The following is a 111,069-nucleotide window of genomic DNA, read 5'->3' on the forward strand; positions in this document are numbered from 1 at the left end:
ACCCTACTTCCGCAACCAAAATCACTACACAATATCAATATATTACACACCGTGCCGGAGCGGGCTTTTGCGTTGCGTCATCACAACTGGAAGCACCGTGGAAGCAAGCAGTACGAGAAAAACACTGTGACAGACCCGTAATAGATAATGCCAACCCGTAGGAAACGGGCAGCAATGTTGGTTACGCACCCTCGCTGCCTGGCCCGCTCAACGTGAGACCCTTGGCGTTGAAGAAGGCGAAGGGATACCATGATCCTGTGTTAGGTCGGCTAGGTGCCAAGGGACTGCAAGGCCCGAAACACCGGGTGGAAGAGCTGAAATTGATTTAGACATTCTTCCCTAAGACCTGCCTGGGTTACGGTGGGTTGGGCGGTAAGATCCGTCCAAACGGTAAGCCCCTTGCGGCGTAGAAGGTCCAGATGGGGGTGATCACTCGCATAGCCTGACGGTCCGCGCTTCAACTCGGGCTCGCTGATCCTGACATTCCTGGCCGTAAGATCATTGATGATTGCCATGAGATCATTTCCCGCTGGTCCTGCTACGCCGGTCCGATACCTCTCTAGGGCTGCTTTTACATATTGGAAGACGCCGCACCCAAGGGACAGGCAATCCGGGGACAGCCCGAAATGCCAAAGCGGGGGCTGATCTCCGCAATCCCCGGGTATGAAAGACATGCGCAGATGAGGATTATAGGGTGACTTGTCGTTTGAGAACCGCACGTCTCGATGAATACGGTAGATCTTGGCCGAATGGGGCATGTGCGTCATTTCAGCCAGCGCCTGTGACATCTGGGCCGCAAATTGTTCTGCGGGCTGTTTGATCGCGGCCTCATAGATCTGTTTGTTGGCGTGAAACCACTCGCGTCGGTTATTGGCTCGCAGATCAGAAAGAAACTGAAGGGCCTCGGGCGAAAAGCAGCGGAACTGATCCATCATCTTCTCCTGATATTCAACTTTTCGGCGGCAGGCTGGCGGCGTGCGCCAGGCACAGGCTCAGCCAGTCACCCAGCGCAGCCGGATCGCAGTTGACCTCGTCTACAACGACAAACCCACCGAGTTTTCGCTTTCCGTGGACAATCGGGTTTGCAAACGGATTAGAAAGCGCCTCGGTCTCTTTGGCCTTGCCGACACGGAACATGAACCGTCCAAACCCGTCTTTGTCGCGGCGCGCGCCGCACAACATATTGCCGTTCAGAAAAAAGCAGGTGCCACCCATCATCCGCATTTCGGAAATTCCAATATGCGCCTCGAGGGCGAGGCGCATACGTTGGTTCAGGTGTTCATCATTTGGCATCAGACTGATCCCGCCAACTGCCAAAGAATTGACAGGGACAAGACGAGCATCACCAATGTTGTCAGTGCGGCACCGATCACCCGACCTTTGCCGTCGGGTGTGGAACGCAGGCTGACATAATGCACGGCGCGGGCCACCAACAGCACAAGACCGCATCCCCCGACCAGCCAGTCTGAGGCACCGGCAATCTCCGCCCCCGCCAAAGCCAGCAGGGCCAGTGGAACATATTCAGTAAAGTTCCCATGTGCCCGAATCCGCCGCAGCAGCTCGTCGTCATCCCCGTGCAGCAGTAAAACTCCGGTCTGGGATCGTCTGATGCCTACAAGAATTCCCATCGGAATACTCATAAGCACAAAGATTGCTGTCACAAGCAGAGCGATTTGCGGTGTGTGTTCCATGGGAATTCTCCTGTCTGCCCAAGATTAAGACGCCATGCTTTCATAAGTAATTAACGCAAACCGTGCGCCTTGTGGGTCGTTCAGAGTGGCCATCCGGCCGACCCCGGGCATATCTATGGCGGGTTGCAAGACTGAGGCTCCCTGTGCAACTGCGGCTGCTAGGCTGTTATCGACATCAGCAACTGTAAAATAGATCGTCCAGTTTCCATCCGTCTCGGGCATGGGCGAGAACCCTCCGATTGGCGTTTCACCAACCACCGCGGCGGCATAGCTTGACCCGTCCTGCATCGGCATCTCGTTAATGTTCCAGCCCAGCACATTTTTGTAGAATTGCTTGGCCTTGGTCTGGTCTGGCCCGGAATGCCCGATCCAGCCCGAGTTTCCAACGGTGGTCATGTCCAGAATGCTCATCTTTATCTCCCTTTGATTGCCCGCTGCATGCGGGACTGAACAAAGGACGCGTGAGGATCGGCCTTTCCTACAACTGGTTCAAATCTTTTTCACAGGCGGCGATTTCTTTCAGTACCGCCACACGTTCCGGTCCCGTCGGGCCAAGGTTCAATACGCGGTTAAGGGACTGGATCGCGGCGGGAAGATCGCCGATCTCTCGCAACATTGCCGCGCGCAAGGCATGGAACCAGCGATAAGACGCCAGATCATTCGCCACAGTATCCAACGCAACAAGCGTGCGGCGTGGGCCATGAACCCTGGACCCGGCGGCGATCTGGTTCAGGCGGATAACCGGCGAGGGCTGGAGGCGATAGAGCGCGGCATAATGCGCCTCGATCAGAGACCAGTCCGTATCTTCTGTCGATTGGGCATGCGCATGAACGGCGGCAATTGCGGCCTGAATACCGTAAACACCCACTTGGTTCAGCCGTTCGGCCTTTTGCATCAGGGCTGTCGCTTCGGCGATGTTGGCCTCGTCCCAAAGGGCCCTGTCCTGATCTTCCAGGGCTACAAGATCACCTTGATCGTCTAGCCGTGCTTCACGACGGGCATGTTGCAGAAGCAACAGGGCCAGCAGTGAAATCTGCTCGGCCATCGTCGGGAACAGGGCAACCAGCAGCCGGGCCAGACGTATCGCCTCATCGCATAGTTTGAGCCGGATTTGCACCGGGCCACCCGAGGTTGACCAGCCTTCGTTGAACATCAGGTAGATCATCAAAGACACTTCGCCCAAACGCGCAGCCCGCTCCTGTGGCGTGGGTGTTTCAAAAGCGACAGAACTTCCTGCGATCCTTTTCTTGGCGCGGGTAATTCGCTGTTCCATTGCCTTTGGACTGACAAGGAAACCACGGGCGATTTCTTCTACACGTAACCCGGTAACAATTTTTAGGGCCAGCGCAATCTGGTCTTGCGGGCTTAGGTCCGGGTGACAACAGATGAACAGCAGGCGCAGAACATCGTCGCGCAGCTCGTCCGGATCTGGTGGGTCATCAGTCATGGAATGAAATTCTTCCCTGTGGCGGGTCAGGATTGCGCTGCGGCGTTGGGATTTGCGCAAACCATCCAGCCCGGCATTACGGGCGGTGGTCAAAAGCCAAGCCAGCGGATCGCGCGGCGCGCCTTGTTTGCGCCATACGGTCAGGGCCTTTAGACAGGCTTCGGCAAATGCATCTTCGGCAAGGTCGATGTCCCGGAAATACCGCGTCAGGGCCGCGATGGCCTGCGGGCGTTGCTGCAAGAACGTGGCCTCTAGCCAATCCGACACGCGGTCAATCCAAGGTCATCGACCCGCCTGCCCAGGCGGCGGGGCGGACCTCAAGCCGGGCAACAGGTGACGAGATCATTCGCGCATGTTCAAGCGCCTCATCCAGATCGTTGAACTCGGCCAGATATAAGCCCAGAAAACTTTCTTTCGTCTCAGCGAACGGGCCGTCGACGATCATAGGTTGCAGAGTCTCGGCAGCCGCGGGTTCGACTGTGACAGCCGTAGTCGGGGGCATCAGTTTGACGGACAGGAAATCCCCGCGCTGCCTGAGGGCATTCTGTAGCACCGTATGTCCTGCCATGACATCGTCCTGACGGTCCTGTGGCAACGCTTCGAACACACCCGCCTGACCATAGATCGAGATTGCATAGATCATTTTTACCTCCGCGATGTTGGTTTCATCCTGCTAGGACGTGCGAGGCTTTGCAAATCCGACACTCATTTCACCGATCTGCACAGTTTCTGCAGATCTTCTGCACCCGAGCTTCCCGACCTTTGGGTCAAACCAGTCCCTTAAAACACAAGAGGGAAGAAATGGCGCAGCAACTTATAATTTCTGGAGTTCCGAATTCTCTGGCGCTGGACGCTTGGTGGCTGTCGGAAGAGACGGTGATTTCAGGCACCAAGGGCCCGCCGGGTTCAACCCCGGCGTTTGCCACCGATGGTCGCGCATGGCGCGTGATCGGGTTTATCTTGCTGGTCGCGCTGGCGGATTACCTGTTCTGGGGACATCAGGCGGGTGTGTCTCTGGCGGTCTTTACTGTGGCGGTCTTTTTGTGCGGCCTGCCCGCGGATCGGTCTGGCAAAGGGGTGCTTATGCCCGCAACGGTTTTGGTGCTGAGTGTTTTGCCGGTCGTGGATTTCGTTCAACCATTATCGGTCGCATTTCTTTTGTCCGGGCTCGTCGTTGCCATTGTCTGGGTCAGGCACCCGAAAGGCCAGGTTCTGGAACTGCTTTTGCTGGCGCTGGGGTTTCTGACTGATCTTCCAAAGAACTGGCTTGGCCCGGTCCGCGCGATACCCGGCCTGAAAACCACGATTGACAGCGATGCCGGAGGCGGCTGGACGCGGGTTCGGCAGTTCCTGCGCAACTGGGGTCTGCCGATTGGCGGGACAATGGTTTTTGTTACCCTGCTGGCCGAGGCGAACCCGGTATTCCAATCCCTTGTCACCCCGGATATCGCTTTCGGTCAACTGCTGCAGCGCGCCATGTTCTGGGGAGGGATTGCGCTGATCATCTGGCCGTTTGTTGACAATCACCCGCTTCGCGGACTGAACCCGCGACCATTCGCAGGCCCTCAGACGATCCCCGGCCTCAACGGTGGTTCGGTCCTACGGGCGCTCTGGGTGTTCAATGCACTGATTGGTGTTCAGACTGTGCTGGACCTTTCGATTCTGCTGGGCGGGGCCTCATTGCCCGAGGGGATGAGCTATGCATCCTATGCCCATCGCGGCGCATATCCGTTGCTGGTAACGGCGCTGCTGGCCGGTGCATTCGCCCTGGCAGCGCGGCCGTTTCTGGATGAAAATCGGGTGCTGAAACCGCTGATGGTGTTGTGGCTGGCACAAAATGTGGCTCTGTGCGGTGCGGCATTGATGCGTCTGGATTTATATGTCGGCACCTATGGCCTGACCTACCTGCGTATCTATGCGCAGATCTGGATGGGTCTTGTAGCCGCGGGTCTGGCGCTGGTTGGGTGGCAAGTAGCGTTCAGGAAATCCAATAGTTGGTTGATCGCGCGAACCGGCATTCTGAGCGTTCTGGTCCTCTATTGCACCAGTTTTGTGAATTTTGCCCATGTGATCGCGACCCGAAACCTGAAACTGTCCGAACCGGACTATGCCTATCTGTGTTCGTTGGGGCCCATGACCGGGATGCATATCAGCTACGGGTATCCGAATTCGCTGTGCTATATTGAAGCCGACCCGATCAACAGCTGGCAGGAATGGGGCTTTCGAAAGTGGCGCCTGTCCCGCTATGGTGCCGATCTGAGCAGTATCGGTCCGGGTATATGAATATCTTAGTTGTCGATGATGATCCGCGGTTGCGTGAAGTTGTGCGTCTGGGGCTGGAACGCGCTGGCTACAGCGTTTCGACCGCCGCCAACGGTCAGGAAGCCGTAATCAGCACGTTTCGCGACGAACCGGACCTGATCGTTCTGGATGTTGGCCTGCCCGAACTGGATGGCTTTGCCGTATGTCAGAAAATTCGAACCCGTTCGGACGTCCCGATCCTGTTCCTGACCGCCCGCGATGATGAGGTCGACCGGATTCTGGGGCTGGAGCTTGGGGCCGATGACTACGTGACCAAGCCTTTTAGCCCGCGCGAACTGGTGACGCGGGTCAAGGTGATCCTGAGGCGCACCAATCGCATTGTGGCGGCGCCGGGAATTCTGCGGCACGGCCCCTTGACCTTGGACCGGACCGCAAGACTCTGTGCTTGCCACGACACGGAAATTGCCCTGACCGGTACTGAGTTTCAGATCATGGTGATGTTGATGGAAACACCGGGTCGTCTTGTTCCCCGCACGGCCCTGATTGCCGAGATTTGGGGCGCGCGCAGCCAGGTCTCGGACAGGACCTTGGACAGCCACCTGCGGAACCTGCGGAACAAATTTGCGCAGGTTGGTTTGTCGGACTCGGTGGAAACCGTACATGGTCAGGGTATCCGGATGAGGAGGCTGGGGTGACCCGGCGCTGGCGGCCTTCATTGGCATTTGTGCTGGGCGGTGCGCTGGTCGGGACATTGGGTCTGTCATTCGCGGGGCTGGTGGCCCTGCGTTATTTGGGTCCTGAATTCGGCTTTCGGAACTCTGCCCTGGTTCTGGGCGGAGTGATCTTTCTTGCAACATCGGGGCTGGGCTGGTTGCTGGTACGGTTGCTGCTGCGTCCAATCAAAGCTTTGCAGGCCTATGCCGGGGCGCAAGAGGTCGGGGCCCGCGCCGTGCCAATCCGGCATTTCGGCACCAAAGAGCTTCACCAGACCGCAACTCAGGTCGTCACCATGGCCGAGGCGCTGCGTGACCGTGAGGCGACCATCCGGTCTTATACCGATCATGTCACGCATGAGTTGAAATCACCGGTAACCGCAATCCGCGCGGCGGTTGAGATGCTACAGGACACCCCGGATGGCAGCGATGACTCCAAAGCCCTAATCGCGCAGATCGACGGGGCGCGGGAGCAGATCGAGACCCAGCTTGCCGCGCTTCGGGATGCCGCCCGTGCGCGTGAGGCCCGATATGTCGGCACGACAACCCTGCGCGATGCGCTGCCGGCGGCGCAGCTAGAACTAAACCTGTCCGGGGCGGATGAGGTCGCATTCCCGATCTCGGCCGAGGGGTTGCGGATCGTTCTGGGCCATATTCTGCAAAATGCCAAAGATCATGGGGCCAGCGCGGTTGATCTGCGCGCCTCAGAGGCTGGAAACACGGTTATCCTGATCGTGTCCGACAATGGTGCGGGGATATCGCCCGGTAACGCCGACCGCGTGTTCGATCCGTTCTTTACAACCCGCCGGGAAAGCGGCGGGACCGGTATGGGTCTGGCTATAGTCCGTAACATCCTGTCTGCGCATCGCGGTGAAATCGAAAACCTGCCCGCCCCATGTGGCGCGTGCTTTGAATTGCGGTTCTTCAGGTTCTAATCGGGGCCAGAGGTCATTCGTGTATTGGCCCCGAATGTTTGACAGAATTGATCACTGTCGGGCAGGCAGTGGAAGGCAACCGGGCAGGCCCGCAGGCAGGACCAGCCGTGCCCCTTGCCGGTAAAGCGATTGGGCGAACCCGCTGCTATCCGATGTGACCGTGACACTGACTTGCGAAGAGTCGATGACCGCCACATCATCCGCTAGATTTCGCATCAACCCCTCTGAGGGAAAGACCACGACATAGGCAGGGGCCTCGTCCGTTATCAATGCGACGACCACCAGAACCGACAGCCATCCAAGCACCATAAGGGGGATAGCTGTCAGGAGTGATCTAATAGTCATGGATATGCTCAAGCGTCAGGCCGTCCCCCTGGATCTGGCGCAGACGCTGAGAGAGGTCCGGAACCTTGACCAGTATCAGATGACGATAGTCCCCGAACCCTTGTCGTTGGGCGCTGAAGATTGCATCCGGCGCAGTTGGTTGACCCGACAGGGCGGTGAACAGAATGTCGTCATTGCCGGCGATCTCGACAATCTCGACCCCAGCGCCGGCCATATCGGCCAAAAGGTTGGTCAAGGTCCGGTAGCGCGGTGTTTCGACCTCAGTCCCGTTCGGACCTTCCGCGATAACATTCACACCGGGATAGGCCGACAGGCTGTCCGCGCTGACTCCGGTGACGATCATCCGCAGCGTCAGTTCATCCGCGCCGACCTGCGCGACCGCCTGTTCGATCACGCCAGCATAGGCCTGTTTGGCACCGTATTCCAGACCCAGCGCAATCGCTCTTTCCTTGTCGCGCAGGCTGCCGCTGTTTTGTTCGACCAGGCTCTGGGCGTCGTCGGCGAAGGGCCATTTATACCACGGAACCTGTTGCAGAAACGCGGCATATGCGGCGGCCTGTTGTGCCGACAAATCATCCAGAGGTGCCCGCTGTGGGCCCCGCAAGGCAGAGGCCAGCCGACCGAGGGTTTCCTCATAGGCGGCCTTCAGCGCCAGTTCGGCGGAAAAGCTGGCACCGATCACATAAACCATCTGTTTGGTCGCCCTATCCACCTCTCCCAAGGCCGAGGCGTTCCGGTTCAGGTCGCAAAGTGACCCCCAAAATCCGGTGATACTGCTCCAGAACCCGTAATCATGGGGATCCTGAGTGCGCAGAACCTCGGCGTAATCCTCGTAGGCGTGGACAATGTGCCACTCAGGATAAGTCATCAGCGTCCGGGTTTCGGCCCGGTGATGTGCCGGGTCGATCAGGGCGGTATAAGCCGGGGGCTGACCCGTACCACGGCAGCTTGTTTCCACATAGAGGATCGGAGCAGCCAGCGCGATCCCGGCAAGGATCAACACCAGAATCAGCCGTTTGGTCCACCGCAGCAGGAACCTCATGCGGTGTGTCTCCGGTCCCGCAGCCCGGCCCAGGCGGCAACGCCGCCAAGCGCCAGATGCGGCAGGTTGGCAAACAGGCGGGGCAGGGACAATTCCGGCCCGGCCGATGGGTTTGTAAAGATACCCAGATCAAGATAGCCATAACCGGTGAAAAACCCGAACACGCCGTCCCCCAGATAAGCCAGCCCGAACAGGATCAGAAAGCTACGAGCCGCGCGGTGTGACAACAGCCCGGCGATCAGCGCCCAAAGGGCCGAGGCCACGTGCAGCGCATCGTCATAGATATCCAGTGCGAAAATGCCAAAGGCCAGACCATCCTGATCCGTCAGGCCGGGAATATAGTTCAGCGATGCGGCAATCATCAGCGCGACAAAGTAAATCAGACAGAGTTTTTGAAGGTTGCTCATAGACGCCCCAGATAGCTGTCCCAAAGGTTGTTCCGCAGAACCAGTTGCGGATCAAGCTCTCGTTTTGCCTGCGCAAACCCTTCCGCATTGGAGTAGGCTGCAGTCAGTTGATCCAGTGTCGCGTGTGGCCTGTACGGCAGGTAATAGGTTCCGCCAATCGCCACGATCCCGTCGATCAGCGCCCGGGTCATCCGCGCCATATCGGCTTCGCCGCGTTCGGTCAGCTCCTGGCTGAACGACATGACAGCGGCGATCCGCGGTTCGCTTGCATAGGACAGAACAGCCTGATCGTCCTGTGCGACATAGCGCAGCGTTACGTTCAGAAACTCTTGATACGAGGCCGGAATTACCGCGCGACACACTGATAAGAAATCGTCGAACGCATCGAACCCCACGAAATACTCGTGCAGGACGTCGGTCCGATCCGGGTTGCGGTCGTCCAGAGTCACAACCGGTTCGTTGATCAAAGTGTTCCGCGTCGCCTCACCCGAACCCAGCGCTGGGCCCAGCCGTGTTTCATTCCACCAACGGAAGGATTTGAAGGGCTCGCTGCCCAGTTGAGCCCGGTACAGACGGCTGGCCGCATGCGACATCCACCCCGACCCGGACGCTGGTGGCAGGTCCGACTGGTCCGAGCCTTCGCGATATGTCACCAATAGCGCTTTCTCGAAAAACGCATCGCGTTCAACATTCAGGCGGCCATAGGCCATTGTGACCGCCGGGTCGTCAATCGCCGCACGAAAGGCCGAGGCAAACGCTCCTGCTTCCAGAATGTCGAAACCCGGCGTCAGGCGTGAATTTGGAACCATCTCGACCTCAAGGTCCACGATCACGCCGATCAACCCGTACCCGCCCATCGCCAGATTGAACAGCTCGGCGTTCTCGGTGGGCGAACAGGTCACCAACTCACCCGAGGGCAAGATCATGCGCAACGACCGGACCGTCGCCCCCATCGGCCCAAAGGGAACCGGCCAGCCATGTGCATTGACCGAATAAGTGGCGGCGACACCGAAATCATTATTTGACTGCATGACTTTGGGGGACCAGCCTGCGGGATCAAGCGCTGAGATGACCTGTGACCAGCGGGCTCCGGCATGGGTCAGATAGGTCCCGGCAGAACCGTCGATCTGAACCGATCCATTGTCAAAGGTAATCGCTGTGCCGTTGCGGGGAATGGCTTGCCCACCCATGGAATGCCGCGCGGCCCCAATGTTGACCGGGCGTCCTTCTGATCTGGCCTCCGAAAGCTCTTGTCGGATGGCGGCGACCAGCGTGTCTCCGGGGTCATCGCTGAACACCAGATGTTTGTGGATCGGTGTCGGTGACAGTCCGCTGGCGTCATTCATCACTTTGTCGCCGGTTTCCGCAAATGTCCTTTTTGTGCCTTCATAGACAGGTAGGTCCGGTCCCAGCCACCGTGACGCGGCCCATCCTGCAAACCCTCCGCCGGCAAACAAGGCCGCCCTTCTGGTAAATGTTTTCATCTTTCGATTTCTCCCGAAGTTAACTGGGACATCTGATCAAGAATGTTTTTAAGCGCAGTTTGAAATTCCTGCGGGCCTCAATCCGGGGTATGGCCTGACCCCTGCCAAGGTGTCCATTTGGGCATCGGGTCAAAGAATGTGCAAGTCCATGGCCTGCTGTACCGGCGCAAAGGTGTCCTGGTTGCCCCAGATCAGGCCGACGGGTACCTGCAGCATGGCGATCCGCCGTGGTCAGCAGATTCGGGCAAGGTCCAAGGACCAGTTTTTTGACCGCAAGTGGCTCGAAACTTGGCTTCATTCCCGGAATGTTCAACCGGAAGGCATGTTTTGCAAACTGCGGAAATCCGTACTTGTAAGACGGTCAGCGGTCACAGCTTGGCGTAAGCTTTCCGCTACGTAAGTTCATGCGCGCACGGCAGATTTGCGTCGGGGCATCCGCCAAACTGCCGTTTTTATGCTCAATCAGGTGTTGCAACTGTAACGATGATCTGGATGATCAGGACCACCAAGGCCGTAAAAATGGTCTGTCGTCCAAAGGGCGATGTTAACAAAAAGGGGAGTTACAAATGATTCTAAGAAACCTGATGATCGCTGCAAGTGCGACGGCGCTGATGGCGGCGGGCGCTTCGGCGGAAACGCTGCGCTGGGCGCGGGCCGGTGATGCGCTGACGCTGGATCCGCATTCGCAGAATGAAGGTCCGACGCACACCGTGCGACACCAGATTTACGAGCCTCTGATCATCCGCGACGTGACCGGTGCATTCGAGCCCGCGCTGGCGACCGAGTGGGGCCCCAAGGCCGATGACCCGAATGTTTGGGTCTTCAAGCTGCGCGAAGGCGTGAAATTCCATGACGGTGCGGACTTCAACGCCGAAGATGTGGTGTTCAGCTTTACCCGTGCCAAGCAACCTAATTCCGACATGAAAGAGCTGATCGGCTCCATCGTCGAAGTGCGTGCAGTTGACGATTTCACCGTCGAGATTGTCACAGATGGTCCGAACCCGATCCTGCCGTCGAACCTGACAAACCTGTTCATTCTGGACAAGGGCTGGGCCGAGTCGAATGACACCGTTAATGTTCAGGATTTCGAAGGCGGCGAAATCACTTATGCCACCACCAATGCCAACGGTACGGGCCCCTATGTTCTTCAAAGCCGCGAGCCTGACATCAAGACGGTAATGGTGCGCAACGACAACTATTGGGGCATCGACCAGTTCCCCATGGAAGTGACCGAGATCATCTATACCCCGATCCAGAACGCTGCGACCCGCGTTGCGGCGATGCTGTCGGGTGAGGTGAACTTCCTCCAGGATATGCCAGTGCAGGACATTGAACGCGTCAATGGTGTCGACGGTCTGATGGTCAAGCAAGCCCCGCAGAACCGGGTGATCTTCTTTGGTATGAACCAGGGTGCCGACGACATCGAGGCGGATAACGTGGACGGCAAGAACCCTCTGGCCGATGTGCGGGTGCGTCAAGCGATGTCGATGGCGATTAACCGTGATGCGATCAAGCAGGTCGTGATGCGCGGCCAGTCGCAGCCTGCAGGCATGATCGCACCTCCCTTCGTGAATGGCTGGACCTCTGACATGGACGGCGAATCCTCCACCGATCTGGCCAAGGCCAAGGAACTGATGGCAGAGGCAGGTTATGGCGATGGCTTCTCGCTTCGGCTGGACTGCCCGAATGATCGGTACATCAACGATGAAGCTATCTGTCAGGCGGCTGTTGGGATGCTGGGCCAGATCGGCGTGACCGTGAATCTGGACGCCAAGCCAAAGGCACAGCATTTCCCGCTGATCACCGATGGCAAGACAGATTTCTACATGCTGGGTTGGGGTGTGCCGACATATGACTCGGAATACATCTTCAACTTCCTTGTTCATGGACGCGAAGATGACATCGGCACGTGGAACGGCACCGGTTATCAGGACGATGCGCTGGACGGGAAGATCAAGTCGCTTGCCTCGAATACCGATCTTGACGCTCGGAATGCCGACATCGCCGACATCTGGCGGGTTGTGCAGGACGAAGCGCTTTACATCCCCATTCATCACCAGGTTCTGAACTGGGGCATGGCCGACGGTGTGGGCATCGAAGTGGATGCCGAAGATCAACCCAAGGTCAAATACTTCACTCTGAACTAAGCCATTCAGATCAGTGATTTGGCAGGGCGCGGTATCGCGCCCTGCCTTTTGCGCTATTGTTAAGCGCAACACCGCATTGCGGGGCAACAAAGGGAGATTTCGCCATGACCCTCAGGAACAGCGCCATTGCATTGGCCTTGCTGGCCACCACCAGCGTTCAGGCCGCCGAATTCAAATGGGCCTCGACCACTGACCCGCAGACGATGGACCCGCACGCGGTCAACTCGGCCCCGGTTCTGGGGTTTCTGAACAATGTCTATGAGGGCCTCGTGCGTCGCGACAAGGACATGAGCGTTCAACCCGCGCTGGCCGTCAGCTGGGAGACGATTGGCGACGGTGAAGGTTGGCGCTTTAACCTGCGTGAGGGTGTGACCTTCCATGACGGCAGCAGCTTTGATGCGCAGGACGTTCTATTCAGCTATCAGCGCGCCTCGGGCGAGGCGTCAGACACCCGCAGCTGGTTCGCGCCCATCAGCGAGGTGATCGTGGTCGACGACTATACGGTCGATTTCATGACGACTGCGCCGAACCCGTTATTCCCATCCTCAATCGCCAACTGGATGATCATGGATCAGGGCTGGGCCGAGGCCAATGACGCAGCGGTGCCCGACAAAGAGGTCGGGAATTACGCCACCCTGAACGCCAACGGCACAGGCGCCTTCAAACTTGCGGCACGAGAGCCCGGCCTGCGCACGGTTCTTGAGCCCTTTGACGGCTGGTGGGATCAGGCCGACCACAACATCACAAGTGCTGAGTTCACTCCGATCCAAAACCCGGCGACAGCGGTTGCAGCCTTGTTGTCAGGCGATGTGGACATGATCAACCCGGTGCCGATTCAGGACGTGGCGCGCCTGAAGGAAAACGGGGATGTCGACGTCATTCAGGGGATCGAGGCACGGGTCATCATGTTGGGGTTCGATCATCAGGCCGAGGTGCTCAAATACACCGACGATGCGGGCAAACCGAACCCGTTCCGTGACCCGCGCGTCCGCAAGGCAGTGGCACAGGCGGTCAATGTGGATGCCATTCTTGCGACTATCATGCGGGGGAATGCCGAAGCGGCCTCGCAACTGGTCAGCCCGGCGATGAGTGGTTATTCCGAGGCGAATGCAGACCGTCCCGCCTTTGATGTCGATGCCGCCAGGGCCCTGCTGACCGAGGCCGGATATGCAGATGGGTTTTCGTTCGGGCTGAAATGCCCCAATGACCGCTATCTGAATGATGAGGCCGTTTGCCAGGCGGTTGTCAGCATGCTGGCCCAGATCGGGATCACTGCGGAACTGGATGCCATGCCGGTCCGTAACTACTGGCCGGAACTCCGGGAAGGCAAATACGATATGTACCTGCTGGGATGGAGCCCCGGTACATTTGATGCCGAACACCCCGTGCGCTTCCTTGTGGCCACTCCAAACGAAGAGAAAAAGCTGGGCAGCTGGAATTTCGGCGGATTTTCGAACGCGCGGGTGGATGAGCTGCTGCCGATGATCCAGTCCGAGTTGGATGCGGGCAAACGGCAGGCGATGCTGGATGAGGTCACGCAGATCATTCAGGACGAACAGGTCTATGTGCCGATGTATGTGCAGCCCCTGGTCTGGGGCACACGCAGCAATGTCGAACTGACACAGCGCCCGGACAACTTCTTTCTGCTGCGCTGGGTAACGGTGAACTGAAACCGGGGCGGGGCCAGAAAACGCTAGCTTGCGTTAGCGGTATCTTGACCACCCCGCCCGGGCCTGCATAGACAGCCCGATCAACGAGGAAAACGAATGTTCGCTTATATTGTCCAAAGGATGTTCCAATCCGTGATCGTGCTGCTGATCGTGGGTCTGGTTGCCTTTTCGATGTTCCGCTTTGTCGGTGATCCGATCGACAACATGCTGGGGCAGGAACGTACGCAGGCCGATATCGACCGGCTGCGGTCCGATCTTGGTCTGGATCAGCCGTTTCCGGTGCAATATTTCAAGTTCCTGCAAGGCGCGGTGCAGGGCAATTTTGGCGTGTCCTACCGGCAAGGCCGACCGGTTTCGACCATCATAGCCGAGCGCGCCCCCGCGACATTGGAGCTGGCCTTTGTGTCGGGCTTTCTGGCCATCACCCTTGGCATCGCGCTGGGCGTTTTCACAGCGATCCGACGACAGGGGGTGGCGGCGAATATCATCATGACCGTGTCGCTGATTGGGGTTTCCTTGCCGACCTTCCTGATCGGGATATTGCTGATCTATATCTTCTCGGTTGAATTGGATCTTTTACCCAGCTTTGGGAGGGGCGAGACCGTTATGATTGGCGGCTGGTCCACGGGGTTCCTGACGACCTCGGGGCTCAAGGCGCTGATCCTGCCGGCGATCACGCTGGGCCTGTATCAGATGACGCTGATCATGCGGCTGGTGCGGTCGGAAATGCTTGAGGTCCTGCGTGCCGACTATGTCCGTTTTGCACGTGCGCGTGGGCTGTCGGACCGGGTGATCAATTTTCGCCACGCGCTGAAAAATACGCTGGTGCCGGTGATCACCATCACCGGGTTGCAGCTGGGCTCGATCATCGCCTTTGCCATCATCACCGAGACGGTGTTTCAGTGGCCCGGTGTGGGCCTGCTGTTCATAAATGCGATCCAGTTTGTCGATATCCCTGTTATGGCCGCCTATCTGATGCTGATCTCGGTCATGTTCGTGTCGATCAATCTGATCGTCGATCTTTTGTACTATGCCATTGACCCGCGCCTGCGTGTCGACGCGAGGGCCACATGACCGATACTTCTGAAACCTCGAGACAAGTGCCCAAATCACGGCTGGCCCAATTCTGGGACAGCGATTTCGCATGGTCCTTCCGGCATTCACCCGTGGCGATGGTTGCCTCATTTGTTGTGGTCCTGCTGGTGCTGGCGGCAATACTGGCCCCGCTGATTGCGCCGCATAACCCGTTTGATCCGGCAACGCTGAACCTGATGAACGGATTTACACCGCCGGGCACGCCGAATGCCTTTACGCAGGACACTTTTCTGCTGGGCACCGACGATCAGGGGCGGGATGTGTTCTCGACCATCCTCTATGGGATGCGCATATCCCTGTTTGTCGGCGCTGCGGCGGTGCTGCTGGCGCTGATCATCGGAGTTGTTCTGGGGCTGGTCGCGGCCTATTTCGGCGGCTGGGTCGAGACGCTGATCATGCGGGTCGCAGATGTGCAGCTGACCTTTCCGGCCATTCTGGTCGCTATGCTGATCTTTGGCATCGCCAAAGGCGTGACCCCACCCGAATATCGTGACGAGATGGCGATCTATGTACTGATCATCGCCATTGCCCTGTCCGACTGGGTGCAGTTTGCCCGGGTCGTCCGCGGTGCTGCGTTGGTGGAAAAGAACAAGGAATACGTGCAGGCCGCCCGCCTGATCGGGCGCGGTTCTTTCCCGATTATGTTCCGCCACATCCTGCCCAATGTACTCAGCCCGGTTCTGGTCATCGCCACGATCTCACTGGCGCTGGCGATCATTGCCGAAGCCACGCTGAGCTTCCTCGGCGTAGGGGCACCACCAACCCAGCCGTCATTGGGCACGCTGATCCGCATCGGGCAGGGCTTCCTGTTCTCGGGTGAGTGGTGGATCTTGTTCTTCCCGGCCTGCACCCTGTTGGCGCTGGCCCTGTCTGTGAACCTGCTGGGCGACTGGCTGCGCGATGCGCTGAACCCCAAGCTGCGGTGATTTCATGAGCCTTCTGACGATCAATGACCTGACGGTCGAATTCCCCACCCGCCGCAAATTGTTCACAGCCGTGGACCATGTGGACCTGTCGGTTGAACCCGGAGAAATCCACGGCTTGGTTGGCGAATCCGGGGCCGGTAAATCCACCATTGGCGCGGCCATCATGGGATTGTTGGATCGCCCCGGCCGTATTGCCAGCGGCACGATCCAGCTGAGCGGTGACCAGATCAGTGGTCTGGATACCGAGGCGATGCGGGGGCTGCGCGGCAAAAAGATCTCGATGATCTTTCAGGACCCGCTGACCTCGCTGAACCCGTTATTCACCGTGCGCGAACAACTGACCGAGACCATTCAGGCCCATCTGGGCGGCACCGATGCCGAGGCGAACCAGCGGGCGCGCGACCTGATTGACCGGGTTGGCATCCCCGATCCGGACACGCGGTTGGACCAGTATCCGCACCAGTTCTCGGGCGGGATGCGGCAGCGTGTGGTCATCGCGCTTGCCTTGTGTACCGAACCGGATGTGATCATCGCGGATGAGCCGACGACGGCGCTGGACGTCTCGGTTCAGGCGCAGATTCTGGACCTGATCAAAGAACTGGCGCGGGAACGTCAGGTGGGCGTCATCCTGATCACCCACGACATGGGTGTGATCGCGGACACGACGGACAAGGTGACCGTGATGTATGCGGGCAAGGTTGTCGAAACCGGCCCGACCGCGCAGGTGATGGGGCAGCCCACCCATGAATACACCAAATCGCTGATCGCTGCCGTGCCGCGCCCGACCCTGAAACTGCATCGCTTTCCCCAGATCAGCTATGGTGGACGCGAGACACGCTTTGCCATCGAAGACATGGCCCGCCACTGGCCCAAGGTGGATAATGACACCAGCAAACCGGTGTTCGAGATCCGCAACCTGACCAAGAAGTTCCTGCAGCGCAAAGGCCTGTTGCCCTGGGACCGCACCTATTTCACCGCCGTTGACGAAGTAAGTTTCGACATCCGCGCAGGCGAGGTGTTTGGCGTTGTGGGTGAATCCGGCTCGGGCAAGTCGACTGTCGCACGGATGATTGCAGGGTTGTACCCTGTGGATGGCGGCACGATTACATTCGACGGGCAGGTGGTCAGCGATCTGACCAATCGGACCGCGCTGGATGCCTATCGCAAGAACATCCAGATGATCTTTCAGGACCCGTATTCCTCGCTCAATCCCCGTATGCGGGTGGATGAGATCGTGGCCGAGCCGATCCGCCATCACAGGTTGATGGAAGGTGCAGATATCAAACGCCGCGTCGATGAGTTGTTGGATCAGGTGGGACTCGGCCATGAGGCCGGGCAGAAATACCCGCATGAATTCTCGGGCGGACAGCGGCAACGTATCTCGATTGCACGTGCGCTGGCCACGCAACCGCGATTCCTGATTTGTGACGAGCCAACCAGCGCGCTGGACGTGTCCATTCAGGCGCAGATTCTGAACATCTTGAAGGACCTGCAGGAACATCTGGGCCTGACCCTGCTGTTCATCAGTCATGACCTGCCGGTGGTACGTCAGATGTGCGACCGAGTGGCAGTGATGAAACAGGGCCAAATTGTCGAGTTGCAGGAAACCAATAACTTGTTCGCCAACCCCCAGACGGATTATGCCCGCGAATTGTTGCGCCTGATGCCCAGGCTTGATGACCTGTCGACCGAGGGGTTGGACGCCGAATCCTGAGGCAGTGACGATTCCAGTATTGGCGGTATGACGGAAGGTCCGTCAATATGGCGATAGTTTTGACGTTTTCGTCAAGATTGCCTCTGCAGATTGAACAACTGTGCCTTCATACTTTCTGAAACGAAAGAGGAGGCGCGTTTTGAGCTGGAATATCTGTGTCATCGGAGCAGGCAAGATCGGTCAGATGATCGCGACTTTGCTGCAATCTTCATCCAACTATTCTGTCACGGTTGCCGACCGCGATCTGGCGGCGTTGTCCGTGCTGAATCGGCAGGGAGTTTCGACCCGCCAGATTGATGTCAGCGATGAAACGCAGCTGGCTGAGGGTCTGAACGGTTTCGATGCGGTTATCTCGGCGGCTCCGTTTTTCCTGACCCCACGGATTGCCAAAGCCGCCAAATCGGCCGGCGCGCATTATTTTGACCTGACCGAAGATGTTGCCGCCACCAACGCAGTGCGCGAGTTGGCCGCCGACAGCGAGACGGCGTTTATGCCGCAATGCGGGTTGGCACCGGGTTTTGTCGGCATCGCCGGCGCGGCCTTGGCTGCCGAGTTCGATACGCTGGACAGCCTGCATATGCGGGTCGGGGCGTTGCCGCTCTATCCGACCAACGCGCTGAAATACAATCTGACATGGTCCACCGACGGGCTGATCAACGAATATTGCAACCCGTGCGATGCCATCGTGAATGGCGAACGGGTCAAGACCGCACCGCTGGAGGATTACGAGCGTTTGGGTCATGACGGGGTGGAATATGAATGCTTCAATACCTCGGGCGGGTTGGGCACGTTGCCAGAAACCCTGGACGGAAAGGCGCGGGACGTGTCGTACCGATCGATCCGCTACCCGGGACACCGTGATATTCTGCGTTTGCTGCTGAATGATCTTGGATTGGAACGTCGTCGCGACCTGATGAAGGAAATCTTCGAGACCGCGCTGCCGCGGACCGATCAGGATGTGGTTCTGGTTTTTTGCACCGCAAAAGGCAAGATCGATGGGGCTCTGCGCGAGAAATCCCTGATCAACAAATCTTATGCCCGAACCCTCAATGGTCAGGTCTGGAGTGCCATTCAGGTCACCACTGCTGCCGGTGTTCTGGGTGTGGTTGATCTGATGCGAACGGGTGCTTTGCCCGGCGAAGGGTTCGTGCGGCAAGAGCAGGTGAACCTGTCTGATTTCCTGAACACCGAATTCGGTCAGCTTTATCGCACCGGGGACATAACCAAACAGAACAAGGCGGCCTGAGATATGAAAGACATCGCTATGACAGCCCAAACAACCCTTGCAAATCTGGACCTGACAGCCGCTGAGCTGATGGGCGGCACGCTGGCTGTACGCTCGCCCGTTGATGGCGGCATTCTGGCCGAGGTACATGAAACGCCTGCGTCAGGGATGGGCACGGTGTTTGCCAATGCCAAGACGGCATTCAAGGCGTGGCGCACGGTTCCAGCCCCACGCCGGGGCGAACTGATTCGCCTGCTGGGCGAGGAATTGCGCGCCGCCAAGGACGATCTGGGTGCGCTGGTCAGCTGGGAAGCCGGTAAGATCACCTCGGAAGGTCTGGGTGAAGTGCAGGAGATGATCGACATCTGCGATTTCGCCGTCGGCCTGTCGCGCCAGCTTTATGGTTTGACCATCGCATCTGAGCGCCCGGGCCACCGGATGATGGAAACGTGGCACCCGGCAGGACCGGTGGGCGTGATCTCGGCCTTCAACTTCCCGGTGGCGGTCTGGTCGTGGAATGCCGCGCTGGCGCTGGTCTGCGGTGATCCGGTGATCTGGAAGCCGTCTGAAAAGACGCCTTTGACCGCGATGGCCTGCCAGAAGATCTTTGAACGTGCACTGGCCCGATTTGGCGATGCGCCCGACCACCTGCTGCAGACCCTGATCGGAGGTGCCGCGCTGGGCGAGGCGCTGGTGGCCAGCGAGGACGTGCCGGTCATTTCGGCGACCGGGTCCACACGGATGGGCCGTGCCGTAGCCCCCATCGTGGCGCAGCGGTTCGGGAAATGCATTCTCGAGCTTGGCGGCAATAACGCGATGATCGTGGGCCCTTCGGCCGATCTGGAAATGGCCGTGCGTGCGATTGTCTTTTCTGCTGTCGGCACAGCCGGTCAACGCTGCACCACGCTGCGCCGTCTGATCGTTCACAACTCGATCCGCGAAGAACTGGTAAGCCGGTTGAAAAAAGCCTATGCCGGTCTGCCCATCGGCAATCCGCTGATCGAAGGCACTTTGATCGGTCCGCTGGTGGACGAAGCCTCGGGCGCGGCCATGACCGCTGCGCTGGACGCTGCAAAGGCCGAAGGCGGCGCAGTCTTTGGTGGCGGCCGCGTGACCGAAAACGTCCCCGCCGGTGTCTATATGCAGCCCGCGATTGTCGAGATGCCTGGCCAGACAGCAACCGTAAAGACCGAAACCTTTGCGCCGATCCTCTATGTCATGGGGTACGACGCGTTCGACGAAGCCATCGAATTGCAAAATGACGTACCGCAAGGTCTGTCGTCTTGCGTATTCACTCTGAACATGCGCGAGGCCGAGCAATTCCTGACCGCAGCGGGATCGGACTGTGGCATTGCCAATGTCAATATCGGGCCATCGGGGGCCGAGATCGGTGGCGCATTTGGTGGCGAGAAGGAAACCGGTGGCGGGCGTGAAAGCGGCTCGGATGCGTGGAAGGCCTATATGCGCCGTCAGACCAACACCGTGAACTACTCAGCCGAGCTGCCGCTGGCGCAAGGCGTCAAGTTCGACATCTGATCGTGCTGTCGGCGGTACCTGATGGTGCCGCCGGCTCATCAATCTGCAAACAAATAATCCAATCGCATGATGGCCTGCGCCTGTTCCTGTGAAACATTCAGAAACCGGACAATGGCGTCTTCGTTTTCTGTCCGGTCGCTGGTTTCCCGCAGGCGTGCATGTCGATCCTGCGCGGTGCCCCGGATCAACTCGGATTCGTATTCCATCGCGTTGTGCAAAGTTGGGACAAGCCGTGCCACGGTTTCGGTCGGGCTGTCCTGACCGGCCAACCCCACACGGCGGGCGTGGCCGATCAGGTAATCGTCGGAATATTCACACTCGACTTCAAGCACATGGGTTTTGACCTGATCTGCACAGAAGTCCTGAATGATTTCGATATCTGAGGGATCGATGCATAGAACCAGCCGGTCGGTTTCGAAACTGTCAAACAGCATCCGCACAAGAGCACGCCGGTGGCGGGACCGTTTGAGCAAGGTCGTTTCGATGCCACCCAGATCGGGCAGAGCCGTATCCTGTTCGTTGAACAGATACTCGACACAAGGGATATCGGTTTCGGATTTAATCTGATCGACCAGACGCTTGGCCACATGCCATTTCTTGCATACGATCAGGAAAACATCGCGGTCCGGTCCCAGCGTATTTCCGGCCTCCCAGAACCTTTGCTTGTGGCGGCGTCCGACGCGCCCTCTTGCGGTTAAGAAACTATGGAGATTGCGGCCTTCATCCGAGATGTGAAAATCCACCCCATCCGCAGAATAGAGCTGGCCCAACCGGTCCTTCAGCTCATGTGCCTCGGGGCTGATTTTGCGGGCGAACAGAAAATCCTGCCCTAACAGCATGTCGTAATGGTCGTTATAGAATGTCACGGGCATTCCGTAGTCCGAGAACATCAGGAATGTGAGCGTTCGATTGTCGATCTCTTCACGGGGAACAAGGTGGCGGACAAGCGTTTGAAAGAAAGTCTCATCCGGTATCCAGGTGGTCGAGAAAAAGCGGATTACGTCCGGGCGCTGGGCCAGGAATTCAAAGATCATTTCAACAGTATGACGGCGCAGACACCACCACTGACTGCCGATCATGACCTGGATGTCAGCCGGAACCTCGCGGGTCAGACCAAGTTTTTTCTGTACGTCATAGGATGAATAGAATCGTCTGCTCTGGGTGCGTTCATTGAAGAAATGGCGATAGATCAGCCGGTCTTCTTTCATGCCGGTCTTGATCCAGTTACTGGCAAAAAAGTCGTGGCTTTCGACAAAATCCCTGTCGTTGTCGTTCAGGAACTGATGCGCGTATTCCGCTGTTTTGATCGCCATACAATCCCCTGACAGCATGTAGAAATGCGTCGCGCGGGGAAAGGCCTCGAGGGCGGCTTGCACTGCGTTCAATGTGGCCTGTACCAAAGACCACTCGCCCCAACCGCATTTGATGCGTTTGGTTGCAAAAGTGACATTCGAATTGGCCTGAAGAGCGCCCTGAATGCGTGCATAGGCCTCGCGACTTGCGCGGGCGTCAAAATGTATGGCCATGCAATCGCCAGCGGCGGTTAGCTGCTCGGCCTGCGCAATGATTGCGTCAGGGTCCTTGTGGCACAACAAAATGTAGGCAATTTTTGCCATTTCAGTTCTTTGTTATCCGTTTCTGCCCGGTTCCCTCTGTGATACTGATGATGAGCGATTGAATAAACAGATTATTTTTGGTTCTGTAGATACAAAAGCAGGCGCGAATAGTGAGTTACGACCTGTTGAGGAGGCGCAGAAAATGGGTTTTCCCGGTACATGGATGACCGAGAGCGAGAGCATGGTTTACCGTGTTGTCCCGAAATGTGCATGCTCAACCATCGGGCAAATCATGTATTTTTCGGATCATGGCCGGTTTTTTGACGGCGATATCCACGATGCCAAGGACGGGATGCATAAATGGGCGTTCGGTCCCAGCCAGGAGCCGATTTCGACAAATGTCCGAAATCATAACTCCTTTTCTTTCACCTGCGTGCGGAACCCGTACACGCGAATTCTCAGTTCGTTTTTTGATAAGATCTGTGGAATTCAGCGCAACGGCAAACGGTATCGCGGCAATCTGGTGCCGACGCTGATCTACAATTACGGCATCGAGGTTGGCGGAGAGGACGGTCAGGGTGATTTCGACCAGGTCGCCAGTTTCCGCAGATTCCTGTTATTTGCTCGTGACACGATCAGGTGGCGCCGGCCCATGGATCCGGATATCCACTGGTCCGCCATGTCTGGCCATGTGTCGACCTTTATTGCAAATGGCGGACGATATGATCGCATCTTCTGGACCGAGAAGTTCAACGATGGGATGCAAGGTGTTCTGAGCAACCTGGACACGCCACACAAGGTGGCCCTGTCCGAAATCCCGCGGTTCAACGAATCCGAAGGCCACGGACCCAAACGAAAGCATCCTGTCGAGGACTATTTCGACGACCTGTCGATGCATCTTGTCTACGAGATCTACAAACAAGATTTCGATCTGTTCAAATACGATTTTGAAGATCCGGCCAACAAGATGCCGATCGCCGAGATTGATCTGGATGAAGTCCACGCCAAGCTTGGGGATTGAGCTGGAAATCACCTTCTCCCGCCCATCGGCAATGTATCTTGCGAAACATCTCCTCTGGTTGGGCCTGGCGCCGCGCTATGCGCCGCGCCAGGCCCAAGACCGAAGCCGATAGCGCCAGAAGGCGCGGGAGCGCTTTGGGAATTGATTGGGCCGGATCACTTGATTTGGTGTCCGGCCCTTATGTCTTAGACCTCCCGCACGGCCCCTTTTGCCGCGCTGGTTGTCAGTTTGGCATAGGCTTTGAGCGCGGTTGAGACTTTGCGCTTGCGGGGCGCTGCCGGTATCCAGCCTTTTGCATCCTGCTCCTGGCGTCGTTCGGCAAGCACTTCATCTGAGACTGCCAGATGGATCGAGCGGTTGGGGATGTCGATCTCAATACGGTCACCCTGGCGCACCAGTCCGATCTCGCCACCTTCGGCCGCCTCGGGTGAGACATGGCCGATCGACAGGCCGGAGGTTCCACCCGAGAACCGTCCATCCGTCAGCAAAGCACAGGCTTTTCCCAGACCTTTGGATTTCAGGTAAGACGTCGGGTACAGCATTTCCTGCATCCCCGGACCGCCGCGCGGGCCTTCATAGCGGATGACCACCACGTCGCCCTCTTTGACCTTGCTGGTCAGAATGTCGTTCACAGCCTGATCCTGGCTTTCGCAGACATAGGCCGACCCGGTGAAGGTCAGGCTGGCCGGATCGACACCGGCTGTTTTCACGATACAGCCGTCGCGGGCAATATTGCCGAACAGAACCGCCAGACCGCCATCCTGGCTGAACGCATGTTCTTTCGACCGGATCACGCCGCCTTCGCGGTCGGTGTCCAGCTCTTTGTACCGGTTTGACTGGCTGAAGGCCTGCGTGGTGCGCACACCGCCCGGCGCGGCCTTGAACAAGTCTTGCGCCTTGGGGTTGTTGGCCACCTTGATGTCCCAATTGGCAATCGCCTCACCCATCGTGCCGGAATGGACCGTGCTGCAATCCTCGTGCAGCAGCCCGGCGCGGCTGAGTTCCCCGAGAATTGAGAAGATGCCACCGGCGCGGTGGACGTCTTCCATATGCACATTTTCGGTATTGGGTGCGACTTTGCACAGGCAGGGCACCTGACGGCTGAGACGGTCCATGTCGGTCATGGTGAAATCCACCTCGCCCTCATGCGCGATGGCCAGCAGATGCAGCACCGTGTTGGTCGATCCGCCCATGGCGATATCCAGGCTCATTGCGTTTTCGAACGCATCGAACGTGGCGATTTCGCGCGGGAGGAAGCCTTTCTCGTCCAGATCATAGTGCCGTTTGGTGATCTCGACGATCCGGCGACCGGCTTCAAGGAACAGCTCTTTGCGGTCCGCATGTGTGGCCAGAGTCGAGCCGTTGCCCGGCAGCGCCAGACCCAGCGCCTCGGCCAGACAGTTCATCGAGTTGGCGGTGAACATGCCCGAGCACGACCCGCAAGTCGGGCAGGCGTTTTCCTCGATATGCTGAACCTGCTCATCGGTGAACTTGTCGTCAGCGGCGGCCACCATAGCGTCCACGAGGTCGATCTTTTTGGCGTCCAGATCGGCGATGTCGATCTTGCCCGCCTCCATTGGCCCACCCGAGACGAAAATGGCGGGGATGTTCAGGCGCATCGCGGCCATCAGCATGCCGGGCGTGATCTTGTCACAGTTCGAGATGCAGACCATCGCATCAGCACAGTGCGCGTTGACCATATATTCAACAGAATCCGCGATTACCTCACGCGAGGGCAGCGAATACAACATCCCGTCATGGCCCATGGCGATACCGTCATCCACCGCGATGGTGTTGAATTCCTTGGCAACACCACCCGCGGCCTCGACCTCGCGCGCGACCATCTGGCCCAGATCCTTCAGGTGGACATGGCCCGGCACGAACTGGGTGAACGAGTTGACGATGGCGATGATCGGCTTGCCGAAGTCATCATCCCCCATGCCGGTCGCGCGCCACAGGCCACGGGCACCGGCCATGTTGCGGCCATGGGTTGAGGTTCTGGATCGGTACAAAGGCATGATGCTGTTTCCCTATTGCCTCGGGTTGCATGTCTTGGGGTTTGTGCGTTATAGCGCACGTACCACATGTGCGCTATAACGCACAAGAGGATTCGAAAGACATCATCATGGCACCGGACGAGATCACGCTGAAATTACGGGACATGCGGGCCGCATCTGGGCTGAGCCTGTCCAAAGTCGCCGAGATGACCGGCGTCAGCAAAGCCATGCTGGGTCAGATCGAGCGTGGCGAATCCAGCCCGACCATTGCAACGCTGTGGAAGATCGCCAAAGGGTTTCAACTGCCGCTGAGCGCGCTGATTGAAACGGCGAATGGCGATCCATCGGTGTTTCAGACCGTGACCTTTCCGGGCAGTATCGAAGTCAAGATCGTCTTTCCCTTTGATCCCGCGCTGGGGGCCGAGACCTTTCACGTCAGCCTGACCCCGAACCAAAGCCACGAGTCGCCTGCCCATGCGGCGGGCGTCACCGAAGAGGTCTTTGTCCTTTCCGGAACGCTTGAAATCCTGCGTGGAGAGGCCTGGGTGCCGCTGAACGCCGGGCAGGGGCTGCGCTTTGCCGCCGACTTGCCGCATGGCTATCGCGCGGGCGCGCAGGGGACTGCGTTTTTGAACATGCACCATTATGGGCAGCATCTAGAAATTCCTCAAAACGGCGAGGCCTGATCATGACTGCGTTTCTTGACACTTTGACCATCGCCGACAGCGTCGGATCGATCGGGGCGCTGATCGTGGTTGCCGCCTATTTCGCTACCCAGATGCGGATGATGAATTCCGACGATCTGGCCTTTCCGGTGGTGAACCTGTTGGGGTCGGTTCTGATCGTCTATTCACTGCTTGAGAACTTCAATCTGGCCTCGATGCTGATCGAATCCTTCTGGATTTTGATCAGTCTGATCGGGATCGCCCAGTTTTTCCGCCTCAGGCGGGCACGTTAGCGATACAGGCCCCCATCCAGACTTGAACAGACATGCGCGCGCGTATAGGGACAAACCAAGCGCGCATAGGGGAGGCATTGATGCAGGACGATCCCAAAACCCTCGTTTCAACCGAATGGCTTGCGGCCCATCTCAAGGATCCGGACCTGCGGGTTCTGGACGGATCATGGTATCTGCCGCAACACGGACGCGACGCCAAAGCGGAATATGACGCGACCCATATCCCCGGCGCGAGATTCTTTGACATTGATGATATTGCCGATCATCGGTCGGACCTGCCGCATATGGTGCCTCCGGTCGAGAAATTCATGTCGCGCCTGCGGGCGATGGGCGTGGGGGATGGCCATCAGGTGGTGGTCTATGACGGCTCGGGGCTGTCCTCGGCCGCGCGGGTCTGGTGGATGTTCCGCCTGATGGGGCAGGACAACATTGCCGTGCTGGACGGTGGCTTGCCGAAATGGCTTGCCGAGGGGCGAGAGGTTGAAGACCTGCCGCCTGTTATCCGCGACCGCCACATGACCGTGCGGGTTCAGAACCATCTGGTGCGTGATGTCACGCAAGTATCTGCCGCCGCCAAGCTGGGGGATCACGAGATCATTGACGCACGCGCAGCTGGCCGCTTCGCGGGTACCGATCCCGAGCCGCGCGAAGGGCTGCGGTCTGGTCGTATTCCCGGATCACGAAACGTCCCCTTCGGCACCTTGCTGAACAAGAATTACACGATGAAATCGCCCGAGGAATGCCGCGCCATTTTCGAGGCCGCTGGCGTCGACCTGTCGAAACCGGCGATTACCTCATGCGGGTCGGGTGTGACTGCCGCGATTCTCAGCCTTGCGCTCGAGCGCATGGGCAAGAAAGACCACTCGCTTTATGACGGCTCCTGGGCTGAATGGGGTGCCTTCCCGACCCTGCCCGTCGCAACCGGAGAGACCTGATGTTTGAACATCTCAAACCGCAACCTGCCGACAAGATTCTAGCGCTGATGCAGATGTACCGCGAAGACCCGCGCGATCAGAAGATCGACCTGGGTGTTGGCGTCTACAAGAATGCCGAAGGCATCACGCCAGTGATGCGCGCGGTCAAGGCCGCCGAAAAGCGCATTCTGGAAGAGCAGGAAAGCAAGGCCTATACCGGTCTGGCTGGTGATCCGGCCTATGCGGATGCGATGATTGACCTGATCCTGCGCACATCGGTGCCGCGTGGCAACATTGCCGCTGTGGCTACGCCCGGCGGCACTGGCGCATGCCGTCAAGCGTTTGAGATGATCCGCATGGCCAACCCTTCGGCCCGCGTGTTCGTCTCGAACCCGACCTGGCCGAACCATCTGTCGATCCTGAATTATCTGGGGATGGAAGCGGTTCCATACCGCTATTTCGATGGCGAGACTCGTGGCGTCGATTTCGACGGCATGATTGCCGATCTGAAAACCGCCAAGTCGGGCGACGTGGTGTTGTTGCACGGCTGTTGCCACAACCCGACCGGGGCCAACCTGAACCTGGTGCAGTGGCAGGAAGTGGTGAACATCATCAACGAGCTTGGCCTCGTGGCGATGATCGACATTGCCTATCAGGGTTTTGGCGACGGTCTGGAAGAGGATGCGCAGGCGACCCGCCTTGTTGCTTCTTCGGTCAAGGAATGCCTGATCGCGGCGTCGTGTTCCAAGAATTTCGGCGTCTACCGTGAACGCACGGGCCTATTGATGGCAATCAGCGCAGATGCGGGACAGACCGCGTTGAACCAGAGCACGCTGGCCTTTCTGAACCGCCAGAACTATTCATTCCCGCCCGACCACGGCGCGCGCGTGGTCACCACGATCCTGACCGACCCCGTCCTGCGGGCCGACTGGGAGGCCGAGCTGGAAGAGATCCGCTTGTCCATGCTGGGGCTGCGCCAGCAACTGGCCGATGAGCTGCAACGCCACAGCGGCTCCGACCGGTTCGGCTTTGTCGCCCAGCATCGCGGCATGTTCTCGCGCTTGGGCGCGGCACCGGAACTGGTGGAACAACTGCGCGCTGATCACGGCATCTACATGGTCGGCGACAGCCGTCTGAACATTGCCGGGCTGAATGCCAACACGGTTCCGATTCTGGCCAAAGCGATTATCGACGTCGGAGTTTAAATCTGCGGAAAAAAAAGAAACCCGGGCGACACCGCCCGGGTTTTTTGTTGGATTGGGTTGGATATTAGCCCTTAGAGAACTCCGGGTACGCTTCCATGCCCAGTTCCGCCATGTCCAGGCCGTTGATCTCATCCTCTTCGCTGACTCGAATGCCGACGGTGGCCTTCAGGATCGACCACAGGATCAAAGCGCCGACAAAGGTAAACAGACCGTAGGCGAGGATACCCAACAGCTGCGTACCCAGGCTGGCTTCGCCGTAAAAGATCACGGCGATGGTGCCCCAGATCCCGGCGAACAGGTGAACCGGGATGGCACCGACAACGTCATCGATCTTGAACTTGTCCAGCATCGGAACCGCAAAGACCACGATGATACCGCCTACGGCACCGATCCACAGCGCGCCGAACAGCGTCGGGGCCAGCGGTTCCGCAGTGATCGACACCAGGCCGGCCAGCGCGCCGTTCAGCACCATGGTCAGATCAGGCTTTTTGTACAGCAGCTGTGTCAGGATCAGGGCTGCCACTGCGCCTGCCGCTGCGGCCATGTTGGTGTTAGCAAAGATCCGCGACACGTCGGATACGTCACCCACGGTTCCCATCGCCAGCTGCGAGCCGCCGTTGAAGCCGAACCACCCCAGCCACAGGATGAATGTCCCCAAAGTGGCCAGCGCCAGGTTCGAACCGGGCATCGGATGAACCTTGCCGTCTTTGTACTTGCCAATCCGCGGACCCAGGATCAGGGCACCCGCCAGAGCCGCCCAGCCGCCAACCGAATGCACGATGGTCGAGCCGGCAAAATCCGAGAAACCAGCCTCGGACAACCAGCCACCGCCCCACTGCCACGAGCCAGAGATCGGGTACATGACGCCGGTCAGAACAATCACGAAAACCAGGAAGGGCCACAGCTTGATACGTTCAGCTACAGCACCCGATACGATCGACGCGGTTGCGGCCACAAACACCAGCTGGAAGAAGAAGTCCGAACCAACCGAAGCATAATCCAATGCCGCGGCGTCTGCACCCACGCCCACCGGATCCAGGACCGTGGTTTTGAAGAACGGTCCAACCCACCCCGCGATGGTCCAGCCGTCGCCGGGGTACATCAGGTTGAAGCCGATCAGCCAGTACATGATCGCGGCAAACGAAAACAGCGCCACGTTCTTGATCATCTGCATGGCCACGTTTTTCGACCGCACCAGCCCGCCTTCGAGCATGGCAAAGCCGGCGGCCATGAAGAACACCAGGAACCCTGCCATCAGAAACAGCAGCGTGGTGAAGATGTATTGTGTGTGCAGCGCGGCTTCGCCGGTGGCGGCCTCCTGCGCAAGGCCAATCTGCGGCAGCGCGACGATCGCGGCGGCAGGGATGAGAGATTTCATCAGGTTCATTGTCAGTCCTCGAATAGTGTTGAGTGGGCGCGCTTACAGCGCCTCTTCGTTCGTTTCCCCGGTCCGCACGCGCAGGGCCTGCTCAACGTCGAGGACGAAAATCTTGCCGTCGCCGATCTTGCCGGTCTTGGCGGATTTGGTGATGGTTTCTACGATCTGGTCGGCCATCGTGGCGGGCACCACGATCTCAAGCTTGATCTTGGGTACAAAGTTCACCGCGTATTCGGCGCCGCGATAGATTTCCGTGTGCCCCGATTGCGAGCCGAAGCCCTTGATCTCGGTTACCATCATGCCGCGTATGCCCGCGTCGGTCAGTGCCTCGCGCACCTCCTCGAGCTTGAACGGTTTGATTGTTGCAATAATCAGTTTCACGCTGTTCCCCTCTGCTTCCCCGGTCTGTCCGGCGTGTTTGCACCTGCAGAAAAAGAGCGTGCCGAAGCTGTGTAAGGAACGGTTCAGTGGTCAAATTCGGGAGGAATTGGTGAATGAGTGCACAATTTTTGCACAGATTCTGCATATCGACTAAATTATAGGCTCGTTTGAGAGCGTGTATTCCGGAAATTCAGACCTCTACTTCATCGGTATAGCAGGGTATGGTGCCTCAAAACGATAACCGGGCAGAGTTTGAGCATGACTGAGTCCAGGCGCCGCAAGGCACCGCTTGTGGCGGACAAAAGATACGCGTCGAAGGGGCGAAAACCCACGGCGACCAAACGCACTGCGAAACCCGCAGGCAAAAAGGCTGCGGCGCGCAAAACGACAACCCGCAAAAGCACACGGAGAAAGACACGCCGGAAATCCGGCGGTGGTGGTGGCTTTTTTCGCCGGTTGTTTCGCTGGGTCTGGCGCCTGATCTGGGGGGTAAGCTGGCGCGTGGGCGCTGTGGCCGCTCTGTTGCTGGCGCTGGCTGTCGGGGTTGTCTATACCTCTTTGCCTGATGTCGATGCTTTGCTAGACGGGCGCGCGCGCGGGTCGGTCACGTTGTTGGATCGGGATGGCAAAGTCTTTGCCTGGCGTGGGGATCAGTTCGGCGGGGTAATCACCGCGGACACGGTTTCTCCGTATCTGAAAAATGCAGTGGTCGCCACCGAGGACAAGCGATTCTACCGCCATTTCGGCGTCAGTCCTCGGGGTGTCGCTAGCGCTGTGCGTATCAACCTGCGCGAAGGGCGCGGGCCTTTGTCTGGCCATGGCGGGTCAACGATCACCCAGCAGACGGCCAAGCTGTTGTGTCTGGGTGTGCCTTACGTGCCCAGCGAATGGGAATCCGAGGCCGCCTATGAATCCGATTGTCGTCAGGGATCCCTGTGGCGCAAGGGCAAAGAGGCTGTCTATGCGATGGCGATGGAGGTCAAATACTCCAAGGATGAAATCCTGACCATCTATCTGAACCGCGCCTTCCTGGGATCTGGCGCACGCGGATTTGAGGCCGCAAGCCAGCGCTATTTCGGAATCTCTGCAGCCGAGGTCAGCCCCTCGCAGGCGGCGATGCTGGCCGGTCTGCTGGTGGCGCCGACGCGCTATGCGCCGACAAATAACCTGCAACGCTCGCAGGATAGGGCGCAGTTGGTGATTGGGCTGATGGAGGCGCAGGGCTATCTGACCACTGCTCAGGCCAGCGGTGCCCGCAGCAGCCCGGCGCAACTGTCCGAGGCTGCGGCTGCACGCGCCGGTGGGTATTTTGCCGATTGGGTCATCACGGAACTGCCCAGCTTTTTTGGGTCCGACACCACCGATGATGTGGTGATCCGAACCACGCTGGACCAGCGCCTGCAGAAATCCGCAGAAGAGGCATTGCAATATATCTTCAAGGAAAAGGTGCGCGAAGGATCCAAGGCGCAAGCTGCCATCGTGGTGATGTCGGCAGATGGTGCCGTGCGGGCGATGGTCGGCGGGCGTAAGACCCGCGTATCGGGCGCCTTCAACCGGGCCACACAGGCGCTGAGGCAAACAGGGTCATCCTTCAAACCCTTCGTCTATGCCACCGCGTTGGAACTGGGCTATTCGCCTCTGGATACTGTGATGGACGAGCCCTATTGCATAAATATCGCCGGTTCGGGGCAATGGTGCCCCAAGAACTACACCAACAAGCATTATGGGCGCGTCACGCTTGCTGATGCTCTCAAGAACTCATTGAACATCCCGGCGGTGAAAGTGGCCGAGGTTGCCGGTCTGGAAAATGTCCGTACCGTCGCAAGTGAGTTCGGCATAGAAAGCAATCTGGCCGAGGGTCCTGCGCTGGCGCTGGGCGCATCGGAAAGCACGCTGATTGAGATGACCGGGGCCTATGCCGGTATCCTGAATGGTGGCTCAGCGGTTGAGCCCTATGGGTTGACCGAGCTGAAGCTGCTGGGCGACGACGCCCCTCTGATGGCGACGAGCACCGGCATCGGTGAGCGGGTGATCAACGATAAGGCAGCCAAGCAACTGACCTGGATGATGGAACGTGTCGTGTCCGAAGGCACGGGCGGGCGCGCGAAACTACCCGGCTGGCAGGTGGCAGGCAAGACCGGCACCACGCAGGCGGCGCGGGATGCCTGGTTCATCGGGTTCACGGCTGATTATGTGACCGGCGTCTGGATGGGTTATGACGACAACACCCCCCTGTCCGGCGTGACCGGCGGCGGGTTACCTGCGGAGATTTGGAAAGAGACGATGGTGCGCGTGACCGAGGGGATGACACCCTCTCCGCTGCCAATGCTGGCCCCCGATCCGCCCGTCCGGCAAGAGCAGCCCAGGCGTCAGCGCCGCAATCAGGGCAATGGGTTCGAAAATGCGATCAACAACCTGCTGAACAACCTCTTTGGCAACTGATGTAGGCAAGGAAAAGTCGGCGCGCAGGGTCAGCCAATGACAGCATATGGTGCAGAATGCCCGATTCGCATCCGTATCAATGTGAATTCCATCTCTGAACTGCTCTGCCGCTGCCAACATTGCAACTTCCGATATGCGGACAAAGCCGACCTTGGAGAAAAGCGAGGTAATGCTTGAAAAATCTTGCTTCCGCTGGGATGGTTTCTCCGACAGAATTTTCTGAGGAATTTCGAGTGCATTTTCCCAAACTTGCCGCGGTTTCGTCGATTGCTCTTGCAATAACCAGTTCGCAAGCGCTCTCCCAGGATGGGGGACCGATACTGTTCACAAACGTCAACGTGTTTGATGGTGTGAATGAGGAATTGATTACAAATGCCAATGTCGTTGTAACCGACAATCTGATCACAGATGTGTCCTCAGAACCCCTCACCGTCGCCAATGGTATCGTCATCGACGGCGGCGGGCGCACGTTGATGCCTGGCCTGATCGACGTACACTGGCACACGCTTTATTGCTGCAATCCGCAGAGCGTGGTTGTGACCGGCGATATTCTTGAGGTCGCGGTGCGGGGTGCCATCGGGTCCGAAGGCACGTTAATGCGCGGCTTTACAACGGTGCGCGACGTTGGCGGCAATTCATTTGCCATAAAACGGATGATTGACGCAGGCGAGATCGAAGGCCCTCGTATCCTGCCGTCCGGCCCGCCCGTGACACAAACCGGCGGCCACTTTGACTATCGCCCCTACCAAGCGGTTCCGACGAACGGCGCGGATTCGCAATGGTACTGGTACAGCGTTGGTTTGATGGCGCAGGCTGATGGTGTTCCGGAAGTGGTCAAACGCGCGCGTGAAATCATGCGCATGGGCGCAAGCCAGCTTAAGATCTCCACCGGTGGCGGGGTGTCATCCACTTATGACCCTCTGGATGTACGCCAATACACCAAGGCCGAAATCGAGGCTTTCGTAGAAGTGGCCGACACCTACAACACCTATGTCGCTTCGCATGTCTTCACCGACGAAGCAGTGGAGATAGCCGTTGCCGCTGGTGTTAAGTCCATCGAGCATGGCTTTTTGATGAGCCGCGAAACGATGGAACTGATGCGCGACAACGACGTGTGGTTGTCAGTTCAGCCTCTTCTGGATGACGAGGATGGTTTTTCTTTCGATGACCCTGTTAGCCAGCAGAAATGGATCGACGTCACCAACGGTACAGATTTCACCTACAAAACGGCGAAAGAAGTTGGCGTGAAAGTCGCTTTCGGCACCGACATCCTGTTCGATCCCAAACTGGCCGAACGTCAAGGCGCGTTCCTTGCCAAGTTGCAGCGCTGGTACACGCCATACGAGGTGCTGAAAATGGCGACTTCAACCAATGCTGAACTGCTCAAACTCTCAGGCCCGCGCCACCCCTATCAACAAGGTGATTTGGGTGTAATCGCAAAGGGCGCTTATGCCGACTTAATCCTTGTGGACGGCAATCCGCTGCAAGATATCGACCTGATCGCAGACCCGCATGAGAATTTCGATCTGATCATGAAAGACGGCAAAGTCTACAAGAACACGCTGGACTGAGTTCCAGATGAAGTCCTTTGCTCAAAGCCAACTTTGTAACAACTGCTTTGGGCTCAATGCAGACTAACGTCGTCCGTGGCAAGAGCCCGAGCAGACTACGTGCCAGTGATCCACGCCATCGGCTATAGTTGGGCGGCGCATCTGGCGCCGCCTCTATTTTCGGGTGTGACCTCTGATCAGAGGCTGTCGTCCAGCGCCGCCAGAATCGCGTCGCCCATTTCCGTGGTGGAAACCGGCGTGACGCCTTCATCCGCCAGCAGGTCGCCGGTGCGGACGCCATCAGCCAGGACTTTTTCGATCGCAGCTTCCAGACGGTCAGCCTCGGCCCCCTGATCGAAGCTGTAGCGCAGGGCCATGGCAAAGCTCAGGATACAGGCGATCGGGTTGGCTTTGCCCTGACCGGCGATATCGGGGGCGGAACCGTGGACCGGCTCGTACATCGCCTTGGGGCGGCCATTGGCCATTGGTGAGCCCAAGGAGGCGGACGGCAGCATGCCCAGTGAACCGGTCAGCATCGCGGCACAGTCCGACAGGATGTCACCAAACAGGTTGTCAGTGACGATCACATCAAACTGCTTGGGCGCACGCACCAGCTGCATCGCGCCATTGTCGGCATACATGTGGCTCAGCTCGACCTCGGGATAGTCCTGAGCGACCCGGTTTACGACTTCGCGCCATAGAATGCCGGATTCCATGACATTGGCCTTTTCCATCGAGCACAGTTTCTTGTTCCGGCGCATCGCCAGCTCAAAAGCCGATCGTGCGGCGCGTTCGATCTCGGATTCGGTATAGCGCTGGGTGTTGATGCCGACGCGTTCATTGCCTTCTTCGAAGATGCCGCGGGGCTCACCGAAATAGACGCCCGAGGTCAGCTCGCGCACGATCATGATATCCAGACCGGCAACGATGTCTTTCTTCAGCGACGAGAAATCCGCCAGCGCGTCAAAGCATTGTGCCGGGCGCAGGTTCGAATACAGGTCCATTTCTTTGCGCAGCCGCAGCAAGCCGCGCTCGGGCTTGAGGCTGAAATCCAAATCGTCGTATTTGGGTCCACCAACAGCACCCAGCAGAACTGCGTCCGCCTCCTGCGCCTTGGCCATGGTTTCGTCCGACAGCGGTTTGCCATGGGCGTCATAGGCGGCACCGCCGACCAGATCCTCGCTCACGTCGAATTCCAGGCCGCGCTTGGCACCGAACCAGTCGATGATACGGCGCACTTCGGCCATGACTTCGGGGCCAATTCCGTCTCCGGGCAGGATGAGGAGCGAGGGGTTGGACATGAAGGATCTCCTTGCGTTTGACAGCAAAGGCCCTAGCGCCTGCGCCGCATCGGGTCAATGAGACGAACCGGCCTAAACGCAGGTTCTGGACGGGAAATCGGGTTTCCGTGCCCTTGCTACGCCACGGATAGTGTGAATCAGTCAGAGATCGGCCTTTATCCCTTCGGCCAACATATCCCAGACTCGTCGGATTCGTGTCGTTTGCCGCATCGCCTGCGGTGCGGCAAGCCAAACCGGCAGCGCAGGGATTTCGACGTTTATGTCCAAAACCTCTACCTCTGGGTCGGCCTCGGCAACTCTCACGGCGCTAAAACCGATACCGCAGCCCGCGCGGACCAGTTCCCAATAGGCAGTCTGAAAGTCGCAGCGTGTGGCAAAGCTGTCCCGGTTCACGGGCCAGCCCATTTCGCGCATGCCGATAATGATCTGCTCGTTCGCATCAAACCCGACAAGGTCATGACTCAACAGATCGTCGGGAGAATTGGGGCGGCCGGCACGATCCAGATAGGACCGGCTTGCGCAAAAGCACAGTCTGATTTCCCCCAGATGTTTCGTGATGATGTCCATCTGTTCCGGCCGAAACATCCGCACTGCGATATCGGCCTCGCGGTAGAGCAGGTTCTCGGTGGCATCGGTGGCGACCAGTTCCAGTTGTATCGCGGGTTCTGCTGCCCGTATTTGGGCCAGAATCGGCGGCAGCAGGTGATGAGAGGCAAAGACCGACGCGGTGATGCGCACCGACCCCTCCAATTCCTGAGACTGGCCTGCGGCCGTCAGGCTGAACGCGTTCATGGCTACGTGCATCTGTTGCGCCATCGGGAAAAGCTGCGCCCCGACTTCGCTTAGCTTCAAGCCCCGCGCATGCCTGTCAAACAGCGAGACGCCAAGCTCATCCTCAAGTGCGTGGATCTGGCGACCCAGGGTGGGCTGGCTGCGGTTCAACTGCCGGGCAGCGGCAGACAAAGATCCGGTTTCCGCTACGGCCAGAAAGCTTTGGATCAGAGACCAGTCAGAGTGGGTGATAGATTTGTCCATTCAAAAATGAATACACGTTCTGCGTTTGGCGGCAATTCCTGAATTGAACTGAATGGCTCATATTAGATGGACAAGAGGAGGCTTATATGACGGGAACAGTCCTTATTCTGGGTGCGACGGGTCGGTTTGGACGCAATGCCGCAATAGCTTTTCGCGAGGCGGGCTGGACCGTACACTGCTTTGATCGCAAGACGCAGGACCTGAAGCGATCTGTCGAAGGGGTGGATGTTGTCGTCAATGCCTGGAATCCGGCCTATCCGGACTGGGCGCGACAAGTCCCCGAACTGCATCGTGACGTGATCAATGCGGCAGCGGATCACGGTGCAACTGTGATCCTTCCCGGCAATGTCTATGTTTTTGGCGCGCAAACGCCGGGGCCATGGTCGGGTGCAACACCGCATGCGGCGCATAATCCCCTGGGCAGGATCCGGGTTGAGATGGAAGAAGCCTATCGAAAATCCTCGGTAAGAACGATTCTTCTCAGGGCAGGTGATTTCATTGACACTTGCGCCTCGGGGAACTGGTTCGATCAGGTCATGATCAAGCCTTTGGCACGCGGCAAGATGGTTTATCCCGGTCGCCCGGATATCCCACACGCCTGGGCCTATCTGCCCGACCTGACCCGAGCGGCCGTTGCGTTGGCTGATATCCGCCAGGACCTTCCCCGTTTCTGCGAGGTTCCTTATGCCGGGTTTACCCTGACCGGCCGGGATATTGCGCAATCCTTGTCGCGGGTGACCGGTGCCGAAATAGCTGTCAGCCCCATGAAATGGTGGCCGATTCAGGCACTGCGGCCTTTCTGGAAGTTGGCGCCACATCTGGTTGAGATGCGCTATCTATGGGATCTGCCGCATAGTTTGGACGGCTCATTCTTTGACGACCTTATCCCTGGATTTCAGACGACCGACTTGGACGCGGCGATGGCTTCTGCGATCCCGAAAACAGCCAAGCAAAACGCGACCTTGGTCAGAACTGCCCGGGCCTGACCAGCGTTAGCGATGTCCCAGGTCCACCCAGACAAGCCGGTGCCGGCTGGCCTGTTCGGCGATTGCGCGCAAGTCTGCGCCCGTGTCGGGCCAAAAGATGCCTGCATCCACAACGCGTAGATCTGCCGAGGGCAGAACGTAATCAACCCGCATCTCTCCGACGGCTTTCCACTCAACCGTGGCCAATGCCCCCGAGGGGGTGGCAGGCCTTGCATCCTGCAACCGCGGGTCTGCCAGCAAGCCCTGGATAGCCTCTTTCCGGCCTTCCCCGCGCGTGGGGTCCAGATTTGCATCCCCAGCAATCACGAAAGGCCCGAGTGGGGCAGGGCCCAGAGCACCGTCCAGCACAGCGTTCCACAAGCGAATTTCGTCACGATTGCGCAACCCGTTCCGGTCCTCGGGTCCGTCGAAAACGGGCGGGGTCGCGTGAAATGTCATCAGGTTCAGGTGGCCGATCGGGGACTCGATTGGTACGATCCAATGTGCCACCGAGGACAGTCGCTGAATGCGCTGGGCGGCTTCAGAGGGAAATGGTGTGCCATCGACCGTCGGCAGATCAGCCCCCGGCAGGTCGCGCCACAGTACTCCCGAGAAATCCTGCATGTCGTCATGGCTTATGGGAAACCGGGACAGAATGGCCAGCCCGCCCTGACCGGTGAACTCGCCATAGCCTTGGGAATCTCTTGGTCCATTGGCCTGCCCGTCCCCGTCCAGATCCAGACTGGTTTCTATTCCTGAATTAGGCTTGGCGGTAAAGCGATAGGGATAGTCCAGCCCCTCGTCGCGCAGCGCCTCACCGAATGCGGTCAGCGTTTCGCCATTGAGATCCCAGTCGATGCCCTGCAAGGCAACGATATCGGGTTGGGTTTCCAACAACACCCGCATCACAGCACGAACCTGCGCATCCCCGCGCCGGATATCGCGCAGCAGAATGCCCGGTCCTTTACGGCTGAGTTCGGTGTTGAAGGTGGCTATGCGTATCGTCTCTGCCTGTGCTGCGAATGGCAGCAAAAGCAGCAGAAAAACACGAATCATGCGGTCTGTGTTGTTTCAGTCGTAGAATAGGCGCGGCGTTTTTCGACAATCAGGTTTGCAATGCGCAGTGTCGCCATTCCTCGCATGATCATGCTAGCAGGCAGAAAGGCCCAAGCGCTCAACGTCCAGATCAGCGTCTGGGGGCTGTTCAGCGAGATCGGGCTCACATAATCGGTCAGGATCTTGATCAGAGCCGGGATTACAAACGGCAGCAGGACGCCGATCGAGATGTTCAACCGTCCATCACGCTGCAGACGGGTCACGACATCGCCACCCTTGGTCGGATCGAACAGCGGCAGATTGGTCCAGACGTTGAAGGCTCCGTTTCCGGTGGGCCAACCACGTATTTTCACCGCGTAGTAGAAACTGGCGATTGTGACCATAGCTGCGACATAGGCCACACTGGCAGCGATACGAACAAGTTCGATCAGCGGCGCGCTTGCGTTGACAGGCAGCATCAACACGATCAGACGCACGGGTGAATAGGGGAAATCGACCACATTGGCGACGCCCAACCCGATCACATAAAAACCTGAGGTCAATTCTGTCGGCGAATAGGCGTTTTTGCAGATCAGCGTCAGGAAAGCGACCATCGAAACCAGTCCAACAAAGCGCAAGCGGTTCACCGGTGGTGCGTCGCGAAATTCAATAAAGCTTGGGAAGGCCGAATTATATTCGGCGAAGGTCAGGAAAAACGCGAGAATGGCGAGAAAGACGACAATCTCGGTCCCATTCGTTGATGATACGGGCAAGTACAACGCGGGTGTCAGCACCAAAAGTGCAACCAATATTCCCCGAATTGCCGCCCCTGTTGTGCGCGCAATCACTATCCGAACCCTTTCAAACTGGATTAGCCGATTCTTTGCCGACTTCATTCCAACTTGTGCCTGCCACGTTACCGTTGCAGCAGATGTCATCTCTCACCAATGTTTTGCCTTGGTGGGTGCCTGTACCCGCCGACATTGGCGATAAGCGACATTTCGCTCAAGCCAGGTGGCAGAAAACACTCAATTTTGGGCAAAATGATGGCGCAACTGGTGCGGGATTGCATCATTTTTGACGCAAATCCGACGTGTGTTTCAAGTCGAGACCTATATGTAGTGGTTTCGCCGTTCAGAACCCCAAGAAGGCGAATGGGGACGCCGTGGCGTCCCCATAAAGTTGAGTATCAACAGATTCGTTCCCAGAATCACACCCAGGGGCGTGCCTGGCCCGCATGATCCTCGAATTTCTCGATGTGATGGTCTTTTTCCATCGTCAGGCCAATATCGTCCAGACCGTTCAGCAGGCAGTGCTTACGATGAGAATCCACCTCGAATTCGATCACGACACCATCGGACGTGGTGATCTGCTGATCTTCCAGATGCACGGTCATGCGGGCGTTTTCGCCTCTATGCGCGTCTTCCATCAGAACCGCATGATGTTCTTCCTCGACCACGATGGGCAGGATGCCGTTCTTGAAGCAGTTGTTGAAGAAGATGTCGGCAAAGCTGGTCGAGATCACAACCTTGATGCCGAAATCCTTGATCGCCCAGGGCGCGTGTTCGCGCGATGAGCCGCAGCCGAAATTGTCGCCGGCCACCAGAATCTCGGTTTGCCGATAAGCGGGTTTGTTCAGAATGAACTCTTCATTCTCACCGCCGTGATCATGATAGCGCATCTCGTCAAACAGTACGACGCCAAGGCCGGATCGTTTGATCGTTTTCAGGTGCACTTTCGGAATGATCATATCGGTGTCGATATTGATCAATGGCATCGGGGCGGCCACCCCGTGGACTTTGTCAAACTTTTCCATGTCTACACTCCTGCGGGGGAGGGCCGCGCCCATGCCCCGCGTTTAAGCTTGTTTCGCTTCAGTTGTTTCGTCTTTGGGTGCGTCTTTGATGAACAGCGCCATGAAGACCAGACCCAGACCGTTGAACACCATCTCGATCCCCAGCAGGATGCCGAGCAGTTGCAACAGCACGACGGGATCGGTTGCTGCGAACCGCCAGATGAGCATCGCCAGAACAATCGACATCACGCCCGAGATCAGTGTCGCCCAGAAATACTGCGTACCTTTCATCTGGAACGACAAAATGACCCGCGCGATACCGCCTGCCATAAACAGGATCAGGCAGACCGTCGCCAGCGTCACGGTGCCCTGCAGCGGGTGATCCAGGAAGGACCAGCCCAGAAACAGCATCACCGCACCCATAATAAGCGACAGGATCTTGTTGCCGGTGCCCTCGACGGTGAACCCGCCGACCACCTGCAATGCCCCTGAAATCAGCAGCAGTACGCCGGTCACCACCGTTACGGCAATCGACGCCACTGCAGGCGCGCCCAGCACAAAAAGGCCGAACACTATGGACAGAAGCCCCATCAGGAGCCATTTGATCCAGTCACTCATGTCTTAAATCCCTCAAATATCCAGTTATGAGGGCAGCTTACATCAACTCGCGGACGTCTGTCAGCCGTCCTGTGATTGCCGCTGCGGCAGCCATTGCGGGGCTTAGCAGGTGGGTGCGTCCGCCGCGGCCCTGACGGCCTTCGAAGTTGCGGTTCGAGGTCGCGGCGCAGCGCTCGCCCGGTTGCAACTGGTCGGGGTTCATCGCAAGGCACATGGAACATCCCGCCAGACGCCATTCGAACCCGGCCTCTTTGAAGATCTCGGCCAGACCTTCTTCCTCGGCCTGCGCACGGACCAGACCGGAACCGGGCACGACCATGGCGCGCATCCCGTCCTTGATCTTTTTGCCCTTCAGAATCTCGGCAGCGGCGCGCAGGTCCTCGATGCGGCCGTTGGTGCAGGACCCGATAAAGACGGTGTCGATTTCGACGTCGCTGAGCTTCTGACCGGCTTCCAGACCCATATATTCGATCGACCGGCGGGCCGCATCGACTTTGCCGCCTTCGAAATCCTCGGGGTGAGGCACGGATGCAGTGATCGGCAGCACGTCCTCGGGGCTGGTGCCCCAGGTGACGACCGGCGCGATGTCTTCGCCGCGCAGGGTGATGACCTTGTCGAAATGCGCGTCTTCGTCGGTGAACAGTGTTTTCCACCAGTCCATCGCCGCTTCCCACTGGGCCCCTTTCGGTGCGTGTGGGCGGCCTTTGACATATTCGAACGTGGTCTCATCCGGGGCGATCAGGCCGGCGCGGGCACCGCCTTCGATGGCCATGTTGCAGACGGTCATGCGGCCTTCCATCGACAGATTGCGGATCGCTTCGCCGCAATATTCGATGACATAGCCGGTGCCGCCGGCGGTACCGGTCTCGCCAATCACGGCCAGAGTGATATCCTTGGCGGTCACGCCCGGCTGCAGTGTGCCGGTGATTTCCACCTTCATGTTCTTGGATTTCTTCTGGATCAGGGTCTGCGTGGCCAGAACATGCTCGACCTCAGAGGTGCCGATGCCATGGGCCAGAGCACCAAACGCGCCATGGGTAGCGGTGTGGCTGTCGCCGCAAACAACGGTCATGCCGGGCAGGGTCCAGCCCTGTTCCGGGCCAACGATATGTACGATGCCCTGGCGAACGTCATTCACCGGGTAATAGTGAATGCCGAAATCCTTGGCGTTCTTGTCCAGTGCCTCGACCTGAATGCGCGATTCGGGGTTTTCGATGCCGTTCACGCGATCCGGCGTGGTGGGCACGTTGTGATCCGGTACCGCGATGGTCTTTTCCGGTGCGCGTACCGGGCGACCCGCCATACGCAGGCCTTCGAAGGCCTGCGGGCTGGTCACTTCGTGGACCAGATGGCGGTCGATATACAGCAGGCAGGTGCCATCATCGGCTTCGTGCGCGACATGGGCATCCCAGATCTTGTCATAGAGTGTTTTGGGGGACATCGGTCCTCTCCCGTATGTATTGAGATTTAGCTGGCGAGTGGCTGGACGCCGCTTATAGGCGGGCCAGAACCGTGCGGGCGGCCCCAAAGAACCGTTCACGCAGTCGCGTGCGGTCTTGCAACGTAGGTGCTGGGGTCAGATTGAGTCTCATGCGCATCAGATATATCGCGTCAGTCCGTCAATCAAGGCGCAATCCGGCGACGGGCTTGCATCATGCGTCAACGCTGTCCAAGCTGGCAAGCAGGAGACGTGCATGAACCCAGACCTGATACCCAGTTCGCTGTCTGATCTGTATCAGACCATGATCGAGGCCTTTTCCCTGCAATTCGATAGACTGGTCGATCTGGTCATTACACCGGGCTGGCGTCAACATCAGCTGGTCATCATCCTGGGTCTCTGGGCGCTGGCCTATGTGTTGAAGCTGGTTACGCAGGGCCGATGGGAGGCCTGGGCCCGTGCCCGCTCTGGTTGGCCCAAATGGCGGTTGCGCACGCTGATCCAGCTGATGCAGCGTCTGACACTTGTCTATTTCGTCACGCTGTCCTGGATGCTGTATCTGGTGATGCAGCAGATCACCTGGCCATCGCGCAGCTATATCATCGGGGTGGTGGCAACATTGGCGACCGCCTGGCTGGCGATTGCGTTAGTGGCCCGTCTGGTCCGAAACCGGACGCTGCGGCGAATTTTCAAATGGGCAATGTGGGCTTATGCGACGCTGATTGCGCTGAACTTGACCGATGACGTCGCTGGGTTTCTGGATGGGGTGGCGATCTCGATCGGGGATCTGCACCTCTCGGCGTTGGGTATCCTCAAGGCGCTTTTGCTGATTGGCGTGTTGTTGACGCTGGCCCGTCTTGGCACCGGTGCTGCTGAACGTGGCCTCAAACGCAATGACGATATCTCGCCGTCAATGCAGGTCTTGTTGGCTAAGGGATTACAGGTCGTCATCTATGGCGCCGTCTTCATGGCCGCCATTCGGACGCTGGGCTTTGATTTGACTGGTATTGCGCTGTTGTCGGGGGCCATTGGTGTCGGCATCGGCTTTGGTTTGCAGAAAGTGGTGTCGAATCTGATCTCGGGCATCATCATCCTGATGGATCGGTCGATTAAACCGGGCGATGTGATTTCGCTGGGCGACACGTTCGGCTGGATCAACGCGCTGGGCGCGCGCTATGTCTCGGTGGTCACGCGGGATGGGCGCGAATACCTGATCCCGAACGAGGATTTGATCACCAATCAGGTGGTGAACTGGTCGCATTCGGACCGGTTCGTGCGGCTGGATCTGACATTTGGCACAAGTTACACGGATGACCCCCATAATGTGCGGGCAACGGCCATCCATGCGGTTAAATCTGTCGAGCGTGTGCTCAGTGGCAGCGGACATGACGCGGTCTGCCACATTACGGGGTTCGGCGACAGCAGCGTGGATTACGTGCTGCGATTCTGGATCAGCGATCCGACCAAAGGGCTGACCAATATACGGGGCAATGTCTATCTGGCGCTGTGGGACGCATTCAAGTCTGAAGGCATCTCGATCCCGTTTCCGCAGCGAGAGGTGCGCGTGCTGAATGACGACACCGATGCGCAACAGCTTGTCACCGACTAAGCAATCGTTGCGACCCTTTGGTCTGTGTTCATTGAAATGTTGCAATCTCCTTGCTACCTTATTAGTACCCCGGCGCCGGGATATCATGGCGCGCAGCAAAGGAGGACTATGTCCTGTCTCTACACACTCAGGCGGGTTTGCCCGCCGAAGATGGGGCCAATATGATGGCCCACTCTCAGTCAATCAGCGACAAGCTGCTTGAACGTATCCTTTCCTCACTTTCCGATGACAAGGCCGAAGACGTCGTGCAGATCAACCTGCAGGGCAAGTCGTCCGTCGCGGATCACATGGTTATTGCCTCGGGTCGATCGACCCGTCAGGTCTCGGCCATGGCGGAAAAGCTGACGGATCGCATCAAGCAGGAATTCGGATTCACCTCGAAGGTCGAAGGCAAGGATGCCGGCGACTGGGTGCTGATCGATACGGGCGACGTGGTCGTTCATATCTTCCGCCCCGAAGTGCGTGAATTCTATCAGCTGGAAAAGATGTGGCAGCCTGCGGGCAGCAGCGCCTCGGCGAACTGAGGCGCTATCCCGGCCTGCATTAACGGGCCGGAGGCGAGAGAGATATGCGGATCAGCATAGTTGCGGTCGGGCGATTGCGTGCCGGACCCGAGAAATCCCTGCTTGATGATTACCTTACCCGATTTGATCGGACCGGCCGCGCGCTGGGCCTTGGGCCTGCGCGGGTGATCGAGGTCGAAGACAAGAAAAACGCAGGGATGGGGGCCGAGGCCACATTGCTGCGCAAGGCGCTGCCCAAAGGCACCGTAATCTGCACGCTGGATGAACGGGGGCGGGTGATGTCCTCGCCCGATTTTGCCCAAAAGCTGGGCAGTTGGCGCGATGCGGGGCGGCAGGATCTGGCGCTGATCATTGGCGGTGCCGACGGAATAGATCCTGATCTGCGCGCCGAGGCGGATTTCTCCATCTCTTTCGGGTCCATGGTCTGGCCCCACATGCTGGTCCGTGTGATGCTGGCCGAGCAACTTTATCGGGCCGCAACCATCCTGTCGGGCGGTCCCTATCACCGGGTCTGACATGGCGCAGCTATTGATCGTTTACCATTCACGCACCGGCGGCAGCCACCAAATGGCCGACGCTGCAGCCGAAGGCGCGCGCGATGAGGCCGACACCGTTTTGAAGCCCGCAGAGCGGGCCGGACCCCAAGATCTGCTGACCGCAGATGGTTATATCTTCTGCGCACCCGAAAACCTGGCGGCGATTTCGGGCGTGATGAAAGAGTTTTACGACCGCTGTTATTATCCGGTTCTTGGTCGCATCGAAGGTCGCCCCTATGCCCAGATGATCTGTGCCGGGTCAGACGGGCAGAATGCGGCACGACAGACGGCCCGAATTGCAACCGGATGGCGGCTGAAAGAAGTTCAGTTGCCGTTGATCATATGCACCCATGCACAAACGCCCGAGGCGATCCTGGCCGAAAAACGCATCCCCGAAGAGGCGCTGCAGACATGCCGCGACTTGGGGCAGGCGATGGCCGCAGGGCTGACGTTGGGCGTGTTCTGAGGTCAGTTCAGCGGCACAACAATGGTTTCGTCCGCCCAGCCATCCACGCTGCAACGGGCCTGTATCTGAACCTGCGATGTACCATCCGGAATTGCCACCCCGCCCAGCGAGCGGGTAAAGGGCTGTTCCGTCTCATGTGGGTGATGCAACACACGCATCCCCAGCTCATTCCCATCCATATCCAGCACACGCCAGCCATCGGCATAGTGTTCCCATCCGGTGTCCGGATGCCGGATCGTCACGTCGAAACGCCAACTGCCACCGCTGGACGAGGCGTTGACCTGCTCGATCGTTGGCGGATCGGCAAGGGCGGGGCTGGCCAGAAAGGTGCAGAGAATCACATATCGCATGTTTCGATCCTAAACTCTTGGCGGGCCCCACAAAGGTTTTCTTTTTGGCTGCATAGCGTTTCGCGCGGGTAGATCCGACTCCAAACGGAGGGCTGGGGAATTGTCCACGGCAGCAAACCGACATCCTAGTGCTGCCAGACCGTCAACAGCACGTGGGCAACTTCTATGCAACCAGTTGCAATCACTATGGTATCAGAGCATCACATGAAACGTATTTTGCTCGCACAACCAATACCTTCAGTATGGTTCGTTATCGAGCAAGGTCGATCTGCATGTCGGGATCAATTCCTCTATTTGCTCCACAAGTATGTCAAGATCACTCAGTTGCGTTCGGTGATTGGAAATGGCGCAGCGCAGCGCATAGGTCGACCCAACTCTCGTGTCAGAGAGCGCCGCAACCCCATCTTCCTGCAGTCGCAGCATGACTTCTCGGTTGAGAGCTTCGAGATTGGATTCCGTCATGTTGGGCAGGCAAATGCGAAAGCACACGATGTCCAACATAGGATCGGCCAATAGTTCGATATCCTGTGCCACTCGGATGCGATCCGCCAGATACTCTGCTTGGTTGATGTTCTGGTCGATCAGCCGACCAAATTTTTCGACACCATGCTCCTTCAGGCTCATCCAAACCTTAAGCGCCCGGAACCCGCGCGATGTCTGAATGCCAAAATCATGTAGCCAATCGGCTGCGGCGACGCCACGTGGTTCCTTCTCCAGGTATGACTGGCTAAGTGCGAAAGTATCAACATGTTGCGATTTGTCTTTGACCACGCAACAGCCAACTTCAAACGGTGCATGCAGCCATTTATGTGGGTCCAGCGCAACAGAGTCAGCTTTGTCCAGACCGTTTAGCTTATCTCCGTTTTTAGGAGCAATAGCGGCTAGTGCTCCGATGCAACCGTCCACGTGAAGCCAGAGACCTTCGCGCCGGGACACATCTGCGAGTGCGGACAAATCGTCAATTGCGCCGGTGTTGATAGTTCCAGCTGTTGCGATAATGGCGACTGGCTGGATGCCATGCGCGCGGTCTTCGGCAATCTGTGCACGCAAGGCTGTAACGTCCATCGTAAAGTCTGATCGGGATGGCAGGCACCGCAGGGAATTTGATCCAAGGCCCAGCACTTCCATTGCAGTCAGATGGCAGCCATGAACCTGATCGGACGCATAAAACGCCAGCTTGGCACCGCCGACCCCATGTTCCCTGATGGTTTTCTGGCCGAGCGCTGTGTTGCGCGCAACCGTGAGGCCTATCAGGTTGGCTACGGAGCCACCACTGGTCAAAGTTCCACTTGCACCAGCCGGGAACCCGACCATGGTCTTGAGCCAGTCCACTACTTGCTGGTCCATAAGAGCTGCGGCGTGATTTCCACCGCCGAGGTTTGACCCCAGAATGGCAGCTAAAAAGTCGCCGAGAGCGCCGGTAAAATTGCTGGCACCCATATACCACATCCAAAACCTGGGATGGATGTTACCCATTGGATAGGGCAGCAAGTTGGTTTTCATCTCTTCAAAGACTGTATCAAGTGGCATTCCCGATCTCGGTAGCGCTTCTTTGTATGTCGCGCGCACGCTGTCTGGCATGTTTTGCCAAACAGGAGATTCGCGCACATTGGAAAGCCGAGACACAGCTTCATCCACCATGCGGTACGCCGTGGCACGCATGGCCTCCCAGTCTTCCGGGTCGAGTGTTTCTTCCTGATGCAGCATTCTGTCCATTACTCGCCCGCCATTTGCGCACTTGGTGTGGACAGGGAAATCGCGCGTTCCTCGTCGGTCATCTCGGCCTCGATGTCGTCAAACAAAGGCGTCGAAAGATAGCGTTCAGCCGTATCTGGCAACATCGCCAAGATAACGGATCCTTCAGGGGCGGTCTTAGCAACTTGCAGTGCTGCCAGAACCGTGCCGCCACCTGACACCCCCGTCAGAATGCCCTCTTTCTGGGCAAGCTGCTGTGCCATTTTGATCGCGCCAGGACCGGCGACAGGCATCAGTTCGTCAAATGATCCATTGTCCAAAGCTTCTTGCAACACAGCCGGGATAAAGTCAGGTGACCAACCTTGAAACGGGTGTGGTTGCCAAGCCGAATGACCGGCGACAGGGCTGCCATCAGAATTGCGATCCTGCGCAATCCCACTTCCTACGAGTCCGGCATTCTCGGGTTCGGTCAGAATAATCCGGGTATCGGGTGACTCGCGACGCAGCACGCGCGCGACTCCGGTCAATGTCCCTCCTGTGCCAAATCCCGTTACAAAATGCGTCAGCCGCTTATCCTTGAAATCTGCGATAATTTCAGGACCTGTTGTCATTTCATGAACTTTTGCATTCGCGTCCGTTTCAAATTGACGGGCCAGAAACCAACCGTTGGCCTCGGCCAGCTCTACCGCCTTGTTGTACATTCCCATCGCCTTTTCGGCCCGCGGTGTCAGCACCACTTTCGCCCCCAACACCCGCATGAGGCGCCGCCGTTCGACGGAAAAACTGTCCGCCATTACGATCACCAATGGATAGCCCTTTGCAGCACACACCATCGCCAGACCAATCCCGGTGTTGCCGCTGGTTGCCTCAACAACCGTTTGGCCTGGTTTTAGCGCCCCGCTTTTCTCGGCTTCTTCGATAATGCTAAGCGCTAACCTGTCTTTGACAGATGCTGCGGGGTTGAAAAACTCGGCTTTGACAAAAAGCTCTACGTGATCGGGTGCCAGATTGTTGATCCGGACTACCGGCGTTTGTCCGATTGTTTCGTTGATATTTGCGTAAATCACTTTCCTAGCCCCTCTTTGAATGGATGATGTTCTGCATTAATGTACTGACTTTGCCCCATGGTTCGCGCACAAGCTTGCAGACAGCTTGTAGAAATGGTGTAGAATTTCGCGACTTCTGATAGATTTCTTTCATGAAATTCTGTTTTGGCAATTTCGAGCTGGACCACGCTGCCGCTGAATTGCGGTATTCGGACGGTCAAGGCGTTCACCTTGAACGGCAAGTTTTCCTGTTGCTGAGCTTATTGGTCCAAAACGGCTCGCGCGTGACGACATTGGACGAAATTGTCACCAAAATCTGGAATGGCGCACCAATTTCAGACGCCGCTATTGCAAGCCGTATCCGATCTGCCCGTGCCGCTTTGGGGGATGACGGGAAAACGCAAAGCATCATCCGCACGATCCGGGGACAGGGCTTTCGGTTCGAATTGCCGGTGACCAAAAAGGTCGACGCAAACCTCGCAGAGACGCTGATCATCAATGAAGGGGTCGCTCCATCCATTGCCGTGTTGCCGTTTCAGGCCTTTGGAGAAACAGATCAGGCTAGGGTGATCGCTCCGGCCCTTGCACATGAATTGATTGTGTCGTTGTCGCTGACAAAGTGGGTGACGGTCATTGCGCGCGCCTCAAGTTTCCAACTCGGTAGCGTTGCAAACACGCAAAGTGTGCGCGAGCAGTTAGATGTAAGATATGTGCTGTCGGGTAGCGTCGAGATTAACGGACCAAATCTGACCGTGTCTCCGGTGCTTGCTGCTGCGGATTCCGGACAAGTGATCTGGGCTGATCGCTACACTGGCCTGATTGATGACATTTTTTCTATCAAGGCCGATGTCACCAATTCTGTAGTAGCAGCGGTCGAACTCCATGTTCCGCGCCACCAGGCCGCCGAGGCCCGACGGCAGGATATTGAATCCCTCGACGCCTGGAGCTTTTTCCACCTTGGACTAAACCACATTTATCGGTTCACCCAAGAAGACAACGCTTTGTCTGCCAGATATTTCAAAGAAGCTCTTGCCCGTGCGCCCAATTTTGCACGTGCCCATGCCGGGCTTTCTTTCGTTTCTTTCCAGAGGGCGTTTACCGGTTTCGGCGCCGATCGCGGTGTTGCCGCTCAGGATGCCTTATCTGCTGCTGAACGGGCAATGGAACAGGCCCCCGATGACCCGTTTTCCAATTTTGTGCTTGGGCGTAGCTATTGGATTCAGCAAGATTTGGATACCGCGGTGCATTACTTGCAACAGGCTGTTTCGCTAAATCCAAATTATGCGCAGGGTCACTACTCGCTCGGTCTAGTGCAAGCGTTGAACGGCGTCAGTGATAACATTGACCAACGTGCAGATCTGGCGACGCGTCTCAGCCCGCTAGACCCGTTGCTCTATGGAATGCACGGCATGAAAGCATGGGCACGGATCAACAGTTGCCAATGGGAAGAGGCCGCGCATTGGGGGGATCTGTCTGCACGCACACCCGGCGCGCATTTCCTCATCGATATGTTAGCGGCTATGGCCCATCAGGCGAATGGAAACATAGAAGACGGCCGTAGATTTGCTGATTGCGCCCGCAAGCGTCGCCCGGACGCGTCACTAGATCATTTTTTCGCGGCCTTCCCCCTTCCTAAGGGTGAGGCAAGAAACACAACACGTGCAGCGCTCACAGCGTTAGGATTCTAGGATTACGTCAGAAATCAGCGCCGTGATTGGTTTTGGTGGGCGACCAAAAAGTAATGAGCGCCGTTACCAACGATAAGTAATCATTGGATTGAGGCGCAGCAATCGGCATTTTGGGCTCAAATCGGCAATTCATTGTGCGTTGATCAAAAAGTTCGTTTCGACCCACACGAAAACCAGCTCGTAACAAGGAAGAACTAAAGGCGGCGCAGTAACGCCACAGCCATGGCATTAGATCACGACGGCGTATTGTCTGCCTGTGCCAGTAGGATCGCGCGGGATTGCGAGGCGAATTCGCGTCGGTAAAGCAGGCCTGCAGTGATAACTGTGCCGACGATCAACGCGAGTGGCCCCAGAAACCATGCAAGCAAGGCCAGTGCGAAATAGGTAGAGCGCAGCCCGCGGTTAAAGCTGCGGGCTGCGGTGACGCAGATTTCGGCCGATTGCGTGGCGCGGGGATAGGCGATGGGATCTTCGGGCTCATTCGGGACCGCGGCCATCAGTACCGCGCAATAGCCGAACAGACGATGCGCCCAGACATATTTCAGAAAGGCATTGGCCAGCAGCAGGACGACGGCGAGTATCTTGATCTCCCACACCAGGGCTGGAAAGCTGCCGATGGCCAGATCACTGGCGACACCGGCCAGACGCTCGGTATTGCCCAGCAGGGCCAGGCCACCACCGATGGCAATCATCGTGGTCGAGGCAAAGAAGGTACTGCCTTGCCGCATCGTGGCCACGACCTGCGCGTCAAACATCCTTGGCTGGCGTGTGACCATCTCGCGCATCCAGTCGCGGCGATACTCATCCATCATCAAGGCCACTGACCGCTTCTTTGGCGACGGGTTTTCGATCATCCACCCAAGGCACAGCCAGGCCCCCACCATCAGCGTTATGGCGGCAAAATCCAAAGGGGCAAACAGAGCGGCGCGGTCAATCCAGGTCATGGCCGTGACAGTACTTCCGGAAGTCGGAACTTGCCATACTGACAAATTGGTAATATTATTTTACCAAACCAAGGAGCCTGCCATGGAAATGCCAAAGCCAAGCCCTGATGTCCTGCGTCGCAAAGATGCGGTGGTGGCGCGCCTGTCGGGGGTTCTGCCGGACGACGCGATCATTCATGACCCGGCCGAGACACGCGCCTATGAATGTGATGCTTTGACCGCCTATAGATGCCCGCCGATGCTGGCGGTTTTGCCTTCGAACACGCAGCAGGTCTCGGATATCTTGCGCATTTGCCATGACGAAGGCGTGCCGGTGGTACCGCGTGGTGCGGGTACGTCGCTGGCCGGGGGCGCGCTGCCAACAGCTGATTGCGTCATACTGGGCGTGGCCCGGATGAACGACGTGCTAGAGGTTGATTATGACAACCGATTCATCAAGGTCCAGACTGGGCGCACCAACCTGAGTGTCACCGGCGCGGTCGAGGAAGAGGATTTCTTTTATGCCCCCGATCCGTCGTCGCAACTGGCTTGCGCGATTGCGGGCAATATCGCGATGAATTCCGGCGGGGCGCATTGCCTGAAATACGGGGTGACCACGAACAACCTGCTGGGTGTGACCCTGGTGATGATGGATGGCTGCGTAGTCGAAATCGGTGGCGCTCATCTGGACGCGCCGGGTCTTGACCTGCTGGGGGTGATCTGCGGGTCCGAAGGGCAACTGGGCGTCGTCACCGAAGCGACCCTGCGCATCCTGCGCAAGCCAGAAGGCGCACGGCCCGTCCTGATGGGGTTTGATGACAATGAAATCGCAGGCCAATGCGTTTCGGACATCATCAAGTCCGGTATCTTGCCTGTTGCGATTGAGTTCATGGATCGCCTGTGCATTCAGGCCTGCGAAAACTTTGCACATGCCGGGTATCCGGAATGCGAAGCATTGTTGATTGTCGAGGTCGAAGGCTCGGAGGCCGAGATCGACAGCCAGCTGGCCAAGATTGTCGAGATTGCAAAACGCCACGATCCGGTCGAGCTGCGCGAGAGCCAGTCGGCGGATGAAAGCGCCCGGATCTGGTTGGGCCGCAAATCGGCCTTTGGCGCCATGGGGCAGATGAACGACTATATGTGCCTGGATGGGACAATCCCGGTATCGGCGCTGCCCGCCGTATTGCGCCGGATTGGTGAGCTGAGCGATGAGTTCGGCCTGCCGGTTGGAAATGTATTCCATGCCGGCGACGGGAACATGCACCCTTTGATCCTGTTTGATGCCAACAAACCCGGCGACCTCGAAAAATGTGAGGCGTTCGGGGCGGAAATCCTGAAACTTTGTGTGGATGAGGGCGGTTGCCTGACCGGTGAGCATGGGGTGGGAATTGAAAAGCGCGATCTGATGCATCATCAATATGCCCCTGCCGATCTTGAGGCGCAGATGGCGGTTAAGGATGTGTTCGATCCAGGATGGTTGCTGAACCCCGCCAAAGTGTTCCCGCTGGATGCCTCCGAATCCCGTCGCGACCCGCAAATGGCTGCAAATAGGCTCTAACAAAGAGAAATATGATGAAACCCACGTCAGAAACTGAACTGGCCCAGATGGTGGCCGGGTTGACAGGCGCCGTGCGTATCGCCGGCGGCGGCACCCGTGGTATCGCGGGGCCTGACGAAGTGATTGAGACCAGCAGGCTGACAGGCATCACACTGTATGAACCCGGTGCCCTGACGCTGGTTGCGCAGGCCGGGACACCGTTGGCCGAGGTTGAGGCCGCATTGGACGCCGAGGGCCAGCAACTGGCCTTTGAGCCGATGGACCATCGCAGCCTGTTGGGCACCCAAGGCGAGCCGACCATCGGCGGTGTGGTTGCCGCCAACATCTCGGGGCCGCGCCGCATTCAGGCAGGCGCATGTCGCGATTTCTTGCTGGGGGTGCGATATGTCGATGGCACCGGGCAGGTGATCAAAAATGGCGGGCGGGTGATGAAGAATGTCACTGGCTATGATCTGGTCAAGCTGATCTGTGGGTCCTGGGGAACCTTGGGCGTGCTGACCGAAGTATCGCTGAAAGTCCTGCCCAAACCGGATCACACAGCAACCCTGTCAGTGACCGTATCTGATGCAGATGTAGCGATAAAAACGCTGTCCGCCGCGCTTAGATCTCCGTTCGAGGTCACTGGCGCAGCTTATGACCCAGAAAGCGAAAAAGCCTTGATTAGAGTCGAAGGTTTTGCCGATTCCGTCGCTTACAGAACCGAGAGGCTGACATCCGAACTGTCTGAGTTCGGCCAGATCGCAAATGCCGATGAACCGGCAACGCTGTGGACGGCGATCCGCGATGTTCACGCGTTCCGGGGCAAGACTGGCGACGTGTGGCGTCTGTCTGTCACACCCGGTGACGCCCCGATGATCGCGGCGCGGGCCGAGGCTGAACAGGTGCTCTACGACTGGGGCGGGGGTCTGATCTGGCTGCGTCTTCCTGCGGGAACCGATTTGCGGGCGCGTCTTGGCACTTTTTCTGGTCATGCAACCCTTGTGCGCGGCGATGCGGAAATGGTCGAGCGGCTGGGCCGGTTCCAGCCTGAGAGTGTAGCTACACAGGCTCTAATAAAAGGCATTCGGGCGAAATTCGACCCCCGAGGGCTGTTTAACCCGGGGCTCATGGGGTAGGGTAATGCAGACAGATTTCACCGAAAAACAGTTGCAGGATCCGGCGATCCAGCGATCGAACCAGATCCTGCGCAGCTGTGTTCATTGCGGCTTTTGTACTGCCACCTGCCCGACTTATCAGGTGCTGGGGGATGAGCTCGACAGCCCGCGCGGACGGATCTACCTGATCAAGGACATGCTTGAGAATGAGCGTGTCCCGGATGAGAAAACCGTCAAACATATCGACCGCTGCCTGTCCTGTCTGGCCTGCATGACCACCTGTCCGTCAGGCGTTCACTATATGCATCTGGTCGATCACGCGCGCGAGTATATCGAGCAGAACTACAAACGCCCGCTGACCGATCGCCTTCTGCGTTGGGTTCTGGCGCAAATTCTGCCCTATCCGATGCGTTTTCGCTGGGCCCTGATCGGGGCCAAGCTGGGCCGTCCCTTCCGGTTTCTGATGCCGGATGCGCGGCTGCGGGCGATGCTGGAGATGGCACCAAAACATATCCCTCCGGTCAGCCGCAACGATGACCCGCAACGCTTTGCCCCTAAAGGAGCGCCGAAAAAGCGCGTCGCGCTGATGACAGGCTGCGCCCAAAAGGCGCTGAACACGGATATCAACGACGCCACGATTCGCTTGCTGACCCGGCTGGGCTGCGAAGTCGTTGTGGCCAAAGGCGCGGGATGCTGTGGTGCGCTAACCCATCACATGGGCAAGGTGGCTGACAGCCACAAAGCGGCAGCGGCCAATATACAGGCCTGGACCAGAGAGATCGATGGCCAGGGGCTGGATGCCATCGTCATCAACACCTCGGGTTGTGGTACGACCGTCAAGGATTACGGGCACATGTTCCGAAACGAGGCTTTGGCGGCAGATGCTGCGCGGGTTTCGGAGATTGCCATGGATATCAGCGAATTGCTGGTGCAGCTGGACCTGCCCGGAGGCCAGCACAAGGGCATGACCGTCGCCTATCATGCCGCTTGTTCTTTGCAGCATGGGCAAAAGATCAAAAACCATCCCAAAGACCTGTTGAAGAATGCGGGTTTCACCGTGTTAGAGCCTTCAGACAGCCATCTGTGCTGTGGCAGCGCCGGGACCTATAACCTGATGCAGCCTGAAATCTCGGGTCAGTTAAAGCAACGCAAGGTTCGGACGCTTGAGGCTAAGAACCCCGATGTTATCGCTGCAGGCAATATTGGTTGCATGATGCAGATCGGTTCGGCCACGCAGATACCCATTCTGCACACGGTCGAGCTGTTGGATTGGGCTACCGGTGGGCCTTTGCCGCGCGCGATGCAGCACGGTCAAAAGGCGGGAACAGCGGTGCCGATCCTGCGGTAGCTGCCTGATGCAGGGTTGCATCAGCTAGGCGCGAAACGTACCGGCCCTATTTTCGCCGTACCCCTCAGCTAGGAGTATGTGCCGAAAGAAACGCCGGAGAACCGCTTGAGAAACTGGATCAAGGCTTTTGCGCTGGCACTGATGCCGATGGCCGCAATGGCGCAGGATAGCGGGCTGAAAAGTCTGGACACCACCGATGCCGGGCGGGCCTGGATGGCTGTCGGGCGCTTGAATATTGACGGCGAAGCATTCTGCACCGCGACGCTGATTGCGCAGAACCAGGTGCTGACGGCAGCGCATTGTCTTTATGATAAGGCCACAGGCCAACGTATTGACCTGTCTAAGGTCGAATTTCTTGCCGCCTGGCGTCTGGGTCGGGCATCAGCCTATCGTGCGGCGCGCAGGGCGGTGATTCACCCCGATTACTTTTACGACGACGAAACCCCGACCAACCGGATCGGTAGCGATATTGCGCTGATCGAGCTATGGCAGCCAATCCGCAGTACCTCGGTCATTCCATTTGATACCGGCGATCGGCCCGTTCGCGGACAGGAAGTTGGGGTTGTGTCCTATGCGAAGGACCGCGCCGAGGCGCCATCATTGCAGGAGGTCTGCTCGGTCGTGACCGGCGTTTCCGAGGTTCTTGTCCTGTCCTGTGATGTCGAGTTTGGATCCTCCGGCGCCCCGGTATTTGCGTTCGAGGGCGAAAGACCACGGATCGTCTCGGTCGTGGCGGCCAAGGCGGAATTCAATGGCGAGCCTGTGGCCATAGGTACCGCGGTCGAGGTTTCGTTGCCTTTGCTGCGGAGTGAACTGTCCGCCGGGCGCGGATTCAGCGGCTCGGAAACCGGCGATTCGGCAAGCCGTCATATTGGCGCCAGGTTCGTCCGGCCATGATGCGATTTTGGGCAAGCCTGTTTTTATGCCTGGCTATCATGACAACGATGTCCCAGGCGCAAAGTGCAAAACGCAAACTCACCGACCGCGATGACCTATATGGCTGGGAGGCCGTCGGCCGCCTGGATATCGGCACCGAGGGGTTTTGTACGGGTACGTTGATCGCACAGGATCTGGTGCTGACCGCGGCCCATTGCGCCTTGGACAAAAGAACCGGTCAACCCTATGGGCCGGGGCAGGTAACCTTTCGGGCAGGGCTAAGCGACGGAACTGCGTTGGCAGATCGCAAGGTGGTGCAGATCGCGGCACATCCGGATTACACACGTTTCGCTCAACTGTCGCCCGAAGCCGTGCGCGTTGATGTCGCGTTGATGCGGCTGGATCAACCGATCCCCTATTCCGTGGCCGATCCCTTTGCGTTGCATAACGGGCGCGTGGCGGGAGATGAGGTCAGTCTTGCATCGTATGGTCGGGGCCGATCGAATGCGATTACGCGGGAACGGTCCTGCAAAATCCTGCAGCGCTATCAGGGCCTGATCACATTCAACTGCGACATTACCTTTGGGTCCTCGGGTTCGGCCCTGTTGGCGCGAAACGGTCCGCGCTGGCAAATACTTTCAGTAGTCTCTGCAGTTGGTACGGATGGTCGGCAGAAAGTGGGATTCGGCATGGAATTGCAGGAAATTGTGGCCGATCTGAAGGCGACTCTGCGCCGGGATGCCCCTAAACCAAAGGCGACAATAAAGCGATTGCAGGTGGGATCAGGCAAGTCGGACACCGGTGCGAAATTCATCAGCTCCGGAGGGGGTTGAACTCGACCAGAACGTTTCCCATGTCAAATGTATCGGGCCGCCGCAAACGGGGCCTGAGACAATCGAACGCCCGTCCGATCGGAGGGCATTACGTTCATCGCTCAAACATGAGGATACGACATATGCGTACATTTGACTTTGCACCGCTGCACCGCGCCACCGTAGGTTTTGACCAGATCGCTGACATGATGGATCGCGTTCTGACCAATGATGTGGCGCAACCCAGCTATCCGCCCTACAACATCGAAAAAACCGATGTCGACACCTATCGTATCTCGGTTGCTGTTGCCGGTTTTTCCGAGGCCGATCTTTCGGTCGAAGTGAAAGAGAATTCGTTGGTCGTCGCCGGTAAGAAAACTGCGGAAGACAAAGATCGCAGCTATCTGCACCGCGGCATCGCCACCCGCGCGTTCGAGCGCCGTTTTGCCCTTGCCGACCACGTTCGTGTCACCGGTGCCAGCCATGAGAACGGCATGCTGAATATCGATCTCAAGCGCGAAGTGCCCGAAGCCCTGAAAGCCCGCCGGATCGAGATTTCGTCCAGCAAGGCCATCGAAAAGGATGTGGTTGACGCCAAAGCCGTAAACTGAGGCAGTCAGTCACCACGCCGCGGTAATCGTTCCTCTCTGGATTGCCGCACCATGCGCCCCGCGTTCCTCCAGACGCGGGGCGTTGCCTTTACGGCCAGCTGTTCAGCGAAGGTTTGGGCGGATCAGACCGACAGGCAGATGTATTTCATCTCCAGATAGTCTTCCATGCCGTGATGGCTGCCTTCGCGGCCCAAGCCGGATTGTTTGACGCCGCCGAACGGGCCCAACTCGGTTGAGATGATGCCTGTGTTCACACCAACGATCCCGTATTCCAACGCCTCGGCCACTTTGTAAACGCGGCTGAGATCTTTGGCATAGAAATACGATGCCAGACCAAAGATCGTGTCATTGGCCATGGCGATCACGTCGTCTTCATCCTCGAACTTGAACAGCGGTGCCAGCGGGCCAAAGGTTTCGTCCTGCGCCACTAGCATGTCCTGCGTCACACCGGTGACAATGGTCGGCTCAAAGAAGGTGCCGCCCAGATCGTGCGGCAGGCCACCGGTCAGGATTTGGCCGCCTTTGTCGGTTACATCCTTGATGTGTTCTTGCACCTTGGCAACGGCGTCATCATTGATCAGCGGTCCGGTGGTGATGCCTGCGTTCAGGCCGTCGCCGACGTTCAGAGCCTCGACCGCGGCCTTCAACTTGGCAGCAAACGCGTCATAGACACCGGCCTGCACATAGATGCGGTTGGCGCACACACAGGTCTGGCCGTTATTGCGGAACTTGCACATCATCGCGCCTTCGACGGCGGCATCCAGATCGGCATCGTCAAACACGATGAACGGCGCATTGCCGCCCAGTTCCATTGAGCATTTCATCACCTGTTCCGCCGCCTGCCGCAGCAGGATGCGCCCCACCTCGGTCGAGCCGGTAAAGGTCAGCTTGCGCACGCCGGGGTTCTCGCAGAACTCCTTGCCGATCTCGCTGGCGCGGGATGAGGGCACGACGTTGAATACACCAGCCGGAATGCCCGCCTGTTCGGCCAATGCGCCCAGAACCAGCGCGGACAAGGGAGTCTCGGCGGCAGGGCGGGCGACAAAGGCACACCCGGCGGCCAGCGCTGGCCCGGCCTTACGGGTGATCATCGCGTTGGGAAAGTTCCACGGCGTGATTGAGGCCGCAACGCCGATGGGCTGTTTCAGCACCATGATGCGTTTGTCGCGCTGATGACCTGGAATAGTCTCGCCATAGATGCGCTTGGCCTCTTCGCCGAAAAACTCGATGAACGAGGCACCATAGCCGATCTCACCCACGGCTTCGGCCAGCGGCTTGCCCTGTTCGGCGGTCAGGATCTTGCCCAGATCCTCGGCGTTTTCCATCATCAGATCGTACCAGCGGCGCAGGATCACGGCGCGTTCCTTGCCGGTCAGCTTGGCCCATTCCTTTTGCGCGGCCTCGGCATGTGCGATGGCACCTGCAACCTGCGCGCGGCTCAGGTCGGCGACCTCGGCGATCACATCGCCCCGTGCAGGGTTGGTGACGGAAAACGTCCCATTGTCACCATCGACCCACTGGCCGCCGATATAGGCCTTGGTCACCAGCAGATCGGGGTTTTTCAGAATGGATTTCAGGTCGGTCGTAGTATCCAGCATGGGTCGGACTCCGGCAGAAAAGGGTTTGCGCGCACCCAAACAGGTGGCGTCGCATTTGTCTATGTCCACTCGGCGGGCAGGATCAATCCAGATTTGATCAAATTCATCGTTGCAGAGTGCAGATATCTCGCCTGCGTGGCCTATCTTTTTCGATACGAAATTGTAAAAGTCTCGGTGATTTGAGGGCTCAAGGGGATGTAAATGAACATAACATTCCCTATCTTATTGGGTAAATAAAGAAAACAGGGGACAGCAGAGATGTCGAACCAGCAATTCGAAGCGTTGATTGAAGAAACACAGACGAAAGTGCGCGAAAGCCAGTCGCAGATCCAAGGGCTGACCTCGCGGATTGAGGCTGCGCGGGCCAAGATTGGCACGGCCGAGGCGGATATCGATATCGAGAACGCCACTTTGGAAGATGTGCACGCCCATACCGAAGTCATGAACGCCAATATCGCCGAGCTGATCATGGGTCTGGATGACGTCACCAGCGCATTCTCTAAGGATTTTGACGAGATGCGTTCAAAATCCGGGTGGGAGACGTTTGTTGGTATCTTCTCGAAGGGTAAATCTGAATCGATGCGGCAGGAGCGGATGCGCACAGCCAGTATCGATGACAAGCTGCAGGACCTGATCGCCAAATCCGACGTGATCGTGAAACTGCTGGAAGGGCAGCTGTCGGTGCTGGAAGAGCAGCGCGTGAAGGTTGAAAACAACCTGACCGGCACGCTGGACGACCGTGAGGCCACCGTGGCCGAGCTGGAGGCATTGCGCGCCGAAATTCAGGGCATGGACCCGACGATCATCACGCTGGAGAACAAGATCAGCGTCGAACAGGACGCCGCCGCGCGCACCCAGCTGGAAACTGAGCTGGCCGAGCTGAACAAGCAATACAACGCCAAGGTTCAGGAAGAGCAGGTCAAGCTGGCCAAAAGCCAAACGCTTGAGCGCTATATCGAAAAGGGCAAGACCTGGGTCGATTCCCTGCAGAACCAGGCGGCGACGCAGATGGTGCTGATCAACAAGCTGCAGACAGACACGCAACAGCGCGTGGTGCTGTATGACGCCCTGACCAAATCGCTGAAAACCGCGCAGCAGCAGGATGTGGCCCACCGCATCAACGAGATCGGCGTGCAGACCGACCAAGAGGCGCAAACCGCCATGGCCTCGATCGGCACCGCGACCAACCAGAAGATGGCCGACATGCTCGAGGCGCATGAGGACCACATGGTCTTTGCCCGCGATGTGCTGGAGAAAAAGGCCAAGGCAGATGAACGCTTTGCCCGCCGGTTTGCCTCGATTGTCGAGAAGCATGACAAGAATTTGTATGGTGGGTGAGCCCATTGCTCAAGATGACACGAGACATTTGTATATCAGCTTGGCTGGCGGCCTGGTTTGTCGCCATGGGATTCAGTCTAGTTTTCGAAGCTTACATGTTCGGGCTAGTTGCATTTTGGTCTTTGATGCCAGGGTTCTTTTTGATCCACCAATTTGCGCGGCTGACATCCGCTTCGAAAAAAGAAATGAGCCAAGAAATCAGCTTTGGCGAATCCATTCGATCCAAAAATTTATGGCTAAAATATGCGAAGGTATGGGCGCTGCCTTTCGCATGCATGCTTTACTTGTTCCCAAAGTTCTTGGAAGTGGGGGTGCCTCTGATCGTGGTTGTAGGGCTCGGTGCAATAAATTTTGTGGCTCAAGTAGATAGTTGCAGAAGAGAACTCTATCAGACGCGCGCCCAATGACTAACCTCACCCAAGACCATGTCGGCCTGACCGACACCCTCGCCTCGCGCCGCTATTTCCGCAAATTCGAGGTGATCACCGTCCACCTTCTGCGCGTGGCCGCAACGATGGAGGCTGAGGGCGCGATCAGCAAGCAAGAGGTGCGGACCGTGTCGCGCTATCTCTCGGGGCTGCTCTTCACCTTCCGCGCGCTATCCATGAAATACCTGCTGGTCGGGCGCGATACGGGGCGGTTCTTTGGTAGCCTCGCCATGGACAAGCGCGACAGTGGGTTTCCGGTGGCGGCCGAGCTGCTGACTATGGCCAACGATGCGCAGCAGGCGCAGGTGCATCTGGCGAATATGCCGTCCGAGGATGAGCTGAAAACCGACATGGTGCGCACCATTATCAGCGACCGGGAAATCCCGACCAAGCTGCAATTCGCGCTGTCCCAAAGGCTCTATTACGAGGAATTGCTGAAGGGTGAGCTTTTCTGGGCCCGTAACGATCCCGAATGTCACTGGATTGGCAATGAGGGCGAGCGGCGCAGGTTCCTGATCCACTGGGCCGTGTACGACAGCCAGATCAACCTGCCGGTCATCTACTTGATGGAGTTGGAGGATTCGGGGCGCACGGCCCTGCCCAAAGATCAACGCCGCTGGCCCGAAGTGCAGGCGCATCTGATGGCGCAATCCTTGGGTGGGCTGAAACTGGTGACCATCGCCAAAGGCTTTGATCAGGATTTCGACGACCTGCATCCCAAACACCTGCGCCGCATTCATGTGGGGCCGATGTACTCCTCGGCCTTTACCGAGCAATCAGGCCCGCTGCGGCAGGTGCTGGAGGATGCGAAATCCCCTGCGGGTCAGGATTGGGCATTGGTCTGGACCACTGAAGCGCTGCGAAGCGAGGATGTGATTCAAGAACGCTCAGGCTGGTTCGGGACTGTCGACCGCGAGGTGTTTGCGCTGGACCCATTCGGCGGGCAGGGGGCCGAGACGGGGGCGACACAAACCGAGCGCTCGATCATTCTGCCACAACGCCCGTTCCAGGTACTGGCCGAGCGCAACCCGCCGGGTTTTGGTGACGTGCGCAAGTTCGTCGTCAGCAAGACCGGGCAGGTGTTGAGATATTGAAGACAGTAAAGGCGATTTTGAGATGAGTTTGACGTCAGACCAGATGGAATTGCGCGAAGACGATATTCGCAAGCACTACACTGCGGCCACTGCCTTGCTGAACGGGTTCGAGCACGCGCCGCGGATTGCCAAAGCGGTTGAGGCCGCGGTTGAGAGGTCGCCGGGCGTCTCCACAGGTCGGCGGTTTCGGTCCACCACACCTGGTTTGGTGACACGGCGGACTGTGCGGGCTGACGGGGTGCATCTGGTGGAACGAATCGAGGCGTCAGATGACGGCGATACGCTGGTTTCACCCCCGCAGGCCACCACACAACAGGCCATTCGCCGCGCGATCGCCATCGCTCTGGCGGTGTCTGAAGCCTATGCCGAACAGACCCCTCTCGCCGATCTGAAACGCGCAAACCTTGCGGGCGATCTGCCCGCCGCGCGCAAGACCGAATTCTCGGAACTGCTGACGGCCGAGGCGCTGATCACCTCGCACAGTTTCGGCAATGCACTGGCCTATTTGATGTCCTCACATCTGGGCGAGACCACAGTTGATGTCGGGGAAATCGAAGAAGTTCTGACCGACAATGGCCAGCTCGCCCTGCACGGCGCGCTGTGGGAGCTGGACCAAACCCTCGCCAAACACGCGCCCGATGATGCGCATTTGATCGCGGCCACCAGCGCCTATGCCGAGCAACTGATGGACAAGGCCGCCCTGCGCGCCCAGTCCGCAGGCCATCTGGCCCCGTTCCAGAACGCCGCTTGGCATATCGAAGCCGATGACCTGACCATTCGCGGCTTTGAACCCGCCTCCAAAGCGAAATCCACCACCCTCACCATGACGTTCAAGAAACCGAACGAAGTGGTCGGCAACCATATCGCCAAATATCAGGCGATGAAGCTGGCCAAGATGGTGATGGCCTATGATTTCGACCGCCGCCTGAACCCATTTGCCGAGCTTGGCGGGTTCATCTTTACCTTTATGGGCGACGGCAAACCGGGCACCGGAAAAACCACCCTGATCCAGATGATGGCCGGGCTGATCAACGATTACTGCCAGAACGCGGGCTACCCGTTCCGCTATCAGAACCTGAGCACCGACAATATCGACAGCTATCAGGGCAAATCCGGCCAGAACGCCAAGGCGTTCATCAACACGATCATCGACCCCTCGGTCATCGGCTTTGGCACCATCGACGATATCGACCAACTGGCGGGCAAACGCGGCGACCGTCAGTCGTCAGCCGGGCAACTGGAAATCACCGCTGTGCTGATGGAAAGCTTTGCGGGCGCCAACACCGTCGTGCGCGGCAACTGCACCTTTGGCATGTTCTCGAACTACCCCGAGAATGTGGACGACGCCCTGCGCCAGAGGGCGGGCGCACGGTTCCTGGTCGACGGGCCGCAGACGCGCGAGGATTACATCGACATCCTGCACCTGCTGATGGGCCGCAACCATGACATCCCGCTGGGCGAGCACGAAGCCTATGCCGCGCAAGAGATCAAGAAGGCCGTCGCTGCCAGTTTCGAAAGCCACTCCCGGCCGCATGAAGAGGCTCTCTTGCAGGTCTATGACCGGGTTTCAGGGCAGATCGGGCAGTTGGACACGATTGCCAAGATGGGCACCTACCTGAAGGCGATCCAACAGGCGGATGAGCGGTTCACCGGCCGCGCGATCAAGAACATCACCGATGCGGTCAAGGTCCGCGCGATGGATTTCGAACTGCCCGATGAGTGGATGGAAAATCCCGACCTGTTCCTGTTCCGCGACTACGACACCAAGAAGGCCATGATCGAGGACCTGCGCCAACCGATCACGGTCGAGATGGTGATCCAGGAAATCAACCGCTACGCCGACAGCGAGTTCCGCTATGCCGACAAGAGCGACGAGGTCGCCATCGACAACGCGGTGCGTGAGATGGGCCGGATGGAAGAGGCCAAGCGGCGGTATCTGGAGGGGAAATGATGGCTTGGTATGGGCTAGAGTTTTCGCGAGAATTAATCTTCCAACTTCTGATGTTTGTTAGTGTATGGCTGCTATTTCAGAACTCTTTGCAACCGATCCATTTCAAGAAGCGAGCGCGAATTTTATGTAAGAAGTTTCGTCGCTTAGATAGTTATATGAAAGCGGGGATCTGGGGCACTATAGCTGTTACATTGTTTGTGCTTGTGATTTCTGGTTTCGATCACTGTGACCTATATGGACATTGCGAAAACAAGATCACTTTATTGCTAGAGTCTTCACCAAATGAATTTGGCGACTCACTTGCAGGCTTTGCTGGGACGCTGGCTTTCTTGTGGTTGATCACTACGGTTCTCATTCAGAGCAGACAATTGGCCGCCCAAAAGAACGAGTTAGAATGGACGCGTTTAGAATTTGAGAAAATGGCAGCCGCGCAAGAAAAACAAGTTGATATCATGGATGTTCAAAAGGACATCTTTTTAAGGGAGCAGAAGCAACGCGAAGAAATAGAAGCAAAAGAAGAGCTAGAAAGCCTTAAGCAGAGGCTGTTTGGGCAATTGGAAGTTTTTAGAGAAACGCCCCTAAGGTGGAACTGGAGAGGAGGCGAAGGGAGTTGCGAGCTCGGCATCGAATGCCGGGAAAACGATAGAGAAGAACGGATTGACATGTTTTGTCTGAGATTACATCAGGCACAAGGATATTTCTTGCCCACTGAAACATCTTTTCAGCTCGATTTTCTGAGAAAACCATTTGTTCCCCGGAGTTCCAGTTTCATTGCAAATACCTTGCAGCAAATCAAAAAGGTACTGCCCAATCTATCTCAGGCTCAACAAATTCGAGCTCAAGACCTTGGTTTGGATTTTGCGGCCGACGATTGGTCTGCACTATTGAAACAAAGCGAAATATGGGATGAGGCGCAATGATCCGCCTCATCAAAAAAGGCCTGATGTTCGGCAACCTCGTCCACATCTCAAGCCCGGCTCTGGTCGAGCGGTATAACCGCGCGCTGCAGCATCTGGCGGGTAAGACCACGGAGCTGACGGATTTTCACGTGGATATCTCGGGCTATTCGCCGGAGGTGGGGATCGAGCTGGAAGATGAGCTCTACCTCAACCCCAACGGGGTCAACCGGCAGTTCATCCTGCTGACGACCGAGCAGAAACGCGCGCCTCTGCTGAACGTCAAATTTTCGACCTCGCGCGATATCCTGCGGGAATTTATCGAGATGAACGAGGCGCAACTGTTCGCCCTGACCGCTACTGATGCGGTGGCTGGAGAACTGGTGAACTCGGTCATCAAGCTCAGCACCCCGCGCGATCTTTTCAACATCCAGAAGATCGAGATTGAGGCCGATACTGCTGGCGGCACCCTGCGCAAGGCTCAGCAACTGGCAGGCATGGTTGAGCAGTTCAAAACCGAAGAGGACGCCTGGTTCGACGATGTGTTGATCGCAAAGATGATCGAAACGGCCAAGGAAACCGGCGATGTCACCCGCAACCCGGTCCACCTGCGCCACACTGCCTTTGAACAGCGTAATTTCTGGACCGCGCATTTCGGCGGGCTGTATCTGTTTCCAGACATGGATCACCCGGCGGCGATCTGCATGGGCGAAAAGCCCGACGATCTGAACATCAAATACACGTTTGACCCGTCGCAGCGAAACCAGATTGCCAAGTTTCTGGACTATAACGATCTGGTCGAACCCATCGTCAAAGCGCGCGGCGTGGATGCTGCTGCGATCCTGCAGCAAAAGATGGACTTCCTGACCGTCGACGCGGCCGCTGATGCCGGGGTCGATCTGACTGGCCTGAACCGCAGTGATATGCGTCGGCTGGCGCGCACCCACGCGGATCGGTTGCCAGAGGCCTATCATGGGCTGGCGCAGCTATTGCGTTGGGCGACGGATGGCGGGCGGTGGCCCCGGATCACCTCGGATCATTCGGCGTATTTCTATACGCTGCGGGCCGCCGATACGCCGAACCGTGATCTGGTGAACATGCTGCTGGCCGAATTGGCCCCACTGGACCCGCGCCAAATGTTCATCTGCCACAAAGAGCTGTTCTATAGCACCTACAAATCCTGGCCCGAGGCCAAGAAGGCCTATGTTGCTGATTTCCTCGCGCGTGAGTATCAGGTGGACAAGGCGGGTGCCCGCGCTGCCCTGTTCGGGCATGAGCCGGATATGAGCGGTCGAGACAGGATCAGTGAGACCGTTATCGCCCGCGTTGGTCCCTGGGGCGCGTTAGGAAAGGATTGAAATGTTCGGAGCGATGCGCCTGTTTCTGATCCTGCTGGTCATCCAGACCGTGGCCTATTTTGCCCTGTCGCTGTATTCACGCAGTGTGCGTCGCCGCAGGCTAGAGCATTGGTGGGACGAAAAGGGCAAAACCGGAGACAAGGCAGCCTTTGTCGCACGGGGGCTGCACGTCTATGACAATTCGTTCCGGCGCAAATTGATCCTGGGTGTCTATGTTGTGCCTTGGGTAGCGATCGGGTCGCTGATCTACATTGTGAACTACATGTGAGAGGTGAAGCATGGCCTATTTGAAATGGGCATTCATTCTGATTTTCTGGGGAACGGTCGCCGTAATCCTTCAGTATTCTCTGCCGCAACGGGATGTGGTTCGGATCGTCAACACCTATGAAGAACGGCAGGACCTGAACGACTGGACCCGGATCTTCTGGTCCGAGCCGGATGATCAGTCGGCCAGTCTGTCGAACCGGGATGTACAGTTCATTCAGGCCGTACGTGCCAATGGCAAACCGATTGTGTATCGCAACGAAGATACCAGCTGGGGTTGGCCGCCCTATTTCAAATTCGACACTGCCAATTTGTATACCGAAGCCAATGACGCGATCTCGGACAAAAACGACCCAGACTGGGTTGCCGTGACGCACTATGGCTGGCGGAATGAGTTCATGTCGATCTTTCCCAACGCTGTCTTTATCAAACATGTCGACGGTCCGGATGCGCGTCTGATCCCTTGGTTCAACATCGTTTTCCTGACGGTCTTCTTTGCGATTGTCTGGGCAATCTGGGTGCGCTGGCGCAGGTTCCGCCAGGCGCGGATCGATCCGATGATCGAGAGTGTCGAGGATGGGTTTTATGCAACCGGCGACGCCATCGGCGAGCATCGCAACCGATTCCGCAAATGGTTGGACAGTTGGAAATCAAAGTGACGTGAATTCCCGGCGGGTCTTGGGGCTGTGCGCCTACCGCCGGGAAAGCCCTTCATCGAACGATGAACTCGGCGTGTAATGCTCCGGCCGCTTTGATCGTTTTCAGGATGTCGATCATGTCGCGGGGTGAAACACCCAAAGCGTTTAGCCCTGCGACGACTTCGGACAAGGTCGTGGCCTCGGGAATTTCCGCCAAACCGGTACCTTCCTCTTCTTCGATACCGGCTACGGTACGCGGAACCACGACGGTTTCGCCTCGTGCGAACGGGTTTGGCTGAACCGCGATAGGGGCCTCTTCGACCGTCAGTGTCAGGTTGCCCTGCGAGACTGCCACGCGTGAGATCCGCACTTCCTGACCCATGACAATCGTACCCGAACGCTGATCGACTACTACTCGCGCCTTTGTTTCTGGCTCTACTAGGATATTTTCAATGCGCCCAAGCGCATGCGCGGTCGAGATCGCCTGTGTCGCTGCAATATTCAGTTCAACCGTCCCGGAATCGCGCATGATCGCTACGGCCCGCTTGAATTCGGTATTGATTGCCTGCTCGATCCGACCGGCGGTTGTGAAATCCGGTTCACGCAGGGCCAGGCGCATTTGGGTCAGATCGGAAAGCTCAAAGTCGATTTCACGTTCGACCCGTGCCCCGGAGGGGATCACGCCGGATGTCGGAACCCCTTGGGTGACCGAAGCCGCATCGCCTTCGGCAACGGCGCCACCTGCAAGAACTGACCCCTGTGCCACCGCATAGATCTGACCATCTGCCGCATTCAGCGGTGTCATAATAAGCGTCCCGCCCAGCAAGCTTTTGGAATCGCCGATGGCCGAAACGGTGACATCAATCTGGCCACCGACCCGCGAAAAGGGGGGTAGGCTGGCTGTCACAAGCACGGCGGCCACGTTTTTGGGGCGAAAATCCTCACCATTCACGTTCACACCAAGCCGTTCCAGAATATTGGACATGATCTCTTCGGTGAACGGAGAGTTCCTGAGCCCATCGCCGGTTCCATTCAATCCGACCACGAGACCATAACCAACCAGATCATTGCCGCGCACCCCGTCGAAATCGACAAGGTCCTTCAGCCGGATTGCCCCGGCAAAAGACAGGCTCGGAAGCAGGATCAGGAGAATAGCAAGTAATCTCATCTCAGGAAATTCACCAACGATAGGTTCGCGTTGCGAACGGTGACAGAATACAGGCTTTCCAATTGAAATTGGACAGTCTGCAGTTGCACTGCGGTTTGATACGGGTCCGCGGCGATCAGAGAGTTTCGGCTGTATTCCAGGCTTGTACGCGCCGCCGCGTTGCGCGTGGCGGCTTGTTCAATCCGGGCCTCCGCCGATCCAACATCCGCCCGCAGGTTCACTGTGCCGTCCTGCGTATTGGCAAGCTCGACACCCAACTGGGTAAACAAGGACGTCCGCAGATCATTGGGAAGTCCCAGATTATCGTCCGAAACCAGAGCGGCGACGGCGATGTCCCGCAACGCGGCTTTGAGCGTCGGATCGGTCGCAGTAATCGGAATAGAGACACTTTCATTCTCCGAAATGCTCATCGGTGCCAGCGCCGTATCTGAGCCCTGATAGATAACCGCATCGAAACCCGCAGGGTCATTGAACCAGTCTTCCGCCGCTTGTGTGATATCTGTGAGTGTTGTCAGCCCCGTCAACTCAGCCTCTAACGCGGTCAATAAGACATCCGCAGACGCCAAAGGCGATACATCCGTATCCACACCGGAAAACAGGCTTCGGCCACCGGCACGGGTATTCAGGGCTGACATGACCGTATCCAGCTCATTTCTGGCCTGAACAGAGGCATGTTCATGCGTGACCGCCTGATTGGAAGTCCCATATGCCAGCAAGGACGACCTCAGGCGCCCCACCGCGTCGTTGACCGTCGTCAGGCTAAGCTGCATGGCGTCGGTGAACAGACCGGCTTCGGCTGTGGTCACCTGAAAGGCATCCAGGCGCGACAGGTTGCGATCCATATCCAGAAGATAGGAATAATCCCCGTCCAGATGGCCGGAGACATCCTGCACTTTGCCTGAAGACATCTCATAAGACAGGGTTTCGATCTGATTTTTGATATCAGTCGCCCGCGATTTCAGGGTCAATCCGCGCGCTAGGTCGCCCATAGAGGTTACATTCATCATCACAGCCTCAACAATGTGTCCATAAGTTCATCGACGACCGAAACCAGTCTGGCATTTGCCGCATAGGCTTGTTCAATTTGCATTAGCCGCTGCAATTCCTGATCGGTATCGACGCCCTGTTCGGCCTCAATGGCCGTCATTTCCAGATTGGCGCTGTTTGCAAACACCCGCCGCCCATCGGCCACATGGGCGTCCGAGCCAACCCGTGACAGCAGCGCCTCAGAGATGTCGGCGGCGCGCATGTTTCCGGCCCCGAAAACCGAGCCTGCAACAGGGCGTTCGTCGTTCAGAATTGAACTGAAGGCGCGCAGCTGGCTGGCATCTCCGGCGCTACCAGGTGTGGCTGCCCCCAGCCCGGCCCGTAGTTTCCAGCTGTCTCCCCTGGCGTCCGGGTCAACGATTGCATTCAGACTGATGCGAGAGGCCAATCCCGTCACCGATGCCGGATCAAACCGGTTGCCATCATCGGTGAACACGCCCGGATCCGTGGCCAGCGCGGTCGGATCCAGCCCCGGCGTTTCGAATCTTTCGATAAGATCGCGCGCAACAGCATCCAGATCGACCTGAGCCTCAACCGCGATTTCATCCCGAATCTGGAATTGGGCCATCAAGGCACCACCGCGAATTTGGGCAAAATCGCCACTGGTGCGGACAGGGTTTCCGTTCAGCTCAAGCCCGGACAACAACCCGTTTGCTAGGGTCATATGGGGCTTGGTGTCGCCGGTTGTCGAAAAGGAAAACTCGGCCGCAGTGTTTTCCAGCAATATCAAGCCGCCATCAGAATAAAGCGAGACCTGATCATTGTCCCTTTGAATCACATTTGCAGGAACCAGTTCGTTGACCTGATCAATCAGGACCTGTCGTTGATCCAGTAGCCCACCAATATCGGCGCCGGAATACTTAATGGCCGGGATCTTGGCATTCAGCTCTTCGATGTCCTTCAGAGTCTGATTCAGGGTATCGACCTGTTTGCCAATGGTCCGGTCAGCTTCGGACCGCATCTGCCGTAACCCTTCCGATGCTGCGTTCAGGCCGCGCGCCAGATCCTGAGCCGTGCGCGCAACCTGGTCCAGTCTTTCACTGGAATCCGGCAGGCTTGCCGCTGTTAAAAGGCTGTTGTCAAAATCAGCCAGTCGAACCGCAAGCGAAGCGGGATCATCGGCGGACCCTACCAAAGATTCCAACCTTGTGTGAAAGTCTGAAATGGTGGTGTGGAAGGCCAGATCGGCATCCGTGGCCCGGCGGTTGGACGTGAGGACGGGATCCTGATGACGAATGACACCTACGGTACGCACGCCGTGGCCGGAAATCGTGTTGGTTGCCAGTTCCAAAGACCTGCGCGCGTAGCCGGGCGTCAATGCGTTTGCGATATTTTCGGACACAACCGCCGCACCGCGACTGGCGGCGGTCAGGCCGCCCAACGCGTTGTTCAATGCTGTGGACATATTCATTCTGCAGGTCCCTTTCCTGAATCAAAACCCTGATCAGCGTTTGATATTGGTTGTTTCCTGAAGCATCTCATCCACCGTTTGGATAACTTTTGCGCTGGAAGAGTAAGCCCGCTGTGTCTGGATCATCGAGGTCAGCTCGGTCGCCACATCGGTAGTGGATTCTTCTCGTGCGAAAGAAACCAGGTCGCCGGTTGGCCCGTCCCCCGCATTCCATAGAAAGAACGTCCCGCTTTCCCGGGATGGTGCATAGGTCTGGCTGTCCAGCGCGGTCAGTCCATTTGGGTTCGGAACATCCGCCAATGGGATTTGGTACATGCGTCGGCTGACGCCGGTATCGTAGAACGCATAAACATACCCGTTTTCGTCAACCTGAACGCTGGTCATGGTGCCGACCGCCGAACCGTCGCGCGTGATCGAAACTGGTGCAAATGTATCGGACAGTTGCGTGATTCCGTCGGCATCCCCGATTTCCCCTATATTGATCTCCATCGGGCCGCCGGCCACGTTCACCACAACGCTGCCGGTTGCTGGGTCATATGCACCGCCGGTGACCGCAGTTACGCTGGCCAGCGTGCCACCCGCAGTTCGGCTATCGGTGAAGGTCAGGGTGTATTCACCGATAATGGCGCCGCCCGAGGCTGAATCGCGCATGATCATCGTCCATTCGTTACTGCTGCCGGTGGCCGGCACTGTAGGGACAAGTTCGATATCAACGCTTTCGGATTTTCCCAGATTGTCGAAATATTCAACGGACAAGGGCTGCATGTCGCCAGGGGAACCCGCATCCGTAGCGGTCGCGGGCAGGTTCATGCGCAGATTCATCTGCGTCGTGGGCGCGCCCGACAGTTGATTAACACTGAGCTGAATGGGTTCAAGCGCAGCTGGCGTGTCACGTGGAACCGCAGGGATGGTTCCATCCGCATTCGCACGCCAACCCAGCAGAACAAGCCCTGACTCGGTGACCAGATATCCTTCTTCATTGGTGCGGAACGACCCTGTCGTGGTCAGCAACATCTCATTCGAACCGGCCGCGATCTGAGAACTTGGTCGTACCGGCATCATGCCGCGCCCACGCACCGCAAGGTCGGTGGAGTTGTTGGTTGTCACCAGCGAACCGCGCTGGTCGATCAGGCGTTGGCTGGTGGTGCGAACGCCCCCAGCGGAATAGCTGCCGCCCTGGCCGGAGGTGACCATAGAATGGAAATCAGTTTCAACCCGTTTATACCCGAAGGTTGACGAATTCGCGATATTGTCCGAGATCGTCGCCAGCCGGTTTGCGTTGGCCTTCAATGCGGCCACGCCAGCGTTCAGCGAAGAGGAAATTGTCATTGGCACGCCCTTCTGTTGCGTCAAATCTTGATGCAACAGCTAACGCGCTGGGCCTTAACAGCGCGCTAACAGGTAAAATGCCGTCTATCCTTTTATTCTCAGGTGCCGCGCAGAAAGATGATCTCGATCCTGTTGTTGCGTGCGGCCATCGGGTTTTCATCCGACAATTTTCGGTCGGCATGGCCGGTTACACGGTCCAACCTGAGCGGCGCAACACCCTTGTCTTGCAGCATTTGGCGAACTTGCTGAGCGCGCGAGGTAGACAAATCCCAGGCCGGGTTTTTGGCCAGAACCACCGGCGAGGAACCGACATGCCCTCCGACCGCCATGTCATTTGTCACCAGATCAGAGGATCGGGCCACCAACAATGTCAGAGCACGCAGCATATTGGTTGGTTGGTTCGTCCCTGATTCGAACAGAGGTTGATCCTTGGTGGCGAAGAGTTCGACCACCAGACCCTCATCCGTCACGCGGGTGACGATATGTTTGAGGACCTTGTCGGACACCATGCTTTCGCCGGTTCGCCCCATAAGCTCTGATTCCAGTGAGGAAAAGTCTTCGACCGTTTCTTTTCCGCCGCCGTCCGAGCTGACGCCAACCGATCCACGCGCTTGTCGCGCGGGCGTCGGGCTGCGTTTGCTGGCGCCGGTCCCGTCCATGACCAGAGTTTCCTCTGAGAACATGTTATTGCCACCAAAGGCCCCATCGCCGCCACCCGAAACCGGGTTTATGGGAATGGTCGGCGAGAAATAATCCGCAAGCCCTTTGCGTTGTTGTTCCGTTGTTGCATTCAGCAGCCACATCAACATGAAGAACGCCATCATGGCCGTGACAAAGTCGGCATATGCGACTTTCCACGCGCCACCATGGTGACCATCGCCACCTGACACACGTTTCTTCTTGATGATGACTGGCGCCACATTGGATTGCGCACCCATCTCCACCACCTTTTTATCACCCAGTTACAGGGGTAGCCGGGCAGGTCTTAAGGTGGGCTTAACACTTAAAACTGTCTTGAATTCCTCACTGCGGTAATGCTGCCCCGGCACGGCGCAGAATCAGTTGCAGGTGGTTGAAACTGTTGCTGATTCCGTCCGGCTCGGCCTTGCCGAAAAAGGCATCAAGCTCGTCATGAACCCGGACTGCCTGATCCAATAACGGGTCTGCCCCCTCGGCATAAAGCCCGGCTTTGATCATAACCTCGGATTGCTCGTAACTACCAACCAGCCTGCGGGTTTCCGAGATCATCCGGTTTTCCGCCTCGGAGGCAGCTCCCGGCAGGCTGCGTGAAACTGACCGGCTAAGGTCAATGGCGGGGAAACGGCCGCGCTCGGCGATTTCGCGGCTCAGGACGATATGCCCGTCCAGAACGCCACGCAGAATGTCCGCTATCGGTTCATCCATGTCCGAGCCCGCAACCAGAACGCTGAAAACTGCTGTGATATCACCCTGATCAGCCGTGCCCGGCCCGGTTCGTTCGCAAAGACCAGCGATCAAGGGCGTGACCGAAGGTGGGAACCCGCGCAAAGTGGGGGCCTCACCCATCGCAACGGCGATTTCGCGGTGCGCCTCGGCAAAGCGGGTGACCGAATCGGCCAGAAACAGGACGTTCAGCCCCTGATCCCGCAGGAATTCCGCGACTGAAAGTGCCGACCATGCACAGCGCCTGCGGGCCAGTGCCGACTGATCCGAGGTTGCCGCCACAACCACAGATCGTGCCAACCCCTTGGCTCCAAGCGCATGTTCAACGAACTCATTGACCTCACGACCCCGTTCGCCGACCAGAGCGACCACAACCGCGTCTGCCTGCATCGACCGCGCCAGCGTGGCCAACAGGGTCGACTTGCCGACCCCTGACCCGGCGAACAGGCCGATACGCTGCCCCTGCACCACAGGTAACATGGTGTTCATAATGCTCAGCCCGGTTTCCATCCGTGCGCCCAGCGGTTTGCGGACAACGGCAGGTGGTGGATTTTGCAGGATGTCTCGTTCCTGAGTGCCCGACAGCAACGGCTTGCCGTCCAGCGGTTTGCCGAAGGGATCAATGACCCGGCCCAGCCAGTGCAGCCCGGGGGAAAATGCCGGTGTCTGATTTAGAATCACCCGATCACCCAAGCAAACCCCATCGGGTGCAGCGGCGGGTAACATGTGGATCAGATCCGATTCGACATGCAGAACTTCACCCGCCAGATCAGGGCCGCTGCGCCGCCGCAGGGTCAGGTTGTCGCCGATGCGGGCAACGTACTCCAACCCCTCTATTTCTATGACGCCGCGCCCAACACTGGCCACGCGGCCCATATGACGCATGGCGGACAGACGGTCGAATTCGCATTTCAGAAGCATCGGGTCGAGATCGGTCATCGTGGGTTCTCCAACGGGTTTCTGAAAACGGTTTCTAAAGGAATCGGGGTTAAGCCTTGATTGAAATTGATCGAGGGAGAAGCCCCGATGTTCTCTGACCTGAACGTCTTTAAGACAGCGTACGCAATGGCAGCCCATGCCGGGCAACGGCAGTCTGTCATTGCGCGAAACATGGCAAATGCGGATACGCCGGGTTATCAGCCCCGCGATATCGAGACCTTTCAGATAGCTTTCGAAAATTCCGGGCGTGAGGTTGCGATGACCGCCACGCGGGCCGGGCATCTGAACGGCGCCGCCGCTGCCCGGCCCTGGGCCGAGTTCGATGCCGCACCCTCGGGCGATCCCAACGGAAATGGCGTTTCCCTTGAGGAAGAGATGCTCAAATCGGTTGAGGTCAAGCGTCAGCATGATCGCGCGCTGGCGATCTATAAATCCTCGATTGGCATGCTGCGCACCAGTCTTGGTCGCGGGTAAGGAGGGCTGAGAGATGACCGATTTTTCCCATTCCCTTTCCGCCTCGGCCAGCGCCCTGCGCGCGCAGGCAGCCCGTTTGCGCCACGTCTCCGAGAACATCTCGAACGCGGACACGCCGGGATATCGGCGCAAAACCGTGCCGTTTGAAGCGGTCAGCAAAGATGGTGCGCAAATGGTCGAGACCGGGCGCGTTAAGCTTGATCGTCGCGACCTGTCGCGCATCTATGACCCCGGCCATGCGTTGGCCGATGAGACCGGCCATTATCGCGGGTCCAATGTAGATTTGATGATCGAAATCGCTGACGCGCGTGAAGCGCAGCGCAGCTACGAAGCCAATCTCAAGATGTTCGACCAGACACGACAAATGTCGTCGAGCCTTATGGAACTTCTCGGAAAATAAAGGACACCAGAATGGATATCCGATCCCTGACCGCCGCGCAGAGCTATGCCGTAGCGCGGCCCGCTACGCAGCCCGACCCCGACCTTGCCGGAATGGCACAGGGGTTGCGCTCAACCTTTCAGGACTTTGCCGCAACATTGAAACAGTCCGAGCAGATGTCCGGCGCGGCGATGACCGGCCAGGCCGATCCGCACGCGCTGGTTCAGGCGTTGGCGCAGACCGAACTGGCCGTCGAAACCGCCGTCATCGTGCGCAACAAAGTGGTCGAGGCCTATCAGGAAATCCTGCGGATGCCGGTCTGATCGATGCTCAGCGAAGGTCTCTATTATGACATCGTCCGCCAGGCATTGTGGGTTGCGGTGATCACATCCGTCCCGATTCTGGCGGTGGCACTGGTCTCGGGTCTGGTTGTGGGTCTGTTCCAGGCGCTGACCTCGGTGCAGGAAATGACGCTGACCTTCGTGCCAAAGCTGATCGCCATCGTGATCGTGTTCTGGATTTCGATGGGGTTCATGACCCAGACGCTGGTGACGTTTTTCACCTCAACCCTCATCCCACTGATCGCCGGAGGCCGCTGATGGATACCTCATATACCACCTTGTCCCGCCAATCGGGGCTGATGAATGAAATGCGGCTGGTGGCGAACAATATCGCCAACGCCAATACCACGGGGTACCGCCAGCAGGGCTTGGTGTTTTCCGAGTTCGTGAAAGCCTCGCCGGGCAATCCGTCCTTGTCCATGGCGCGGGCAGAGGCACGCAATACCTCGTTGCAACAAGGCGTTCTGACCGAAACCGGCGGGCAATTTGATTTCGCCATCGAAGGCGACGGGTTTTTCATGATCGAAACCCCCAGCGGCAACCGGCTGACACGGGCGGGTGCGTTTTCACCCAGTGCCGAGGGTGATCTGGTTACCATGGATGGGTACCGGGTTCTGGACAGCAACGGCGCCCCTGTTTTCATTCCGCCGGATGCCGCGTCGATTGATGTCGGCAGCGACGGCACGCTCAGTATCGAAGGGCAGGTTCTGGGACAGATCGGCGCCTACCGCGTTGCTGATCCCACGAGCCTGGTGCGCGAGGGCAGCACGCAATTTCGGTCAGATGCAGCGATTGAACCCGTGGAGGAGCCGGTCATTGTGCACCGATTCCTCGAAGGATCGAACGTGAACGCGATCGAACAGGTCACCCGGATGATCGAAATCCAGCGCGCTTATGAGTTGGGGCAGAGCTTTCTTGAAACCGAAGACGAACGTGTGCGTGGGGCGCTTAAGGCGCTGATGCGCTGATTTGATAACGGAGGAATTGATATGCGGGCACTGAAAATCGCAGCGACAGGCATGACCGCTCAGCAGATGCGGGTTGAGACGATCTCGAACAACCTGGCGAATATGAATACCACAGGCTACAACGCGCGCCGCGCCGAGTTTGCAGACCTGCACTATCAACAAATGGCGCGCGCGGGGACGGTGAATGCCAATGACGGCACCGTCTTGCCCACAGGTATACAACTGGGTCTGGGGGTGCGCCCGGCTGCGGTCACCGTGCAACTGGCACAGGGTGCGTTGGCGGCCACTGGCAGCGATTTGGATGTCGCAATCGAAGGGCGCGGCTATCTTGAGGTGACGTTGCCCAGCGGTCAGTCCGGCTTTACCCGTGACGGCAGCCTGAAACGCTCGGCCGAAGGGTTGATCGTCACTTCAGATGGCTTCGCTGTCGCGCCAGAGATCACAATCCCAGACGATGCAAGGTCGATTTCGATCAATGCATCGGGTGAGGTCTACGCCTATTTCGATGATACCGCCGAAGGACAGTTGCTCGGTGAATTCACCCTGGCCAGTTTTTCCAATGCCAAAGGGCTGGAGGCGATCGGCAGCAACCTGTTCAAAGAAACCGAAGCCTCGGGCGCGCCTGTCATCGGCACTCCGGGTGAGGGCGGGATGGGCACCCTGCGTCAGGGATATCTCGAGGACAGCTCGGTCGATGCCGTGCGCGAAGTCACCGAACTGATCGAGGCCCAGCGAGGGTATGAGATGAACGCCAAGGTCATCTCGGCCGTCGATCAGATGATGGGCGCAACAACGCAGGTGCGGTGATGCGCGCCCTATTCATAGCACTGGTGACGATCAGCCCGCTTTGTGCCTTGGCTGAGATCGTGGTGCCGATCCGGACCATACGCGCCAAAGAGGTGATCTCGGCCGCCGATCTTGAGATCAAAGATCAGGTTGTCCTCGGAGCGGTTACAAACACCGATGATTTGATCGGTCAGGAAGCACGCGTCGCGCTTTACCCCGGACGCCCGGTTCGCGCAGCAGATGTCGGGCCGCCCGCGCTGGTGGACCGCAATGATCTGGTGGTTCTGGTCTTTGACCGTCGTCCCCTTTCGATCAAGGCCGAAGGCCGTGCCCTGGGGCGCGGGGCTGTCGGCGATCGTATTCGGGTCATGAATCTGTCGTCACGTACAACTGTTGTTGGCTTTATCCGGCCTAACGGTCAAATCGAGGTAAAATGATGTTCGGAAAACTAAAACTGTTGATGATGGCATGTCTGGCTCTGACCGCCTGTGGTCGACTGGATCATTTGGGAAAACCGCCAAGTTTCACACCCGCGGACGAGTCTGCTGAACATGTTGCCATGCTGTGGCCGGGTTTGCCGTTGCACACGCAGCCACAGCGCAATGTTGATCGGTCCTCGCTATGGAGCGGTGGCCAACAATCGCTTTTGGGAGATCAGCGCGCAATCAAAAAAGGCGATATTCTGACGGTTGTCATCGAGTTGGACGAGAAAGCCGAGATATCCAACGACACAAATCGCTCACGCAGCGGGTCAGAAAGCCTTGAGGTTCCCGACCTGTTCGGCCTGCCGCAGCGGGCGCTGGAACGGCTGCCCGACGGGGCGACGCTGGACGAAGCTGTTGGGATCGACTCATCATCGGTTAGTAAGGGCAAGGGCTCGGTCAAGCGTAAGGAAAAGCTGACACTCAGAGTCGCCGCAACCGTCATCGACGCCTTGCCGAATGGTGTGCTGGCCATATCGGGCTCGCAGGAGCTGCGCGTGAATTTCGAACTCCGAGAGCTATTGGTCACGGGATATGTGAGGCCACAGGATATCTCGCGGAAAAATGAAATCACCTATGACAAGATTGCTTCGGCGCGCGTGTCTTATGGTGGCCGCGGTCAGATCATGGATGTGCAGCAGCCCCGTTACGGCCAGCAGGTCCTTGATACAGTTTTGCCGTTCTGAGGTCGTATAACAATGAAAAATCTAATTCCTATATTGTTTCTGCTTGTTGGCCTGGGCGGTGGAATTGGTGCGGGAATTGCCATGTCTCCTTCTGGAAAAACCAAAGATGGTGACATGGATAAATCCGCTGCCGCCGAACCCAAGAAAGCCAAGGAGAAGGCCACTAAGACCAAGTCGGACAAAAAGGATGCGTCCAGCAAGTATGAATATCTGAAGATGACGAAACAGTTTGTGATCCCGGTCGTGAAGTCCGACCGGATTGCCGCGTTGGTCACAATGTCGCTGAGCCTGGAAACCAAACCCGGCGTTGCTGAAACGATTTATGAGTTTGAGCCAAAGTTGAGAGATGGGTTTCTGCAGGTTCTGTTCGATCACGCAAATACCGGTGGTTTCAACGGCAACTTTACGGAATCCGACAATCTGGATTTGGTCCGAAAGGCTTTGCTGCAGGTCGCCAAGAAGGATTTGGGTGATGACGTGCTGCAAGTCCTGATCATGAGTGTTAACCGTCAGGATACTTGAAGCCTGTTTCGGCCCGCTTATTGCCGCGATCGCTTTTTCATAAGCATGTCTCGGCGGGCCTTTTGTTGTTCTTCAATCAGCTGTCCTAGGGCCTGTTTGCGTCCAAACGCTTTCCGCAAGGCTTGCATCTTGGTTAGCTTTTGCGCTCGGACGCGCGCGAGGTCTGTATTGAGTTTTCGTCGGGTTGCCTCTTCCCATCCACGCCACAGAACATCAGTGCCGGTGACCTGATATCCATCAGCTTGGCCGCTGTTTTGTAGGGTCTGCTGAAGCTGTGCGTCCAATCGGCTCAGTTTTTGCAAAATCTCGGCCTCGGCTTCGATATATGGGCGCAAGGTCTGTTGCTCTTTTTGGAAGGCCGCGTCGGATAAACGCTTCAGATCGGTAAGTCCGGTAAACCGCATCAAATTCTGTCCTTCGCGCGCTTGCGCATGGCTTCGGCAAAGCGAATGGCCGCAGCGACAGGGCGATAGTGTTCGGGGGCGATCTCATTCCCGATTTCGACGGTCGCATGAAGGGCCCGTGCGGTGGGGGGATCCGAGTGGATCGGAACCCCGGCCTCGGCGGCCGAGGCGCGGATGGCGGCGGCAATCTGGTCGACACCTTTCGCCACGCATGTCGGTGCGGAGCCGGCCGTCCGCTGCCATTTGAGAGCCACCGCATAATGGGTCGGGTTCACGATGACTACATCCGCAGTTGGGACATCCGCCATCATCTGATTTGCCGCAATTTCCTGCGCGCGCTGGCGGCGCTGTTGTTTGACATGCGGGTCGCCTTCGGCGTCTTTGGTCTCGTCCTGAATTTCTTTGCGGGACATCCGGTTCTTGCGCATATGTTCGGAATATTGCCACATATAGTCGACGACCCCTACGGCCAGTGCGATGGTAACAACGATGAAGAGAAACCGGAACAACAGGTTCATCATCAATACGATCGACGATTGCGGCGGTGCGGCGCTGGCGGTCAGAATCTCGGGCAGATTGGCGCGCAGAAACAAAAACAAGCAGATGCCGTAGATCAGCAGCTTTGCAAAGCTTTTGGCAAATTCGAACAGACCACCGCGCCCGAATTTATTCTTGGCATTGGAGAGGATCGAAATCCGGGACAGCTTGGGCTGCAACTTGCTGGGGGCAAAAACCAGCGCCTTTTGGGCGATCAGGCTTAGCAGAACCGCCGTCGCAGGAAGAACAAATATCGTTGCCATCGAGATTGCAGCTTTGCCAAGCATCCCACCCACCAGGCCGTCGGCGGGGCCAGCCGTTAACATGGTGCTGATCTTATCGGATTGGTCGATCAGGACGACAAACAAGGTGCCCAGATGCTGAACGCCCATCTGGCCTGCGAAAAGCAAACCGATCAGCAGCCCGACATATGCCGCGACCACGGACAGGTCGTTCGACTTGGCGACCTCACCCTTTTCCCGCGCTTTCAGAAGCTTTTGCGGCGTCGGGTCATATGACTTGTCGCTGTCGTCGTCCTGTCCGCTCATCTCGGATCTTTCAGCGGGTTCTGCATGAAATCAAACAGGGCATCGGACCAGACCGACAGGATCAGAGGCGCGCCGGCGAACAGCAGGAGCAGCCCCGCAAATGTGATGGCCGGGGCGCCGACAAACGCCACCATCAGCTGTGGCATGGCGCGGTTGATGACACCAAGCGCAAGGTTGTAGATCAGCGAGGCAATCACAAACGGCATTGCCAGGGCGAATGCCAGGCTGAAACTGTACGAGACCCGTTCCACGCCCCATTGGGACAAATCCGGCGCCTCCGGTGTGGTCCCGGTGGGAAACAGATCGTAGCTGTGGATCAAGAACTCTGCCAAACGGATGTGCAGGCCAAGTAGTACAGCAAGGGCCAACCCGGCCAGCGTCAGCAGATAGCCCATGGCCGGAACCGGATCAGCCGCTGCCCCGCCCAGAATTTGCGAGAGTGACGTTGCCTGTGCGGCGATGGACCCTGCCGTCTGCAGGGTCAGAACAAAGATGCGCAGCGCCATCCCCAGCGCCATTCCGACAAGAATTTCGGTGGTGATCAGTTGGACCATGGACAGGAATTCGGGATTGAATTCCATTGTCGGCACTGCCGGTGCCACGATCAACGTAAAGGCAACGGCAGTGCCAAGTTTGACACGGGTGGGGATGCTGCGTTCTCCGAATGCAGGCATCAAGGATACCATTGCCGAAACGCGCAGGAAAACACCGAAGAAATGCCAGGCCCCAGAGCCCAGGTGCGGCAAGAGTTCGGGTGGGAGGGCGATCATGCGGGTACCGTGCCCACAAGTGCGGGCCGCGCCTCGAGCCCGATTTCCTCAAATGACAGGACCGGATTGGACACGCCGCGCGCATGCATGATCGTACGCAGCAGCCTGCGGCGCCGGGTCGAGGTCACGACCGCAGGAAAGATACCATGGTCGGCGGAATGCGAGACACTGTCCACCACGCCATCTGCAAGCTTGTTGAACAGGTTCGGTGGCAGGGCGACATCCAGCCCTGCATTGGGTGCATCGACCTGATAGGTGGCAAATGTGTCTTCCCATTCCGGTGCAAGCTGGATCAGCGGGATCGACCCGTCTTCGCGTTTCATGTCGGCCACAAGCTGGAACCCAAGCCGCTGTCGCACCAGTTCGCAAATCCCTTCGGGTTGCGTGGTGGTCAGGCGCGCTTCGGCGATGCTTTCGAGGATAAGCGCCAGATTGCGGATCGAAACCCGTTCGTCCAGCAACAGGCGCAGGACTGCGTGAAGTGTGTCGATTGGAACCTTGTCGGGGATCAACTCGTCCAGCATTTTCCGGTTTGCCTCGGCGCGAACCGGGTCGCTGAGCCGGGTCATCTCGGACAGCAGTTTGCGCAGGGCCTTGAGCGTCAACAGACGCGAGAAGTTCTGTTTGATGATTTCCAGCAGATGTGTTGCCAGTATTTCCGGAGGCGAGACAATCGTAGCGCCGCTCATTGCTGCGGCCTCTTGATCCTTGGGCAGGATCCAACGTGCAGGCGCACCATAGACGGGTTCGGTGACATCCCTGCCCTCGGGCAAAAGATCGTGCCCGTCCTGAACCAGCGCCAAGATCAGATCGGGGTTCAGGGCACCGCGGGCCTGTTCCACGCCGTGCACCTTGATGACATATGTCCCCATCGGTAGCTCGGCCCGATCGGTCAGACGGATATCGGGCAGGATCAATCCAAAGGTCGAGGCGACATAGGTCCGCATATTCGCAATGCGTGCATCCAGTCCGGTGCCCTGGTTCAGGACCATGCTGACCAGATCCGGTGCGAATTCCAGGTGAACATCATCGAGGTCGAGAATATCGCCAATCGCTTGTGATACCGGTTCGTCTGCCTCGGTCGACGCGGTTTGTGCCTGAGTTTCTCGCTGGTGCTGTTTTCGGTGCACCGCATAGGCGGCATAGCCCAAAACGCAGGCCCCCAGAATAAAGGGCAGAAATGGCAGGCCGGGAACCAGCGCGAAAAGCACCATCAACCCGGCAACAGTGCCAAGGGCGGCCGGGTGGCGCCCCAGTTGCGATAAGATGGCGGTGTCAGTTGCACCCTGTGTTCCACCACGCGCCAGAAGCAAAGCGGAGGCGATCGAGATGATCACGGCCGGTATCTGCGAGACCAAGCCATCGCCCACCGTCAGGATGGCGTAGGTTTCGAACGCCGATGACACCGGCATCCCGTGAACGATCACGCCCATGACAAGCCCCATCACCAGATTCAGCAGGGTGATCAAAAGCCCGGCAACCGCGTCTCCTTTGACGAATTTCGACGCCCCGTCAAGCGAGCCGAAAAAGGTGGTTTCCTGCTGTTCCCGTTCGCGCCGTTCCTTGGCCTCTTGATGGTCGATGGCGCCCGCTGACATATCGCTGTCGATGGCCAGCTGCTTCCCGGGCATGCCATCCAGAGCGAACCGCGCGCCCACTTCGGCCATGCGTGCCGCGCCTTTGTTGATGACCATAAAGTTCACGATCAACAGGACGCCGAACACCACAAGGCCCAGGAAAATGCTGCCGCCCATGACAAAGCTTGCGAATCCCTCGATCACATCGCCGGCGGCATTGGGGCCGGTGTGCCCCTGACCGATAATCAGCTTGGTCGATGAGACGTTCAACGACAACCGGAGCATCAATGACCCCAGAAGGATGGTCGGGAAGGAAGAGAAATCCAGCGGCCGCTCGATAAACAGGGTCAGCGTGAAAATCAGGATTGCCAGGGCAAAGGATGTGGCCAGCCCGACATCCAGAACCCAGGACGGCATGGGCAGGATCATCATGACGATGACGGTCATCAGCGCAAGCGCCAGCAATACGGTCGGAGAAAACAGGGAACGGACGTCAAGTCTGGGCACGTAATTCTCCTAGTTGAAGATGATAAAGGCTGTTTGGGTGTCCGATGCGGGCATCAAAGAGCCCATCGCACCGGTCGGAAACTGGGTCGTTAGCACCGGAAACAGCGGTGTGGCGGATTGTGTGAAAGGGTCACGCGACATGCGTGCGGTTTGCACTGCCGGGGCCGGATCAAGCTGCGCGTGAACATTCTTGTATCGGCTGGAATAGGCTTTTGCCAAAGCCGGGGTTCGCGAGTGGTAGGCACCTGCCGCTGCCGACCATGACCCAAGTTCGGCGTAAAGCTGTTTCAGAAACTGCGCCGCGTAGCTGGCGTTAGTCTCGGGGTCGAACATGGCATCGATCGACTGAAAGGCCTGCCCGTGCCAGCGATAGTTGATTTGAAAGCACCCGATATCAAAGCTGCGCTTTCCGGCTTGGAAAATATCCGCGACATAGGCTTTAGCCTCCAGCTCAGATTGGAACCAATGGCCGCGCCCTTCGACATTGATTGCCCATGGCCAAGGCTCAAGTCGGCCTTTGATCGCGCGGCCAGTTTCAACCCGCGTTATGGCACGCAAAACATCAAGCGGTATGTCTTGGGCGAGGGCCGCGCGGCGGGCGGCCTGATCACATGTCTGAGACATCCGGGTCTCCGCGCCCGCAAAGCTCTGACGCGCTGCCAGAAGCAACGCAACACATGCTATGACAATGAATAGGCGATTTGGCATTCTGCCGGTCCGGGATTCTGATCAATCCGGGCCACGCTAGCCTTGCCTTGGTTTACAGAGGGTTATCAGTCAATCAGATTCGATCAATCCGCCGGCCAAAAACAACGCTCGTATTGGTGCGTAGAACACCGGGGATTCGTGCCAGATCATCAACGAGAATATCCAGATCCTCGATCCTTGGCGCGTCAGCGGTCAACAGCAGGTCAAAGTCACCGTTGATCGAAAGACAGAGTTTAACCTCGGGATAGGCCTCGAGCCGCTTGATGATACGGGTGGTTTCCTTCTGTTGGACCTCGAGCAGAACGACAACCTGGACGCGGGGGGCATCTTCGGGGCTGTTCAGGATCACGGAATAGCCGGCAATGATGCCGCGTTCTTCCATCCGGCTGATGCGTTCATGCACGGTTGTCCGAGCAACGCCCAGTTTTGCCGCGATTTTTGTGGTCGACTCGCGGGCATTATGTTGCAGGACTGAGATGATGCGGCGGTCAAGCTGATCCATTGGCGCTCCGGTGCGGGTCTGGTTTTTCCGGTTTAGGGCAAAACGGCAGCAGGGCTCAAGGCTCACGCGGGATACGGGGGTGCAGGTCGTCTATTATGACGGGATGAGCATGCGGTGGCGGGCCGGCCATGTGCGGGTGGTCACGCGGCAGGTCAGGATGGTCGTGGATCACCGAATGCAGATCAGAACGCGGCCAAAGGGTGACCGCACCGATAATACCCAGAAAGGACATCGCCGCCATAAAGCTCAGGGCGGTTGTGGCCCCAAACAGGGTCATCAGCCCGCCTGCCAGAGGATACAGCACCAGCCAACAGCAATGAGACAGCGTGAATTGGGCCGCAAAGACGGCGGGGCGGTCTTCGGGATGGGCCGAGCGGGTCAGCAGGCGGCCAGACGGCGTCAGCGTGGTGGAATAGCCAAAGCCAGCTAGGGCCCACAAAACGATCAACAGACCCAAAGACAGCGGGGTTGTCGCAAATATCGCGGCGGCTCCGGCCATGGTGACGCAGCACAGAAGGGCGCCGGCCAACATGACCTTTCGATCCTCGATCCGGTCCAGCATCCGGGGCAGGATAAAAGCGGCAAGCATAGAGCCGCCACCAAAACCGGCCAGCGCAGCGGCAACGGCGCTTTCCGACAGCCCCAGATCTGATCGCACGATGACCACAGTGTTGACGATCACCATTGAGCTGAGTGCTGCCGCGCTCCAACTCAGGGCAAGAAGGCCCCGCAGCCGGGGTGTGTTCAAATAGATGCGTATGCCACGTGTTGTCCGTTCGTATATCCCGCGCGGCTTACTTGGTTTGGGTGATGGCAAAGCCACCGACACCACCAGCAGCGCCGAAGCGACAAATCCCAGGGCGGTGCCCCAGAACAGGCTGTTGAAGCTGACCAACAACAACAGGGCTGCGGCGAATACGGGGCTTAGCAGGCTCTCCAGATCATATGCCATCCGCGATAGGGACAGGGCACGGGTGTATTCGCGCTCATCTGTCAGTACATCGGGGATTGTAGCCTGAAATGCAGGGGTAAATCCGGCCGAGGCGGATTGCAGCACGAAAATCAGGACATAGACCTGCCAGACCTCGGTCACAAAAGGCAGACACAGCGCGACAGCCGCACGGATCAGGTCAAGCACCACCAACATCTTGCGCCGGTCCAGCCGCTCGGCAAACGCGGCTGCCAATGGCGCAACCGTGACATAGGCCACCATTTTGATGGTCATCGCGGTGCCCAACACCAGCCCGGCCGCATCCCCTGCCAGTTCAAAGGCCAACAGACCCAGCGCGACCGTGGCCAGCCCAGTGCCCGTCAGGGCAACGATCTGCGCGGCCAACAGGTGGCGATAGGTCCGGTTTCTAAGAACGCTTAACATTGATTGATATCTGCCGCAGTCTAAAGGCTCTGTCACCCCAAACCTTCGTTTAGGTCTTGACCAACTGCGACAGCGGCAACCGGCTGGCGTACAGGGATGGCGTTGAGTTTAGGGAATAAAGCGCCTATCTCGGTGGCGATACCGCGCAAAGGAATACTCGGGTGGCTAACTATTTGTACAAAAACGACCTGCCGGACGGGTTGGATATGGGGCCGGTGGTGGCCATTGACTGTGAAACCATGGGTCTAAACCCGCATCGCGACCGCCTCTGCGTGATCCAGATGTCGGGCGGCGATGGCAATTCGCATATCGTTCAGGTCGAAAAGGGCCAGACCGAGGCACCGAACTTGTGTGCCATGCTGGAAAACCCGGATGTGCTGAAACTGTTCCATTTTGGCCGTTTCGACATTGCCGCGATGTATCACGCCTTTCGTGCGTTAGCCGCGCCAGTCTATTGCACCAAGATCGCCAGCCGTCTGGTGCGCACCTATACCGACCGGCACGGGCTGAAAAACCTGTGCAGTGAGCTGATCGGCGTCGATATCTCGAAACAGCAGCAGATGAGCGATTGGGGCGCCGAAACGTTGAGCGAGGCGCAGCTGGACTATGCCGCCTCGGATGTTCTGTATCTGCACCGCCTGCGGGAGGAGTTGAACAAGCGCCTGGCGCGAGAGGGCCGGACCGAGATGGCGCAGGCCTGTTTTGACTTCTTGCCGATGCGTGCGAAACTCGATCTAGCTGGATGGCCAGAAACGGATATTTTTGCGCACTCATGACTGATACCGAAGCATTTCTGAGAACCGCCCGTCAGGTGGTGACAGACGAGGCCCGCGCGCTGGAGGTACTGGCCGACGGTCTGGATGAACATTTTGCCCAAGCGGTTCAGCTGATTTTGCAGGCCTCGGGCCGCATCATCATCAGCGGCATCGGCAAGTCGGGTCATATCGGGCACAAGATCGCGGCCACACTGGCCAGCACCGGTACACCGGCCTATTTCGTGCACCCGGCCGAGGCCAGCCATGGCGATCTGGGCATGGTTTCAAAAGGCGATGTGGTTCTGGCCATCTCGAATTCGGGCGAAGCGCCAGAGCTTGCCAACCTGCTGGCTTTTACCCGCCGCTTTGGCATTCCACTGATTGGCCTGTCCAGCAAGCCGGAAAGCACGCTGATGAAACAGGCAGACGTGCATCTATTGATCCCGTCGTTGGGCGAGGCCTGCGGCTATGGCATGGTGCCTTCGATTTCCACGACGTTGACTTTGGCCATGGGCGACGCGCTGGCGATAGCGTTGATGAAGTATCGCAACTTCAAACCCGAAGATTTCCGCGCCTTTCATCCCGGTGGAAAACTAGGTGCACAGCTGAGCACGGTGCAGGATCTGATGCACAAGGGCGATGCGTTGCCGCTGGTTTCGGTCGGAACACCCATGAGCGATGCGCTGATCGAGATCAGCCGCAAGGGCTTTGGCGTTGCCGGGGTTGTCGATCCGCAAGGTCAGGTGGTGGGCATCATCACCGATGGCGATCTGCGGCGTCATATGGAGGGCTTGCTGGGCAAAACGGCCGAGCAGGTGATGACGCAGAACCCAACAACCATCCCGCCCGGCGCGTTGGCCGAAGAGGCGGTGGCCATCATGAATGACCGCAAGATCACCTCTTTGTTTGTGGTCGAGGAGGGCAGTGATCACCAGGCCTTGGGTGTGCTACATATCCACGATTGCCTGCGCGTTGGTTTGGGGTAGAGGGGCGTTCGATGGACGGACATTCCCGGATGGTGCAATTTCTGAAGGTGTTGCTGCCTTTGGCAGCCATTGTTCTGCTGTCGACGGTTTTTCTGCTATCACGCAGCATCGAAACCAGCGTGTCCGTCCCGTTTACCCAAAAAGACATAGATGAACGTCTGGCTGACCAAGTGGTGACCCAACCCCATTATCTTGGAACAACCAGAAAAGGCGAGGAAGTTCAAATTCAGGCGGCCCAAGCGACCCAGGGGCGCGAAGGGTCATTGCCCACGACTGCCGAGTTTAGAGGGCGGTTGGGATTGTTGAATGGCGGCGTCATAACGATGGATTCAAATTCCGGTATGATCCGCCCGGACAAGAATTCCGCAACGTTTGTTGGGGACGTCCTGATAACGACGACAGACGGAATTCAGGTCAGAACTGATCTTCTGAATACCTCTCTGGATGAAATCCGCGGCGACACTCCGGGTCAGGTCGATGGCACCGGCATCATCGGAGATTTTTCCGCGGGACGGATGACATTTGGAACCGAAAAAAAGGATGGGCCGGTCCATATTCTTTTTACAGATGGTGTTAAGCTGGTATACGAGCCTGAAAAAACAGAAAGATAAGCCGTGATTGATTTGCGATTTGCTGTTGTTAGTTTTGCGCTGATGGTCGGTGCCTTTTCGGCGTCGGCACAGGAAACGCAGGTCGCCTTCGGGTCAGCCAAGGCGGATCCAAGCCAGCCGGTCGAGGTCACCTCGGAATCCCTAAACGTCAATCAAGAAGACGGCACGGCCGAGTTTATCGGTAACGTCCTGATCGTGCAGGGTGAGATGCGCCTGACCGCCGAGCGGGTCCTGGTCATCTACAACGCCGACAGGTCCGGAATCGAGCGGATGGAGGCGACAAATGATGTGGTTCTTGTCAGCCCGCCTGATGCAGCCGAAGGCGACTGGGCCGAATACACAATCGACTCGGGCGAAATCGTGATGCGCGGAAATGTGCTTTTGACGCAAGGCCCCAGCGTTATCAGCGGCGATCAGATGAATGCCAATCTGACGACCGGAACGGCAAAGATGACTGGCCGCGTCAAAACCATTCTGAATCCGGATAGCAACTGATGGAGCGTCCGAATTTGTCTGTGGCCGAAGGCGGTTCCGGCCTCAGGATCGAGAAACTGCGGAAATCATACCGTAAGAAGACCGTGATACGCGAAGTCTCGATGACGTTGGGCCGGTCCGAGGTGGTTGCCTTGTTGGGTCCGAACGGATCAGGCAAGACCACAACGTTCTATTCGGTCGCCGGGCTTGTCTTTCCCGAAGCTGGCACTGTGACCATTGACGGCCAAAACGTGACGACCCTGCCGATGTATAGGCGCGCGCGGCTTGGGATCGGATATCTGCCACAAGAGATGTCGATTTTCCGCGGGATGAGTGTCGAGGACAACATTGCCGCCGTTCTGGACATCACCGTGAAGCACAGCCATCGCAGGAAAGAGCGGCTGGAAGAGCTGTTGTCCGATTTTTCGATCGAACATCTGCGCCGCGCCCCGGCATTGGCATTGTCGGGTGGCGAGCGTCGCCGTGTCGAAATTGCCCGTTGTCTTGCGGCTGATCCGAAATATCTGTTGCTGGACGAGCCGTTTGCAGGCGTGGACCCGATCAGCGTCGGCGATATCCGCCATCTGGTAGCGGACCTGAAAAAGCGCGGCATCGGCGTGCTGATCACTGACCATAACGTGCGCGAAACACTGGAAATCGTGGACCGGGCCTATATCCTGCATGATGGTCAGGTGCTGATGTCGGGCACGCCGGATGAAGTCGTCGAGAACGAAAATGTCCGCCGGGTCTATTTGGGCGAAAACTTCCGTATTTCATAGGCTTGCGCGGAATTGCGCCCAGCGCATGGCTGAAATCACGTATATACACGCCTGTTTTGATTGACTCTGCCGCCGTCTGTTGCCTCAATTGGGTTATGGCATTTCTTCAGTTCCAGTCGGGATCGCGGTGCACCTTTGCTAAGGGGTACGTTTCTCAGCAACTGCGGAATATGCCGATATCCCCCACCCGATAAAAACACGTGCGCTGCGTAACGCAGCGTCAAAATGGGTGTGAATTGTGAAGGAGATCACATGCGTTACCAAATTAGCGGAAAACAGATCGACATCGGCGAGGCGCTGCAGACCCATGTGCAGACCGAGCTAGGGGAGGTTGTTGGAAAATATGCCCAGCGCCCGACCGACGCCAATGTCGTCTTTTCCCGTTCTGCGCATGAGTATGTTTGCGAAGCCACCGTGCATCTTTCGACCGGCCTGACTGCGCAGGCCAAGGCCCACGCTATCGAAATCTACGCAGCATTCGAGGCCTGCTGTGACAAGATGGAAACGCAGTTGCGCCGGTATAAGCGCCGCCTCAAGGACCATCACAAGGACCGATCCGAGCCGGTTGAACTCTTTGGTGCTTCCTCTTATATCCTCGCCTCTGACGAATCAGAGTCGGCTGATGAACCTGAAACGCTGCAGCCGATGATCGTGGCTGAGATGGAAACCAAGATCCCATCGTTGAGTGTTGGTGAAGCCGTAATGCAGATGGAACTAGCCGGCGCCCCGGTGCTGGTGTTCCGGAATGAAAACAAGGACGGATTGAATGTCGTGTATCGCCGTGAGGACGGCAACATTGGCTGGATTGATCCGTAACAGGCAAGAATAGCAAGGCAAGCCCCTGCGCAAGCGGGGGCAAGGCCATGGAGCGTGATCATGGAGCTTTCGAGCATACTGAAGCCCGAGGCGGTACGTGTATTGTCCGCCGCTTCCAGCAAGAAGCGGTTGTTTCAGGAAATCGGCGATGTTGCCGAGGGGGCCCTTGGTCTTGACGCGCAGGTTGTTGTGGATGGCCTGCTCGAGCGGGAGAGCCTTGGCCCAACAGGCGTTGGTCATGGAGTTGCCCTGCCACATGCGCGGCTGGGTGATCTGGCCGAAGTGGCTGGCGTTTTCGTAATGCTGGAAAAGCCGATTGATTTTGGTGCGGTAGACCGCCAGCCGGTTGATGTCGCTTTTGCGTTGTTTGCCCCGGAAGAGGCAGGTGTGGACCACCTAAAGGCGCTTGCACTGGTGTCCAGAACGCTGCGCAATACGTCGGTTTGCGCAAAGCTGCGCGCCAATCCTGATCCGGTCAAGCTCTATGCAATTTTGACCGAGGCGCAGTCGGTCCAGGCGGCTTAACTGCCCCAAAGGCAATAAAAAAGCCCCCGGTTTTCGGGGGCTTTTGCGTTTTAACCGCCGGTTCCCATTTCCAGGGTCCACCAGATTTTCCCGCCGTTCTCCTGGTGCCAGGCAAAGCCCATCTGAGTGGCTTTGGCATCCATGATGACATTTCGCGGTCCGGGTTCCTGCATCCAGGCGGCCAGCGTTTCGGTCTCGGTCTCATAGGTTTCCGAGATCGCCTCGCCGAGGAAGGTGCCGTAATAGCCGACGCGCGTCGCCCGATCCAACGGCGAAGATCCGTCCGAGCCAAAGTGCCAGGGCCGATTCTGTCGCGCCATATCCTTGGAATGGGTGGCGGCCGCGGCATTGAGCTGAGCATTCAGTTGTACCGGCTGAAGGCCCGATGCCTGGCGGAGGGCGTTAACCGAATCCAACATCCGGAATTGCAGCTTTTCTGGATTGCCACGGATCTTGTACACCGTTGGTAGTGGGCGCCCATCTGCCCCATAGGTTGGGGATCCACCCGGCGTACAGGCGGCCAGTGCAATAAAGCTAGCAAACAGTAATGAAATGATGCGCGTCATGATCGACCTGATTATTGTGTTGCCATACGGCATAGCGTGACAGAAGGCTGTGGGCAAACGCACAATGGCTTTGTTCTGCGTGATTCTGCCGGTTTCAATTGCGACTGAAGCATTCTGGCAATAAAATGCACAGGATTTTTAGATTTTCTGTGAAAAGGACCTGCGATCATGGTCAAGAAAAGCATTACTCATACAACCCGACGCGGATTCGTTGCGGGTGTCTCGGCTCTGGTCGCCTCGCCTGCGATTGCCCAATACACCCCCGGAGACCCGCTGCGCCCCGCACCCGAGGACGAACCCGCGGTGCGCCGTAACATCTCTGGCTTCAGGGCGCTGGACTGGCAGCCCTATTTTTCCAACACGAAAAACGGTGCTATCCTTGTCGATACAGTATCGCGGGCGCTGCATTACTGGTCTGACGATCAATCGGTGTACAAACTATACCCGTCGTCGGTTCCCCTGACCGAAGAGCTGACGCGCCGCGGCCGGACCAGTGTGATCCGCAAGGTCGAGGGCCCAAGCTGGTCGCCAACACCTTCGATGAAGAAAAGAAATCCGGAATGGCCAGACTATATCCCGCCGGGTCCGGATAACCCTCTGGGAACACATGCTTTATATCTAAGCTGGAAATATTACCGAATTCACGGAACCCATGATACGCGCAAAATTGGGCGCCGATCTTCGAATGGGTGCATCGGTCTTTTCAACAACGATATTGCCGAACTGTTCTCAATGGCCAAGGTTGGCACGCAAGTGTTGCTAATTTGACGACATTTCCGCGCAGGTACCCGCTTGTGACGCAACTTCCATTTGCATTCCAGTTGGATAGCTGATTAGAAAAAAACACGAGGTAAGTCTTGAGTGCATGGTTTCACTATACGGAACCGTGCGTATCCTGGAGGTTAATATGAAGAAACTCGTTCTCGCCGCTGCACTGACTGCTGCTGCTTCGACCGCTTATGCAGGCAACCTGGAAGAGCCGGTTGTTGAAGCACCTGTTGTTGTTGAAGAAACTCAGGGTTCGTCAAACGGCATCATCCTGCCGCTGATCCTGTTGGTTGTTGTTGCCGCAGCTGTTGCAGCAAGCTAATTCGACAAGCGATATCTAAAGAAAAGGCGGTGGAGCTTTCCACCGCCTTTTTTTGTGCCTAGTGGACTGGGTGGCTTAGTCCAGCCAACCCTTCAAATTATCCTCGATCACCTTGCCCAGGGCCGCTATGTGCGATTCGTCATCGTTCAGGCATGGGATATAGGTAAAGCTTTCGCCGCCCGCGTCCTCAAAACTCTCTTTGATCTCTTCGTTGATCTCTTCCAGCGTTTCGATGCAATCGGCGGAAAACGCTGGTGCGATAACGGCGATCTTCTTCTTACCCTGTTTTGCCAGCTCGGCCACGTGGTCGACCGTATATGGCTTGAGCCATTCTTCCGGGCCGAATCGTGACTGGAAGGTTGATACAAGCTGGTCGTCCGACCAGCCCAACCTTTCTTTCAGCAACCGAGTCGTTTTTGCGCATTGGCAGTGATAAGGGTCGCCCTGTAGCAGGTAGCGTTCCGGCATGCCGTGGTAGGAACAGACCAGTATGTCCGGCTTATCTTCCATCGCGGCATAGGCTTTTTCCACAGACCCGGCCAAAGCATCGATATAGGCGGGTTCGTCAAAATAGGCGGGCACGGTGCGGCTGGCGGGTTGCCACGTTTCATCCATCAGGGCGCGGAAAAACTGATCATTGGCCGTGGCCGTCGTGGCGCCTGCGTATTGCGGGTAAAGCGGAAAGAACAGAATCCGGTCGCAGCCCGCTGCGACCATTTCCCGGACCTTTGATTTGGTCGATGGGTTGCCATAGCGCATGCAGAACTCGACCATGACCCTGTCGCCATAGCGTTCCGTCATCGCGTCCCGCATCTTGGCGGTCTGCTCTTTGGTGATCGTCATCAGCGGGCTTTCGCCCTTGTCGTGGTTCCAGATCGACTTGTACGCCTCACCCGAGCTGAAGGGCCGTTTGGTCAGGATGATCCCCTGCAGGATTGGTTGCCATTTCCACTTGGGATAGTCGATCACGCGCTGGTCCGACAGAAACTCGTTCAAATAACGGCGCATGGGCCAATAGCTGTAATCGTCGGGGGTGCCGAGATTGGCCAGCAGGATGCCGACGCGGCCCGTTTTGACTTTGGGGTGATCCGCCGGGGCATGATCGGGGCGTGTGGCGTCAAACATGTTTCACTTCCTGAGATGTCTTTGCTTCGGGCTGAGATAACCGGAATTCCGCGTTCGTCAATCGGACAGTTTGCCTTCGCTTGCGCCCAGAGCATCCGCAAGCCGCATCTGGGCCGAGCCCGGACGCAGCGGTTTTGGCTGGCTTTCATCGGGCGACCAGCCGGTTAGGCAGACCAGCTCGAATGTCGCCTTGAGGCGTTTTTGATCAGTGCTGAAATGATTGGCATAGATGTCTTGCGCCCGGGCAAAGACCTGCCGGTTTGTGGGGTGTTTCATGCGGTTTTGCAGGCTGTTGGTTTCACCCATTGCCCGCAGGTCATGCATCAGGTGGGTCAGATCGCGATATTCCGCCGTCAGCCGCGCGGTATCAGCAACCGGCAGGGCCAGTCCGGCGCGTTGCAGCAACCCGCCCAGATCGCGCAGCTCGGCCATAGGCGCGATGCGGGGGCTGAGGCCGCCCGTGACCTCAACCTCGGCCTGCCCAAGTGCGGCGCGCAGTTCCTGCAGGGTTTCACCGCCCAGACAGATCACCAGTAACAGCCCATCAGGCTGCAGCGCGCGGTGACACTGGATCAACTGCCCAACCGGATCATTGGCCCAGTGCAAAGCCATGGCATGGATCACCAGATCATGGGCACCGGGGGTCAGGTCCAGCACCTCGTTATCCGGGATGATCCGCGTCATTGGCAACACATCCTGCCAGACTTGCGCAAAAGGGGTCACGATCGCCGGGGCCGTAAAGCTTTTATTAACCAAGGCGAGCCGATCCTGAACCTCGTCAATTGTGGCACGGTGCAAGAACAAGGCATCTTCCCGTGCGCGGGACCGACGCCGTGCAAGGATTGCGCGGTCGAACAGTGAGGGTGCGTTGGAATCAGGCAGTTTCATAGGGCGCAACTATCGCATGTGGCAGCGGATTCAAACCGCTGTCCAGATGATCTATCCCCCGCGCTGTCTGGGATGCGGTGATTTGACCGAGGCGGATTTCGGCCTCTGTGGCTCCTGTTGGCGTGAAACGCCCTTTATCGGTGGCGCTGTATGTGAAAGCTGCGGCGTGCCCTTGCCGGGTGAGGCCGATGGCCACCGAATCGAATGTGATGACTGTATGAAAACGCCGCGCCCCTGGCGCGATGGGCGGTCTGCGCTTTTGTATGATGGCAAGGCGCGATCCCTGATTCTGGCTCTGAAACATGGGGACCGGCCCGAGCTTGCACGCCCTGCGGCGCGCTGGATGGCCCTGGCGGGTCGGGATTTGTTTCGCGAGGACATGCTGATCGTGCCGGTACCGCTGCATTGGTCCCGGTTGCTGAAACGCAGGTACAACCAATCCGCCCTGTTAGCGCAGCATCTGGGGCGGCAAACCGGGTTGGAGGCCTGTCCGGACCTTCTGGTCCGACGGACAAGAACGCCGGTTTTGGATGGAAAAACATCCGCACAGCGCATGGAAACGCTGGAGAATGCGATTGCAGCGCATCCCAGGCGGCTTCGGCAGATGCAGGGGCGCGATATTCTGCTGGTCGATGATGTCATGACATCAGGCGCAACATTGACCTCATGTGCACGTGTCTGTCGTGCATCCGGGGCAAATCATATTTTTGTGTTGACCCTAGCGCGCGTTGCCAAGGATACCTAACTCGCCCAGGATTGTGCGAAACCCAAAGGTACGGAATATGAAATCGGTAGAAATATATACCTCGCCGCTTTGTGGCTTCTGTCACGCTGCAAAACGGCTGTTGAATCAGAAGGGCGTCGAGTTTCAGGAAGTCGATGTGCTGAGGAACCCAAAACGCAAACCTGAAATGATCCAGCGCGCCGGTGGCAAGCGCACCGTACCCCAGATCTTTATCGGATCGCAGCATGTGGGTGGATGCGACGACCTGTATGAGCTGGAACGTCAGGGCAAGCTGGACGGTTTGCTGGCGGCCTGATGAAGAGCGCCCTGCTTCAGATCACCTCGTCGGATGATCCGGCTGAAAACCTGAAAATGGTGCGCGCCCTGATGTCCGAAGCAGCAGGGCAGGGTGCGCGGTTCGTTCTGACGCCCGAGGTGACGAATTGCGTGTCCACCTCGTCCACACGGCAGCGGGAAATCCTGCAATACGAAGAAGACGACCTGACACTTGCGGGGCTGCGCGAGCAGGCCGCGAGCCTGGGGATCTGGTTATTGATCGGCTCGTTGGCGATCAAAACACATGATGCGGATGGTCGGTTTGCCAATCGGTCTTTCATGATTGATCCTCAGGGGCAGATCGTGGCGTGGTATGACAAGATCCATATGTTCGACGTGCAGGTGTCCGAGGCCGAGACGTTTCGCGAGTCCAAAAACTACCGTCCCGGCACACGGGCGGTCATAGCCGAGACAGATTTCGGCAAGGTGGGTCTGAGTATATGTTATGATATCCGCTTCCCCAAACTATACGCATCTCTGGCGCAGGCTGGAGCGCGCATTCTGACGGTTCCAGCCGCTTTTTCACCGGTCACGGGTGAGGCCCATTGGAAGTCGCTGTTGCGGGCGCGGGCGATTGAAAACGGATGCTGGGTGTTGGCCCCGGCGCAGACCGGTGAACACCCTAAAACCAGGGGAAAGACCCGCAAAACCTACGGTCACAGCATGGTCGTTGCCCCATGGGGAGAGGTCGTCATCGACGCAGGGACCGATCAGGGCATTCACTTTTTCAATTTGGATGATAGTTCTGTTACAGAAGCACGAAGCCGCGTGCCTTCGCTGACACATGTCCGTCCCTTTGACGGCCCCTGATCCAGAATCTGGACTATGACAAACGATACCAATGCCCTCGCGGTCACGCTGTTCAGCGAGATCCTGACCGCAGACCAGTTATTGCGGAACCGGCTCAGCCGGGTGCTGCCCAGGGGCATGGAAATTTCGCATTTCTCGGTTTTGAACCATCTTGTCTTTGTCGGCAACGAACGCAGCCCGGCACAGCTAGCCGATACGTTTCACGTGACCCGAGGTGCCATGACCAATACCTTGGCCAAGCTGGAATGGGCCGGATATATCCACATCCGCCCCGACTGGGACGACGCCCGCCGCAAGATGGTCGCCATCAGCCCCGCTGGGCGGAGTGCTCGGGATCAGGCGATCTCCTCTATTGCGCCGCTGATCAATCGCGTGGTCGGAGAGCTGGGGCTGGAGCGGGTGCGCAGCACGCTGCCCGTGCTGCGGGATTTGCGATTGCAGTTGGAGGGGGAATAGGTTCACCCCGGCTTCACGCTCGCCGTCACATAATTCACGCTCAAATCCCGGTCAGAGATCGACCAGCTCCATAGTATCGGGTTGAACACGAAACCCTTGCGGTCCACCGGGTCCAACCCGGCTTGACGCAACAGGTCGAACAACTCGTCAGGGGTGATGAACTTGTTCCACTCATGCGTGCCGCGCGGCAGCCAGCGCATGATCACCTCGGCACCAAAGATAGCCATCGCATAGGATTTCGGGTTGCGGTTGATGGTCGAACAAATCTCAAGCCCGCCTGGTTTCAGCAAATCCCGCGTGGCTGTCAGAAAGCTGAGCGGGTCGGCCACATGTTCGACCACCTCCATGTTCAGAATCACATCAAACTGCTCACCTGCGGCGGCCATCGCCTCGGCAGTGGTGTGGCGATAGTCGATCCCAAGCCCTGATTGCTCGGCATGGATGCGGGCGACGGGCAGGTTGCCCTCGGCGGCATCGGCGCCCACGACCTCGGCGCCAAGGCGAGCCATGGGTTCGCTCAGCAAGCCTCCTCCACATCCGATATCCAGCAGGCGCAGGCCCTCGAACGGGCGCGGGGCTTTCAGATCACGGTCAAATTCGCCTGCGATTTGCTGTGTGATATAATCCAGACGACAGGGGTTCAGCATATGCAGGGGCTTGAATTTCCCATGCGGGTCCCACCATTCGGCGGCCATCGCCTCGAATTTTGCGATCTCGGACGGGTCTACCGTGTTCGGATGCGCTTGCATTCCTGTCTCCGTATGCTCTTTTACGTTTAAGGACTATATAGGGCCATAATGGACAAGTACCCGGACCAAAAGCGCGCAGTGCAATATCTTTACCCGCCGATCGACCCGTTCGATCAGCGCATGGTCGATGTGGGCGATGGTCACCTTATCTATATGGAACAATGCGGCAATCCGGATGGCCTGCCGGTGGTCGTGTTGCACGGAGGCCCAGGTGGCGGATGCAGCCCCGCAATGCGGCGCTATTTCGATCCGGACGTCTTTCGGGTGATTCTGTTTGATCAGAGAGGCTGTGGACGCTCGCGCCCGCACGCGTCGGTCACAGACAACACAACCTGGCATCTGGTGGCCGATATCGAACGGCTGCGCACCCTGTTGAACATCAGTGACTGGGCCGTTTTCGGTGGAAGCTGGGGCGCAACCCTGGCGTTGATCTATGCGCAGGCGCATCCCGACCGGGTGAATAGGCTGATATTGCGCGGCGTGTTTCTGGCAACGCAGGCCGAGCTGGACTGGTTCTATGGTGGTGGCGCGGGCAAGTTCTGGCCCGAGCAATGGTCCAAGTTCACCGCTCTGCTCTCCGAGACTGAGCTTTCCGACACGATTGGGGCCTATAACAAACGCCTGTTCTCAGGGGATCGGGCGACTGAGGTTCTGTACGGACGGGCCTGGTCCGCCTGGGAAAATGCGCTGGCGTCAATCCATTCGAACGGATCCACCGGAGAAAGCCCGGGTGAGTATGCGCGCGCCTTTGCCCGGCTTGAGAATCACTATTTCATCAATCGGGCTTTCCTTGATCAGGACGGGCAGATTCTGGAGCAGATGGATCGGATCGCTCATATTCCCGGCCATATCGTTCAGGGGCGCTATGACATGATCTGCCCACCGCATTCTGCCTGGAACCTGGCCGAGCGCTGGCCGAATGTCGAATTGAAGATGGTCCGTCAAGCGGGCCACGCCCTGTCTGAACCCGGCATCAGTGCCGAACTGGTCCGCATTATGAACCGCGTGGCTGAGGGGGTAGCATGACCCGCATTGACCGCCGCGCGTTGTTTGCATCAGGTGCCGCTGCGGCGCTGTTGGCGGCAACAGGCGCCTCACTGGCGAATACGCCCAAGCCGGGCGGAACCCTGCGGCTTGCGGTGCCGCGTGACGACAGTCTTGAACAGGTTGCACGGGGGGCGGTGTTTGACACGCTGACCGAAATCGCACCGGACGGTACCTTGCGAGGTGAGCTGGCAACAGGATGGCAGACCGATACGGATGCCCGGATCTGGACGTTTGATCTGCGCGATGATGCGGTGTTCCACGACGGCGTAGCATTGGATATCGCTGATGTGATGGCGGTTTTGGCCGAAGTCGGGCGCGCCGAAGCGCTGGCCCCTAACCGGCTGCACCTTGAACTGGCCAAACCTAATCCCGGCCTGCCTTTCCTGCTGGCCGAAAGTCAATTTGTCATCCCGCGGGCTGGTCAGAGCGTCAAACCGCTGCAGATCGCCAATGGCACCGGATGCTACCGTGTCGAACGGGCTGAGGATGATCGCCACTTTCTGGGCCGCAAAGTCGTTGACCATTATAAGAGCACTCAGGCCGGCTGGGCGGATGCTTTTGAAATTATCGTCATTCCTGATGCCCGCGTCCGGGCCGAAGCATTGCGGGATGGCTATGTGGATATTGCTGCCCTGCCATCATCCGAAGGCTTGAATGGGCTGCGCGGTCTGCGCCTTCACCCCAGCGAATCGGATATTGCGCTGGCGGCGGCTGCTCATGTTGGTATGCCCCAGCAGATCGGCGGCGCGCGCGCGCTGGACGACGGACGCATCGCTGAACGGTGGTGGTTGGCGTAAATTCCGGTCAGGGTTCCTGCCGGGGGTTGCAGACTCGGGAAACCCTGCGTATATGCAGTTGCAACAGCGGCGTGTCAGACTTCTGGTCTGGGGCTCCACCGGGAATTTCGACGGGCCGCGCGCCCGTTTTTTTGTGCCCGACTGACAGGGTAGAGTAGCTGATGACAAACGAACTGATAGCCAAAGCTGCCATCGATCGGAGACTGGCCGAGATCATCACCCCAGTGATCGAAGATCTGGGGTATGAGCTGGTCCGTATCCGCCTGATGAGCGGCAAGCAGACCACCTTGCAGATCATGGCCGACAAGCCCGATGGTGGCATCGAAGTGGATGATTGCGCCGAGATATCGAACGCAGTCAGTGCCACGTTGGATGTCGAAGATCCGATCCTTGACGCCTATGCGCTGGAAGTGTCCAGCCCCGGCATCGACCGGCCTCTGACACGTCTCAAGGATTTTGAGATGTTCGAGGGCTATGAGGCAAAGATTGAAACCGCCGAACTGATCGACGGCCGCCGCCGCTTCAAAGGTGAGCTGGCCGGGACCGAAGGTGATGAGGTTTTGATCAATATCTCCGAGGGAGATGAGACGATCACCATCGGCTTGCAGTTTGACTGGCTAAGCGATGCCAAGCTGGTCCTGACCGATGATCTGATCAAAGAGATGCTGCGCCAGCGCAAGGACGCCGGTGCCCTGAACGAAAACGCTTTCGACGAGATTGAGACCGAAGGGTCCGAAGAGGAGACGAACTGATGGCAATCACCTCAGCCAACCAGCTGGAGCTGCTGCAGACCGCCGAGGCCGTGGCCCGCGAAAAGATGATCGACCCCGGTCTGGTTGTCGAAGCGATGGAAGAATCGCTCGCCCGTGCCGCCAAAAGCCGCTACGGCGCCGAGATGGATATCCGCGTCAGCATCGACCGCAAGACCGGTAAAGCGACCTTTACCCGCGTCCGCACCGTGGTTGAGGATGAAGAGCTTGAGAACTATCAGGCCGAGATGACCGTCGAGCAGGCCAAGCAATACATGGAAGCGCCGGAAGTCGGTAGCGTCTATGTCGAAGAAGTGCCTCCGGTCGAAATGGGCCGGATCGCGGCGCAATCCGCTAAGCAGGTGATTCTGCAAAAGGTTCGCGAAGCCGAGCGCGATCGCCAGTACGAAGACTTCAAGGATCGCGCAGGTACCATCATCAACGGTGCGGTCAAGCGCGAAGAGTTCGGCAATGTCATCGTCGATCTGGGCGGTGCCGAGGCTGTTCTGCGCCGCAACGACAAGATTGGCCGCGAAAGCTATCGCCCCAATGACCGTGTGCGCGCCTATATCAAGGAAGTTCGTCGCGAGGTTCGTGGCCACCAGATCTTCCTGTCGCGCACCGCGCCTGAATTCATGGCTGAACTGTTCAAGATGGAAGTGCCGGAAATCTATGACGGCATCATCGAGGTCAAAGCTGTTGCTCGTGATCCCGGATCGCGCGCCAAGATCGCTGTCATTTCCTATGACGGCTCGATCGACCCTGTCGGTGCCTGCGTTGGTATGCGCGGCAGCCGTGTGCAGGCCGTCGTGAATGAACTGCAGGGTGAAAAGATCGACATCATTCCATGGAACGAAGATCAGCCCACCTTCCTGGTGAATGCGCTGCAGCCTGCCGAGGTGTCCAAGGTTGTTCTGGATGAAGAAGCGGGCAAGATCGAAGTTGTGGTTCCCGAAGAACAGCTGAGCCTTGCCATTGGCCGTCGCGGTCAGAATGTGCGTTTGGCCAGCCAGCTGACCAATCTGGACATTGATATCATGACCGAGGCCGAAGAATCGGCGCGCCGTCAGAAAGAATTCGAAGCCCGCACCAGCCTGTTCATGGAAAGCCTGGATCTGGACGAGTTCTTTGCGCAACTACTGGTCTCGGAAGGGTTTACCAACCTGGAAGAAGTCGCTTATGTCGAGCTTGACGAGCTGTTGGTCATTGACGGCGTCGACGATGGCACCGCGCAGGAACTGCAGACCCGTGCGCGTGAACACCTGGAAGCACAGGCCAAAGCGGCGCTGGATGCAGCGCGTGAGCTGGGTGTCGAGGACAGCCTTATTGAATTCGAAGGTCTGACACCCCAGATGGTAGAAGCGCTGGCCAAGGACGACGTGAAAACGTTGGAAGATTTTGCCACCTGCGCTGACTGGGAACTGGCTGGTGGTTGGACCACAGTTGATGGTGAGCGTATCAAGGATGACGGCGTTCTGGAGCCTTTTGGCATAACGCTGGAAGAGGCGCAGGATCTGGTCATGACCGCACGCATCATGTTGGGCTGGGTTGATCCTGCCGAACTGGAGCAGGCTGAAGAAGACGGCGTAGCGGCCGACGAGGAAGCCGAGGCCTGATCGCAGGCTTCGGGTGGCGCACATGGGTCGCGGTGGCGTCCATAAGGATCGGTCTGACGGACCCGAACGCAAGTGCATTGCCACTGGCGAGGTTCAGCCTAGATATGGGCTGATCCGCTTTGTGGTCGGGCCAGACGGTCAGGTCTTTCCTGATGTCGCGGCAAAACTGCCGGGGCGCGGTGTTTATGTCTCGGCCGACCGCAGCGCGTTGGACAAAGCCATCGGCAAGAAATTGTTCGCGCGGGGGTTCAAGGCGCAGGTCACTGTGTCAAAGGATCTGGCCGATGAGGTTGAAAAGCAGATTGCGCGGCGCGTGATCGAGCTTTTGAGCCTCGCGCGCAAGTCCGGTGATGCGGTTGCTGGCTATGAAAAGGTCAAGGCAATGCTGGACCGGGAAGAGGCCCAGGTATTGCTTCAGGCTTCTGATGGATCGGGGCGTGGCAAGTCGAAACTCAGCACGCCGCACTTTGGGAAATACATCGGCTGGTTGACCGCAGACGAACTTGGGGCGGCATTTGGGCGCCAAACCGTGATTCATGCGGCCTTGGCCTCTGGCGGACTCGCCAAACGTGTTGTAGAGGAAGCGCAGCGCCTGCATGGCTTGCGCGAAACGGATGACGGCGGCAAGGGCCGCGCGGAAGGGTAAGAAGCTTTATGAGCGATAGTGACGGCAAAAAGACATTGGGTCTTCGTGGCGGGGCGCGCCCCGGAAATGTGAAACAAAGTTTCAGCCACGGACGTACCAAGAATGTCGTGGTGGAAACCAAACGCAAACGCGTGGTGGTCCCCAAGCCGGGTGCGGCCAAAACCGGTGGTGGAGCTACGCCATCAGGTGATCCGTCGCGTCGTCCAGCCGGGATTTCCGACGTGGAAATGGCGCGCCGGATGAAGGCGCTGCAGGCTGCCAAGGCGCGTGAGGTCGAAGAGGCCGCCGAGCGTCAGGCCGCTGAAAAAGCGCGCGAGGAAGAGCGTGCCCGTCGCCGTGCGGAACTAGAGGCCAAAGAGCGCGAACAGCGCGAGGCCGAAGAACGCGCGCGCGCCAAGGCCGAAGAGGAAGAACGCAAGCGCAAAGAGGCTGAAGATGCCGCTAAGCGTGTCGCGGCGACCCCGACTCCTGAAGAGCCAAAAGCCGCCCGCAGCCCGGCCAGCAAGCCTGCGCCCGCAGCAACGCCACGCAAGCAGGATCGCGAGCGTGAACAGCGCGGCACGCGCACCAAGGGCCGTGACGATAACCGCCGTTCAGGCAAGCTGACTCTGGGTCAGGCGACCGGTGGTGAAGGCAACCGCCAGCGTTCGATGGCAGCCATGAAGCGTAAGCAAGAGCGCGCGCGTCAGAAAGCCATGGGCGGCGCGGTCGAGCGGGAAAAGGTTATCCGTGACGTACAGCTGCCCGAGGCGATTGTCGTGTCCGAGCTGGCCAACCGTATGGCCGAGCGTGTAGCGGACGTTGTCAAATCGCTGATGAACATGGGCATGATGGTCACGCAGAACCAGACCATTGACGCTGATACTGCGGAACTGATCATCGAAGAATTTGGCCACAAGGTCACGCGCGTCTCGGCCTCTGACGTCGAGGACGTCATCAAAGAGATCGAAGACAGCGAAGGCGATCTGCAGTCGCGCCCGCCGGTCATTACCATCATGGGTCACGTTGACCACGGTAAGACCTCGTTGCTGGACGCGATCCGCGACGCTCGCGTTGTGGCGGGTGAGGCCGGGGGTATTACCCAGCATATTGGCGCTTATCAGGTGAAAACCGATGGCGGCACAACGCTGTCTTTCCTGGATACGCCGGGCCACGCGGCCTTTACCTCGATGCGTTCGCGCGGGGCACAGGTCACGGATATCGTGGTTCTGGTTGTTGCTGCGGATGACGCGGTGATGCCGCAGACGATCGAGGCGATCAACCACGCCAAAGCGGCGGGTGTCCCGATGATCGTTGCGATCAACAAGGTCGACAAGCCGGATGCGAACCCGGACAAGGTTCGCACCGATCTGCTGCAGCACGAAGTCATCGTTGAGAAAATGTCGGGTGAGGTTCAGGACGTCGAAGTGTCCGCCATCACCGGTCAGGGTCTGGATGAGCTGCTGGAAGCCATCGCGTTGCAATCCGAAATTCTTGAGCTGAAAGCCAACCCGAATCGCGCCGCCCAGGGTGCCGTGATCGAGGCGCAGTTGGATGTGGGCCGTGGACCTGTTGCTACCGTTCTGGTTCAAACCGGTACATTGCGTCAGGGCGATATCTTTGTTGTGGGTGAGCAATACGGTAAAGTCCGTGCGCTGATCAACGACAAGGGCGAACGGGTCAAAGAAGCTGGCCCCTCGGTTCCGGTTGAGGTTCTGGGTCTGAACGGCACACCCGAGGCCGGGGACGTTCTGAACGTCACCGAGACCGAAGCGCAGGCGCGTGAAATCGCCGCCTACCGTGAACAGGCCGCCAAGGACAAACGCGCCGCCGCCGGTGCCGCAACCACCCTTGAACAGCTGATGCAAAAGGCCAAGGAAGACGAAAACGTCACCGAGCTGCCAATTCTGATGAAAGCGGACGTGCAAGGTTCTGCCGAAGCCATCGTTCAGGCGATGGAAAAGATCGGCAACGACGAAGTACGCGTGCGCGTGCTGCACTCGGGCGTTGGTGCGATCACCGAAACGGATGTCGGCCTGGCCGAAGCGTCCGGCGCCCCGATCCTGGGCTTCAACGTGCGTGCCAATGCTTCAGCCCGGAACACCGCGAACCAAAAGGGCGTGGAAATCCGCTACTACTCGGTGATCTACGATCTGGTCGACGACGTGAAAGCCGCCGCATCAGGCCTGTTGAGCGCCGAGATCCGCGAAAAGTTCATCGGTTATGCCGAGATCCGCGAAGTCTTCAAGGTTACAGGCGTTGGCAAGGTTGCTGGCTGTCTGGTTACAGAAGGCGTGGCGCGTCGTTCCGCAGGTGTCCGCCTGCTGCGCGACAACGTGGTGATCCACGAAGGCACGCTGAAGACGCTGAAGCGCTTCAAAGACGAAGTGGCCGAGGTTCAGTCGGGTCAGGAATGCGGTATGGCATTCGAGAACTATGACGATATCCGCGCCGGAGACGTCATCGAAATCTTCGAGCGCGAAGAGGTCACCCGGACACTGGATTGATCCGGACAGAACTGAAATTCGGAAAACAGCGGCTCTAACGGGCCGCTGTTTTTCTTTTGGAGAGCTGACGTGAGCCTTTGACTTTATGCGCGAGTTTGTTTGAAGTTAATCATCAAGTCGCACCGGGTAGCCTTGGTTCAAGAGGCAAAGTAAATCTAGGTTGGTGTCGGCTATGCGGTCAAAGCAGCCTTATGCAACCGCTGCTATTGCTGACGCAGCATCGGTGAGCAGCTGCTGCACGCGCATCGCTGCGGTGCAACTTATTTCGTCAAACCGGCCATTCAAGGCAAGGTCATAGTCCGAATTTCGAACGGAGCTTTCGGTGCATCCAGATTGGACAATCTGGACGCATGAAACAGCGCTCATTGCTTACGATGGCGACAACGAGCGCTTCCAGAATGCACCCCGAAAAATTGACATGGTGAATACTAGCGGCAATGCGGGTGGCACACGCACCAGCGCTGTCTGATCAGTCCGTTGAGAAGCAATAAAACAGACCCGCCCCGCCAGAACGTGGCAGATGTTCTTCTCCACAACCACGCGAGCCGTGCGACGAGTTCCAAGACACCATGTTTCGCGCATCATTGAGACCCACACGGTCATGATGTCCGACAATCGCGGACCCGTCTTCACTATTCGAAGTCCAGTTGCTGCATGTCGTATCGCCACCTGCCGTCGAGAAATGTCCGGCAGAATCGGAGCCGGTCAAAATGTCATGTTTGTTCGGCTGACTACCACGCCCATTTACAGGGTTACCGTTTTCATCGAGTGCGGTCAGAATACTAATGTTCACGCTGTCGCTGTGTAGGTCTTCTACATTGTTGGCGATGAGTTCTCCCTTGGCATTGTACCATGGACCCGCCCCGATTCGGTCGCGTGCCGAAATACCGTTGGTTATTGTCATCGGGTCGGTGCTGCGATCAATGGACATTGACGTGCTCAGATAGGCCGAAAAAGTTTTGGAAGAACCGACCGCAGAAGCAAGTGCATTACAATGAGCATCGGCGCCGTCGAGGCCGCCTAGATTGGCACCGTCTCCTTTGCCTACACTAGTGATGAAGAACGACATCTCATCGCCTGCCGATTGTGCCTGAACGATTGCCGCGAAACAGCAGATTACGAGTGCAGCAACCCCATGGACAGCTGTTCTGTTGGTGAACTTCGACATGTGATTCTCCCTTCTTGCTGTGTGATCTCCGATGCTAGCCGTATGCATTGCTTGGGTCCACGATTAGCGCACAGGGATTAGAGAACATGACAGTTCAGCCTTCGAAACATATCTTGACGGAATATTGGTCGGCACAGACGTTATGGCCGACTTTCGTCACCATTGCGGCAAACCCAAAATGGGGTTCGCACGAAACTTTCGCCGCGAGTATTGCGAACGCCCGGTCTGACAGACGTACTCCACCACCGTGCTGTGATCAATTGCCTCAGATGCTGGACAAAGCAGCTTTCCGACTTGACCGCGGCAATGTCCGTAGTCAGCCTAAAGCCGCTATTGCGCTGAATGCCTTGCATCGGAATGTCGGCCTTTGAAACACTGAACTCGTAATGCTGCTCTGCAAATAATGCGACTGCTTACAACTGTTTTTGGGTGATTTCAGTTGGCTAGAGCTTTGGCTATACGTTCAACCAAGGCCCGTTGCACGAGAGCAAACCTTGGTGTCTGCGCGATTTCCTCTAGTGTTGCGACCCAGAGCGGAACTTCGATTTGGGGATTCATGCCGTGCGATCTATGAAGGCGGGGGTCAGCATCGCCGATGAATTCTGGTAAAAATGTCTTGCCCGCTCCGGAAGCGGCCATCTGCTGAAGCACCAAAAAACTGTCTGCTCCGTTGGTAGTTTGTTCGGTTTTCGCGTTTTCTGCTAGCCACTTGGCAGGCCGAGAGCGGCTCAACGCGCCGTCAAGCCTCATCCATTTACGATTTGGGGAACCATCATCATAGACCCCAAACGACAATGTACCTGATTGTTCTCCGACCAGGCCGTCCTCAAGTTTAATCGATGGGCGCACAGCGATATCCGCAGTCAGCCGGGATAGATCACGGTGGCTGTTGCTACTCAACAAAGTCAGTTCCAACCCTGGGTACTCTTTGGAAATTTCATTCAAAATTTGAGGCAATACCATCTGGCAAAGACTGTCAGTGGACGTGATGCGAACGTGACCAACAGGAGAGCGGTTCGCGCCTACGATTGCTCTCTCTACTGAAAGCACCGCATCTTCAACGTTTTCCATAGCCGTGAGAATTGTTCTGGCCTCAGGCAGCGCGGAATATCCAGAAGGGCTCTTCCGAAAAATCGCACAGCCACTTCTCTGTTCAAAGGCAACCACTCTGCGCAGGACTGTCGCATGCGTTACCCCCAAAGCTTCCGCCGCCGAGTTCAGCGAACCGTATCTATCAACGGCAAGCACATATCGAATGTCATCCCAATTATCGTTGTTCATAAATTAACAGGAGGCGGCGAATAACAAACAATTACAAGTAAATTCGTTCAAGCTAACATTCGAAGTATTGAACAGGGAGAGACATCATGATGAAGAAGTTCTCAATTTTGGCGGCAGGCATTTTGTCTGTAGCGGCCATTGGCGCAGCCATCGCCCATGAAAGCGAAAATCCGGCTGTGAAAGCTCGGACCTCAATCATGCAGCTCTATTCCTTCAATCTTGGTACACTTGGCGGCATGGCCAAAGGCGAGGTGGACTATGATGCCGAGGCCGCAACACGGGCTGCAAACAACCTTGTTGTACTAACGCAGATCGACCAATCCGCGATGTGGCCCGCAGGATCCGACAATGTATCCGATCCGTCCACCCGAGCGCTGCCTGCGATCTGGGAAAACTTCGCTGACGTTGGTGCGAAAGGGCAGGCTATGGCAGATGCCGCTGTTGCGATGCAGGCTGCGGCAGGGCAAGATGTTGATGCCCTGAAAGCGGCTATGGGCGATCTGGGTGGAAGCTGTTCGGCATGTCACAAAGCGTACAGAGCGCCAAAAGATTAATTGGTAGATAGCTGTGAAGCGGTTTTTCCTTTTCACCGCTTTCGTTGCACTCTTGGTTGGGTTGGCAGGTTTGGTGCTGACCCGACCACAAAGAATGGATCAATCTAAACTCGACGGTTTGCATCCGGATCTCACCAGAGGCGAAATCGTGTTCCACGCCTCAGGATGCGCATCTTGTCATTCAGCGCCGGATGCGGTTGGTGAGGACAAGCTCATGCTCTCCGGTGGTCGCCGGTTTGAGACGGAATTCGGCACGTTCATTGCCCCCAACATTTCCAGTGACCCAGAAGTTGGTATTGGGTCCTGGTCTGCCCTGGATCTGGCCAATGCCTTGATCCATGGGACCGGACCCGAAGGGCAGCACTATTTTCCAGCGTTTCCCTATACATCTTACGCCAACATTACGGCCGAAGACGTTATTTCGCTCCTTGCATTCCTCAGAACCCTGCCAGCGTCCAAAGCCGAAAGCGTTTCTCATGAAGTCGGTTTTCCTTTTAATGTTCGTCGTGGATTGGGGGGATGGAAACTGTTGTTCATGACACCAGGCTGGGTAGTCGAAGGTGATTTGACCGACCACCAAAGACATGGCAGGTATTTAGTGGAGGCGTTGGGTCACTGCGCCGAATGCCATACGCCGCGAAATGGCTTAGGTGGTCTGAAACGAGACCTTTGGCTGACAGGTGCACCAAATCCAAACGGGAAGGGTCGCGTCCCGGGCCTTACCTCAGACCAGCTTGATTGGTCCGAGGCCGACATTTCCGAGTACCTCAAATCTGGCTTTACACCGGACTATGACAGCGCTGGTGGTGAGATGGTGGAGGTCATCGAGAACACATCTCGCCTCACCGATGAGGACCGTTTGGCGATTGCCGCCTATCTCAAGGCGGTTCCTGTTTCGTCGGCGGTGCTTCCATCAGAGTAACAGTCGTTTGGCGCCATGCAGGGGGACCAGATGCTGTCGTCGATCGCCGGTAGGAAGCCGCAGGGCCAATTCCCTTTTCACCAACCACCTGTTTTACGTTTTGAACGTCGGAGCTCAGCAATATCCCGAGATTCTGTTCATGATTGATTGAGCGTTGTGGTCAAATGACACAAATAATCGCTCTTTAATCCATTCCAATATCCATTGCGGTACTGGCTCTGAAACTGTTGGCTAGGTGGCTGACAGGCTCGGTGGCGTTGTTGTCGGACGCAATGGAATCTACCGTGAATGTCGTTGCGGCGTTGCTGGCATACTTTGCGGTTCGGGTTGCCAATAAACCCCCTGATGAAAACCACCCCTTTAGTCACAAAAAAGCTGAGTATCTTTCCGCTGTCGTCGAGGGCGTATTGATTGTTCTGGCGGCGTTCTTGATCATCAGAGAAGCTGTACTGGCACACCCAAACCCGCATCTTGAGGATGCGCCTCTTTTTGGAATCGCCGTCAATGTCGTTGCAACGGGCGTGAATGGCGCATGGGCTTACCTATTGCTCAAAATCGGCAGTCGCGAGGGGTCGCCTGCATTGGAGGCGAGCTCCCGGCACATTTTCACAGATGTCATGACCTCAGTTGGTGTCATCGCAGGTCTGATACTTGCACTTGTCACCGGCTGGCTGATCCTCGATCCGATCCCGGCAATTCTTGTTGCACTGAACATCTTGTGGGAGGGCTGGAAAGTTATTCGGGCGTCTGTCGATGGACTGATTGATGTGACCCTTTCGGATCATGACTTGCAGACCGTTACTAATGCAATCGAAGCAAATCTCGGCGCAGCCTTGGAGTACCACGACCTCAAAGGGCGTAGATCCGCAAACGTCATCTTTGTGGAGTTTCATCTTGTTGTGGACGGCACAATGCCAGTCAGCGCGGCGCATGATATATGCAATGACATCAAGGAAGAATTGGATCGTTTGTATCCGGGTTCTGTCTTTGTCATTCACCTCGAACCTGATGACGAGCTGAAGGGTGACCGGGTTAGTTCCCGCTAAACTGGTCACATGGCTCAGCAAAAACTCTATTGGTTTGACTGATCTGACTAAGACGTTCGGCTTGAAATTCGTCAGACCTAAGCCCGATGTGGGGAAGCCGAACCAGAAGTAACCTGCCTCCAACGTCACGAAGCGTGATGCTCAAAATTGGAGGCGAAAATGAAAATTCAAAGAAAGCTTGGTCAACTTCTTAGTACCGCGGCGTTGGCTTCGTTGATCGCGGCAACACCTTATGTGCCAGCGTTTGATGCCGATGGTCGCCTACATTTTGAACCATCATATGCCTTTGCCAAGAGCGGCAGGGGAAGCGACGGGGATGGTCGCGATGATGATCGGGATGACGACAGAGATGATGACCGTGACGACGACCGGGATGATGATCGTGACGACAATTCGGGATCAGGCAAAGGTGGTCGCGACGATGATGATGACGACGATGACGACTCCAAACGCTCCAATAAGGGCAGCGGAAAGAAGGATCGGTCTCAAGCAGGTGGTAAACCCTTGGGTTCGGCCGGTGTAACAAAGGTCGAAACAAACGCTAACGGCATTGAAGTGCGTTACGCCGACGGAACCAAGGAGGAGATCGAAAACGGGCGGTATGAGAGAAAGAATGCTCAGAACCGAACTGTTGAGGAGCGCCCTGCGACCGGTGCTGACGTCTCAAGGCTTCGGTCTTTGGCGAATGGTATCTCAATCGACAACGTGCTCTCTTCTGGGCAAGGCGGCACTGCTGGAAGTCGACCTACGAAAATTGAACGCCAGGGCAACAATATCGAAGTGAACTATGCCAATGGTTGGAAAGAGGAGATCGAGTTTGGGCGCTACGAGCTGAAAGATCCGTACAACCGGACTGTTGTTGAGAGAAACGCAACGGCTTCCGATCGCCGAAGGTTGCAGTCGGTTGCCAACTGAGCTGCAACTCCAGTAGATAACCCGTTGGTGGCTTCTTGTAGAGGGGGCCGCCATCTTCGTACTAGAGACCGCTGTTAGTCTCCCTTGTTCCAAACATCATGGGCAATGAGCGCGGCCTCTACCCGGTTTCGCGCGTGAAGCTTGGACAGTATTGCCGTCATGTAGTGCTTCACGGTCTTTTCCTGAAGGTCTAACTCGTCAGCGATTTCACGATTACTCAGTCCTTTGGCTACACGTCGAAGTATTTCTTCCTCACGATGCGTAAGGTCATCGAGAATGCTGCTGTTCTTAGAGGTGCCGGTGTTAGCGTTGATTTGAAGCAGTACCCGCGAGGCCAAGCC

Annotated in this window: 116 protein-coding genes (1 of these 116 only partly in view); 69 read left to right on the top strand and 47 right to left on the bottom strand. The window is 57.6% G+C overall.

Annotated elements, in window-relative coordinates:
• Positions 1-269 precede the first annotated feature (269 nt).
• The 6 genes from AC2FH0_RS18305 to AC2FH0_RS18330 form a co-directional block, all read right to left on the bottom strand.
• The gene (locus tag AC2FH0_RS18305) at positions 270-932 is read right to left on the bottom strand and encodes a DUF2461 domain-containing protein (RefSeq protein WP_496692664.1); all 663 of its coding nucleotides are present in this window, start codon (positions 930-932) and stop codon (positions 270-272) included.
• A gap of 16 nt (positions 933-948) precedes the next feature.
• Positions 949-1,293, bottom strand: a complete 345-nt coding sequence (locus tag AC2FH0_RS18310; RefSeq protein WP_496689891.1) for a TfoX/Sxy family protein — start codon at positions 1,291-1,293, stop codon at positions 949-951.
• On the bottom strand, positions 1,293-1,691 hold the full coding sequence (locus tag AC2FH0_RS18315) for an MAPEG family protein (RefSeq protein WP_142638448.1): 399 nt from the start codon (positions 1,689-1,691) through the stop codon (positions 1,293-1,295). Before AC2FH0_RS18315 ends, AC2FH0_RS18310 begins: the two co-directional genes overlap by 1 nt.
• Before the next feature lie 24 nt (positions 1,692-1,715).
• Positions 1,716-2,102 (bottom strand): VOC family protein, encoded by a 387-nt coding sequence (locus tag AC2FH0_RS18320; protein WP_142638446.1) that lies wholly within the window; start codon positions 2,100-2,102, stop codon positions 1,716-1,718.
• A gap of 67 nt (positions 2,103-2,169) precedes the next feature.
• Positions 2,170-3,405 carry an RNA polymerase sigma factor gene (locus AC2FH0_RS18325; protein ID WP_496790035.1) on the bottom strand — a complete coding sequence of 412 codons (1,236 nt, stop codon included), beginning with the start codon at positions 3,403-3,405 and terminating at the stop codon, positions 2,170-2,172.
• 4 nt (positions 3,406-3,409) lie between these two features.
• Positions 3,410-3,781, bottom strand: a complete 372-nt coding sequence (locus AC2FH0_RS18330) for a YciI family protein (protein WP_142638441.1) — start codon at positions 3,779-3,781, stop codon at positions 3,410-3,412.
• A 158-nt stretch (positions 3,782-3,939) separates the two neighbouring features.
• On the opposite strand from AC2FH0_RS18330, the gene AC2FH0_RS18335 reads away from it, so the two are divergent.
• Genes AC2FH0_RS18335 through AC2FH0_RS18345 form a run of 3 tightly spaced genes read left to right on the top strand, consistent with a single transcriptional unit; the run spans position 3,940 to position 7,048 of the window.
• Positions 3,940-5,421 carry a DUF4153 domain-containing protein gene (locus AC2FH0_RS18335; RefSeq protein ID WP_496790036.1) on the top strand — a complete coding sequence of 494 codons (1,482 nt, stop codon included), beginning with the start codon at positions 3,940-3,942 and terminating at the stop codon, positions 5,419-5,421.
• Positions 5,418-6,095 (top strand): response regulator transcription factor, encoded by a 678-nt coding sequence (locus AC2FH0_RS18340; RefSeq protein ID WP_496790037.1) that lies wholly within the window; start codon positions 5,418-5,420, stop codon positions 6,093-6,095. Before AC2FH0_RS18335 ends, AC2FH0_RS18340 begins: the two co-directional genes overlap by 4 nt.
• Positions 6,092-7,048, top strand: coding sequence for a sensor histidine kinase (locus AC2FH0_RS18345; protein WP_496790038.1), 957 nt, complete (start codon positions 6,092-6,094; stop codon positions 7,046-7,048). The genes AC2FH0_RS18340 and AC2FH0_RS18345 overlap by 4 nt, the downstream gene beginning before the upstream one ends.
• Before the next feature lie 51 nt (positions 7,049-7,099).
• On the opposite strand, the gene AC2FH0_RS18350 is transcribed toward AC2FH0_RS18345, so the two are convergent.
• From AC2FH0_RS18350 to AC2FH0_RS18365, 4 genes are read right to left on the bottom strand one after another with little or no spacing between them, the layout of a single operon-like run.
• Positions 7,100-7,393 (bottom strand): hypothetical protein, encoded by a 294-nt coding sequence (locus AC2FH0_RS18350; protein ID WP_496709704.1) that lies wholly within the window; start codon positions 7,391-7,393, stop codon positions 7,100-7,102.
• Positions 7,383-8,435, bottom strand: a complete 1,053-nt coding sequence (locus AC2FH0_RS18355) for a hypothetical protein (protein ID WP_496790039.1) — start codon at positions 8,433-8,435, stop codon at positions 7,383-7,385. Before AC2FH0_RS18355 ends, AC2FH0_RS18350 begins: the two co-directional genes overlap by 11 nt.
• Entirely contained in the window at positions 8,432-8,842 is a 411-nt protein-coding gene (locus AC2FH0_RS18360; protein ID WP_496692670.1) for a hypothetical protein, read from the bottom strand. The genes AC2FH0_RS18355 and AC2FH0_RS18360 overlap by 4 nt, the downstream gene beginning before the upstream one ends.
• The gene (locus tag AC2FH0_RS18365; RefSeq protein ID WP_496790040.1) at positions 8,839-10,326 is read right to left on the bottom strand and encodes an FAD-binding oxidoreductase; all 1,488 of its coding nucleotides are present in this window, start codon (positions 10,324-10,326) and stop codon (positions 8,839-8,841) included. The genes AC2FH0_RS18360 and AC2FH0_RS18365 overlap by 4 nt, the downstream gene beginning before the upstream one ends.
• A gap of 566 nt (positions 10,327-10,892) precedes the next feature.
• Here AC2FH0_RS18365 and AC2FH0_RS18370 point away from each other — a divergent pair.
• From AC2FH0_RS18370 to amaB, 7 genes are all read left to right on the top strand, one after another.
• Positions 10,893-12,473 carry an ABC transporter substrate-binding protein gene (locus AC2FH0_RS18370; RefSeq protein ID WP_185956712.1) on the top strand — a complete coding sequence of 527 codons (1,581 nt, stop codon included), beginning with the start codon at positions 10,893-10,895 and terminating at the stop codon, positions 12,471-12,473.
• A 104-nt stretch (positions 12,474-12,577) separates the two neighbouring features.
• Entirely contained in the window at positions 12,578-14,143 is a 1,566-nt protein-coding gene (locus AC2FH0_RS18375; protein WP_496703018.1) for an ABC transporter substrate-binding protein, read from the top strand.
• Positions 14,144-14,239: 96 nt separating this feature from the next.
• Complete coding sequence (locus tag AC2FH0_RS18380) at positions 14,240-15,217, top strand: ABC transporter permease (RefSeq protein ID WP_142638424.1); 978 nt, start codon at positions 14,240-14,242, stop codon at positions 15,215-15,217.
• A complete protein-coding gene (locus AC2FH0_RS18385; protein ID WP_271950952.1) occupies positions 15,214-16,164 on the top strand; it encodes an ABC transporter permease in 951 nt (316 codons plus the stop codon). Before AC2FH0_RS18380 ends, AC2FH0_RS18385 begins: the two co-directional genes overlap by 4 nt.
• 4 nt (positions 16,165-16,168) lie before the next feature.
• A complete protein-coding gene (locus tag AC2FH0_RS18390; protein ID WP_496790042.1) occupies positions 16,169-17,878 on the top strand; it encodes an ABC transporter ATP-binding protein in 1,710 nt (569 codons plus the stop codon).
• 139 nt (positions 17,879-18,017) lie between these two features.
• Positions 18,018-19,124 (top strand): saccharopine dehydrogenase family protein, encoded by a 1,107-nt coding sequence (locus tag AC2FH0_RS18395; RefSeq protein WP_496790043.1) that lies wholly within the window; start codon positions 18,018-18,020, stop codon positions 19,122-19,124.
• Between the two features lie 18 nt (positions 19,125-19,142).
• Complete coding sequence (gene amaB, locus AC2FH0_RS18400; RefSeq protein WP_496790044.1) at positions 19,143-20,639, top strand: L-piperidine-6-carboxylate dehydrogenase; 1,497 nt, start codon at positions 19,143-19,145, stop codon at positions 20,637-20,639.
• 38 nt (positions 20,640-20,677) lie between these two features.
• Here the strand turns inward: amaB and AC2FH0_RS18405 are convergent, their stop codons facing one another.
• Positions 20,678-22,255, bottom strand: coding sequence for a DUF5928 domain-containing protein (locus AC2FH0_RS18405; protein ID WP_496790045.1), 1,578 nt, complete (start codon positions 22,253-22,255; stop codon positions 20,678-20,680).
• 142 nt (positions 22,256-22,397) lie between these two features.
• Between AC2FH0_RS18405 and AC2FH0_RS18410 the strand changes: the two genes are divergently transcribed.
• A complete protein-coding gene (locus tag AC2FH0_RS18410) occupies positions 22,398-23,216 on the top strand; it encodes a sulfotransferase family protein (protein WP_142638414.1) in 819 nt (272 codons plus the stop codon).
• 185 nt (positions 23,217-23,401) lie between these two features.
• Here AC2FH0_RS18410 and ilvD read toward each other — a convergent pair whose 3' ends face one another.
• Positions 23,402-25,234, bottom strand: coding sequence for a dihydroxy-acid dehydratase (ilvD, locus tag AC2FH0_RS18415; protein WP_496692675.1), 1,833 nt, complete (start codon positions 25,232-25,234; stop codon positions 23,402-23,404).
• Between the two features lie 107 nt (positions 25,235-25,341).
• Between ilvD and AC2FH0_RS18420 the strand changes: the two genes are divergently transcribed.
• The 4 genes from AC2FH0_RS18420 to AC2FH0_RS18435 all read left to right on the top strand — a co-directional run bounded on the left by AC2FH0_RS18420 (position 25,342) and on the right by AC2FH0_RS18435 (position 28,290).
• Positions 25,342-25,899: a helix-turn-helix domain-containing protein gene (locus AC2FH0_RS18420; RefSeq protein ID WP_496692741.1), complete on the top strand. Its 558-nt coding sequence runs from the start codon at positions 25,342-25,344 to the stop codon at positions 25,897-25,899.
• 2 nt (positions 25,900-25,901) lie between these two features.
• Positions 25,902-26,171, top strand: coding sequence for a CBU_0592 family membrane protein (locus AC2FH0_RS18425; RefSeq protein WP_496692676.1), 270 nt, complete (start codon positions 25,902-25,904; stop codon positions 26,169-26,171).
• A gap of 80 nt (positions 26,172-26,251) precedes the next feature.
• Complete coding sequence (gene sseA / locus AC2FH0_RS18430; protein ID WP_496709711.1) at positions 26,252-27,106, top strand: 3-mercaptopyruvate sulfurtransferase; 855 nt, start codon at positions 26,252-26,254, stop codon at positions 27,104-27,106.
• Positions 27,106-28,290, top strand: a complete 1,185-nt coding sequence (locus AC2FH0_RS18435; protein WP_496709712.1) for an amino acid aminotransferase — start codon at positions 27,106-27,108, stop codon at positions 28,288-28,290. Before sseA ends, AC2FH0_RS18435 begins: the two co-directional genes overlap by 1 nt.
• A 64-nt stretch (positions 28,291-28,354) precedes the next feature.
• Here the strand turns inward: AC2FH0_RS18435 and AC2FH0_RS18440 are convergent, their stop codons facing one another.
• Both AC2FH0_RS18440 and AC2FH0_RS18445 read right to left on the bottom strand, forming a co-directional pair.
• Positions 28,355-29,677: an ammonium transporter gene (locus tag AC2FH0_RS18440; protein ID WP_281973849.1), complete on the bottom strand. Its 1,323-nt coding sequence runs from the start codon at positions 29,675-29,677 to the stop codon at positions 28,355-28,357.
• Between the two features lie 33 nt (positions 29,678-29,710).
• Positions 29,711-30,049 carry a P-II family nitrogen regulator gene (locus tag AC2FH0_RS18445; RefSeq protein WP_142638403.1) on the bottom strand — a complete coding sequence of 113 codons (339 nt, stop codon included), beginning with the start codon at positions 30,047-30,049 and terminating at the stop codon, positions 29,711-29,713.
• A 258-nt stretch (positions 30,050-30,307) separates the two neighbouring features.
• Between AC2FH0_RS18445 and AC2FH0_RS18450 the strand changes: the two genes are divergently transcribed.
• Positions 30,308-32,491, top strand: coding sequence for a transglycosylase domain-containing protein (locus AC2FH0_RS18450; RefSeq protein WP_496790047.1), 2,184 nt, complete (start codon positions 30,308-30,310; stop codon positions 32,489-32,491).
• A gap of 233 nt (positions 32,492-32,724) precedes the next feature.
• Entirely contained in the window at positions 32,725-34,062 is a 1,338-nt protein-coding gene (locus tag AC2FH0_RS18455; RefSeq protein WP_496790049.1) for a metal-dependent hydrolase family protein, read from the top strand.
• A gap of 176 nt (positions 34,063-34,238) precedes the next feature.
• Here the strand turns inward: AC2FH0_RS18455 and leuB are convergent, their stop codons facing one another.
• On the bottom strand, positions 34,239-35,342 hold the full coding sequence (gene leuB, locus AC2FH0_RS18460; RefSeq protein WP_142638396.1) for a 3-isopropylmalate dehydrogenase: 1,104 nt from the start codon (positions 35,340-35,342) through the stop codon (positions 34,239-34,241).
• A 141-nt stretch (positions 35,343-35,483) separates the two neighbouring features.
• The gene (locus AC2FH0_RS18465; protein WP_142638394.1) at positions 35,484-36,377 is read right to left on the bottom strand and encodes a LysR family transcriptional regulator; all 894 of its coding nucleotides are present in this window, start codon (positions 36,375-36,377) and stop codon (positions 35,484-35,486) included.
• Positions 36,378-36,463: 86 nt separating this feature from the next.
• Here AC2FH0_RS18465 and AC2FH0_RS18470 point away from each other — a divergent pair, with 86 nt between their 5' ends.
• A complete protein-coding gene (locus tag AC2FH0_RS18470; protein WP_496790050.1) occupies positions 36,464-37,363 on the top strand; it encodes a sugar nucleotide-binding protein in 900 nt (299 codons plus the stop codon).
• 6 nt (positions 37,364-37,369) lie between these two features.
• Here AC2FH0_RS18470 and AC2FH0_RS18475 read toward each other — a convergent pair whose 3' ends face one another.
• From AC2FH0_RS18475 to AC2FH0_RS18500, 6 genes are all read right to left on the bottom strand, one after another.
• The gene (locus tag AC2FH0_RS18475) at positions 37,370-38,398 is read right to left on the bottom strand and encodes an endonuclease/exonuclease/phosphatase family protein (protein ID WP_496709716.1); all 1,029 of its coding nucleotides are present in this window, start codon (positions 38,396-38,398) and stop codon (positions 37,370-37,372) included.
• Positions 38,395-39,225 carry a hypothetical protein gene (locus tag AC2FH0_RS18480; RefSeq protein ID WP_496692682.1) on the bottom strand — a complete coding sequence of 277 codons (831 nt, stop codon included), beginning with the start codon at positions 39,223-39,225 and terminating at the stop codon, positions 38,395-38,397. The genes AC2FH0_RS18475 and AC2FH0_RS18480 overlap by 4 nt, the downstream gene beginning before the upstream one ends.
• A 362-nt stretch (positions 39,226-39,587) precedes the next feature.
• Complete coding sequence (gene leuD, locus AC2FH0_RS18485) at positions 39,588-40,193, bottom strand: 3-isopropylmalate dehydratase small subunit (protein WP_142638386.1); 606 nt, start codon at positions 40,191-40,193, stop codon at positions 39,588-39,590.
• Positions 40,194-40,235: 42 nt separating this feature from the next.
• A complete protein-coding gene (locus AC2FH0_RS18490) occupies positions 40,236-40,790 on the bottom strand; it encodes an HdeD family acid-resistance protein (protein ID WP_142638384.1) in 555 nt (184 codons plus the stop codon).
• Between the two features lie 37 nt (positions 40,791-40,827).
• A complete protein-coding gene (leuC, locus tag AC2FH0_RS18495) occupies positions 40,828-42,231 on the bottom strand; it encodes a 3-isopropylmalate dehydratase large subunit (protein WP_496697309.1) in 1,404 nt (467 codons plus the stop codon).
• A gap of 52 nt (positions 42,232-42,283) precedes the next feature.
• Entirely contained in the window at positions 42,284-42,382 is a 99-nt protein-coding gene (locus AC2FH0_RS18500; RefSeq protein ID WP_271950909.1) for an isopropylmalate isomerase, read from the bottom strand.
• A 102-nt stretch (positions 42,383-42,484) separates the two neighbouring features.
• Here AC2FH0_RS18500 and AC2FH0_RS18505 point away from each other — a divergent pair, with 102 nt between their 5' ends.
• The 4 genes from AC2FH0_RS18505 (at position 42,485) to AC2FH0_RS18520 (ending at position 45,363) form a co-directional block, all read left to right on the top strand.
• Entirely contained in the window at positions 42,485-43,837 is a 1,353-nt protein-coding gene (locus AC2FH0_RS18505; RefSeq protein ID WP_496790052.1) for a mechanosensitive ion channel family protein, read from the top strand.
• 161 nt (positions 43,838-43,998) lie between these two features.
• On the top strand, positions 43,999-44,361 hold the full coding sequence (rsfS, locus tag AC2FH0_RS18510) for a ribosome silencing factor (protein WP_496692685.1): 363 nt from the start codon (positions 43,999-44,001) through the stop codon (positions 44,359-44,361).
• Between the two features lie 44 nt (positions 44,362-44,405).
• Positions 44,406-44,876: a 23S rRNA (pseudouridine(1915)-N(3))-methyltransferase RlmH gene (gene rlmH, locus AC2FH0_RS18515; protein ID WP_496703039.1), complete on the top strand. Its 471-nt coding sequence runs from the start codon at positions 44,406-44,408 to the stop codon at positions 44,874-44,876.
• Between the two features lies 1 nt (position 44,877).
• Positions 44,878-45,363: a flavodoxin family protein gene (locus AC2FH0_RS18520; RefSeq protein ID WP_496703041.1), complete on the top strand. Its 486-nt coding sequence runs from the start codon at positions 44,878-44,880 to the stop codon at positions 45,361-45,363.
• A gap of 2 nt (positions 45,364-45,365) precedes the next feature.
• On the opposite strand, the gene AC2FH0_RS18525 is transcribed toward AC2FH0_RS18520, so the two are convergent.
• The 3 genes from AC2FH0_RS18525 to cysK form a co-directional block, all read right to left on the bottom strand.
• Positions 45,366-45,713 carry a hypothetical protein gene (locus AC2FH0_RS18525; protein ID WP_496790053.1) on the bottom strand — a complete coding sequence of 116 codons (348 nt, stop codon included), beginning with the start codon at positions 45,711-45,713 and terminating at the stop codon, positions 45,366-45,368.
• Between the two features lie 237 nt (positions 45,714-45,950).
• On the bottom strand, positions 45,951-47,429 hold the full coding sequence (locus AC2FH0_RS18530; RefSeq protein WP_496790054.1) for a pyridoxal phosphate-dependent decarboxylase family protein: 1,479 nt from the start codon (positions 47,427-47,429) through the stop codon (positions 45,951-45,953).
• Positions 47,429-48,475: a cysteine synthase A gene (gene cysK, locus AC2FH0_RS18535; protein ID WP_496787110.1), complete on the bottom strand. Its 1,047-nt coding sequence runs from the start codon at positions 48,473-48,475 to the stop codon at positions 47,429-47,431. The genes AC2FH0_RS18530 and cysK overlap by 1 nt, the downstream gene beginning before the upstream one ends.
• Positions 48,476-48,606: 131 nt before the next feature.
• Here cysK and AC2FH0_RS18540 point away from each other — a divergent pair, with 131 nt between their 5' ends.
• The gene (locus tag AC2FH0_RS18540) at positions 48,607-50,142 is read left to right on the top strand and encodes a winged helix-turn-helix domain-containing protein (RefSeq protein WP_496750532.1); all 1,536 of its coding nucleotides are present in this window, start codon (positions 48,607-48,609) and stop codon (positions 50,140-50,142) included.
• 233 nt (positions 50,143-50,375) lie between these two features.
• On the opposite strand, the gene AC2FH0_RS18545 is transcribed toward AC2FH0_RS18540, so the two are convergent.
• Positions 50,376-51,086 carry a DUF599 domain-containing protein gene (locus tag AC2FH0_RS18545; protein ID WP_496790056.1) on the bottom strand — a complete coding sequence of 237 codons (711 nt, stop codon included), beginning with the start codon at positions 51,084-51,086 and terminating at the stop codon, positions 50,376-50,378.
• Positions 51,087-51,168: 82 nt separating this feature from the next.
• Between AC2FH0_RS18545 and AC2FH0_RS18550 the strand changes: the two genes are divergently transcribed.
• The 6 genes from AC2FH0_RS18550 to AC2FH0_RS18575 all read left to right on the top strand — a co-directional run bounded on the left by AC2FH0_RS18550 (position 51,169) and on the right by AC2FH0_RS18575 (position 57,364).
• Entirely contained in the window at positions 51,169-52,623 is a 1,455-nt protein-coding gene (locus tag AC2FH0_RS18550; RefSeq protein WP_496790057.1) for an FAD-linked oxidase C-terminal domain-containing protein, read from the top strand.
• Between the two features lie 14 nt (positions 52,624-52,637).
• Complete coding sequence (locus AC2FH0_RS18555) at positions 52,638-53,738, top strand: FAD-binding protein (RefSeq protein ID WP_496709720.1); 1,101 nt, start codon at positions 52,638-52,640, stop codon at positions 53,736-53,738.
• A gap of 4 nt (positions 53,739-53,742) precedes the next feature.
• Positions 53,743-55,065: a glycolate oxidase subunit GlcF gene (gene glcF / locus AC2FH0_RS18560; RefSeq protein ID WP_496709721.1), complete on the top strand. Its 1,323-nt coding sequence runs from the start codon at positions 53,743-53,745 to the stop codon at positions 55,063-55,065.
• A 105-nt stretch (positions 55,066-55,170) separates the two neighbouring features.
• On the top strand, positions 55,171-55,962 hold the full coding sequence (locus AC2FH0_RS18565; protein ID WP_282022199.1) for a trypsin-like serine peptidase: 792 nt from the start codon (positions 55,171-55,173) through the stop codon (positions 55,960-55,962).
• 38 nt (positions 55,963-56,000) lie between these two features.
• Positions 56,001-56,774: a trypsin-like serine peptidase gene (locus AC2FH0_RS18570; RefSeq protein WP_496790059.1), complete on the top strand. Its 774-nt coding sequence runs from the start codon at positions 56,001-56,003 to the stop codon at positions 56,772-56,774.
• A gap of 122 nt (positions 56,775-56,896) precedes the next feature.
• A complete protein-coding gene (locus AC2FH0_RS18575; RefSeq protein ID WP_142638359.1) occupies positions 56,897-57,364 on the top strand; it encodes an Hsp20 family protein in 468 nt (155 codons plus the stop codon).
• 122 nt (positions 57,365-57,486) lie between these two features.
• Here AC2FH0_RS18575 and AC2FH0_RS18580 read toward each other — a convergent pair whose 3' ends face one another.
• Positions 57,487-58,962 carry an NAD-dependent succinate-semialdehyde dehydrogenase gene (locus AC2FH0_RS18580; protein ID WP_496790060.1) on the bottom strand — a complete coding sequence of 492 codons (1,476 nt, stop codon included), beginning with the start codon at positions 58,960-58,962 and terminating at the stop codon, positions 57,487-57,489.
• A 258-nt stretch (positions 58,963-59,220) separates the two neighbouring features.
• On the opposite strand from AC2FH0_RS18580, the gene AC2FH0_RS18585 reads away from it, so the two are divergent.
• From AC2FH0_RS18585 to AC2FH0_RS18620, 8 genes are read left to right on the top strand one after another with little or no spacing between them, the layout of a single operon-like run.
• The gene (locus AC2FH0_RS18585) at positions 59,221-60,300 is read left to right on the top strand and encodes a coiled-coil domain-containing protein (RefSeq protein WP_271950875.1); all 1,080 of its coding nucleotides are present in this window, start codon (positions 59,221-59,223) and stop codon (positions 60,298-60,300) included.
• A 14-nt stretch (positions 60,301-60,314) separates the two neighbouring features.
• Complete coding sequence (locus AC2FH0_RS18590) at positions 60,315-60,707, top strand: hypothetical protein (protein ID WP_281995567.1); 393 nt, start codon at positions 60,315-60,317, stop codon at positions 60,705-60,707.
• A complete protein-coding gene (locus AC2FH0_RS18595; RefSeq protein ID WP_496790062.1) occupies positions 60,704-61,822 on the top strand; it encodes a hypothetical protein in 1,119 nt (372 codons plus the stop codon). The genes AC2FH0_RS18590 and AC2FH0_RS18595 overlap by 4 nt, the downstream gene beginning before the upstream one ends.
• A gap of 22 nt (positions 61,823-61,844) precedes the next feature.
• Entirely contained in the window at positions 61,845-63,773 is a 1,929-nt protein-coding gene (locus tag AC2FH0_RS18600) for an AAA family ATPase (protein WP_496790064.1), read from the top strand.
• The gene (locus AC2FH0_RS18605) at positions 63,773-64,693 is read left to right on the top strand and encodes a hypothetical protein (protein ID WP_496790065.1); all 921 of its coding nucleotides are present in this window, start codon (positions 63,773-63,775) and stop codon (positions 64,691-64,693) included. The genes AC2FH0_RS18600 and AC2FH0_RS18605 overlap by 1 nt, the downstream gene beginning before the upstream one ends.
• Positions 64,690-66,027: a DUF6638 family protein gene (locus AC2FH0_RS18610; RefSeq protein ID WP_496790067.1), complete on the top strand. Its 1,338-nt coding sequence runs from the start codon at positions 64,690-64,692 to the stop codon at positions 66,025-66,027. The genes AC2FH0_RS18605 and AC2FH0_RS18610 overlap by 4 nt, the downstream gene beginning before the upstream one ends.
• A gap of 1 nt (position 66,028) precedes the next feature.
• Complete coding sequence (locus tag AC2FH0_RS18615) at positions 66,029-66,295, top strand: hypothetical protein (protein WP_142638342.1); 267 nt, start codon at positions 66,029-66,031, stop codon at positions 66,293-66,295.
• A 10-nt stretch (positions 66,296-66,305) separates the two neighbouring features.
• A complete protein-coding gene (locus tag AC2FH0_RS18620) occupies positions 66,306-66,950 on the top strand; it encodes a DUF1523 family protein (protein ID WP_496692702.1) in 645 nt (214 codons plus the stop codon).
• A 52-nt stretch (positions 66,951-67,002) separates the two neighbouring features.
• Here the strand turns inward: AC2FH0_RS18620 and AC2FH0_RS18625 are convergent, their stop codons facing one another.
• The 6 genes from AC2FH0_RS18625 to AC2FH0_RS18650 all read right to left on the bottom strand — a co-directional run bounded on the left by AC2FH0_RS18625 (position 67,003) and on the right by AC2FH0_RS18650 (position 74,245).
• Positions 67,003-68,097: a flagellar basal body P-ring protein FlgI gene (locus AC2FH0_RS18625; RefSeq protein WP_496692703.1), complete on the bottom strand. Its 1,095-nt coding sequence runs from the start codon at positions 68,095-68,097 to the stop codon at positions 67,003-67,005.
• A complete protein-coding gene (locus AC2FH0_RS18630; RefSeq protein WP_496790068.1) occupies positions 68,094-69,104 on the bottom strand; it encodes a flagellin in 1,011 nt (336 codons plus the stop codon). Before AC2FH0_RS18630 ends, AC2FH0_RS18625 begins: the two co-directional genes overlap by 4 nt.
• Complete coding sequence (gene flgK / locus AC2FH0_RS18635; RefSeq protein ID WP_496790070.1) at positions 69,104-70,555, bottom strand: flagellar hook-associated protein FlgK; 1,452 nt, start codon at positions 70,553-70,555, stop codon at positions 69,104-69,106. The genes AC2FH0_RS18630 and flgK overlap by 1 nt, the downstream gene beginning before the upstream one ends.
• Positions 70,556-70,588: 33 nt before the next feature.
• Positions 70,589-71,884: a flagellar hook protein FlgE gene (locus tag AC2FH0_RS18640; RefSeq protein WP_142638334.1), complete on the bottom strand. Its 1,296-nt coding sequence runs from the start codon at positions 71,882-71,884 to the stop codon at positions 70,589-70,591.
• Positions 71,885-71,982: 98 nt separating this feature from the next.
• Entirely contained in the window at positions 71,983-72,822 is an 840-nt protein-coding gene (locus AC2FH0_RS18645; protein WP_496790072.1) for a flagellar motor protein MotB, read from the bottom strand.
• 85 nt (positions 72,823-72,907) lie between these two features.
• Positions 72,908-74,245, bottom strand: coding sequence for a FliI/YscN family ATPase (locus AC2FH0_RS18650; protein WP_496703073.1), 1,338 nt, complete (start codon positions 74,243-74,245; stop codon positions 72,908-72,910).
• Positions 74,246-74,332: 87 nt separating this feature from the next.
• On the opposite strand from AC2FH0_RS18650, the gene AC2FH0_RS18655 reads away from it, so the two are divergent.
• Genes AC2FH0_RS18655 through AC2FH0_RS18695 form a run of 9 tightly spaced genes read left to right on the top strand, consistent with a single transcriptional unit; the run spans position 74,333 to position 78,883 of the window.
• Positions 74,333-74,719 (top strand): FlgB family protein, encoded by a 387-nt coding sequence (locus tag AC2FH0_RS18655; protein ID WP_496790073.1) that lies wholly within the window; start codon positions 74,333-74,335, stop codon positions 74,717-74,719.
• Between the two features lie 13 nt (positions 74,720-74,732).
• A complete protein-coding gene (gene flgC, locus AC2FH0_RS18660) occupies positions 74,733-75,119 on the top strand; it encodes a flagellar basal body rod protein FlgC (RefSeq protein WP_496790074.1) in 387 nt (128 codons plus the stop codon).
• Positions 75,120-75,130: 11 nt separating this feature from the next.
• On the top strand, positions 75,131-75,421 hold the full coding sequence (gene fliE / locus AC2FH0_RS18665; protein ID WP_142638325.1) for a flagellar hook-basal body complex protein FliE: 291 nt from the start codon (positions 75,131-75,133) through the stop codon (positions 75,419-75,421).
• A gap of 3 nt (positions 75,422-75,424) precedes the next feature.
• The gene (locus AC2FH0_RS18670) at positions 75,425-75,697 is read left to right on the top strand and encodes a flagellar biosynthetic protein FliQ (protein ID WP_142638323.1); all 273 of its coding nucleotides are present in this window, start codon (positions 75,425-75,427) and stop codon (positions 75,695-75,697) included.
• Entirely contained in the window at positions 75,697-76,407 is a 711-nt protein-coding gene (locus AC2FH0_RS18675) for a flagellar hook-basal body complex protein (protein WP_496790076.1), read from the top strand. Before AC2FH0_RS18670 ends, AC2FH0_RS18675 begins: the two co-directional genes overlap by 1 nt.
• Positions 76,408-76,428: 21 nt before the next feature.
• A complete protein-coding gene (flgG, locus tag AC2FH0_RS18680; RefSeq protein ID WP_142638319.1) occupies positions 76,429-77,214 on the top strand; it encodes a flagellar basal-body rod protein FlgG in 786 nt (261 codons plus the stop codon).
• Positions 77,214-77,630: a flagellar basal body P-ring formation chaperone FlgA gene (gene flgA / locus AC2FH0_RS18685; RefSeq protein ID WP_496692713.1), complete on the top strand. Its 417-nt coding sequence runs from the start codon at positions 77,214-77,216 to the stop codon at positions 77,628-77,630. Before flgG ends, flgA begins: the two co-directional genes overlap by 1 nt.
• Complete coding sequence (flgH, locus tag AC2FH0_RS18690) at positions 77,630-78,361, top strand: flagellar basal body L-ring protein FlgH (protein WP_416383935.1); 732 nt, start codon at positions 77,630-77,632, stop codon at positions 78,359-78,361. The genes flgA and flgH overlap by 1 nt, the downstream gene beginning before the upstream one ends.
• A gap of 12 nt (positions 78,362-78,373) precedes the next feature.
• The gene (locus AC2FH0_RS18695) at positions 78,374-78,883 is read left to right on the top strand and encodes a flagellar basal body-associated protein FliL (protein ID WP_496703080.1); all 510 of its coding nucleotides are present in this window, start codon (positions 78,374-78,376) and stop codon (positions 78,881-78,883) included.
• 17 nt (positions 78,884-78,900) lie between these two features.
• Here AC2FH0_RS18695 and AC2FH0_RS18700 read toward each other — a convergent pair whose 3' ends face one another.
• The 7 genes from AC2FH0_RS18700 to AC2FH0_RS18730 form a co-directional block, all read right to left on the bottom strand.
• Entirely contained in the window at positions 78,901-79,287 is a 387-nt protein-coding gene (locus AC2FH0_RS18700) for a hypothetical protein (protein WP_496703765.1), read from the bottom strand.
• Complete coding sequence (gene flhB / locus AC2FH0_RS18705; RefSeq protein ID WP_496790077.1) at positions 79,287-80,372, bottom strand: flagellar type III secretion system protein FlhB; 1,086 nt, start codon at positions 80,370-80,372, stop codon at positions 79,287-79,289. The genes AC2FH0_RS18700 and flhB overlap by 1 nt, the downstream gene beginning before the upstream one ends.
• The gene (locus tag AC2FH0_RS18710) at positions 80,369-81,142 is read right to left on the bottom strand and encodes a flagellar biosynthetic protein FliR (protein ID WP_496790079.1); all 774 of its coding nucleotides are present in this window, start codon (positions 81,140-81,142) and stop codon (positions 80,369-80,371) included. Before AC2FH0_RS18710 ends, flhB begins: the two co-directional genes overlap by 4 nt.
• A complete protein-coding gene (gene flhA / locus AC2FH0_RS18715; protein WP_496790091.1) occupies positions 81,139-83,166 on the bottom strand; it encodes a flagellar biosynthesis protein FlhA in 2,028 nt (675 codons plus the stop codon). Before flhA ends, AC2FH0_RS18710 begins: the two co-directional genes overlap by 4 nt.
• A 69-nt stretch (positions 83,167-83,235) precedes the next feature.
• Positions 83,236-83,934 (bottom strand): transglycosylase SLT domain-containing protein, encoded by a 699-nt coding sequence (locus AC2FH0_RS18720; RefSeq protein WP_496790080.1) that lies wholly within the window; start codon positions 83,932-83,934, stop codon positions 83,236-83,238.
• Between the two features lie 73 nt (positions 83,935-84,007).
• Positions 84,008-84,436: an Lrp/AsnC family transcriptional regulator gene (locus AC2FH0_RS18725; protein ID WP_142638301.1), complete on the bottom strand. Its 429-nt coding sequence runs from the start codon at positions 84,434-84,436 to the stop codon at positions 84,008-84,010.
• Between the two features lie 55 nt (positions 84,437-84,491).
• On the bottom strand, positions 84,492-85,811 hold the full coding sequence (locus AC2FH0_RS18730; RefSeq protein ID WP_496703089.1) for an MFS transporter: 1,320 nt from the start codon (positions 85,809-85,811) through the stop codon (positions 84,492-84,494).
• Positions 85,812-85,972: 161 nt separating this feature from the next.
• Between AC2FH0_RS18730 and AC2FH0_RS18735 the strand changes: the two genes are divergently transcribed.
• The 7 genes from AC2FH0_RS18735 to AC2FH0_RS18765 all read left to right on the top strand — a co-directional run bounded on the left by AC2FH0_RS18735 (position 85,973) and on the right by AC2FH0_RS18765 (position 90,757).
• Positions 85,973-86,587: a ribonuclease D gene (locus AC2FH0_RS18735; RefSeq protein ID WP_496729199.1), complete on the top strand. Its 615-nt coding sequence runs from the start codon at positions 85,973-85,975 to the stop codon at positions 86,585-86,587.
• Positions 86,584-87,552, top strand: coding sequence for a KpsF/GutQ family sugar-phosphate isomerase (locus AC2FH0_RS18740; RefSeq protein ID WP_496709739.1), 969 nt, complete (start codon positions 86,584-86,586; stop codon positions 87,550-87,552). The genes AC2FH0_RS18735 and AC2FH0_RS18740 overlap by 4 nt, the downstream gene beginning before the upstream one ends.
• Positions 87,553-87,563: 11 nt before the next feature.
• Entirely contained in the window at positions 87,564-88,163 is a 600-nt protein-coding gene (locus AC2FH0_RS18745) for an LPS export ABC transporter periplasmic protein LptC (RefSeq protein WP_142638293.1), read from the top strand.
• Between the two features lie 42 nt (positions 88,164-88,205).
• Positions 88,206-88,658 (top strand): LptA/OstA family protein, encoded by a 453-nt coding sequence (locus AC2FH0_RS18750; RefSeq protein ID WP_142638458.1) that lies wholly within the window; start codon positions 88,206-88,208, stop codon positions 88,656-88,658.
• Positions 88,658-89,416 carry an LPS export ABC transporter ATP-binding protein gene (gene lptB / locus AC2FH0_RS18755; protein WP_142638291.1) on the top strand — a complete coding sequence of 253 codons (759 nt, stop codon included), beginning with the start codon at positions 88,658-88,660 and terminating at the stop codon, positions 89,414-89,416. Before AC2FH0_RS18750 ends, lptB begins: the two co-directional genes overlap by 1 nt.
• A 252-nt stretch (positions 89,417-89,668) precedes the next feature.
• The gene (gene hpf, locus AC2FH0_RS18760) at positions 89,669-90,232 is read left to right on the top strand and encodes a ribosome hibernation-promoting factor, HPF/YfiA family (RefSeq protein WP_271950796.1); all 564 of its coding nucleotides are present in this window, start codon (positions 89,669-89,671) and stop codon (positions 90,230-90,232) included.
• A gap of 60 nt (positions 90,233-90,292) precedes the next feature.
• Complete coding sequence (locus tag AC2FH0_RS18765) at positions 90,293-90,757, top strand: PTS sugar transporter subunit IIA (protein WP_142638287.1); 465 nt, start codon at positions 90,293-90,295, stop codon at positions 90,755-90,757.
• Between the two features lie 50 nt (positions 90,758-90,807).
• Here AC2FH0_RS18765 and dalA read toward each other — a convergent pair whose 3' ends face one another.
• Entirely contained in the window at positions 90,808-91,323 is a 516-nt protein-coding gene (dalA, locus tag AC2FH0_RS18770) for a divisome-associated lipoprotein DalA (RefSeq protein ID WP_142638285.1), read from the bottom strand.
• Between the two features lie 168 nt (positions 91,324-91,491).
• Here dalA and AC2FH0_RS18775 point away from each other — a divergent pair, with 168 nt between their 5' ends.
• Together AC2FH0_RS18775 and AC2FH0_RS18780 are read left to right on the top strand one after the other, a co-directional pair.
• Positions 91,492-92,091, top strand: coding sequence for a L,D-transpeptidase (locus AC2FH0_RS18775; protein WP_281973577.1), 600 nt, complete (start codon positions 91,492-91,494; stop codon positions 92,089-92,091).
• 139 nt (positions 92,092-92,230) lie between these two features.
• Entirely contained in the window at positions 92,231-92,413 is a 183-nt protein-coding gene (locus tag AC2FH0_RS18780) for a hypothetical protein (RefSeq protein WP_142638281.1), read from the top strand.
• Positions 92,414-92,488: 75 nt separating this feature from the next.
• Here AC2FH0_RS18780 and hemH read toward each other — a convergent pair whose 3' ends face one another.
• On the bottom strand, positions 92,489-93,538 hold the full coding sequence (gene hemH / locus AC2FH0_RS18785; protein WP_496743311.1) for a ferrochelatase: 1,050 nt from the start codon (positions 93,536-93,538) through the stop codon (positions 92,489-92,491).
• 57 nt (positions 93,539-93,595) lie between these two features.
• A complete protein-coding gene (locus AC2FH0_RS18790) occupies positions 93,596-94,426 on the bottom strand; it encodes a methyltransferase domain-containing protein (RefSeq protein ID WP_496790082.1) in 831 nt (276 codons plus the stop codon).
• 16 nt (positions 94,427-94,442) lie between these two features.
• Here AC2FH0_RS18790 and AC2FH0_RS18795 point away from each other — a divergent pair, with 16 nt between their 5' ends.
• Genes AC2FH0_RS18795 through AC2FH0_RS18810 form a run of 4 tightly spaced genes read left to right on the top strand, consistent with a single transcriptional unit; the run spans position 94,443 to position 96,752 of the window.
• Positions 94,443-95,171, top strand: a complete 729-nt coding sequence (locus tag AC2FH0_RS18795) for a ComF family protein (protein WP_496790083.1) — start codon at positions 94,443-94,445, stop codon at positions 95,169-95,171.
• Positions 95,172-95,208: 37 nt separating this feature from the next.
• Positions 95,209-95,466 (top strand): glutaredoxin 3, encoded by a 258-nt coding sequence (gene grxC, locus AC2FH0_RS18800; RefSeq protein ID WP_142638273.1) that lies wholly within the window; start codon positions 95,209-95,211, stop codon positions 95,464-95,466.
• Positions 95,466-96,296: a carbon-nitrogen hydrolase family protein gene (locus AC2FH0_RS18805; RefSeq protein ID WP_271950785.1), complete on the top strand. Its 831-nt coding sequence runs from the start codon at positions 95,466-95,468 to the stop codon at positions 96,294-96,296. Before grxC ends, AC2FH0_RS18805 begins: the two co-directional genes overlap by 1 nt.
• A 15-nt stretch (positions 96,297-96,311) precedes the next feature.
• Complete coding sequence (locus AC2FH0_RS18810; protein ID WP_142638269.1) at positions 96,312-96,752, top strand: MarR family winged helix-turn-helix transcriptional regulator; 441 nt, start codon at positions 96,312-96,314, stop codon at positions 96,750-96,752.
• A gap of 2 nt (positions 96,753-96,754) precedes the next feature.
• Here AC2FH0_RS18810 and ubiG read toward each other — a convergent pair whose 3' ends face one another.
• Positions 96,755-97,501: a bifunctional 2-polyprenyl-6-hydroxyphenol methylase/3-demethylubiquinol 3-O-methyltransferase UbiG gene (ubiG, locus tag AC2FH0_RS18815; protein WP_142638267.1), complete on the bottom strand. Its 747-nt coding sequence runs from the start codon at positions 97,499-97,501 to the stop codon at positions 96,755-96,757.
• 48 nt (positions 97,502-97,549) lie between these two features.
• Here ubiG and pip point away from each other — a divergent pair, with 48 nt between their 5' ends.
• The 6 genes from pip to infB all read left to right on the top strand — a co-directional run bounded on the left by pip (position 97,550) and on the right by infB (position 104,842).
• Complete coding sequence (gene pip, locus AC2FH0_RS18820; protein WP_142638265.1) at positions 97,550-98,527, top strand: prolyl aminopeptidase; 978 nt, start codon at positions 97,550-97,552, stop codon at positions 98,525-98,527.
• A complete protein-coding gene (locus tag AC2FH0_RS18825) occupies positions 98,524-99,345 on the top strand; it encodes an ABC transporter substrate-binding protein (RefSeq protein ID WP_496694100.1) in 822 nt (273 codons plus the stop codon). Before pip ends, AC2FH0_RS18825 begins: the two co-directional genes overlap by 4 nt.
• A 161-nt stretch (positions 99,346-99,506) precedes the next feature.
• Positions 99,507-100,097 carry a ribosome maturation factor RimP gene (rimP, locus tag AC2FH0_RS18830; protein WP_496697395.1) on the top strand — a complete coding sequence of 197 codons (591 nt, stop codon included), beginning with the start codon at positions 99,507-99,509 and terminating at the stop codon, positions 100,095-100,097.
• Positions 100,097-101,710, top strand: coding sequence for a transcription termination factor NusA (gene nusA, locus AC2FH0_RS18835; RefSeq protein ID WP_271950779.1), 1,614 nt, complete (start codon positions 100,097-100,099; stop codon positions 101,708-101,710). Before rimP ends, nusA begins: the two co-directional genes overlap by 1 nt.
• Before the next feature lie 22 nt (positions 101,711-101,732).
• Positions 101,733-102,356: an RNA-binding protein gene (locus AC2FH0_RS18840; RefSeq protein WP_496703106.1), complete on the top strand. Its 624-nt coding sequence runs from the start codon at positions 101,733-101,735 to the stop codon at positions 102,354-102,356.
• 8 nt (positions 102,357-102,364) lie between these two features.
• Positions 102,365-104,842, top strand: coding sequence for a translation initiation factor IF-2 (gene infB, locus AC2FH0_RS18845; protein WP_496692727.1), 2,478 nt, complete (start codon positions 102,365-102,367; stop codon positions 104,840-104,842).
• Positions 104,843-105,311: 469 nt separating this feature from the next.
• Here the strand turns inward: infB and AC2FH0_RS18850 are convergent, their stop codons facing one another.
• Together AC2FH0_RS18850 and AC2FH0_RS18855 are read right to left on the bottom strand one after the other, a co-directional pair.
• The gene (locus AC2FH0_RS18850) at positions 105,312-106,010 is read right to left on the bottom strand and encodes a hypothetical protein (RefSeq protein WP_281973611.1); all 699 of its coding nucleotides are present in this window, start codon (positions 106,008-106,010) and stop codon (positions 105,312-105,314) included.
• A gap of 435 nt (positions 106,011-106,445) precedes the next feature.
• On the bottom strand, positions 106,446-107,291 hold the full coding sequence (locus tag AC2FH0_RS18855; RefSeq protein WP_496790084.1) for a LysR family transcriptional regulator: 846 nt from the start codon (positions 107,289-107,291) through the stop codon (positions 106,446-106,448).
• A gap of 86 nt (positions 107,292-107,377) precedes the next feature.
• On the opposite strand from AC2FH0_RS18855, the gene AC2FH0_RS18860 reads away from it, so the two are divergent.
• The 4 genes from AC2FH0_RS18860 (at position 107,378) to AC2FH0_RS18875 (ending at position 110,728) form a co-directional block, all read left to right on the top strand.
• The gene (locus AC2FH0_RS18860; protein WP_496692729.1) at positions 107,378-107,845 is read left to right on the top strand and encodes a c-type cytochrome; all 468 of its coding nucleotides are present in this window, start codon (positions 107,378-107,380) and stop codon (positions 107,843-107,845) included.
• A 13-nt stretch (positions 107,846-107,858) separates the two neighbouring features.
• A complete protein-coding gene (locus AC2FH0_RS18865; protein WP_496790086.1) occupies positions 107,859-108,767 on the top strand; it encodes a c-type cytochrome in 909 nt (302 codons plus the stop codon).
• A gap of 218 nt (positions 108,768-108,985) precedes the next feature.
• Positions 108,986-109,813 (top strand): cation diffusion facilitator family transporter, encoded by an 828-nt coding sequence (locus AC2FH0_RS18870; protein WP_496790092.1) that lies wholly within the window; start codon positions 108,986-108,988, stop codon positions 109,811-109,813.
• A gap of 159 nt (positions 109,814-109,972) precedes the next feature.
• Complete coding sequence (locus tag AC2FH0_RS18875; protein WP_496709747.1) at positions 109,973-110,728, top strand: hypothetical protein; 756 nt, start codon at positions 109,973-109,975, stop codon at positions 110,726-110,728.
• A gap of 74 nt (positions 110,729-110,802) precedes the next feature.
• On the opposite strand, the gene AC2FH0_RS18880 is transcribed toward AC2FH0_RS18875, so the two are convergent.
• Positions 110,803-111,069 carry the 3' end of a response regulator gene (locus AC2FH0_RS18880; RefSeq protein WP_496707496.1) on the bottom strand. The gene runs 381 nt beyond the window's last position, so only the last 267 of its 648 coding nucleotides appear in the window; its start codon lies off the right edge, out of view; the stop codon is at positions 110,803-110,805.

Source organism: Ruegeria sp. CDSC051 (assembly GCF_059610665.1).

What these genes read in the sequence shown, in the direction of transcription:
- flgA (WP_496692713.1), top strand. Translation starts at nt 77,214, where the DNA reads ATGCGCGCCCTATTCATAGCACTGGTGACGATCAGCCCGCTTTGTGCC.
- dalA (WP_142638285.1), bottom strand. Translation starts at nt 91,323, where the DNA reads ATGACGCGCATCATTTCATTACTGTTTGCTAGCTTTATTGCACTGGCC.
- AC2FH0_RS18850 (WP_281973611.1), bottom strand. Translation starts at nt 106,010, where the DNA reads ATGTCGAAGTTCACCAACAGAACAGCTGTCCATGGGGTTGCTGCACTC.
- AC2FH0_RS18540 (WP_496750532.1), top strand. Translation starts at nt 48,607, where the DNA reads ATGAAATTCTGTTTTGGCAATTTCGAGCTGGACCACGCTGCCGCTGAA.
- AC2FH0_RS18780 (WP_142638281.1), top strand. Translation starts at nt 92,231, where the DNA reads ATGAAGAAACTCGTTCTCGCCGCTGCACTGACTGCTGCTGCTTCGACC.
- nusA (WP_271950779.1), top strand. Translation starts at nt 100,097, where the DNA reads ATGGCAATCACCTCAGCCAACCAGCTGGAGCTGCTGCAGACCGCCGAG.
- ubiG (WP_142638267.1), bottom strand. Translation starts at nt 97,501, where the DNA reads ATGCAAGCGCATCCGAACACGGTAGACCCGTCCGAGATCGCAAAATTC.
- amaB (WP_496790044.1), top strand. Translation starts at nt 19,143, where the DNA reads ATGACAGCCCAAACAACCCTTGCAAATCTGGACCTGACAGCCGCTGAG.
- AC2FH0_RS18775 (WP_281973577.1), top strand. Translation starts at nt 91,492, where the DNA reads ATGGTCAAGAAAAGCATTACTCATACAACCCGACGCGGATTCGTTGCG.
- AC2FH0_RS18825 (WP_496694100.1), top strand. Translation starts at nt 98,524, where the DNA reads ATGACCCGCATTGACCGCCGCGCGTTGTTTGCATCAGGTGCCGCTGCG.
- AC2FH0_RS18450 (WP_496790047.1), top strand. Translation starts at nt 30,308, where the DNA reads ATGACTGAGTCCAGGCGCCGCAAGGCACCGCTTGTGGCGGACAAAAGA.
- AC2FH0_RS18500 (WP_271950909.1), bottom strand. Translation starts at nt 42,382, where the DNA reads ATGAGACTCAATCTGACCCCAGCACCTACGTTGCAAGACCGCACGCGA.
- AC2FH0_RS18490 (WP_142638384.1), bottom strand. Translation starts at nt 40,790, where the DNA reads ATGAGTGACTGGATCAAATGGCTCCTGATGGGGCTTCTGTCCATAGTG.
- infB (WP_496692727.1), top strand. Translation starts at nt 102,365, where the DNA reads ATGAGCGATAGTGACGGCAAAAAGACATTGGGTCTTCGTGGCGGGGCG.
- AC2FH0_RS18620 (WP_496692702.1), top strand. Translation starts at nt 66,306, where the DNA reads ATGGCCTATTTGAAATGGGCATTCATTCTGATTTTCTGGGGAACGGTC.
- AC2FH0_RS18730 (WP_496703089.1), bottom strand. Translation starts at nt 85,811, where the DNA reads ATGTTAAGCGTTCTTAGAAACCGGACCTATCGCCACCTGTTGGCCGCG.
- AC2FH0_RS18335 (WP_496790036.1), top strand. Translation starts at nt 3,940, where the DNA reads ATGGCGCAGCAACTTATAATTTCTGGAGTTCCGAATTCTCTGGCGCTG.
- AC2FH0_RS18710 (WP_496790079.1), bottom strand. Translation starts at nt 81,142, where the DNA reads ATGATCGCCCTCCCACCCGAACTCTTGCCGCACCTGGGCTCTGGGGCC.
- AC2FH0_RS18700 (WP_496703765.1), bottom strand. Translation starts at nt 79,287, where the DNA reads ATGCGGTTTACCGGACTTACCGATCTGAAGCGTTTATCCGACGCGGCC.
- AC2FH0_RS18365 (WP_496790040.1), bottom strand. Translation starts at nt 10,326, where the DNA reads ATGAAAACATTTACCAGAAGGGCGGCCTTGTTTGCCGGCGGAGGGTTT.
- AC2FH0_RS18605 (WP_496790065.1), top strand. Translation starts at nt 63,773, where the DNA reads ATGGCTTGGTATGGGCTAGAGTTTTCGCGAGAATTAATCTTCCAACTT.
- AC2FH0_RS18530 (WP_496790054.1), bottom strand. Translation starts at nt 47,429, where the DNA reads ATGGACAGAATGCTGCATCAGGAAGAAACACTCGACCCGGAAGACTGG.
- AC2FH0_RS18860 (WP_496692729.1), top strand. Translation starts at nt 107,378, where the DNA reads ATGATGAAGAAGTTCTCAATTTTGGCGGCAGGCATTTTGTCTGTAGCG.
- AC2FH0_RS18570 (WP_496790059.1), top strand. Translation starts at nt 56,001, where the DNA reads ATGACAACGATGTCCCAGGCGCAAAGTGCAAAACGCAAACTCACCGAC.
- AC2FH0_RS18410 (WP_142638414.1), top strand. Translation starts at nt 22,398, where the DNA reads ATGGGTTTTCCCGGTACATGGATGACCGAGAGCGAGAGCATGGTTTAC.
- AC2FH0_RS18720 (WP_496790080.1), bottom strand. Translation starts at nt 83,934, where the DNA reads ATGCCAAATCGCCTATTCATTGTCATAGCATGTGTTGCGTTGCTTCTG.
- glcF (WP_496709721.1), top strand. Translation starts at nt 53,743, where the DNA reads ATGCAGACAGATTTCACCGAAAAACAGTTGCAGGATCCGGCGATCCAG.
- AC2FH0_RS18405 (WP_496790045.1), bottom strand. Translation starts at nt 22,255, where the DNA reads ATGGCAAAAATTGCCTACATTTTGTTGTGCCACAAGGACCCTGACGCA.
- AC2FH0_RS18425 (WP_496692676.1), top strand. Translation starts at nt 25,902, where the DNA reads ATGACTGCGTTTCTTGACACTTTGACCATCGCCGACAGCGTCGGATCG.
- AC2FH0_RS18640 (WP_142638334.1), bottom strand. Translation starts at nt 71,884, where the DNA reads ATGACAATTTCCTCTTCGCTGAACGCTGGCGTGGCCGCATTGAAGGCC.
- rlmH (WP_496703039.1), top strand. Translation starts at nt 44,406, where the DNA reads ATGCGGATCAGCATAGTTGCGGTCGGGCGATTGCGTGCCGGACCCGAG.
- AC2FH0_RS18645 (WP_496790072.1), bottom strand. Translation starts at nt 72,822, where the DNA reads ATGGGTGCGCAATCCAATGTGGCGCCAGTCATCATCAAGAAGAAACGT.
- AC2FH0_RS18655 (WP_496790073.1), top strand. Translation starts at nt 74,333, where the DNA reads ATGTTCTCTGACCTGAACGTCTTTAAGACAGCGTACGCAATGGCAGCC.
- AC2FH0_RS18320 (WP_142638446.1), bottom strand. Translation starts at nt 2,102, where the DNA reads ATGAGCATTCTGGACATGACCACCGTTGGAAACTCGGGCTGGATCGGG.
- lptB (WP_142638291.1), top strand. Translation starts at nt 88,658, where the DNA reads ATGGAGCGTCCGAATTTGTCTGTGGCCGAAGGCGGTTCCGGCCTCAGG.
- flgK (WP_496790070.1), bottom strand. Translation starts at nt 70,555, where the DNA reads ATGAATATGTCCACAGCATTGAACAACGCGTTGGGCGGCCTGACCGCC.
- AC2FH0_RS18305 (WP_496692664.1), bottom strand. Translation starts at nt 932, where the DNA reads ATGGATCAGTTCCGCTGCTTTTCGCCCGAGGCCCTTCAGTTTCTTTCT.
- fliE (WP_142638325.1), top strand. Translation starts at nt 75,131, where the DNA reads ATGGATATCCGATCCCTGACCGCCGCGCAGAGCTATGCCGTAGCGCGG.
- leuD (WP_142638386.1), bottom strand. Translation starts at nt 40,193, where the DNA reads ATGGAAAAGTTTGACAAAGTCCACGGGGTGGCCGCCCCGATGCCATTG.
- AC2FH0_RS18740 (WP_496709739.1), top strand. Translation starts at nt 86,584, where the DNA reads ATGACTGATACCGAAGCATTTCTGAGAACCGCCCGTCAGGTGGTGACA.
- AC2FH0_RS18610 (WP_496790067.1), top strand. Translation starts at nt 64,690, where the DNA reads ATGATCCGCCTCATCAAAAAAGGCCTGATGTTCGGCAACCTCGTCCAC.
- AC2FH0_RS18855 (WP_496790084.1), bottom strand. Translation starts at nt 107,291, where the DNA reads ATGAACAACGATAATTGGGATGACATTCGATATGTGCTTGCCGTTGAT.
- AC2FH0_RS18630 (WP_496790068.1), bottom strand. Translation starts at nt 69,104, where the DNA reads ATGATGAATGTAACCTCTATGGGCGACCTAGCGCGCGGATTGACCCTG.
- AC2FH0_RS18505 (WP_496790052.1), top strand. Translation starts at nt 42,485, where the DNA reads ATGAACCCAGACCTGATACCCAGTTCGCTGTCTGATCTGTATCAGACC.
- AC2FH0_RS18795 (WP_496790083.1), top strand. Translation starts at nt 94,443, where the DNA reads ATGTGGCAGCGGATTCAAACCGCTGTCCAGATGATCTATCCCCCGCGC.
- grxC (WP_142638273.1), top strand. Translation starts at nt 95,209, where the DNA reads ATGAAATCGGTAGAAATATATACCTCGCCGCTTTGTGGCTTCTGTCAC.
- AC2FH0_RS18600 (WP_496790064.1), top strand. Translation starts at nt 61,845, where the DNA reads ATGAGTTTGACGTCAGACCAGATGGAATTGCGCGAAGACGATATTCGC.
- AC2FH0_RS18750 (WP_142638458.1), top strand. Translation starts at nt 88,206, where the DNA reads ATGGTCGGTGCCTTTTCGGCGTCGGCACAGGAAACGCAGGTCGCCTTC.
- AC2FH0_RS18585 (WP_271950875.1), top strand. Translation starts at nt 59,221, where the DNA reads ATGTCGAACCAGCAATTCGAAGCGTTGATTGAAGAAACACAGACGAAA.
- flgH (WP_416383935.1), top strand. Translation starts at nt 77,630, where the DNA reads ATGTTCGGAAAACTAAAACTGTTGATGATGGCATGTCTGGCTCTGACC.
- AC2FH0_RS18465 (WP_142638394.1), bottom strand. Translation starts at nt 36,377, where the DNA reads ATGGACAAATCTATCACCCACTCTGACTGGTCTCTGATCCAAAGCTTT.
- flgC (WP_496790074.1), top strand. Translation starts at nt 74,733, where the DNA reads ATGACCGATTTTTCCCATTCCCTTTCCGCCTCGGCCAGCGCCCTGCGC.
- AC2FH0_RS18390 (WP_496790042.1), top strand. Translation starts at nt 16,169, where the DNA reads ATGAGCCTTCTGACGATCAATGACCTGACGGTCGAATTCCCCACCCGC.
- sseA (WP_496709711.1), top strand. Translation starts at nt 26,252, where the DNA reads ATGCAGGACGATCCCAAAACCCTCGTTTCAACCGAATGGCTTGCGGCC.
- AC2FH0_RS18315 (WP_142638448.1), bottom strand. Translation starts at nt 1,691, where the DNA reads ATGGAACACACACCGCAAATCGCTCTGCTTGTGACAGCAATCTTTGTG.
- flgG (WP_142638319.1), top strand. Translation starts at nt 76,429, where the DNA reads ATGCGGGCACTGAAAATCGCAGCGACAGGCATGACCGCTCAGCAGATG.
- pip (WP_142638265.1), top strand. Translation starts at nt 97,550, where the DNA reads ATGGACAAGTACCCGGACCAAAAGCGCGCAGTGCAATATCTTTACCCG.
- AC2FH0_RS18670 (WP_142638323.1), top strand. Translation starts at nt 75,425, where the DNA reads ATGCTCAGCGAAGGTCTCTATTATGACATCGTCCGCCAGGCATTGTGG.
- leuC (WP_496697309.1), bottom strand. Translation starts at nt 42,231, where the DNA reads ATGTCCCCCAAAACACTCTATGACAAGATCTGGGATGCCCATGTCGCG.
- AC2FH0_RS18745 (WP_142638293.1), top strand. Translation starts at nt 87,564, where the DNA reads ATGGACGGACATTCCCGGATGGTGCAATTTCTGAAGGTGTTGCTGCCT.
- AC2FH0_RS18840 (WP_496703106.1), top strand. Translation starts at nt 101,733, where the DNA reads ATGGGTCGCGGTGGCGTCCATAAGGATCGGTCTGACGGACCCGAACGC.
- AC2FH0_RS18330 (WP_142638441.1), bottom strand. Translation starts at nt 3,781, where the DNA reads ATGATCTATGCAATCTCGATCTATGGTCAGGCGGGTGTGTTCGAAGCG.
- AC2FH0_RS18625 (WP_496692703.1), bottom strand. Translation starts at nt 68,097, where the DNA reads ATGAGATTACTTGCTATTCTCCTGATCCTGCTTCCGAGCCTGTCTTTT.
- hemH (WP_496743311.1), bottom strand. Translation starts at nt 93,538, where the DNA reads ATGTTTGACGCCACACGCCCCGATCATGCCCCGGCGGATCACCCCAAA.
- AC2FH0_RS18765 (WP_142638287.1), top strand. Translation starts at nt 90,293, where the DNA reads ATGGAGCTTTCGAGCATACTGAAGCCCGAGGCGGTACGTGTATTGTCC.
- ilvD (WP_496692675.1), bottom strand. Translation starts at nt 25,234, where the DNA reads ATGCCTTTGTACCGATCCAGAACCTCAACCCATGGCCGCAACATGGCC.
- AC2FH0_RS18555 (WP_496709720.1), top strand. Translation starts at nt 52,638, where the DNA reads ATGAAACCCACGTCAGAAACTGAACTGGCCCAGATGGTGGCCGGGTTG.
- AC2FH0_RS18525 (WP_496790053.1), bottom strand. Translation starts at nt 45,713, where the DNA reads ATGCGATATGTGATTCTCTGCACCTTTCTGGCCAGCCCCGCCCTTGCC.
- hpf (WP_271950796.1), top strand. Translation starts at nt 89,669, where the DNA reads ATGCGTTACCAAATTAGCGGAAAACAGATCGACATCGGCGAGGCGCTG.
- AC2FH0_RS18615 (WP_142638342.1), top strand. Translation starts at nt 66,029, where the DNA reads ATGTTCGGAGCGATGCGCCTGTTTCTGATCCTGCTGGTCATCCAGACC.
- AC2FH0_RS18355 (WP_496790039.1), bottom strand. Translation starts at nt 8,435, where the DNA reads ATGAGGTTCCTGCTGCGGTGGACCAAACGGCTGATTCTGGTGTTGATC.
- AC2FH0_RS18435 (WP_496709712.1), top strand. Translation starts at nt 27,106, where the DNA reads ATGTTTGAACATCTCAAACCGCAACCTGCCGACAAGATTCTAGCGCTG.
- AC2FH0_RS18805 (WP_271950785.1), top strand. Translation starts at nt 95,466, where the DNA reads ATGAAGAGCGCCCTGCTTCAGATCACCTCGTCGGATGATCCGGCTGAA.
- AC2FH0_RS18470 (WP_496790050.1), top strand. Translation starts at nt 36,464, where the DNA reads ATGACGGGAACAGTCCTTATTCTGGGTGCGACGGGTCGGTTTGGACGC.
- AC2FH0_RS18360 (WP_496692670.1), bottom strand. Translation starts at nt 8,842, where the DNA reads ATGAGCAACCTTCAAAAACTCTGTCTGATTTACTTTGTCGCGCTGATG.
- rimP (WP_496697395.1), top strand. Translation starts at nt 99,507, where the DNA reads ATGACAAACGAACTGATAGCCAAAGCTGCCATCGATCGGAGACTGGCC.
- AC2FH0_RS18790 (WP_496790082.1), bottom strand. Translation starts at nt 94,426, where the DNA reads ATGAAACTGCCTGATTCCAACGCACCCTCACTGTTCGACCGCGCAATC.
- AC2FH0_RS18575 (WP_142638359.1), top strand. Translation starts at nt 56,897, where the DNA reads ATGCGTACATTTGACTTTGCACCGCTGCACCGCGCCACCGTAGGTTTT.
- AC2FH0_RS18520 (WP_496703041.1), top strand. Translation starts at nt 44,878, where the DNA reads ATGGCGCAGCTATTGATCGTTTACCATTCACGCACCGGCGGCAGCCAC.
- rsfS (WP_496692685.1), top strand. Translation starts at nt 43,999, where the DNA reads ATGATGGCCCACTCTCAGTCAATCAGCGACAAGCTGCTTGAACGTATC.
- AC2FH0_RS18375 (WP_496703018.1), top strand. Translation starts at nt 12,578, where the DNA reads ATGACCCTCAGGAACAGCGCCATTGCATTGGCCTTGCTGGCCACCACC.
- AC2FH0_RS18350 (WP_496709704.1), bottom strand. Translation starts at nt 7,393, where the DNA reads ATGACTATTAGATCACTCCTGACAGCTATCCCCCTTATGGTGCTTGGA.
- AC2FH0_RS18725 (WP_142638301.1), bottom strand. Translation starts at nt 84,436, where the DNA reads ATGGATCAGCTTGACCGCCGCATCATCTCAGTCCTGCAACATAATGCC.
- AC2FH0_RS18385 (WP_271950952.1), top strand. Translation starts at nt 15,214, where the DNA reads ATGACCGATACTTCTGAAACCTCGAGACAAGTGCCCAAATCACGGCTG.
- AC2FH0_RS18875 (WP_496709747.1), top strand. Translation starts at nt 109,973, where the DNA reads ATGAAAATTCAAAGAAAGCTTGGTCAACTTCTTAGTACCGCGGCGTTG.
- AC2FH0_RS18545 (WP_496790056.1), bottom strand. Translation starts at nt 51,086, where the DNA reads ATGACCTGGATTGACCGCGCCGCTCTGTTTGCCCCTTTGGATTTTGCC.
- AC2FH0_RS18590 (WP_281995567.1), top strand. Translation starts at nt 60,315, where the DNA reads ATGACACGAGACATTTGTATATCAGCTTGGCTGGCGGCCTGGTTTGTC.
- AC2FH0_RS18310 (WP_496689891.1), bottom strand. Translation starts at nt 1,293, where the DNA reads ATGCCAAATGATGAACACCTGAACCAACGTATGCGCCTCGCCCTCGAG.
- AC2FH0_RS18420 (WP_496692741.1), top strand. Translation starts at nt 25,342, where the DNA reads ATGGCACCGGACGAGATCACGCTGAAATTACGGGACATGCGGGCCGCA.
- AC2FH0_RS18370 (WP_185956712.1), top strand. Translation starts at nt 10,893, where the DNA reads ATGATTCTAAGAAACCTGATGATCGCTGCAAGTGCGACGGCGCTGATG.
- AC2FH0_RS18695 (WP_496703080.1), top strand. Translation starts at nt 78,374, where the DNA reads ATGAAAAATCTAATTCCTATATTGTTTCTGCTTGTTGGCCTGGGCGGT.
- AC2FH0_RS18475 (WP_496709716.1), bottom strand. Translation starts at nt 38,398, where the DNA reads ATGATTCGTGTTTTTCTGCTGCTTTTGCTGCCATTCGCAGCACAGGCA.
- AC2FH0_RS18340 (WP_496790037.1), top strand. Translation starts at nt 5,418, where the DNA reads ATGAATATCTTAGTTGTCGATGATGATCCGCGGTTGCGTGAAGTTGTG.
- AC2FH0_RS18550 (WP_496790057.1), top strand. Translation starts at nt 51,169, where the DNA reads ATGGAAATGCCAAAGCCAAGCCCTGATGTCCTGCGTCGCAAAGATGCG.
- AC2FH0_RS18675 (WP_496790076.1), top strand. Translation starts at nt 75,697, where the DNA reads ATGGATACCTCATATACCACCTTGTCCCGCCAATCGGGGCTGATGAAT.
- AC2FH0_RS18440 (WP_281973849.1), bottom strand. Translation starts at nt 29,677, where the DNA reads ATGAACCTGATGAAATCTCTCATCCCTGCCGCCGCGATCGTCGCGCTG.
- AC2FH0_RS18650 (WP_496703073.1), bottom strand. Translation starts at nt 74,245, where the DNA reads ATGACCGATCTCGACCCGATGCTTCTGAAATGCGAATTCGACCGTCTG.
- AC2FH0_RS18580 (WP_496790060.1), bottom strand. Translation starts at nt 58,962, where the DNA reads ATGCTGGATACTACGACCGACCTGAAATCCATTCTGAAAAACCCCGAT.
- leuB (WP_142638396.1), bottom strand. Translation starts at nt 35,342, where the DNA reads ATGTCCAACCCCTCGCTCCTCATCCTGCCCGGAGACGGAATTGGCCCC.
- AC2FH0_RS18380 (WP_142638424.1), top strand. Translation starts at nt 14,240, where the DNA reads ATGTTCGCTTATATTGTCCAAAGGATGTTCCAATCCGTGATCGTGCTG.
- AC2FH0_RS18810 (WP_142638269.1), top strand. Translation starts at nt 96,312, where the DNA reads ATGACAAACGATACCAATGCCCTCGCGGTCACGCTGTTCAGCGAGATC.
- flhB (WP_496790077.1), bottom strand. Translation starts at nt 80,372, where the DNA reads ATGAGCGGACAGGACGACGACAGCGACAAGTCATATGACCCGACGCCG.
- flhA (WP_496790091.1), bottom strand. Translation starts at nt 83,166, where the DNA reads ATGACCGTCATCGTCATGATGATCCTGCCCATGCCGTCCTGGGTTCTG.
- AC2FH0_RS18595 (WP_496790062.1), top strand. Translation starts at nt 60,704, where the DNA reads ATGACTAACCTCACCCAAGACCATGTCGGCCTGACCGACACCCTCGCC.